The organism is Streptomyces sp. NPDC051173 (genome assembly GCF_040689515.1).
GTDB lineage: Bacteria > Actinomycetota > Actinomycetes > Streptomycetales > Streptomycetaceae > Streptomyces.
In genome coordinates this window covers 1-115,343 of record NZ_JBFBBD010000012.1, presented here as the reverse complement: position 1 = coordinate 115,343, position 115,343 = coordinate 1, and the positions used below count along the sequence as shown (strand labels likewise).

Sequence of the window (115,343 nt, the reverse complement as noted above, 5' to 3'; positions counted from 1 at the left end):
GATGACGCCGCACGGGGTGCCGCGCACGGCGGCCGGGTCTATGCCCGCGTCCTCGAAGGCGTGCCAGGCGCATTCGAGGAGCAGCCGCTGCTGGGGGTCCGTGGCGGCGGCCTCGCGCGGGCTGATGCCGAAGAAGCCCGCGTCGAACCGGGCCGCGTCGTAGAGGAATCCCCCCTCCCGCGCGTAGCTGTGGCCGACCTGGTCGGGGTCGGGGTCGAAGAGGCCGGTCACGTCCCAGCCCCGGTCCTCGGGGAAGGGGCCGATGGCGTCCGTGCCGGTGGCGACGAGCTGCCAGAGCTGCTCGGGCGAGGTGACGCCGCCGGGGTAGCGGCAGGCCATGCCGATGATGGCGATGGGGTCGTCGGTGGCGGCGCCGCGCAATGCCGGCAGCGGGGCTGCGGGGGCGCTGTCGGGCAGGTGGGTGCGCAGGTGGCGTACGAGGGCCCCGGGGGTGGGGTGGTCGAAGATCAGGGTGGCGGGCAGCCGGATGCCGGTGGCCGTGGAGAGGCGGTTGCGCAGTTCCAGGGCGGTCAGCGAGTCGAAGCCCAACTCGTGGAAGGCGCGGCCCAGTTCGATGGACCGGGGTGAGGGGTGGGCCAGGACGGTCGCGATCTGCTCGCGGATCAGGTCGCCGAGGGCACGGTCGCGGTCGGCGGCGGAGAGCGCGGCCAGGCGGGCGGTCCACGAGGTGGGCGCGGCCGCCTCGCCGGTGGCGGCTGCCGTGGCCCGGGGCCGGGGAGCGCGGACGAGGCCGCGCAGGACGGGGGGCAGTGTGTGGGCGGCGGCCTGTCCGTGCAGGACGGACCGGTCGAAGCGGGTGGCGAGGACGGTGGCGTGCGGGGCGGTCAGGGCCGCGTCGAAGAGGGCGAGGGCCGCCTCGTCGGTGAGTCCGGCCACGCCGGTGCGGCGGATGCGGGCGCGGTCGGTGTCGCCGAGCCGGGCGGCCATGCCGCCGCTCGCGGACTCCCACAGGCCCCAGGCCAGGGAGGTGGCGGCGAGGCCGTGGGCGCGGCGGTGTCCGGCCAGGGCGTTGAGGAAGGTGTTGGCGGCCGCGTAGTTGGCCTGGCCGCCGTTGCCCAGGACGGAGGCGCCGGAGGAGAAGAGCACGAAGGCGGCGAGGTCGAGGTCCCGGGTCAGTTCGTGGAGCCGCCAGGCAGCGTCGGCCTTCGGGGCCAGGACGGTGTCCAGTTGTTCGGGGGTCATGGTGGTGACGAGGGTGTCGTCGATGACGCCCGCGGTGTGGACGACGGCGGTCAGCGGGTGGGCCGCGGGGATGTCGGCGAGGAGCCGGGGCAGCGCGTCGGGGTCGGTGATGTCGCAGGCCGCCACGCGGACGTCGACGCCCTCGGCCGTCAGCTCGCTCCGCAGGTCCGCGAGCCCCTCGGCCAGCTCGCCGCGCCGGCTGACGAGCAGCAGGTGGCGGGCTCCGTGTGCGGTGGCCAGGTGGCGGGCGGTGGCCCGGCCGAGGCCGCCGGTGCCTCCGGTGATGAGGACGGTGCCTTCCGGGTCGAGGTGCCGTACGGAGGGGTCCTGCCGGGAGTCGTCGGCCTCCGGCGTGCTCGCGGCGTCGGGGCTCGTGACGGCGAGGCGCGGCACCAGGGGGGTGCCCGCACGCAGGGCGAGCTCTGTCTCGGTCCGGGTCGTCGCCGCGGTCACGGCGGCGGGTACGGCGCGGTGGGTGGCGGTGTCCTGGTCGATGTCCAGCAGCAGGATCCTGCCCGGCTGTTCGGCCTGGGCGGCACGGGCCAGGCCCCACAGGGGTGCGGTGGCCAGGTCGGCCGGGGCGTCGTCCGGGTGGGCGGCGACCGCGCCCGTGGTGAGAATGACGAGCCGGGCCGGGGTGAGGGCGTCCGAGGTCAGCCAGTCGCGCAGCAGGTTCAGTGCGGCGTGGGTGTGGGCGCGCGTCTGGGCGGGGATGTCGTCGGGGCCGGTGGGCGGGACGGGGGCGAGGACGAGGTCGGGGACGGGCGCGCCCTCCGCGACGGCCGCCGTCAGCGCGGCCAGGTCTGCGTAGCGCGTGCCGGGGACCAGGTCTGTGCCCTCGGTGCCGAGCACGGCCCAGGTGCCGGTGGCCGGTCCGTCGGCCGGCAGGGCGAGCGGCTGCCATTCCACGTGGTGCAGGGGTGTCCCGGCGGGGCGGGCGGAGCGCCAGCGGTCGGCGGGGATCAGCCGCAGTTGGAGCGTGCCGACGGTGGCGACGGGCGCGCCGTCGGGGTCGGTGAGGGTCAGCCGCAGCCGGTCGGCGCCCTGGCCGCTGAGGCGGACCCGCAGCCGGGTCGCGCCGGTCGCGTAGTGGCGGACCTGGCTGAAGGAGAAGGGGAGGCGCACCGGTGCGGTGTCGTCCTCCGTGCCGTAGAGCTCGTCGACGGCGTGCAGTGCGGCGTCGAGGAGTGCGGGGTGGAGCGTGAAGTGCCCGGCGTCGCCGAGTTGTTCGTCGTCGAGGCGGACGTCGGCGTAGAGGTCGTCCCCGTGCCGCCAGGCGGCGTGGACGGCGCGGAAGGCGGGCCCGTAGCTGTAGCCCTGCTCGTCGAGGCGGGCGTACAGCGCGTCGACGTCGAGGGCGGTGGCGTCGGCGGGCGGCCAGGGCGTGGTGTCGGTGGCGGGCGGCGCGGTGGCCTCGGCCGGGGTGAGGGTGCCGGTGGCGTGGCGGCGCCAGCCGTGCGCGCTGTCCGTGTCCGCGTCGATGTCGCCGGTGTCGTCGGCGGGGCGGGCGTGGATGGTCAGGGTGCGGCGGCCGGAGGTGTCCGGTGCGCCGAGGGCGAGCTGGACGCTGACGGTGCCGGAGTCGTCGAGCAGCAGCGGGGTTTCCAGCGTCAGGTCGTCGACGGTGTCGCAGTCGGCGTAGCGCCCGGCGAGCAGGGCGAGTTCGACGAAGGCGGTGCCGGGCAGCGGGACGCTTCCGGCGATGCTGTGGTCGGCGAGCCAGGGGTGCGTACGCAGGGAGAGGCGTCCGGCGAGGAGCAGGCCGCCGTCGGCCTGCCGGATGACGGCGGGCAGCAGTGGGTGGCCGGTCTCGGCGAGGTCGGCGGCGCGGGCCGGGGCCGCGCCGTCGGGGGTGGGGCGCCAGTAGCGCCGGCGCTGGAAGCGGTAGGTCGGCAGGGGCAGTTGTCCGGTGCCGTCCGGGAGGAGTGCCGTGAAGTCGACCGGCTGCCCGTCGGTGTGGAGCGTGGCGAGGGCCGTCAGCAGGGTGCGGTCCTCGTCGTGGCCGGAGCGCAGGGCGGCGGCGATGACGGGCCGGGGCTCCTCGTCGGACGCCGGGGCCGGGAGGCAGTCCTGGACCATGGTGGCGAGGACGGGGTCGGGTCCCAGTTCGAGGTAGCGCGCGACGCCTTGGCCGTGGAGGGTGCGCAGCCCGTCGTGGAAGCGCACCGGCTGCCGGACGTGCCGTACCCAGTAGTCGGCGTCGGTCAGGAGGCCGGGGCCGGCGAGCTCGCCGGTGAGGTTGGAGACGACGGGGATCTTCGGTGCGTGGAAGGTCAGCCCTTCCGCCACGCGCCGGAACTCGTCCAGCATCGGCTCGATCAGGGGGGAGTGGAAGGCGTGGCTGACGTTGAGGCGCTTGGTCTTGTGCCCGCGGCCGCGCAGGGTCTGTTCGAGCTCGGTGACGGCTCGTTCGGCGCCGGACACGACGACGGCGGCGGGGCCGTTGACGGCGGCGAGCGAGAGGTGTTCCTCGTGGCCGGCGAGGAGCGGGAGCACGTCGGTCTCGGCCGCCTGGACGGCGAGCATGGCGCCGCCCGCGGGGAGGGCCTGCATCAGCCGTCCCCGGGCGGCGACCAGCGCGCAGGCGTCCGGGAGGGAGAGCACTCCGGCCGCGTGCGCGGCGGAGATCTCGCCGACCGAGTGGCCGGTCAGGTGGCTCGGGGTGACCCCGTGGGAGGTGACGAGGCGGTACAGCGCCACTTCGAGGGCGAACAGGGCGGCCTGGGTCAGGCCGGTCCTGTTCAGGGAGGCCGCCGCTTCGGTGCCCGCCTCGGCGAACAGGGCCTCGCGCAGCGGCTGTTCGAGCAGCGGGTCCAGGTGGGCGCAGACCTCGTCCAGGGCCTCGGCGAACACGCCGGAGGTGCGGTGGAGCCGGGCGCCCGCTCCGGGGCGCTGGCTGCCCTGGCCGGTGAAGAGGAAGGCGGTGCCTCCGGCGCGGGCCGGGCCCGTGCCGGACGTGAGTGCGGGGTGGGTACGGCCCGTGGCCAGCGCGGCCAGGGCCTCGGCGCGCTCGCTCCGGTCCGCGCCGAGCACCACGGCACGGTGCTCGAAGAGGGAGCGGCGCAGCAGGGTGGCGCCGACGTCGGCGACGGAGGCGTCCTCGTGGTCCGAGAGGTGCCCGGCGAGGGCGTCGGCCTGGGCGCGCAGGGCGGGGGCGGTGCGGGCGGAGAGGAGCCAGGGCAGCTGCGGGCGGGTTTCCCGGGCGGTCGCGACGGCGGGGGCACCCGCGGTCGGCTCGGTCTCGGTTCCCTCACCGGTGTCCTCGGCGTCGGCCGTCGGCGGTTCCTCCAGGATGAGATGCGCGTTCGTGCCGGAGATGCCGAAGGACGAGACGCCCGCCCGGCGGACCCGTTCCCCGCGCGGCCAGGTCACCGGCTCGGTGAGCAGGCGTACCGCGCCCGACTCCCAGTCGGCGTGCGGGGTCGGCCGGTCGACGTTCAAGGTGGGCGGCAGCGTCTGGTGGCGCAGTGCCAGGATCATCTTGATGAGTCCGGCCGCGCCGGCCGCGCCCTGTGTGTGGCCGATGTTGGACTTGACCGAGCCGAGCCACAGCGGCCGGTCCTCGTGCCGTTCCTGGCCGTATGTGGCGAGGAGTGCCTGTGCCTCGATGGGGTCGCCGAGCTTCGTCCCGGTGCCGTGCGCCTCGACCGCGTCGACCTCGGCGGGCGAGAGCCGGGCCCCGGCGAGCGCGGCCTGGATGACGCGCTGCTGGGAGGGGCCGTTCGGGGCGGTCAGGCCGTTGCTGGCACCGTCCTGGTTGACGGCCGAGCCCCGGATGACCGCGAGGATCTCGTGCCCGTTGCGGCGGGCGTCGGAGAGGCGTTCGAGCACCAGCAGGCCCGCGCCCTCGGAGAAGGCGGTGCCGTCGGCGGCGGCCGCGAAGGGCTTGCACCGCCCGTCGGCGGCGAGGCCCCGCTGCCGGGAGAACTCGGTGAAGACGTACGGCGTCGTCATCACCGTGACGCCGCCCGCGAGGGCCAGGTCGCACTCGCGGCGGCGCAGCGCGTGGGCGGCCAGGTGCACGGCGACCAGGGACGACGAGCAGGCCGTGTCGATGGTGACCGCCGGGCCCTCGAGTCCGAAGGTGTAGGCGAGGCGGCCGGAGAGCACGCTGGGGGCGTTGCCCGTGACGAGGTGGCCCTCGGCCTCGGGGTCGATGTGCGGGGTGCCGAAGCCGGGGAGGGCCGCGCCCGCGTAGACGCCGGTGCGGCTGCCCTGGAGCGACTGCGGGTCGATGCCCGCGCGTTCGAGGGCTTCCCAGGCGCACTCCAGGAGGAGCCGCTGCTGCGGGTCGAGGACCTGCGCCTCGCGGGGGCTGATGCCGAAGAACTCCGGGTCGAACAGGTCGGCGTCGTGGAGGAAGCCGCCCTCGCTCGCGTAGGTGGTGCCCGGGTGGTCGGGGTCGGGGTGGAAGAGCCGCTCCAGGTCCCAGCCCCGGTTGCCGGGGAAGGCGCCCAGGGCGTGGCCGCCCGCGGCGACCAGGTCCCACAGGTCCTCGGGGGTGCGCACGCCGCCGGGGTAGCGGCAGGCCATCTGGACGACGGCGACCGGTTCCTGGTCGCGCTCCTCCGCCTCGCGCAGCCGCTGCCGGGTGGCGTGCAGGTCCGCGGAGACGCGCTTGAGGTAGTCGACCAGTTTCTCTTGGCTCACCATGTGCGCTCTGTCTCCCCGCCGGTGGTCGCGAGGTGTTCGGCGTGCACTCGCCTCACACCCCCAGTTCGTTGTCGATGAAGTCCAGTACTTGCTCCGCGGTGGCGGCCTCCAGCTGGTCCACGGCGGCGTCGGGCGCTGCCGCCGTGAACCGCGCGAGGAGCGCCTCCAGCCGTGCCGCGACCGCCGCCCGGTCGAGGTCCTGCTCGACGGCCGCGGACAGGGTGTGCTCGACGCGCGCCACCTCCCGCAGGACCTGGGCGGTGATGTCGCCCGTCGTGGCGGGCGCGCCCTCCGGGGCGAGCCGCTCGACGAGGTGGGCGGCGAGTACCCGGGCCTGCGGGTAGTCGAAGACCAGGGCGGCGGGCAGCTTCAGGCCGGTGGCGCCGGCGAGCCGGTTGCGCAGCTCGACGGCGGTCAGGGAGTCGAAGCCGAGCTCCTTGAACCGCGTGTCCACCTGCACCGCGCCCGGGTCGGCGTGGCCGAGTACGCCGGCGGCGTGGGTGCGGACCAGGTCGGTCATCAACTCCAGGCGCTCCTCGCCGGTCAGGGCGGCGAGCCTGCCGGGCCAGTCGGCCGTGTCGGCGCCGGCGGCGGCCGTGGGCCGGGAGGTGGCGGGCGTTCCGGCGGCGGCGAGGGCGCGCAGCACGACGGGCACGGCCGTCCCCGAGGCGGCGGGCACCCGGGCGTCGAGGTCCAGGGCGAGCAGGTCGGGGCGGCCGTGGGCGCGGGCGGCGGACAGCAGGGCGCAGCCCTTCGCCGCGCTGGTGGGCCGGATGCCGTAGCGGTCGATGCGGGCCCGGTCCGCCGCGGACAGCGTCCCCGTGAGGCCGCTCACCGCCTCCCACAGCCCCCACGCCACGGACAGGCCCGTCAGGCCCCGGGCCCGCCGGTGCCGGGCGAGGGCGTCGCAATAGGCGTTGGCGGCGGCGTAGTTGGCCTGGCCCGGCGTGCCGAGGGTGGAGGCGAAGGAGGAGAACATGACGAACATCCCGAGCCTCGCCTCCTCCGTCGCCTCGTGGAGGTGCCGCGCGGCGGCGGCCTTGGCCTGCCACACCCGGGCGAGGCGCTCGGGGTTCTGGGAGCCGGTCAGGGCGTTGTCGAGGGCCCCGGCCGCGTGCACGACGCCGGTGAGCGGATGCGCCGGGTCGATCCCGGCGAGCAGCTCGGCCACGGCGCCGGGCGCGCTCACGTCGGCGGCCACGAAGGTGGCCTCGGCCCCCAGTCCGGCGAGTCGCGCGGCGAGTTCGGGAGCGCCGTCGGCGTCTGGGCCGCGGCGGCTGACGAGCAGCAGGTGGCCGCTCTCGCCCGTACGCGCCAGGTGTTCGGCGACCGCGGCGCCGATGGTGCCGGTGCCGCCGGTGATCAGGACGGTGCCGTCCGGGTCGAGCGGGGCGGGCACGTCGAGCACCAGCTTGCCGGTGTGCTTCGCCTGGCTCATGAACCGGAACGCCTCCCGCGCCCGGCCGAGCGGCCAGGCGCTGACGGGCAGCGGGTCCAGCCCGCCGGACGCGAACAGCTCGCCGAGGCGGTCGAGCATCCCGCCGAGCCGCTCGGCGCCGGTGTCGGCGACCAGGTCGAAGGCGTGGTAGGCGATGCCGGGGTGCTCCAGGGAGACGGTCCCGTGGTCGCGTACGTCGGCCTTGCCCATCTCCAGGAACCGGCCGCCCTCGCCCAGCAACCGCAGGGAGGCGTCCAGGAGTTCACCGGTGAGGCTGTTGAGCACGACGTCCACGCCACGCCCGCCGGTCGCCCGCCGGATCGACTCCTCGAAGCCGGCGTCGCGCGAGGAGGCGCGGTGGGCGGCGTCGATGCCCATCTCCTCCAGCAGGCCGTGCTTGGCGGGGCTCGCCGTGGCGTACACCTCGGCGCCCAGGTGGCGGGCGATCCGTACCGCCGCCATGCCCACCCCGCCGGTCGCGGCATGGATCAGCACCGACTCCCCGGCCCCCAGGCGGGCCAGCTCCACCAGGGCGTACCAGGCCGTCAGGAACGCGGCCGGGGCGGCGGCCGCCTCGCGCATGTCCCAGCCTCGCGGTACGGGCGCCAGCGTCCGCGCGTCGGCGACGGCCCACGGCCCGAACGCGCCGTCAAGCATGCCCATCACACGGTCGCCGACCGCCACGCGCGCGACACCGGGGCCGACTTCGGTGACCACACCGGCGGCTTCCGTGCCCGGCAGGGCGCCCGGGTCCGGGTACATGCCCAACGCGATCAGCACGTCACGGAAGTTGACACCCGCCGCGTGCACGGCGATACGGACCTGCCCCGGCCCGAGCGGCCGCAGCACGTCGTCGCACGCCACCGCCGTGACGGCGTCCAGCGTTCCGGACGGCCCGCCGACGAGGCGCCAGGCCCGCTCTCCGGGCGGCGCGGCGAGCTCGGCGGTCCCGGTCGCCCGCTCCCACCGGGGGACGAACACCCGGCCACCACGCAGGGCGAGCTGCGTCTCGTCCACGCCCGCCGCGCCGCGCACCGCCATGGCGACGGCGTCGCGGGTGTCGCGGTCGAGTGGCGCGTCGACGTCGAGCAGGACGAAGCGGCCCGGGTTCTCCGACTGGGCGCTGCGGACGAGCCCCCACACGGCGGCGCCCGCCAGGTCCGGACCGCCCGGGACGTCCGCGCCGTCGGCCGGGTCGGCGGCGTCCACCGCGCCCCGGGTCACGAGCACCAGCCGGGCCGGGTCCAGGAGCGGCGCGGCCAGGAATTCCTGTACGAGTCCCAACACCTGTGCGGTGACGTGCAGTTCGTCCCCGGCGTGAGTGTCCACCGCCGCGAACACGAGGTCGGGCACGGGGGTTCCCGAGGCTGTGGCGTCGGCGAGCGCGCCCAGGTCCGGGTAGCGGTCCACGCCGAGGTCGAGATCGCCCAGGGTCGCGGAGCCGATGTCCTCGCCGTTCGTGCCCGGCAGGGGAAGGGGTGTCCATCGCAGCTCGTAGAGCCCGTCCGCGCCCGGCGCCGCGGCCGCCCGCACCTGCCGGGCGCTCGCGGCCCGCAGCCGCAGTGCCGCCACGTCCACCACCGGTCCGCCCGCCGGGTCGGTCACGGTCACGCGCACCGTCTCCTCGGCGCCCCCGCTCAGCCCGGAGAGCCGCACCCGCACGGTGGTGGCCCCGGTGGCCCACAGCGACACACCACTCCAGGTGAACGGCAGCAGCACCTGCCCGCCCCCGGACCGGTCGGCGAGCAACAACGGGTGCAGGGCGGCGTCGAGGAGCGCCGGGTGGATGCCGAACCCGCCCGCGTCACCGGCCTGTTCGGGCAGCGCCACCTCGGCGAGCAGGTCGTCACCGTGCCGCCAGAGCGCCCGCAGCCCCTGGAACGCCGGGCCGTACTCGTAACCGGCGGCGGCGACCCGCTCGTAGAAACCGCTCACGTCCACCGGCTCGGCACCCGTCGGGGGCCACTGCCCGGTCTGCCGGGAGGGGCGGTCCGCCGACTCGCGTCCCAGCTCGCCGACGGCGTGGCACACCCATGCCGTGGCGGACTGCTCCGGGCGCGAGTACACACGTACGTCGCACCGGCCCTGCGCGTCGGGCTCGCCCACGACGACCTGGACGTCGAGGCTCCCGGAGGCGGGGAGCACGAGCGGTGCCTGGAGAGTCAACTCCTCCAGGATGGGGCAGCCTGCCTCGTCGGCGGCCCGCAGGACCCACTCCACCAGGGCCGCGCCCGGCACCAGCACCGTCCCGGCCACGACGTGCCCGCTCAGCCAGCCGGCGCCGTCGGCGGAGATCCGGCCGTTGAGCACCACTCCCCCGTCGGCCAGCGCGACCGAGGTGGGCAGCAGCGCGTGCCCCGACCCGGACCGGACACCATCGACGGCACCCGCCCTGGCCACGGTGTCGGCCAGCCAGTAACGCTGGTGCTGGAAGGCGTACGTGGGCAGGGTGACGGTCCGGGCAGCGGGGTCGGCAGGGAAGAAGCGCCGCCAGTCGACCTCGGCACCGGCCGTGAACGCCTGCGCGACAGCACGGGCGAGCTGAGCACTGTCACCGTGGTCACGACGCAGGGTGGGTACCACCGTGGCGGAGACGTCCGCCTGCTCGATGGTCTCCTCCAAGCCCAGGTTCAGGACCGGATGAGGACTGGCCTCGATGAAGACCCGATAACCATCAGCGAGCAGTGCGTCGACCGTGTCCGCGAAACGGACCGGCTGCCGGAGATTGGTGACCCAGTAACCCGAGGTCAGGACATCGGCGTTGATCCGCTCAGCAGTGACCGTGGAATAGAACGCGATGTCCGTGGCCTGCGGCTCGATGCCGCTCAAACGGTCAGTCAGCAGATCCACGATCTCATCGACCTGCGGACCATGCGAAGCGTAATCCACATCGATCAGGCGCGCCCGATGGCCACGCACCTCGGCCTCCGCGACCACGGCCGCCACCTGCTCCGGCGGACCCGAAATCACCGTCGAAGACGGGCCGTTCACCGCAGCGATACCCACCCCTGCGTGCCCATCGATCAGCTCGACAGCCAACTCCCGGCCCACCCCGAGCGACGCCATCGCACCACGCCCGGCCAACTGCCGCAGAGCATCACTACGTACGGCGACAATGCGCGCCGCGTCCTCCAGCGACAACGCACCGGCCACACACGCCGCAGCCATCTCACCCTGAGAATGACCGATCACAGCAGCCGGGGTCACACCACAGTCGGCCCACACCGCGGCAAGAGAGACCATCACCGCCCACAGAACCGGCTGCACCACCTCCACCCGCGACAACTCACCACCATCACCACGCAAAACGCCGGTGAGCGACCACTCGACATACGGAGAAAGCGCCCGCTCACACTCGGCAATACGAGCCGCGAACACCTTTGATTCATCGAGGAGTCGGGAACCCATCCCCACCCACTGCGACCCCTGCCCCGGAAACACCAACACCGGACCCGGACCGGGAGAACCAGCCACCCCGGACACCACGTCCGGAGTCAGCTGGCCGGACGCCAGCGCCTCAAGGCCCGCGGCGGCCTCGGCGTGGTCGTGGCCCACCACCACGGCCCGGTGCTCGAACACCGACCGCGTCGTGGCCAGCGACCAGCCCACCTCCGTCGCCGTGGCATCGGAGTCCCCGGCGAGGAACGCGGTCAGCCGCCGGGCCTGCTCACGCAGTGCCTCCGCGGTGCGAGCGGAGACGACCCACGGCACCACCGCACCCGGTGCGAGCTGCGGCGCCTCCTGCTCCGGGAGCGGCGGCGCCTCTTCCAGGATCAGGTGCGCGTTCGTGCCCGAGATGCCGAACGCGGAGACGCCCGCGCGGCGCGGGTGGCCGGTGTCCGGCCACATGGTGGGCTCGGTGACGACCTCGACCGCTCCGGCGTCCCAGTCGACGTGCGGGCTGAGCTCCTCGACGTGGAGCGTCGCGGGCACGATGCCGTGCCGGATCGCCATGACGGTCTTGATGACACCCGCGACGCCCGCGGTGGCGTGGGTGTGGCCGATGTTGGACTTGAGCGAGCCGAGCAGGAGCGGCCGGTCGCGGTGCTGCCCGTAGGTGGCGAGGAGGGCCTGGGCCTCGATGGGATCGCCCAGTTTGGTGCCGGTGCCGTGCGCCTCCACGGCGTCCACCTCGGCGGGGGTCAGCCGGGCGTTGGCCAGGGCGGCGCGGATGACGTTCTCCTGCGCGGCGTCGTTGGGCGCGGTGAGGCCGTTGCTGGCGCCGTCCTGGTTGACGGCCGAGCCCCGGACGACGGCGAGGATGTCGTGGCCGTTGCGGCGGGCGTCGGAGAGGCGCTCCAGGAGGATCAGGCCGATACCCTCGGAGAAGCCCGTGCCGTCGGCGGCCGCGGCGAACGGCTTGCACCGGCCGTCGGGGGCCAGGCCGCGCTGGCGGCAGAACTCGGTGAACATCAGCGGGCTGGACAGCACGAGCACGCCACCCGCTGTCGCGAGGTCGCACTCGCGCTGGCGCAGGGCCTGGCAGGCCAGGTGGACGGCCACGAGGGAGGCGGAGCAGGCCGTGTCGACGGTGACCGCCGGGCCTTCCAGGCCGTAGGTGTAGGCGACCCGCCCCGAGATGACGCTGGTGAGGCTGCCGGTGGTGGCGTGGCCCTCGAATCCCTCCGGGATGCGGGGCAGTCGGGACATGTAGTCCTCGCTCGACACCCCGGCGTAGACACCGGTGCGGCTGCCCTTGAGCGTGGCGGGGTCGATGCCGGAGCGCTCGAACAGCTCCCAGGAGGTCTCCAGCATCATGCGCTGCTGCGGGTCCATGGCCAGTGCCTCGCGCGGGCTGATGCCGAAGAACTCGGCGTCGAAGGAGCACGCGTCGTCCACGAACCCGCCGTGTCGCACATAGCTGGTGCCGTAGTGGGCGGGGTCGGGGTGGTAGAGCGCGTCGAGGTCCCAGCCGCGGTCGGTGGGGAAGTCCTCGATGGCGTCCTTGCCCGCGGCGGCCAGGTCCCACAGGTCCTCGGGCGAGGCGACGCCGCCGGGGAAGCGGCAGGCCATGCCGACGATCGCGATCGGTTCCTGGTGGCGGTCCTCCGCCTGGCGCAGGCGCTGCTTCGTGTCGTGGAGTTCCGTGGTCACGCGGCGCAGATACTCGACCAGTTGCTCTTCGCTCGGCATGTGGGGTCACCCGGCCTTCGGAGTGGGGTTCGCGGGCGCGGTGTCGCGCGAGACGCCCAGCTCGTTGTCGATGAAGTCGAAGATCTGATCGGCGGACGCGGCCTTGAGCCGGTGGGCGGCGCTGCCGCCGTCCGCCGCGGCGTTCGTGGACTTCCACCGGGCCAGCAGCGCCTCGAGCCGGGTGGTGATCTCCCCCGCGTCCCCGTGGGGCAGCTGGGCGGCGATCGCGGTCAGGTCGTTCTCCACGCGGGTCAGGCCGCTCAGGACGGTGTCGGCGGTCAGAGGCCCCGACCGCGCGCCGGACGGTGCCTCGCTCTCACCCGCCCTGTCCTGTCCGGTCAGCCGTTCGCGCAGGTGGCCGGCGATGGCCGCGGGGGTCGGGTAGCGGAAGACGAGGGCGGTGGGCAGGCGCAGACCGGTGTCCGCGACGAGCCGGTTGCGCAGCTCGACGGCGGTCAGCGAGTCCAGGCCCAGTTGTTTGAACGTGGCGTCGCCGCGCAGCGCGTCCGGGTCGGTGCGGCCGAGGACCTCGGCGGCGTGGGTGCGTACGGAGTCGATGAGCACCCCGAGCTGTTCGGCGGCGGACAGGGGGGCCAGGCGGCCGGACCAGTCCGTGGGCGGACGGTGGTTGGCGGCCGCGCGCCGGGCCGGGGTGTGCCGGACGGTGCGGGGGCGCGGCGGCGCGGGGAGCGTGGCGGCCTCTTCTGCGGCCCGCAGTCGCCCGGTCGCGGCCGCCACCAGGACCAGGCTCTCGCACGTGAGCACGTCGGCCCCGGCGAGGTCGCTCACCCGGATCTGCCAGGCCCGCCCGGACTGTGCGTCCTGCTGCCCGTCGAGGGGCGACAGATGGACGCGTGCGGAGGTGGCGCCGGTGGCCCACAGGGACACCCCGGTCAGTGTGAAGGGCAGCCACACGTGGTCCGCCTCGGCCGGCTCGGCGAGCAGCGCGGGGTGCAGGGCTGCGTCGAGGAGTGCCGGATGGATCCCGAACCCCTCGGCGCCGGACGCCTCCTGAGTCGATGTCACTTCCGCGAACAGGTCCGAGCCGCGGCGCCACATCGCGCGCAGCCCCTGGAAGACGGGTCCGTAGCCGACGCCGGACGCGGCGGCGTCTTCGTAGAAGCCGTCCAGGTCGACGGGTTCGGCGCCGGCGGGCGGCCACGCGCTCTCCGCCGTGGCCGGTGGTTCGGTTGCGGCGGTGGCCAGTTGGCCGCTCGCGTGGCAGGTCCACGGCGTGCTTCCGCCGGGGGCCGCGTCCTCGTCGGGGCGGGCGTGGATGTGGAGGTCGCGCCGCCCTTCCCGCTCGTCGGCCGGGCCCACGACGATCTGCACCTGCACGCCCCCGGCCGCGGGCAGCACGAGCGGCGTCTCGAAGGTGAGGTCGTCGACGCCCGCGCATCCGGCTTCGTCGGCGGCCCGCAGCGCCCACTCGGTGAGGACCGAGGCGGGCACGACGGCCGCGCCGACGAGGGTGTGCTGGGCGAGCCACGGGTGGCTGTGCCTGCCGATCCGTCCGGTGAGCAGGCGCACGCCGCCGTCGGCGAGTTCGGTGGCCGCGCCCAGCAGCGGGTGCCCGGCGGGCGCCAGGCCGAGGACGGCGGCGTCCTGGCCGCCGGCGGGGGTCTCCAGCCAGTAGCGGTGGCGCTGGAAGGCGTACGTGGGCAGGTCGAGCGCGGGCGCGCCGGGGGCCGTGAACCACTTCGTCCAGCTGACGGCGCAGCCCGCGCCGAAGACGTCGCCGAGCGACCGGGCCAGGCGGGCCAGGCCGCCTTCGTCGCGTCGCAGCGTGGGCACGGTCACGGCGTCCGCGTCGGCCGCCTCGAAGGTCTCCTGGAGGCCGAGGGTCAGTACGGGGTGGGGGCTGGCCTCGATGAAGACGCGGTAGCCGTCGGCGAGCAGGGCCTCGACGGTGTCGGCGAAGCGGACCGGCTGCCGCAGGTTCGTGACCCAGTAGTCGGTGTCCAGGCCGGTGGTGTCGATCCGGGTGCCGGTCACGGCGGAGTAGAACGCGATGTCTGTGGTGACGGGCCGGACACCGGCCAGGACGCGGGTCAGTTCGTCGGTGATCAGGTCGACCTGGGGGCCGTGGGAGGCGTAGTCCACATCGATGACGCGGGCCCGCAGCTCGCGCGCCTCCGCTGCGGCGACGACCGCGGCGACCTCTCCGGGCGGCCCGGAAATGACGGTGGAGGACGGCCCGTTGACCGCCGCCACCCCCACCCCGGGGTACTCCTCGATGAGCTCGGCGGCCTGCTCCCGGCCGACTCCGAGGGACGCCATCGCACCGCCCCCCGACAGCTCCCGCAGCGCCCGGCTCCGCAGCGCCACGACCTTCGCACCGTCCTGAAGCGAAAGCGCCCCCGCCACACAGGCAGCCGCGATCTCCCCCTGCGAATGACCCACCACAGCGGCAGGCACCACCCCGTACTCCGCCCACACCGCGGCGAGAGAGACCATCACCGCCCACAGAACCGGCTGCACCACCTCCACCCGCGACAGCTCACCGCCATCGCCACGCAGCACACCCGTCAACGACCAGTCCACGTAGGGAGACAACGCCTGCTCGCACTCGGCGATCCGCCCCGCGAACACCGGTGACTCGTCCAGGAGTTGGGCACCCATGCCCACCCACTGCGACCCCTGCCCCGGGAACACCAGCACCGGACCGGGTCCGACGGCGCCCACCGGCGTTCCTGACGGGATTTCACCTGCGGCGAGCGCACTGAGCTTGTCCAGCAGTTCCGCGCGGTCCTGTCCCACGATCATGGCGCGGTGCTCCAGCACCGACCGTGTCGAGGCCAGCGCCCAGCCCACTTCCGCGGCTGTCGCGGACGCCGCTTCCTCCACGAAGGCGCCCAGACGACGGGCCTGTTCACGCAGGGAGTCAAGGGTCTGCCCCGAGATCACCCACGGGACCACCGCGCCCCCGTCCGCCGCCGGAGCGGCCGTTTCCTCCTGCGGCGCCTCCTCCAGGACCAGGTGCGCGTTCGTCCCGGAGATGCCGAAGGAGGAGATTCCGGCCCGGCGCGGGCGTTCGCCGCGCGACCACGCGACCGGTTCGGTCAGCAGCCGCACGGCACCCGACGACCAGTCGACGTGCCGGCTCGGCTCGTCCACGTGCAGGGTGGCGGGCAGCAGTTCGTGGCGCAGCGCCATCACCATCTTGATCACGCCGGCGACGCCGGCGGCGGCCTGCGTGTGGCCGATGTTCGACTTCACCGACCCCAGCCACAGCGGCCGGCCGTCGGAGCGGCCCCGGCCGTAGGTGGCGAGGAGCGCCTGCGCCTCGATCGGATCGCCCAGTGTGGTGCCGGTGCCGTGCGCCTCGACCGCGTCCACCTCGGTCGCCTCCAGGCGCGCGTCGGCGAGGGCGGCGCGGATGACGCGCTGCTGGGAGGGGCCGTTGGGGGCGGTGAGGCCGTTGCTCGCGCCGTCCTGGTTGACGGCCGATCCCTTGACCACCGCCAGTACACGGTGCCCCTCGCGGCGTGCGTCCGAGAGACGCTCCAGGAGGACGAGGCCGACGCCTTCGGCCCAGCCGGTGCCGTCGGCACCGTCCGCGAACGGCTTGCAGCGGCCGTCGGGGGCCAGGCCGCGCTGACGGGAGAACTCGGTGAACATGCCCGGCGTGGAAAGCACCGTGGCGCCCCCGGCCAGGGCCAGGTCGCACTCGCCGCGCCGCAGCGCCTGGGCCGCCAGGTGGAGCGTGACCAGGGACGACGAGCACGCGGTGTCCACGGTGAGGGCGGGCCCCTCCAGGCCGAACGTGAACGACACGCGGCCCGAGGCCACGCTGGGTGTGCTGCCGGTCAGCAGATAGCCGTCGGTGGACTGCGAGGGTTCGTGCAGCCGCGGGCCGTAGTCCTGCCCCGTCATGCCGACGAAGACACCGGTGGGGCTGCCCTTGAGCGCGTGCGGGTCCAGGCCCGCGCGCTCGAACGCCTCCCAGGCGCATTCGAGGAGCAGCCGCTGCTGCGGGTCGACGGCCAGTGCCTCGCGCGGGCTGATGCCGAAGAACTCGGCGTCGAAGTCGGCCGCGTCGTAGAGGAATCCGCCCTGCCGGGTGTGGCTGGTGCCGGACCGTTCGCTGTCGGTGTGGAAGAGCCGCTCCAGGTCCCAGCCGCGGTCGCCGGGGAACTCCCCGATGGCGTCGCCGCCTTCGGCGACGAGCCGCCACAGGCCCTCGGGCGAATCGCCGCCACCGGGGTAGCGGCAGCTCATGGCGACGATGACGACCGGGTCGTCGGCCTCGCCCGGGCGGGTGGGTGTGGGGGTGGTGTGTTCGGGTGTGCCGGTGAGGAGTGCGCGCAGATGACCGGCGACGGCCAGGGGTGTCGGGTGGTCGAAGGTGAGCGTGGCGGGCAGCGGGAGGCCGGTCGCCGTGCCGAGCCGTTCGCTCAGCTCGGCGGCGGCCATGGAGTCGAAGCCCAGCTGCTTGAAGGTCCGTGCCGTGCCGACCGCGCCGGAGGCGGCGCCGAGGACGACGGCCACCTGCTGGGTGACCAGGCCGAGGAGGTCGGCCTCGGAGAGCGCGGCGGGCCCTGTCCGTTCGGCGGCCGGCGGCTCCTCGTGCCGTACGGGGGTCTCCTGCGGCCCGGGTGGGGTGGCCGCAGGGTCCGTGTCCGGCCAGTGGCGCTCGCGCTGGAAGGCGTAGGTCGGCAGGCTCACGCGATCGCCACGGCGCGTGGTGGCCTGCCCGGCGGTGCAGTCGACGTCGGCGCCGCGCACGTACGCCTGGGCCAGGGCCGTCATCAGCGTGGCGGTCTCGGCACGGCCCCTGCGGCACACGGCGATCGCCGTGGGGCGCGGGCGGTCCGGGGTGCCGGAGGCGGGGAAGCACTCGCGGGCCATCGCGGACAGCGGGGCGTCCGGGCCCAGTTCGACGAAGGTGGCCACGCCCTGCTCGCACAGGTGGCGTACGCCGGACAGGAACCGCACGGGCCTGCGCGCGTGCTCCGCCCAGTAGTCCGGGCGGGCCAGGTCCGCCGCGGTGACCGGCAGGCCGGTGACGTTGGAGATGACGGGGATGGCAGGTTCGCGGAAGGTCAGCCCTGCCGCGACGGTGCGCAGCTCGTCGAGGACCGGGTCCATGTGGGGCGAGTGGAAGGCGTGGCTGACCTTCAGGTGGCTGGTCCTGCGGCCGCGTCGCCGCCAGTCGGCGGTCAGTTCCTCGACGGTGTCGCGGTCGCCGGAGACGACGACGGAGCGGGGGCCGTTGACCGCGGCGAGGGTGACCCGCCGTTCGTGCCCGGCGAGCACGGCCGCGGCCTCGTCCGCGCTCGCCTGCCAGGCGGCCATGGCGCCGTCCGCCCGTACGGCCTGCATCAGGCGGCCGCGCGTGGTGACCAGGGCGCTCGCGTCGGGCAGCGAGAGGGCGCCGGCCACGTGGGCCGCGGTGATCTCGCCGACCGAGTGGCCCAGCACGTAGTCGGCTTCGAGACCGAAGGAGGACACGAGGCGGTACAGGCTCGTCTCGATCGCGAAGAGCGCGGGCTGGGTGTACGCCGTCCGGTCGAGGAGCGCGCCCGGCTCCGGGCCGTCGCCGAGGACGATCTCGCGCAGCGGGCGGTCCAGGTGGGCGTCGAGCGCCGCGAACGCCTCGTCGAGGGCGTCGGCGAAGACGGGGAAGGCGGCGTACAACTCACGGCCCATGCCGGGTCGTTGAGCTCCCTGGCCACTGAAGAGCAGGGCGAGCTTGCCGTCGGCGACGCTCTCGCCCGCCACCACGGAGGCGGTGTCCTTGCCCTCGGCGAGCGCGTCGAGGGCGGCCATCAGGTCGCCGGTGTCGCTGCCGAGCAGGACGGCGCGGTGGGCCAGGGCCGCGCGGCTGTTGGCCAGCGCGTGTGCCACCCGCGTGGCGTCCGGGGCGGGGTGGGCGGCGAGGTGGTCGCGCAGCCGCCCGGCCTGGGCGCGGAGCGCCGGGGCGCTGTGGGCGCTGACGGGCCACGCCACCGGTACCGACCCGGCGGGAGGCTCCGCCGCGACGGGTACGGCCTCCGGGCAGGGTGCCGCGGCCAGGACGACGTGCCCGTTGGTGCCGCCCATGCCGAAGGACGACACCCCGGCGACCAGGGGCTGTTCGGGGCGCGGCCAGTCGCTCAGCCGCCGCTGGACGGTGAGGCCGAGGCCGGCGAGCGGTATGGCCGGGTTGGGGGTGTCGAAGTTCAGGCTCGGCGGGAGCTTGCGGTGGTGGATGCTCAGGGCCGTCTTGATGAACCCGGTGATCCCGGCAGCGGCTTCGAGGTGGCCGACGTTCGTCTTGACGGAGCCGACGGCGAGGGGCGTCGTGCGCGCGCCGTCCCGGCCCAGTGCGGCGCCGAGGGCCGCGGCCTCGATCGGGTCGCCCACGGGGGTGCCGGTGCCGTGCAGTTCGACGTACTGCACCTGGTCCGGGGTCACCCGGGCGCTCCGGCAGGCCAGGCGCACCACGTCCTGCTGTGCCTGGCCGCTGGGCAGGGTCAGGCCGTCGGTGGCGCCGTCGCTGTTGACGGCGCTGCCCTGGATCACGCAGTACACGGTGTCGCCGTCGCGCCGCGCGGCCGCCAGCGGCTTGAGCACCACCAGGCCGCCGCCCTCGCCGCGTACGAATCCGTCGGCCCGGGCGTCGAAGGTGTGGCAGCGGCCGGTTGCCGAGAGGCCGCCGAAGCGGGCGGCGGCCAGCTCGGTGGACTCCGGGGAGCAGATGAGGTTGACCCCGCCGGCGAGGGCGAGCTCGGACTCGCCGTTCCGGAGGCTCTCGCAGGCCAGGTGCAGGGCGACCAGCGAGGAGGACTGCGCGGTGTCCACGGTGAGGCTGGGGCCGGTCAAGTGGTAGGTGTACGAGATGCGGTTGGCCAGGATGCTGCGGTGCACACCGGTCATGGTGTGCCGGGTGACGGCCCGGTGCGCCTGGCGGCGCAGGACGTGGGTGTAGTCGTCCCAGAACGCGCCGACGAAGACGCCGGTGCGGCTGCTGGCCAGGGTGGGCGGCCGGATCCCGGCGTCCTCCAGCGCTTCCCAGCTCAGTTCGAGGAGGAGCCGCTGCTGCGGGTCCATCGCCACGGCCTCGCGCGGGCTGACGCGGAAGAAGTCCGCGTCGAAGCCGTCGACGCGGTCCAGGAAGCCGCCCGGCCCCGCGAGGCCCGAGTCCGCCTGCCGGTGCGGCGGCGGGGTGGGGCGCACGGCGCTGCGGCCCTCGCTCAGGAGCTGCCAGAACGCGGCCGGGCCGGATGCTCCGGGCAGGCGGCAGGCCATGCCGACGACGGCGACGGGCTCGGGGCCCGTGGGGGAACCCATGGGGGAAGGTGCCATCACGTCAGGCGCGATCGCTGGGGGGACAACTGGCTGCCACACAACATCAACGGCGCTCCCGGTCCGAAATCGGAGATCGCTTCGAGTACCGCGCTCATCGTGAGCGGGGTCTCTAAAGGGTCGCCAAACCCCGCCTTGCCGCCTGCCGCTTTAGTCCGCCGCTATGGGTCGCGGCCAGCATCGGGCGCGTACGCACCGGTGCGCGCCGGGCGAGCCGGGCCGGTGGCGGCACGGTCGCGCGGGGCGCCGCGCGGAAGATCCGCGGGATGAGAGGGAGGGCCATGGACAAGGGCACACAGGAGGCGTGGGGAACGGGGGCCGGGCTGTGGTTGCGCCGGTACCACGAGAGCGCGGGTGCGCCGGTGCGGCTGGTGTGTTTTCCGTTCGCGGGCGGCTCGGCGAGTTACTTCTTCGGCCTCTCGCGTCTGCTCTCGCCCGATGTCGAGGTCCTGGCGGTGCAGTATCCGGGGCGGCAGGACCGGCACGGTGAGCCCTGCCTGGAGTCGGTGGCGGAGCTCGCCGACGCCGTGGTGACCGAACTGCCCGCGGACGGCAGGCCCTTCGCGCTGTTCGGGCACAGCATGGGCGCCCTTGTGGCCTTCGAGGTCGCCCGGCGGCTGCGGGATCCGGGTGGTCCCGGCCGCCCGGTACGGCTGTTCGCCTCCGGCGGCATCGCGCGGCCCTACCGGCCGGAGGGCTCGGGTGAGCTGCCCGGTGACCGGGACATCCTGGCGCACCTGCGGTCGCTGGGCGGGACCGACGAGAGGTTCTTCGCCAGCGAGGAGTTGCAGGCCCTGATCCTGCCCGCGCTGCGGGCGGACTACCGGGCCGTCGGCGCCTACGAGCCGCCCGGTCCGGAGCGGCTGGGCTGTCCGGTCACGGCGCTGATCGGGGACGCGGACGGGCGGACCTCGCCGGCGGAGGCGGCCACCTGGCGGGAGCGCACCAGCGGTGACTTCGAGCTGCACGTGCTGCGCGGCGGGCACTTCTACCTCGACGCCTGCCAGGAGCAGGTGGCGGGCATCGTCGCCGACGCGCTGGTCGCGGGCCGCCCGGTCCGTACGGGCGGCTGACGGTCCGGGCCGGGGTCCCTGGCGCGCCCCGTCGGGGGCCGGGGCGCGTCAGGGGTGGGCCGTGCGCGACTGCCGGGGGATCGAAGCCGCGCACGGCCGGCCGGGGTCCCCGCGAGTCCCGCCAGGGGAGGTCGGGACTCGCGGGGCGCCGTATGCGGCGGGCGGGGGCTCCGCCGCATACGGCTGTCGGTCGGGGGGCGAGGGGCTGCCCCGCCCCGTGACGGGGACCGCGGTCAGGGCCGCAGGTCCTCCAGGAACAGGAGCGCTTCGTCGAGGGCGACGGCGAAGTCCATCTCCGGACTCCTCGCCCACTCCAGCGAGACCTGGAGCATCACTCCGAAGACCGCCCCGGTGTAGGCGCGGACCGAGGCGTCGCCCGGGCTGCGGCCCGCGCGCTTGGCCACCTGCTCGGACATGATCTCCATGCTCCGGCTCATGTTGCCCAGGCTGGCCCCCCACAGCTCCGGCTCGGAGATGATGAGGACCCAGCGCTCGCGCTGGAGGGCCAGTTCCTCGGCGGGAATGTCCTTGAGCATCGACCTGATCGTCCGGCGCTCCGCCTGGATCGGCGTGAGGTCGGGCGACTGCGCCTGGAGCATCATCGCGAAGGGCAGATCGTAGTCGTGCGAGAAGACCAGGTCCTGTTTGGTCGCGAAGTAGCGGAAGACGGTGCTGGGAGCGACCTCGGCGGCCTCGGCGATCTGCTCGATGGTCGTGGCCGTGTAGCCCTGTTCCCTGAACAACCGCACCGCCTCCCGCTGGATTGCGGCCTTGGTCCTGGCCTTCTTGCGTTCTCTCAGGCCAGGCACCGGTTTGGCCTGGTCAGGCTGCGTCTGCGGCTTCATGCTCAGATTTTGCGGGCTCGGTGGCACGATCACCAACATGGCGCGGCATCATCACCGCGGCGAGCAGTACGCCGAGCAGGCCGAGGCCGCCGGAGACCACCAGGACGACGTCCAGGCCGTGCACGAAGGCGGAGCGCACCGTGTCGACGAGCTCGGAGGACTTCACGGCGCGGGCCACGGCCAGGCCGCCGAAGACTGAGTCCTTGACCGCGCCCTGAGCGCTCTCGGGCAGGCCGCCGAGATCGAGCTTGCCGCGGTAGCTGGAGTTGAGGATGGATCCCAGGATGGCCGCGCCGAAGCTTCCGCCGAGCGTACGGATCGACTGGTTGACGGCCGAGCCGACGCCCGCGCTCTCCGTCGACAGCTCGCCGAGCGCGGCGTCCATGGCGGTGGGCAGGGCGAAGCCGAGGCCCAGTCCGTAGGCGGCGGTCCACGCGGCCGCGAGGCCGGTGCCGCTGCCGGTGCCCGTGGTGCCGCCGTAGAACAGGGCGGCGGCGAGGAGGGCGAAGCCCAGGCCGACCGCGGCCTTGGGCCCCATGGCCTTGGCGATCTTGCCTGCGATCGAGACGCCCACGAGCAGGCCGCCGACCATCGGCAGCAGCCGGAAGCCGCTGCCCATCGCGTCGGTGCCCAGGACCGCCTGGTAGTACTGCGGCATCGTGAACAGCACGCCGAACATGGTGAAGTTGATGACCGTGCCGAGCAGGGTGCCCGCGGTGAAGCGGGACGAGCGGAACAGCGAGAGGTCGATCAGCGGATCGGTCACCCGCTTCTCCCAGAGCACGAAGACGACGACGGCGAGCACGCCGCCGAGCAGCGGCGCCAGCGTGCTGACGTCCGTCCAGCCCTTCTCGCCGCCCTGGATCACGCCGTAGGTCATCGCGGCCAGACCCACGCTGGAGAACACAAGGCCGCCCACGTCGAACCGCTTGACCTGCGATGCCTTCGACTCCGGCAGCCAGGCGGAGACCGCCAGGAAGGCGAGGATCACCACCGGCACGTTGATCAGGAACACCGCTCCCCACCAGAAGTGGTTGAGGAGGTAGCCGCCCAGGATCGGGCCGAGCGGATAGGCCAGCATCGCCGCGCCCGCCACCGCGCCGATCGCCTTGGGACGCTCCTCGTCGGAGAACATCACCGGCAGCAGCGACAGCGTCGTCGGCATGATCAGGGCGGCGCCCAGGCCGAGCACCGCCCGCGCGGCGATGAACGTGCCCGACGACGTGGAATAGGCGCAGGCCAGCGAGGCCAGGCCGAAGATCACCAGGGCGGCGAGCAGCACCTTCTTGCGCCCGTAGCGGTCCCCGAGCACGCCGGCCGGGATCATCCCGGCGGCGAAGACCAGCGTGTACGACGTAACGAACCACTGCAGCTGGACGTTGTTGGCGCCCAGGTCACCGGCCATGGCCGGCAGGGCCAGGCTCAGGATCGTCACGTCGAAGCCCACGACCAGGGACGCAAGCACGAGAGCTCCGACAGCCCACCACCTGCGCGCACCCAGATCTGCTGACACGAGAGTCCACCTCCTAACGAGAGTTCAATGTCTTGTCGGAGCGTACTCTCATTTTTTCGGCCGGGGCAATCCCCGTCGCCGGACGGCCCACCGCGGGGGCCGGGGATTGCCCCGGCCCCTTCCGTACGGCAGGCTTCGATCTCCGGAACCGGCGACATCGCGCGGGACCGCCGGGACCCACGACGGCCCACGCCGCTCGGGTCCGCGCCCGCCGGGACGTGAATGCCGTCGCCGTCGCACAGCGCCCCTGCCCCTTCCCGTCACCGAGGGCCCACCTGTGAAGAACCTCCGCATCCCCGTGTCGAAGACCGTCTCCCTCAACGTCCGGCACCGGCCCGCGTCCGGGCCGGGCGCCGCGGGCAGACCCTTCGTCCTGCTGCACGGCCTGCTGTCGAACGCCCGGATGTGGGACGAGGTCGCCGAGCGCCTCGCGGCCGCCGGGCACCCGGTCTACGCCGTCGACCAGCGCGGCCACGGCGCCTCCGACACCCCGCCGGACGGCTACGAGCACGCCGCCGTCGTCACGGACCTGGCCAGGGCGTTCGCCGCCCTGGAACTGGAGCACGCCCTCGTCGCCGGGCACTCCTGGGGCGGGCACCTGGCGCTGCGCCTCGCCGCCGAACACCCGCGCCTGGTCGACGGGTTGGTCCTGGTCGACGGCGGCTGGTACGAGTTCGACGGGCCGGTGATGCGCGCCTTCTGGGAGCGCACCGCCGATGTCGTGCGGCGCGCGCAGGAGGGCACCACCAAGGCCGCCGACATGCGCGCCTACCTCCGCGGCTCGCACCCCGACTGGTCACCCGCGGCCGTCGAGGCGCGCCTGGCCGACTACCACGTCAGCCCGGACGGCCTGCTGATCCCGCGCATGACCGCTGCGCAGGTCATGTCGATCGTCGACAGCCTCCAGCGCGAGTCCCCCGCCGACTGGTACCCGCGGATCACCGTGCCGGTCACGCTCCTGCCCGTCATCCCGGCCATCCCCCAGCTCGCCGACCAGGTGCGCGCGTGGGTGGACGCCGCCGAGGCCGCCCTGGAGCGGGTGCGGGTGCGCTGGTACCCCGGCTCCGAGCACGACCTGCACGCCGGTGCCCCCGACGAGGTCGCCGCCGACCTCCTCCAGCTGGCCGGCACCGTCGCACCGTCTCCGCTTCCCGCTGACCGCGAAGCCCGTCCGCAAGGCGGGAGTTAGAGCCGCTTAAGCGGGCACGGCGACCCTGGCTGCGGCACCGTACGGCTCCGCTTGAGGCTTCATGCTCGACCGAGGAAGGCTGATCATTTCCGTGGCGAACGAAGAGAAGCTGGTCGAATACCTCAAGTGGACCACCGCGGAGCTGCATCACGTGCAACAGCAGCTGCGCGACCTCGAGGCGGCCCGGCACGAGCCGGTCGCCGTCGTCGCGATGTCCTGCCGACTGCCCGGCGGGACCCGCACCCCCGAGGACTTGTGGGAGCTGGTCGACGCCGGGCAGGACGCGGTCACCGGCTTCCCCGCCGACCGCGCCTGGGACGTCCCCGAGGATCCTCCGTACGCCGAGTTCGGTGGCTTCCTTCCGGACGCCGCCGGCTTCGACGCGGGCTTCTTCGACATCAGCCCCACCGAGGCCGTGGCCACCGAACCCCTGCAACGGCTCATGCTCCAGCTCGCCTGGGAGACCGTCGAGCGCGGCCGCATCGCCCCGCACACCCTGCGCTCCACCCTCACCGGCGTCTACGTCGGCGCCACCGGGCACGACTACGCGACACGCCTGGACAGCGCGCCCGACGAGCTCCTGCCCTACCTCGGCGGCGGCACCTCCGGCAGCCTCGTCTCGGGCCGGATCGCCTACGCGCTCGGCCTGGAGGGCCCCGCGATCACCGTGGACACGGCCTGTTCGTCCTCACTGGTCGCCATCCACCTGGCCTGCCAGGCGCTGCGCCGCGGCGAGTGCGCGCTCGCGCTCGCCGGCGGCGGAACCGTCATGTCCACCCCCCACACCTTCCACGCCTTCGCCCACCAGAAGTCCCTCGCAGCCGACGGGCGTTGCAAGCCCTTCGCCGCGGCGGCGGACGGCATGGGCCTGGCGGAGGGCGCCGGCCTGATCCTCCTGGAGCGCCTCGGCGACGCCCAGGCCAACGGCCACCCGGTGCTCGCCGTCATCCGGGGCTCGGCCCTGAACCAGGACGGCGCCGGCTACGGTCTCGCCGCCCCCAACGGCCCCTCCCAGCAGCACGTCATCCGGGCCGCCCTCGCCGACGCCCAGCTCGCCCCGGAGGAGATCGACGCCGTCGAGGCCCACGGGACGGGCACCCCCATCGGGGACGCCATCGAGGCCCAGGCCCTCATCGCCACCTACGGCGCCCACCGCCCGCAGGAGCAGCCCCTGTGGCTCGGCTCCGTCAAGTCCAACACCGGGCACACACAGGGCGCCGCCGGTACCGCCGCGCTCATCAAGATGGTCAAGGCCCTCCAGCACGGCACCCTTCCTCGCACGCTCCACGTCGACCGCCCCACCCCGCTGGCCATGTGGAAGAAGGGGGCGGTGCGGCTGCTCACCGAACCGGTCGACTGGCCCCGCCAGGACCGCCCCCGCCGCGCCGGGATCTCGGCGTTCGCCACGTCAGGCACCAACGCCCACCTCATCATCGAGGAGGCCCCCGCACCGGCGCCCGACGCCGCGTCGGCCGACGCGACAGCCGGAGCCGCCCCGTCCGTACGCCCCGTGGCCTGGCCCCTGTCCGCCCGTACGCCCGAGGCCCTCCGGGCCCAGGCGCGGGACCTCGTCGCCCGGCTGACCGCCGCGGACCCGGCGCCCGCCCCGGCCGAGGTCGGCTACTCCCTGGCCGCCACGCGTACCCCCTTCGAACACCGCGCCGTCGTCGTCGGCCGCGAGCACCCCCAACTGCTCGCCGCGGCAAGGGCGCTGGCCGCCGGGGAGGAGCATCCCGGCCTGGTCCTGGGCGTCCCCGACAGCACTCCGAAGAAGGTCGCCTGGCGCTTCGGCGCCGAGGCACCCGCCCCGGCGGACGCCGACCACCACACGCACATCCCGGTTTTCGCCGCCGCCCTCGACGAGGTCCGCACCCTCCTCGGCACCCATCTCCCGCCTCCGCACCACGCCGTGCTCGGCCTCTTCGCCCCGCAGACCGCGCTCGCCCGGCTGCTCCTCGAAGCCGGGGCCCGTCCCCACACGCTCATCGGCGAGGGCGTCGGCCACCTCGCCGCCGCGTACGCCGCCGGCGTCCTCTCCCTCGACGACGCGTGCCGCCTGGCCGCCGCCCACGCCCGGGCCACCGCCGACCCCGCTCGGCCGCCCACCCCGGAGTCGTACCGACCGGCCCTGGAGGGGGTGACGTGCCGGCCCCCCACGCTCACGCTGACCAGCACCGCCCCGGCGGACGTCACCGTCACCACGCCCGCCTACTGGCACCACCACCTCAACTCCCCCACCCCCGCCGCATCCCCCGACCCCGGCACCCACACCCTGCTCCACCTGGGCCGCTCAGCCGAGGCCGGCCCCACGGCACACGCCCTGCTCGACGGCGGGCAGGCCGCCACCGAGGCGCTCCTGACCGCCCTCGCCGGACTCCACACCACCGGCACCACGGTCGACTGGGCCCCGGTCCTGCGGTACGCCGCCGAGCCACGCACCGTGGACCTCCCGACGTATCCCTTCCGGAACACCCGCTACTGGCTGCACGACCACACCACCGTCTGACACGTCACCGTCCGACACATCGCCGTCCGACACATCACAGGAGCATTCATGACCGGCACCCCGGACCACGGCACCACCGAGATCGAGCAGCAGCTCGCGGCCGCCACCCCCGAGCAGCGCGAGAAGCTCCTCACCGACATCGTCCGCACCCAGGCGAGCACGATCCTCGGCACCCCGCTCACCGACGACAGCAACTTCCTCGAGAACGGCCTCAACTCCCTCACCGCCCTCGAACTCACCAAGACCCTCATGGCGTCGACCGGGCTGGAGATCGCCATGGTCGCGATCGTCGAGAACCCCACCGCCGCCCAGCTCGCCCACCAGCTCGGCCAGGAGCTCGCGCACACCCCTTCGTGACCGCGGCGCGGGGCCGCCGGGCCAGGAATGCGGGGGCGCCCTGTCGCAGGGCGCTCCTGGCCGCGCGCCGGGGAGCCCCCTCGTCAGGCGAGCGGCTGCTCGGCCCAGATGACCTTGCCGTCGGGGGTGTAGCGGGTGCCCCAGCGGTCGGCGAGCTGGGCCACGAGGAAGAGGCCGCGGCCGCCCTCGTCCTCCGCGGCGGCGTAGCGCAGGTGGGGTGAGGTGCTGCTGGCGTCGGAGACCTCGCAGATCAGGCTGCGGTCGCGGAGCAGGCGTACGCGGATCGGCCCGTCGGCGTGCCGGATGGCGTTGGTGATCAGCTCGCTGAGGATCAGTTCGCTGGTGAACACGGCCTCGACCAGGCCCCATTCCGTGAGCTTCCGGGAGACGTCGGCGCGGGCCCCGGCCACGACCGCGGGGTCGGAGGGCAGCTCCCACTCCGCGATCCGGTCGGGCTCCAGGATGCGGGTGCGGGCGACGAGCAGGGCGATGTCGTCGCTCTGGCGGGCGGGCAGCAGCGCGGCGATCACCGCCTCGCAGGTCGCCTGGGGGGTCCGGCCGGGCGCGGCCAGGGTGCTGCTCAGGATCTCCAGGCCCACGTCGATGTCCCGGGTGCGGTCCTCGATGAGACCGTCGGTGTAGAGCACCAGGCTGCTGCCTTCGGGGACGTCGATCTCCACGGTCTCGAAGGGCAGGCCGCCCAGGCCGAGCGGCGGGCCGGCGGGCATCTCGGGGAACTCCACGGTGCCGTCGGGAAGCACCAGCGCGGGCAGCGGGTGCCCGGCGCGGGCCAGGCCGCACGTCCCGGCCACCGGGTCGTAGATGGCGTAGAGGCAGGTGGCACCCGCGATCGCCGACTCGCCGCCCGCCTCCGCGACCTCCTGGTCGATGCGGCCCACCAGTTCGTCGAGGTGGCCCAGGACTTCCTCGGGCGGCAGGTCGAGGGAGGAGAAGTTCTGTACGGCGGTGCGCAGCCGGCCCATGGTGGCGGCGGCGTGCAGGCCGTGTCCGACGACGTCGCCGACGACGAGGGCGACGCGGGCGCCGGGCAGCGGGATGGCGTCGAACCAGTCGCCGCCCACCCCGGCCTGGGCGGGCAGGTAGCGGTAGGCGATGTCGAGGGCGTTCTGCTCGGGCAGGCCGCGCGGCAGCAGGCTGTGCTGGAGGGTGACGGCCATGGCGTGCTCGCGGGTGTAGCGGCGGGCGTTGTCGATGCACACGGCGGCGCGGGCCGCGAGTTCCTCGGCGAGGGAGAGGTCGTCCTCCTCGAAGGGCTCGCTCTGCCGGGTGCGCCAGAAGTTGGCGATGCCCATGAGGACGCCGCGCGCCTTCAGCGGCACGGTGATGAGCGAGTGGAAGCCGTAGTCCAGGATCTCCTGCGTGCGCTCGGGGTCCTGGGTGCGCCAGCCCGCGTTGGTCCCCAGGTCCGGTACGAGCACGGGCCGGCCGCTGACGAAGCCGGTGGCCTGCGGGGTGGGCGCGGCGAACCGGTGCAGCTCGCCCGCGCGGTAGAGGGGGTGGTCGTCGGTGACACCGGTGAGGGCGACCCGGCGCAGCTCCGGTGCCTCGGTGCCCACGGCCTGGGGCTCCTCGCCGCGCAGCACGGGCTCGGCGAGGTCGACGGTGGCGTAGTCCGTGAAGCGGGGTGCGGCCGCCTGGGTGAGTTCCTCGGCGGTGCGCCGGACGTCGAGGCTGGTGCCGATGAGCACGCTCGCGTCGTAGAGCAGCCGCAGCCTGCCGCGGGCGACCTCGGCCTTGCCGGCGAGCGCCTGGAGGTCGGTGGAGTCGCGGAGGGTGGCGACGCTGCCGGGCGGGCCGCCGCCGCGGTCGGTGGGCCGGTTGTTCACGGCGAGCAGCCGGTCGCCGAAGGGGATGACCTCGTCGCTGGCGACCCGGCGGGAGACGAGGAGCTCGGTCATCCGGGGGTCGAGCCCCAGACCGGTGACCTCGCGCCCCTCCACGTCGGGGGCGAGGTCGAGGAGGCGGCGCGCCTCGTCGTTGGCGAGCAGGACCCGGCCGTCGCCGCTGACGATGACCACGCCCTCGCGGACCGCGTGGAGGACCGCGTCGTGGTGTTCGTACATCCGGGTCATCTCGGTGGGGCCGAGGCCGTGGGTCTGGCGGCGCAGCCGCCTGGTGACCAGGGCCGTGCCGCCCGTCGCCAGGACGAGCGCGAGGGCTCCGGCGCCGAGGACGACGGGCAGCTGGCGGTCGAAGGCGCTGCTCACGGCGCTGACCTTGATCCCGGACGAGACGAGGCCGACGACCGTGCCGTGGGAGTCGGTCACGGGGACGACGGCCTGCACTTCTTCGCCCAGTGGGCCGCGGACGCTCTCGACGGTGATGCGGCCGGCCTGGGAGGGGCCGATGTTGCCGATGAAGTGCTTGCCGATCAGCTCCGGTTTGGGGTGGGTGTAGCGGAGGCCGTTGCGGTCGGTCACCACGATGAAGTCGACCCCGCCCTCCTTGCGGGCGGCCTCGGTCAGGGGCTGGAGTACGGCGCTGGGGTCGGGGCCGGCCAGCGTGGCGACCAGGCCGGGCGCGTGGGCGAAGGCCTCGGCGGCGGCGAGCGAGCGGTCGCGCGCCGCCTGGAAGCGGTCGCTCCGCGCCTGGACGAGCAGGACGGCCACGGCGGCGACGACGAGCAGCAGCACGATCAGCACTTGCAGCAGGAACATCTGACCGGCGACGCTGCGGGTCGCCACCAGTCGCAGCCGCCGTGCGGACGCCGCCCGCGAGCCTTGGCGCCCCTCTCGCCGCTCATGGCGGCGCCCCGGGCGCCGGCGATCGAACCAGCGGCCCGAGAGGCCCCAGGAGCGGCCCCGGATTCGGGCCATACCCCCATGTCTACCCTGCCCTCTTGCGCGGCGCGAACGATGGGCCGGCCGCCCGGGCCGTCCGCCGGGGTCAGGAACGTGTCAACGTCGGGTCGCCGCCGCTCCCGATCCGGTGCTCCGACCCGACGATGAGCAGTGCGTATGTGTTGCGACCCCGTCCCGGGCGCCAGGCCGCTCCGCCCGGCGTGAGCGCCCCTTTTCCGCAGAGGAGTGACCGATGGTGCAGGGCAGCCTTCCGACCGACGCGCCGGGCCCGCGTCCCGGCAGGCTCAAGGTCTTCCTGGGCGCCGCCCCCGGCGTCGGGAAGACCTATCGCATGCTGGACGAGGGGCGGCGCCGGGGCCGGCGGGGCACCGATGTGGTGGTGGCCTTCGCGGAGTGCCACCGGCGGCCGCACACCGAGGCGATGCTCGACGGGCTGGAGGTCGTGCCCCGGGCGCGGCGCGCCTACCGCGGCACGGCGCACACCGAGCTGGACCTGGAGGCCGTGCTGGCCCGGCGCCCGGACGTGGCGCTGGTGGACGAGCTGGCGCACACCAATGTGCCGGGCGTGGGCAACGTCAAACGCTGGCAGGACGTCGAGGAGTTGCTCGCCGCGGGCATCGACGTGGTGACGACCGTCAACATCCAGCATCTGGAGTCCCTCAACGACGTGGTGCAGAAGATCACCGATGTGCCGCAGCGCGAGACGGTGCCGGACGACGTGGTCCGCCGCGCCCATCAGATCGAGCTCGTCGACATGCCTCCCGAGGCGCTGCGGCGGCGGATGGCGCACGGCAACGTCTACGCGCCCGAGAAGATCGACGCGGCGCTCTCGCACTACTTCCGGGTCGGCAATCTCACCGCGCTGCGGGAGCTGGCCCTGCTGTGGGTGGCCGAGCACGTCGACGAGACCCTCCAGCGCTACCGCGCCGAGCACGGCATCGGGGGCGTCTGGGAGACCCGCGAGCGCGTCGTCGTCGCCCTCACCGGCGGGCCCGAGGGAGAGACGCTCATCCGGCGGGCCGCCCGGATCACCGCCCGTTCCTCCGGCGATCTGCTCGCCCTGCACGTCACCCGCAGCGACGGGCTCGTGGGGGCCTCGTCCGCGGCCCTGGCCAGGCAGCGGCGGCTGGTGGAGCGCCTCGGCGGTACGTACCACACGGTGATCGGCGACCATGTCCCCACCGCGCTCCTGGACTTCGCCCGCGCGGAGAACGCCACCCAGCTCGTGGTCGGCGTCAGCCGCCGCGGCCTGCTGCTGCCGCGGTTCTCGCGGGGCGTGGGGGAGACGACGGTCGCGCTGTCGGGGGACATCGACGTCCATATGGTCACGCACGAACGGGCCGGGCGGGGCCGGGCCCTGCCCCCGCCGCGGCGGGACCTCTCGTCGGCCCGGCGGGTGGGCGGCCCGGTGTCGGGGCTGCTCGTGCCGCTGCTGCTGACCCTGCTGCTGCGGGAGGTCTCCGGTCCGCTGGACCTCAACCTGACCAGTGTGACGCTGCTGTTCCTGCTGACCGTCGTCGGTGTCGCCTGCATCGGCGGGGTGGTCTCGGCGCTGCTCGCCTCCATCGCGGCGTCGCTGCTGCTCAACTACTCCTTCGTGCCACCGACCGACCGCTTCACCATCGACGAGGCCAACAACGCCTTGGCCGTGGCGGTGTTCGCCGTGGTCGCCGCCACCGTCGCGGCCGTCGTGGACCGTTCGCTGGGGCTGAGCCGGAGGGCGGCGAGCGCGACCGCCGAGGCCGAGACGCTGTCGTCGCTGGCCGGCGGCATCCTGCGGGGCGAGCACGCCGTGCCCGTGCTGCTGGAGCGCACCCGCGAGACCTTCGGCATGGAGTCCGCCGAGCTGTGCCCCCGCGGCGCCGGGCAGGGGCGGGCGGCGGACCCGGAGGGCGTACGGGCCGGGCTGACGGTGCCCATCGGCGCCGACGGCGAACTGGTGCTCCGCGGCCGGGCCCTGCCCGCGGCCGAACGCCGGGTGCTGACCGCCTTCGCCGCCCATCTGACCGCGGCCGTCGAGCACGCCCGCCTCGCCGAGGCCGTCGCCGAGGTCGAGCCGGTCAAGGCCGCCGACCGGATGCGCACCGCCCTGCTCGCCGCCGTCAGCCACGATCTGCGGACCCCGCTCGCCGGCAGCTGGGCGGCCATCAGCTCCCTGCGCAGCCGGGAGGTGGAGTTCTCCGAGGCCGACCGGGAGGAACTGCTCGCCACCGCCGAGGAGTCCCTGGTGAAGCTGAACCGGCTGGTCGACAATCTGCTGGACATGAGCCGCATCCACGCGGGAGCGCTGACGCTGCGGCTGGAGCCCACGGCACTCGCCGGGGTCCTGGCGCTGGCCCTCGACACCCTGCCGGAGGTCCCGGCGGTGCCGGTCGTCCCGCACGCTCTGGAAGGCGTGCCGGACGTGCTCGCCGACCCGCCGCTGCTGGAGCGGGTGGTCGCCAACCTCGTGGCCAACGCGACCCGGCACTCTCCCCCGGACCGTCCGGTCACCGTCGCGGCCAGCGTCCTCGCCGCGCGGGTCGAGCTGCGCGTCATCGACCGGGGGCCGGGGATCAGCCCGGCCGACCTGGAGCACGCGTTCGCCCCCTTCCAGCGGCTGGGCGACACGGACAACACGACCGGACTGGGTCTCGGCCTGGCCATCTCCCGCGGCCTGACCGAAGCGATGGGCGGCACGCTCACCCCGGAGGACACGCCGGGCGGGGGCCTGACGATGGTGGTCTCCCTGCCGGCGGCGGTGGCCTGAGCCGGCCATCCAGCCCGTCCGGCGTTTGAGGACGCTCCCCCAGACTTCGTCCGGGGGCCCCAAGGGCGCTCCCGTCGTTGGGGGCACCTCTGGGGGCACCCCCGGACGGAGTCTGGGGGAGGTAGCTGGGGGAGGCGACGAAGCCGCAGCTCGGGGTCTGGGGCAGAGCCCCCCACGCGGCGGAGCCGCACATCAGACGCAGCCGGGAAGAGGCGGGGCTGGGGAAAAAGCCCGCCGCTGGGGGAGCAAGCGACCCGCACCCACCCCCCGCACCGCCAGATGGCGCAGCCCTGGTTTGCCCGGGCGCAGCCCCGGCTACACACGAGGCGCCCGCACAGGGACACCGGTCCCACAGAGAGCCCGGGCCCACGGAGGGGCGCATGCCGCAACTGGAGCAGGAGAATTCCGCGGAGACCGGGCAGGCGGCCGGGAATCCCCGGGTCCGGGTGGGCGGCAGGCTCCTGGACTACGTCACCACCACCGATCACAAGGTGATCGGGAACATGTACCTGGTCACGGCGTTCGCGTTCTTCCTCGCCGCCGGTCTGATGGCGATGCTGATGCGGGCCGAACTGGCCCGCCCCGGCCTCCAGATCGTCTCCACGGCGCAGTACAACCAGCTGGTGACGCTGCACGGCACGCTGATGATGCTGCTGTTCGCGACGCCGATGTTCGCCGGGTTCGCCAACGCCGTCATGCCTTTGCAGATCGGGGCCCCCGATGTGGCCTTCCCCCGGCTGAACGCCCTGTCGTACTGGCTGTTCCTCTTCGGCGGCCTGATCGTCGTCTCCGGCCTGGTCGTGCCGGGCGGGGCAGCGCCGTTCGGCTGGTTCGCGTACGCGCCGCTGAACAGCGCGGTCTATTCGCCGGGCGCGGGCGGCGACCTGTGGGCCATGGGGCTGGTGGTCGCCGGGCTCAGCACGGTGCTGGGGTCGGTGAACTTCATCGCCACGATCCTGTGCCTGCGGGCGCCGGGTCTGACGATGTTCCGCATGCCGATCTTCACCTGGAACATCCTCTTCACCTCCATCCTGGCGCTGCTCGCCTTCCCGGTGCTCACCGCGGCGCTGCTGGTGCTGGAGGCGGACCGGAAGTTCGGGGCGCGCGTCTTCGAGGCGGCGAGCGGCGGGGCCATCCTCTGGCAGCACCTGTTCTGGTTCTTCGGCCACCCGGAGGTCTACATCGTCGCGCTGCCGTTCTTCGGGGTGATCACCGAGATCATCCCGGTCTTCAGCCGCAAACCGCTCTTCGGCTACACGGGCATGGTGGGGGCGACCACAGCGATCACCATGCTGTCGGCCTCGGTGTGGGCGCATCACATGTTCGCGACCGGGGCCGTGCTGCTGCCGTTCTTCTCCTTCATGTCGTTCCTGATCGCCGTGCCGACGGGCGTGAAATTCTTCAACTGGATCGGCACCATGTGGCGCGGCAGCCTCTCCTTCGAGACGCCGATGCTGTGGGCGACGGGCTTCCTGGTGACGTTCCTCCTGGGCGGGCTCAGCGGGGTCCTCATCGCCTCCCCACCGCTCGACTTCCATGTCACCGACAGCTATTTCATCGTGGCGCACCTGCACTACGTGCTCTTCGGCACCGTGGTCTTCGCGATGTTCGGCGGCTTCTACTTCTGGTGGCCCAAGTGGACCGGCCGGATGCTCGACGAACGGCTGGGGAGGATCCACTTCTTCACCCTCTTCACCGGATTCCAGATCACCTTCCTGGTGCAGCACTGGCTGGGCGAGTCGGGAATGCCGCGCCGCTACGCCGACTACCTCGCGTCGGACGGCTTCACCGCCTTGAACACCGTCTCGTCCATGGGCGCCTTCCTGCTGGGAATCTCCACCCTCCCGTTCCTGTACAACGTGTGGCACACGGCCCGGCACGCGCCCAAGGTGACGGTGGACGACCCCTGGGGCTTCGGGCGCTCCCTGGAGTGGGCCACCAGCTGCCCGCCGCCCCGCCACAACTTCACGTCCCTGCCGCGCGTGCGCTCCGACTCCCCCGCCTTCGACCTGCACCACCCCGACATCGCCGAGGCCGCGGCCCTGCCGTCCGGGAGCCGGTCCCTTCCCCGGGGAGGGGCGGACGCGTGAAGACCGAGGCGTATCTCTTCGCCGGGGTGGCCGGCTTCTTCTTCGGCACCGGCGCCTTCTACACCTGGCTGTCCGACCGCGAGCCCGCGGGCACCGCCGCCCTGACCGTCTCCTTCGTCATGGCGTCGCTGATCTCCTTCTTCTGCGCCATGAACCACCGGCGCCGCGGCCCCCGGCCGGAGGACCGCAAGGGCGCCGAGGTCGCCGAGCGCGCCGGGCCGCTCGACTTCTTCCCGTCGCGCAGCGCCTACCCTCCGCTGACCGGCCTCGGCGCGGCCCTCACCGCGCTGGGCATCGTCTACGGCCTGTGGCTCTTCCTCGTCGGATTCGGGGTGCTGGGCGCGGGCGTCCTGGGTCTGACGTTCCAGTACGTCCGGCGCGACTGACCCGGCGGGCGTCACTCCGGCTCGGCCGGCGCGGCCGTCCGTTCCTCGATCTCCCGCCGCTGCTCCGGCGTCACGGGCAGCTCCACGCGGTCGCGGTAGTACCAGCCGCTCAGGGCCGTGCGGAGCCGCTGCCGGCGGGAGACCGGGTCCTCGCCGGCGGGCAGCGGCAGCGGGACCTCACGCACCATCAGCCGGTAGCCGCGCCGGGCCGACAGCGGGCGGTGGCCCTCGCTCAGCCCGCCCTCGGCGCTCTGCTCCACCTCGCCGCTCTCCTCGCCCTCGGCGAGCGTCTTCCGGTCGTGGTCCTGGAGGGCCAGGCACACCCGCTTGGTGACCATGAAGGCCGCCACCGGCCCGAGGACGACGCCGACCCGGAAGATCCACGTCAGGGTGTTGATCGAGACCCGGAAGGAGTAGGCGACCACGTCATTGCCGCCGGCCACGAGGAGCACGGCGTAGAAGACGATGCCGGCCACTCCGAGGGCGGTACGGGTGGGGCGGTTGCGGGGCCGGTCGCTGAAGTGGTGCTCCGCGCTGTCCACTGTCACCCACTTCTCCAGGAACGGGTAGAGGTACAGCGCAGTGAACAGCACCCCCGGCAGGATCACGGCGGGGATCAGCACGTTCCACATCCAGGTGTGGCCCCACAGCACCGTCTCCCACGGCGGCATGACGCGCAGCGCGCCTTCCAGGAAGCCGACGTACCAGTCGGGCTGGGCGTCCGTGGCCACCTGGTCGGCGCGGTAAGGCCCGTAGTTCCAGACGGGGTTGACCTGGGCGAGCGCACCGCCCACGGCCAGCAGGCCGAAGAGCATCAGGAACAGGCCGGTGGACTTGGTGACGAACTGCGGGAACATCGGCTGCCCCACCGCGTTGCGGTTGGTCCGGCCCCGCTCCGCCCAGTGGGTGTGTTTGAGGTAGACGACCAGCACCAGGTGAGCGGTGATCAGCGCGATCAGCAGACCCGGCACGAACAGCACGTGCACGATGTACAGCCGCGGGAGGATCACATGGCCGGGGAACGGGCCGCGCCAGACCAACGAGCTCGCGTACGTGCCCACGACCGGGATCGACAGCACGATCGTGTTGGCCGTGCGCATGCCCGTGCCGGACAGCAGGTCGTCGGGCAGGGAGTAGCCGCAGAAGCCCTCGAACAGCGCGAGGAGGAACAGCGTCATCCCCACCAGCCAGTTGGCCTCCCGCGGCCGGCGGAAGGCGCCGGTGAAGAAGACCCGCAGCATGTGCACCGCGGCGGCGGCGACGAACACCAGCGCCGCCCAGTGGTGCATCTGCCGGATGAGCAGCCCGCCGCGGACCTGGAAGCTGAGGTCGAGCGTGGAGAGGTACGCCTGCGACATCGGCAGGCCGCGCAGCGGCACGTAGGAGCCGTGGTAGACGCTCTGCGCCATGCCGGGGTCGAAGAACAGCGCGAGGTAGGAGCCGGTGAGGACGAGCACCACGAAGCTGTACAGCGCGAGCTCGCCGAGGAGGTACGACCAGTGGTCCGGGAACGCCTTGCGCAGCAGCGCCCGGCCCGCCTCCGCGAGGGGCAGCCGCCGGTCCAGGACGACGAATCCGGTCACCGCGGCCGCCCGGGCCCGCTGCCCGGCCCCCTCTCGCCGTCTCCGGAACAGCATGAGGCACGCTCCCAATCACCGACGCACCCCGCTCCGCACGGCGCGGTGCGACTGATGGGTAACCCGGGCACCGGCCGCTCAACCAGCGATTAGCCAGAACAGAGCACCAGTTCCGTCAGCGCTTCCAGGCCGCCGGCGGCGAGCGCCCGGCGCTGGCGGTCCGCCGGGGCTCCCTGGCGCCGGAACCGCCGGAGCAGGCGCGTCACCTCGGCCGTGTCACCCGCCTCGTCGAGCGCGGGCGTGATGTGGCCGAGGAGCGCCCGCACCGCGTCGTCGGCCCGGTGCCGCCCGCCCCGGCTGTCGAGGAGATCACCGCGCAGCCCGTAGCGCGCGGCGTGCCAGTTCGCGGCGTGCAGCATCTCCGGCGGGCACGGCGAGAAGGGCACGCCCTCCCGGTACTCGCGTACGGCCGTGGCCACCAGGCCCCGGACGATGCCCGCGAACATCATCGCGTCGTCGGCGGTGAGCTGGACGTCCAGGCAGCGCACCTCGATCGTGGGGTAGCGCTCGGACAGCCGGGCCTGCCAGTAGACCTGCCGGGAGTCCAGGATCGCCCCGGCCTCGACCAGCGCGCCGACGCGCCGTTCGTAGTCGGCCGGGCCGTCGAAGTGGGGCGGCGGGCCGCTGACGGGCCAGCGGCCGAAGACGACGGTGCGCCAGCTCGCGAAGCCGGTGTCCCGCCCCCACCACAGCGGGGAGTTGCCGCCCATGGCGACGAGCACGGGCAGCCAGGGGCGGACGCGGTTGAGTACGGCGGTGCCCACCCGCTTGTCGGGGACGGCGACGTGCACGTGCATGCCGTTGACCAGCTGTTCGTCCGCCAGGCGGGCGCCGAGCTCGGCGACCGCCGCGTACCGCGGCTGCTCGGTGATCGCGACCGGCGCGGCGCAGGTGAGGGGCGCGGTGCCGATCGCGGCGGCCCGGCAGCCGGCCTTGTCGGCCGCGACGGCGACCGCGCGGCGCAGCCGCAGGAGGTGCGCGCCCACGGCGGCCAGCTCGGCGCAGACGGGGGTGGCGACCTCCAGCTGCGCCTGGAGCAGCTCCGCCTGGACCTCCCGCGCGTCCACGCTCGGCTGCAGGCCCGCCACCGCGCGCACCTCGTCCGCCAGCGGCACGAGCGTGGCCGTGCCGGGGTCCAGCAGGAGGTACTCCTCCTCCACTCCCATGGTGATCACAAGGCACGTGTACCCCTCCGGGAGCGGAATGCTCAAGGACGGTCCCGGTGTCCGCCGACTGCCGTCCGCCAGGGGCGGACTCGGCCAGCGGGTGGTATTCGGGGAGTCCCCGGTGCTCCGGTGGGGCCGCGGGGTACGGAGAGGTCCAGCGAGGGACGGCCGGAGAGGGTGCGATGCAGTCGGAGAACGATCCGCGGGGCGGGGGTGAGCCGCCCGGTGACGCCCGGGGCGGCGCTCGCGCGGGGCGTGCCGGGCGGGTGCTGGTGCGGCCGACAGCGTCCTGGTTCGCGGCGGGCTTCAGCACGGGGCTGGGGCTGACGCTGGCCTATCTGGCGGTGCAGACGGTCCTGCGGATCAGCGGTGTGCTCACCCTCCTGCTGCTGGCCCTCTTCGTGGCGATCAGTCTGGAGCCGGTGGTGGGCTGGCTCGCGCGCCGCCGGCTCGGCCGGGGCTGGGCGGTGACCGTGGTGATCGTCGCGTCGCTGGCCCTCCTGGCGGGCTTCCTCGCGCTGGTGATCCCGCCCGTCTCCAACGAGGTCTCCGCCCTGGTCGACGCGGTGCCGGAGTGGCTGCGGCAGCTGCACGACCACCACTCCGCGCTGGGCCGTCTCGAGGACCGCTACCACCTGATCTCGAAGGCCCGCAGGCAGCTCGGCTCCGGCATGGGGACGGCCGTGGTGGGCGGGCTGCTGGGCGCGGGCCACCTGGTCGTCAGCGCGGTGACCGGGACCGCGCTCGTCGTGGTCCTGACCGTGTACTTCATGGTGGGGATGGAGCAGCTGAAGCGGTTCGTCTACCGCTTCGTACCGCACAGCCGCCGAGCCGGGGTGGTGACGCTGACGGAGGCGACGCTGGTGCGGGTCGGGCGCTACATGCTGGGCAACGCCGCGACGTCGGCCGTCGCGGGGCTGGCCACGTTCGCCTGGTGCGAGGTGCTGGACGTCCCGTACCCGGCGGCGCTCGGCGTGCTCGTCGCGCTGCTGGACATGGTCCCCGTCGTGGGGTCGACCGTCGGCGGGGTGGTGGTGAGCCTGGTGGCCCTGGCGGTGTCCTTCCCCGTGGCGCTGGGCACCGCGGGCTTCTACACCGCGTTCCGGCTGGCCGAGGACTATCTGATCATGCCGAAGGCGATGCGGTACGCGGTGGACGTGCACCCGCTGGTGACGGTCGTCGCCGTGGTCATCGGCGGGGCCCTGCTCGGGATCGTCGGGGCGCTGATCGCCATCCCGGTCGCCGTGGGGATCGGGATCGTGCTGGAGGAATCCGCGTTTCCGCGGATCGACGCCGCATAGCCGCCGCCGACCTGGGAACCCGGGGCATATGGTGCGAATCGGATACACGATGATGACGGAGCAGGCGGGCCCCCTGGACCTCGTCGAGCATGTGGTGGCCGCCGAGAAGGCCGGGTTCGACTTCTCCGTGACCTCGGACCACTTCTCCCCGTGGCTGGCGTCGCAGGGCCACTCGCCGCACGCGTGGACGGTCCTGGGCGCCGCCGCGCGGGCCACGTCCCGGATCCCGCTCATGACGTACGTGACCTGTCCGACCACCCGCTACCACCCGGCCCTGGTCGCCCAGCAGGCCGCCACGCTCCAGCTGCTGTCCGGGGGGCGCTTCCGCCTCGGCCTCGGTTCGGGCGAGAACCTCAACGAGCACGTGGTCGGCGGCGGCTGGCCCTCGGCGGAGATCCGGCTGGACAAGCTCGCGGAGGCGGTCGGGATCATCCGGCGCCTCTTCGAGGGGCGGATCCTCAACCACCACGGCACCTACTTCGACGTGGAGCACGCCAAGCTCTGGGACCTGCCGGGCGAGCCCCCGCCCATCGGCATCGCCGTCTCGGGCGAGGTCTCCTGCCGGCTCGCCGGGCACCTGGCCGACCTGGTCATCGCCACCGAGCCGAGGAAGGAGCTCCTGGACCTCTTCGAGCGGCACGGCGGAGCGGGCAAACCGAGGGTGGGCCAACTGCCCGTCTCCTACGACCTGGACCGCGACGCGGCGATCGACCGGGCGCACGACCAGTTCCGCTGGTCCGGGCTCGGCTGGCAGGTGAACTCCGAGCTGCCCCACGACGGCGCCATCGCCGCCGCGACCCGCACCGTCACCAAGGACGACGTCGTGGAGTCGATCCCCTGCGGCCCCAAGGTCGACGAATTCGTCGACGCGGTGCGGGCCTACACCGACGCGGGCTTCACGGAGGTGGCCCTGGTCCAGATCGGCGGCGACCAGCAGGCCCCCTTCCTGACCTGGGCGGAGGAGGAACTGCTCCCCGCGCTGCGGGAACTCTGAGGAGCCCCCGCGGCGGGGTGGCGTCAGCGCTCGGCGCGGCGGCCGAAGTGCACTGTCTTCGCGGTGAGCAGGAAGAGATCCTCGCGCCGGTCGACACCCGCCGGGTCGGCCGGGTCCAGCAGCCGGTCCAGCGTCGCCAGGTCCTCGGCGCCGAGGAGCTCGTCGAGGGCGTTCCGGGTGCGCTCCAGCACGGCGCGCACCGAAAGGCGGACGGCCTCGGACGGGGGCGCCGGGTGGTCCACGAGGAAGGACTTGGACCGCACCTCGGTGAGCCCGGCCGTACGCAGCATGCCGGGCCAGTCCTCGACCACCGCCACCGTGCCGGGCAGTTCGGCCCGCATCCGGTCGAAGCGGACGGCCATGGCCGCGTCCAGCCGGGTCTGGAGGCCGGGGACCCCGAAGCCCAGGTCCCTGGGCAGCCAGCGGGCGGGCAGCCCGCCCTCGACGACGGCCAGGACCCCGCCGGGCGCGAGCAGCCCGGTCAGCCGGTCCAGCGCGTCCTGCTGGTCGCCGACGTGGTGCACGACCTGGCCCGTCCACACCAGGTCGGCGGGGCCGAGCCCGTCGAGTCCCCCGGGGAACTCCGCGACCTGGGTGCGCAGCCGGACGCCGAGCCGCCCGGCCCGCTCCTCGGCGCGGGCCAGCAGCTCCGGCGACCCGTCCACCGCCGTGACCTCCGCCTGCGGGAAGACCGCCGCCATCCGGCAGGCCGCCACACCCGGCCCGCTGCCGACGTCCAGGACCCGCCGCGGGGCCAGGTGCGCCAGCTCGTCGAGCGCCTGCCGCACATAAGGGCTCTGGGTCTCGCCCTCGTGCTCCAGCATGTCGGCCATAGCGGCCCAGTCGAAGTCGTTCATCCCACCCGCTCCTTCAGCTCGTCCTCGGTCGGATCCGTGCCCGCCGCGGGGTTCCTCCACGGCCGGACACCTCCTGCCGCCGACCATGCGCCCCGCCCCCGCGGGTTGACAAACCTTGTTGCCGTTTCTGCAATAAAGGGATGGAAGAGGTACTCGCCGCCGTCGGACCGCGGCTCAAGCGGATCCGTCAGCAGCGCAAATGCACGCTGGCGGCGCTGTCGAAGACCACCGGGATCTCGGTGAGCACACTGTCCCGGCTGGAGTCCGGGCAGCGCAGGCCGAGCCTGGAACTCCTGCTGCCGATCGCGCACGCCCACCAGGTGCCGCTGGACGAGCTGGTCGGCGCACCGCCGGTGGGCGACCCCCGGGTGCGGCTGAAGCCGGTCGAGCGCGGGGACACGACGGTGGTGCCGCTGACCCGGCAGCCCGGCGGCCTCCAGGCGTTCAAGATGGTCATCCCCGCCACCCGCCGCACGCCCGAGCCGCGCACCCACGACGGCTACGAATGGCTCTACGTGCTCGGCGGCGAGCTGCGGCTGGTGCTCGCCGAGCACGACGTCGTGCTCAAGGCAGGCGAGGCCGCGGAGTTCGACACCCGGCTGCCGCACTGGTTCGGCAGCACCGGGAAGGCGCCGGTGGAGATCCTCAGCCTGTTCGGCCCGCAGGGCGAGCGCATGCACGTCCGCGCGCAGCCCCGCACGCTCTGACCAGGGCGTTCGCCACCACCGAGCGTTTCCCGGCAGCCGCTTCCCGGTATCCTGTGGGCCTTCCCGCAGGAGGTGTGCACCGATGGAATTCCGGCTGCTCGGAGCGGTGTCGGTGGCCACCGAGGACGGCGATCTCCCGATCGGGCCCGCCAAGCGGTGCAGCCTGCTCGCCGCGCTGCTGCTGCGCCCCAATCGCCCGGTTTCCGTCGACCAGTTGACGGCCGCCCTGTGGGACCACGAACCGCCGCAGCGCGCCCGCGGCGTCATCCAGGGCCACGTGTCCCGGCTGCGGACCCTGCTGCTGGCGGCCGGCGCCGAGGTGTACGGCGTCGAGCTGGTCACCCAGGGCACGGCCTACGTCCTGCGGATGCCCGAGAGCCTGCTGGACGCCCACCGCTTCGAGGAACTGGTGACGCTGGCCCGCGGCCGGAGCGCCCCGGGCGACGCGGTGACGATGTACCAGGAGGCGCTGTCGCTGTGGCAGGGGCCGGCTCTGGCCAACACCTACCCGAGCCCGCCGCTCCAGGCCGCCGCGCACGCGCTGGAGGAGCTCCGGCTTGCCTCGGTGGAACAGCTGGCCTCCTGCTATACGCGCCTGGGCGAGCACGCCAGGGCGGCCGCGGTCCTGCGCCCGGCGGCGACCGCCCACCCCTTGCGCGAATCGCTGTCGGTCGCCCTCATGCGGGTGCTCCAGCGCGCGGGCCGCCGCTCGGAGGCTCTCGACTGGTTCCACCGCACCCGGCGGCTGCTCGCCGACGAGCTGGGGGTCGACCCGGGCCGCGAACTGGCGGACGCCTACAGCATGGCCCTGCGCGGGGACTGCGACGGCGCGGTGGAGGCGGCGGCCGCGGCCCCGCCCGTCGTCGTCGCGCCCGCACCCGCCCCGCCCGCCGTTCCCCATGCCGTCGTGGCCGACCTGCTGCCCCGCGCGCCGCGGGGCTTCCACGGGCGGACGGCCGAACTCACCGCCCTGTCCCGGGCCGCGGCGGGCGAGGCGCCCGTCTGCCTGGTCACGGGTCCGGCCGGGGTCGGCAAGACGGCGCTCGCGGTGCAGTGGGCCCACCGCAACCACACGGCCTTCCCCGACGGCCGCCTCTACGCCGATCTGCGCGGCTTCAGCGAAACCGGCGAGCCGACGCTCGCCGAGACGCTGCGCGAGTTCCTGCTGGCGCTGGGCATCGCACCACGCCGGATACCGGAGTCGGCGAACGGGTCGGCCGCGCTCTTCCGCTCCCTCACCGCCGACCGCCACCTCCTGGTCGTGCTCGACAACGCACGCGACTCCGAGCAGGTCAGGCCGCTCCTGCCGGGCGGCGCCCGCTGTGTCACCGTCGTCACCAGCCGGCACCGGCTGCCTGGACTGATCGCCTCCGACGCCGCCCGCCCCGTCCCCCTGGACGTGCTCGGGCCGGAGGACGGCACGGCGCTGCTCGCCGGGGTGCTCGGCGAGGACCGGGTGCTCGCGGAACCGGTGGCCGCGCGCAAGGTGGCCGAGCTGTGCGGCGGACTGCCGCTCGCCCTGCGGGTGGCGGCCGCCAGGCTGGCGGACCGGCCGCACCGGCCGCTGGACGCCATGAGCGCCGAACTGTCCGACGAGACACGCCGGCTGAGCCTCCTGGACGTGGAGGACACCGGCGTACGGGCGGCGCTGCGGCTCACCGTGGGACAGCTCCCCGAGTCCGTCGCCCACCACTTCGCCCACCTGGGCCGCCACCCCGGCACCCACGTCGACCGGTACGCGGCGGCGGCCCTGGCGGGCACCTCCCCGGACGAGGCCGAGGCCGCGCTGGAACGGCTGGCCGTCGCGCACCTCGTCACGGAAACCGCGCCGGGCCGCTGGACACTGCACGACCTCGTGCGCCTCTACGCGCGTGGACTGGACGCCGGGCCCGAGGCCCTCACCCGCGTCCTCGACCACTACGCCGCCACCGGCCTCGCCGCGGCGACCGCCGCCGAGCCCGGCGACGAGGAGTGCTTCACCCTGCCCGCCGACTTCCACCTCCCCGCCCCGGCAAGGGCGTTCGAGGACCGGGACGAGGCCATGGCCTGGTACGCGGCGGAGCGCGACGACCTCGCGCTGGCGGCGGCCGCGGCGCACCGCGCCGGGCTGCACGGCAGGACCTGGCGGATCGTCCTGGCGCTGTGGCCGCTCATGGTGTGGCGGGTGCTCGACGGCTGGACTCCCCTGCTGGAGAAGGCGCTCGCGGCGGCGCGGGCCGACACCGACCCGCGCACCGAGTCGCGGGTGCTGACCCTGCTCGGCTGGGTGCTGACCGAGGAGGGCCGTACCGCCGAGGCTCTGGTCCACCTGGAGGCCGCCCCCGCGCTCGCCGTCCGGGCCGGCGACCTGAGCGGCGAGGCGACCGCGCTGGTCAACCTGTCGCTGGCGCAGGCGGCGCTGGGCGATCCGGAGAAAGCCGCGGAAGGCTGCGTACGAGCGGCGGAACTGGCCCGCGGGGCCGAGGACCGGCCCACCGAACGGCTGGCCCTCTACCACCTCGCACGGCATCGGCTGGACGCCCGGGAATGGCGGTCGGCCCTGGACACGGCGGCCGCGGCCATGGCCCTCGACGAGCTCTCCGGGGCGCAGGCCGCGTCCCGCGTGCTGCTGTCCACGGTGATCGGGGAGGCCCTGCTCGGGCTCGGCGACGAGGAGCAGGGGATCCGGGAACTCGACCGGGCGGCGCGGGAAGCGGAGGCGTCCGGCTTCGACGACGGCGCCGCGCGGGCCCTGGGCGCGCTGCTCCGGGTGTCGGCGGACGAGGGTTTCCGGGTGCGGTACGACGCGGCGCGGGACCGGCTCACGGCACGGACGTAAGCCTCGCCCCGGCGCGTGAGCGGGACGTGAGCGACGCGTGAGCGGAACGCCAGCGAGCCCCGTCAAGCTGGTCGAGAGCGGGAAACAACACCGCGAACCCGCCCGACGGACTCGGCAGCGATATCGCCTGCCGCGCCCGGCATTTCATGCTGCCCTATCGCAGAACTTACTATTCATTTGGAATTCGCGAATTGTTCATTCTGCGTCTCATATCCATTGACTTACCTGCCACTTCACCTCATGATCCATTTTGCCGTGGCGCCTCCCCCATGCCGCGAACCGACCTATCGTGAACGAAAGTTGTGGCAATGGACGCGAAAGCCCTCCTGCTTCTGATCCGTGTGGGCTGCTTGCGTGAACAAGCACTGACCTCTTGGACCCGCCGGGCGGATTTCGGGCTGGCCGTGGCCGAGAGCGCCACCGCCGCCTATCTCAGGCTGGCGGAGCACCAAATTCCGCTCTCGCCGGAACGCCCCGCGGAAGAGGTGTACGAAGCCTGCCGCGCCGCCCTCGCGGCGGCGCCGGGTGAGAAGGGCGTCATCGGATTCCTCGACTCGACCCTCCCTCTTGTGGCCCGGCTCGCCGAGGAGTTCGGACTGCCCGGCTGCTCGCCGAGCACACTGCGGTCCCTCACGGACAAGACCTGGGCGAGGGAGCGCTTCGCCGAGGCCGGGGTGCCCGGCCCGCGCTTCCGGGTGCTCGACGCGGCCGTCACCGACCCCGCAGAACGGCGGGCGGCCGTCGAGGGTCTCACCTATCCCCTCATCGTCAAGCCCGCCGACTCCTCGGCCGGACGCGGCGTGGTGCGGGCCGGGAACCCGCGGGAACTCGACACGGCGTGGGGTGCGGCGGCACCCTTCACCAAATCCGGCACCCTCCTCGCCGAGGAGGAGTTGCTCGGTGCGGAGATCAGCGTCGAGACGGTCACCGTCGACGGGCACACCGTGGTCGCGGCCTGCACCGAGAAGCTGAGCACCCGGGGCGACTCGTTCGTCGAGCTCGGCCAGGCCGTACCGGCCCGCCTCGACGCCGCCTCGGAGGCCGAGGTCTCCGGGATCGCGGCCGCCGCGCTCAAGGCCGTCGGCTTCGACCACGGCATCGCGCACACCGAGATGATCCTGACCGCCCACGGCCCCCGGATCATCGAGGTCAACCCCCGGCCCGCCGGCGACTGCATCCTGGACCTCGTCGAGCTCACCAGCGGAGTGGACCTCTACGGCACCGCCGCCGACCTCGCCCTGAGGCGACCGGTCGACACCGACGCCCTCGACCGGGCCGCCCCCACCTCCGGCGCGGCCATCCGCTTCCTCTCCGCCGAGCCCGGCGTCGTCCGGCACATCGACGGAGTCACCGAGGCGTCCGCCCTGCTCGACCCCGCCCGTGAGCGGCTGGTGCTGCTGACCCGGCCCGGCGACATCGTCGAACCGGTCACCACCAACCTGCACCGCCTCGGCTACGTCATCGCCGTCGGCGACGACACCGCCGCCGCGGTCGGACGCGCGGACCGCCTCGCCGCGATGGTCACCGTCGTCACCTCCCCCGCCGCCCCCGGCGAACCCCCCGCCCGCCGCCTGCCCAGCTCCGAGTGCTGGACCTGATGGCCGACGGCAGCCCGACAAGGACTTCCATGCGATCCCCTGATTCCTACTGGCTGGACACCGGACCGACCTGGACCGGAAGCAGCGGCGCACTGCCGCGGCGCACCGGCGTCTGTGTGCTCGGCGCCGGCGTGATGGGCTCGACCCTCGCCTACTGGCTGGCCACCGCCGGGCTGCGGCCCCTGGTACTGGAGCGCAACTCCGCCCCGGCCATGGGCTCTTCCGGCCGCAACGCCGGACGCCTGATCCAGGGCGGCAACGCCCAGCACGCCCTCGCGATCGAGAAGTTCGGCCACGCCGAGGCCCTGGCCATCTACCGCGCCACCCTCACCAACCGGGACCTGGTGCGCGAAGTGGCCGCCCGCGAGGGGCTGGAGGCGACCCGCTTCCCCACCGCCAAGCTCGACCTCGCGGTCACCGAGGACGAGGCCCTCGAACTCAAGCGCACCGCCGAGGCCCTGACGGCCGACGGCATCGAAGCCGAGTGGCTGGACCTCCCGGCCGCCCGCGAGGCGTTCGGCACCGGCCTCCCCGACACCGTCCTGGGCGGGCTGTACCGACCGGACCAGGACGCGGTCCACTCCGTCGCGTACGTACGGGGCATGGCCGCCGCGGCCGCCCGCCACGGCGCGGACTTCGCGTGCGGCGTCACCGTCACCTCCGTGGAAGCGGCCCCCGGCGGCGGGTGGCTCGTCACCACCGACGCAGGCCGAGTCCTCGCGGAGCAGGTGGTCGTCGCGCTCAACGCCTGGACGCCCCGGCTGCTGCCGGAGCTCGCCCCGGTCATCACCCCGGTGCGCGGTCAGCTGGTCCAGACGGCGCCCGTGCCCTTCCGCATACCGCAGTGGGGACTCGACCGCGGCCTCCTCTACGGCGGCCAGGCCCCGGACGGCTCGCTGCTCATCGGCGGCCTGCGCAACACCGTCCCGGGCCGCGACGAGGGCATCGACCTGCCGCAGGACGACAACACCCCCGCCTTCTCACCCGACTTGGCCCAGCGGCTGGCCGACGCACTGCCCTCGCTGCTCCCGGAGGCCACCGGCGTCCCGGTGGCCCGGGCGTGGAGCGGAGTCATGGCGTTCACCCCGGACCGCTGCCCGCTGGTCGGGGCCTGGCCGGGCGCGGCCGGGCTGTGGGTGATGGCCGCGTTCAACGGCCATGGCATGCCGTACTCCCAGGTCATGCCGGAACAACTCGCGGAGCGGATCCGCGGCGGTCGCGGGGACGGCATTCCGTCCGCGTTCGACCCCGCCCGCTTCCTCTGAGCAGGAGCAACATGTCACAGTCAGCCATACTTTCCCCGGCCCCCGTGGCCGGGCCCTGGGGTCCGGGACACCGCGGCGGTGCTCCGCTCCTGGTGATCGGGGCGGGCCCCAAGGCCATCGCCCTGGCGGTGAAGTCGAGCGTGCTGCGTGCCGCCGGCTTCGACGTCCCCGAGGTCGTCGCCGTCGAGCGGGACTGCACCGCCGCCAACTGGCGTGCGGGACGCGGCTGGACCAACGGCCGGCAGCCGCTCGGCACCCTCCCCGAGAAGGACCTCGGCTTCCCGTACGACTGCACCACCTGGGGAGATGCCCAGGACCCGGTCACGGGCGAGATCGCCCAGCGGATGGCCGGCTTCAGCTGGTCCAGCCACCTGCTCGGCCAAGGCGCGTACGCCCGCTGGATCGACCGCGGGCGACCGCAGCCCAGCCACCGGGAGTGGGCCGACTATCTGGAGTGGGCGGCCGACCGGGCGGGTCTGCGGACGGTCACCGGTGAGGTCCGCGCCGCCGAACTGGCGGACGGCGGCTGGGAGCTGACCGTCGACGACGGCACGGCGCCCGTGACCGTGCGCGGCCGCGGCCTGCTGGTCTCCGGGCCGGGCCCGACCGCGGGCACCCTGCCGGCCGACGGCGCCGGCGTGCTGGACACGGCGGGCTTCTGGAAGCTCGCCGTGGAGGGGCTGCCGCAACGGGTCCAGAGCGTGATCGTCGTGGGAGCGGGCGAGACCGCGGGGACGATCGTGCGCGAGCTCGCCCTCGGGCAGGACCGGCAGGCCACCGTCGTCGCCCCGCGGGCCACGCTCTACAGCCGGGGCGAGAGCCCCTTCGAGAACCGCTACTACAGCGACCCCACCGGCTGGGCCGGCCTCTCCGAGGCGGACCGGCAGGAGTTCATCCGGCGCACCGACCGCGCGGTCTTCTCGCAAGAGGTGCAGAGCGACCTCGCGCGGACCACCAATGTCTCCTGGGAGCCGGGCCGCGTCGTCGGCGCACGCCCCGCCGACAGCGGTGTGGTGGTCGAGGTCGCGTACGGCGGGGAACTGCGCGTCCACCGCGCCGACCTGGTCGTCGACGCGACGGGCGGCGACCCGCTGTGGTTCACCCGCCTCCTCGGGCCGCACGCCCAGGAAGCCCTGCGGGCCGCGCTCGGCGGCACCGCGACCCGCGACCGTCTCGAGCACTCCATCGACGCCTCGCTCGCGGTGGCCGGCCTGCCCGCGCCCCTGCACCTGCCCAACCTGGCCGCGCTGGCGCAGGGACCGGGTTTCCCCAACCTGAGCTCCCTCGGGCTGCTCTCGGACCGCGTGCTCGCCTCGTACGTCCCGCGCACGCGCCCTGACGACTCCGCGGCGGCCGACGCCCGCACACCCGCACGGGCCACCGCGCCCGGCCTCGACCCCATGGGAGCAGTACAGCGATGACCACCGATCTCGTACCGGACGTCGACTTCGTCCAGTTGCTCTTCACCGACGTCGCCGGACGCCTGAAGACCCTGGAGGTCCCCACCGCCCGCTGGGCCGAGGTGCGCGACAGCGGCTGGACCCTCGACGGTTCCGTGCTCCTGGGCTACGGCGACCCCGAGCACAGCGACCTGCGCCTCGTGCCGGACCCGTCGACGTATGTGCGGCGGCCCTGGGACACCGTGTCCGGGCGCACCGTCGGCATGGTCTTCTGCGACGTCGTGGACACCGCGGGGCGGCCGTTCGCCGCGGACCCCCGCGCGGTGCTGCGGAAGGCTGTCGAGGCGTCGGAGGCTCGCGGCCAGCGCCCCGTCTTCGGTGTCGAGGCCGAGTTCTACCTCCTGCGTCCCGGCGCTCCCGGCACGGCGGGCGAACCGGCGGACGGCGCCGGTTACTGGGACCTGAGCGTCGACGAGGAGGCCGACGAGGTCTGCCGGGACATCGCCGAGGCCCTGGCCCGGATGGGATTCACCGTCGACGGGCACCACCACGAGGTGTGCGCCGGGCAGCGGGAGCTCGTCTTCCGGCACGGTGACGCGCTGACCACCGCGGACCGGCTGCTGCTGCTCAAGCACACGGCCCGGGTCATGGCCCGCCGCCGCGGGCTGTCCGCGGTCTTCATGCCCAAGCCCCTGGCGCACCTCTACGGAAACGCCCTGCACGTCCACGTCTCGCTGGCGGGCACGGAGGCGCCGTCGAAGGCGCTGTTCCACGACGGTGACGACGCGGACGGCATGTCCGCTCTCTTCCGGAGCTCGCTCGCCGGCGTCCTCGACCACGCGCCCGCGCTGACGGCTCTGGGCAACCCGACCGTCAACTCCTACAAGCGGCTCGTCCCCGCCTCCGGCACTCCGGTGCACCGCAGCTGGGCGCGGCACAACAGGTCCACCGCGTTCAAGGTCGTGGGGGACAACGCGGTGCCCGGCTCGCTCCGGCTGGAGATGCGCAGCCCCGATCCGGCCGCCAATCCCCACCTGCTCTTCGCGGGCGTGCTCGCCGCGTTCGCCGACGGCCAGGACCGTGACCTGAAGCTGTCCGAGGCGTGCGAGGAGCCGGCCGACCAGCTGGACCCGGCGGCTCTCGCCACGCGCGGCATCCTGCCGCTGCCCACGGACCTGCCCTCCGCGCTGCGGGCCCTGGACGAGGACGGCACCGTGCGCGAGGCCCTGGGCACTCTCACGACCGGCGCGTTCGTCCGCAACTCCACGGCCGACTGGGCCGCGTGGCACCGCGTCGTCACCGCCTGGGAGATCGAGCGGTACGCCGATTCCGTCTGACCGCGACCAGTCACCCCGCACACCCGACATCGAGGAACCCTCCCATGCACCACACCGTCGAGACGACCGAAGGCCCGGCCGAGGTCCCCTCCCCCGACCACCGGTGGACCGCGCTGTTCTTCATCACCGAGCCGGGTATCGGCGAGGTCCTTCCCGAGCTGGCGGGCTGCACGACCGGCCTGTGCTCGGTGCGTGACCAGGCCGCCCGGTTCGCGCGGGCCGATGTCCGGGTGCTGGGCGTCAGCGCGCACGCCCCGGGCCGGCTCGCGGAGTTCGCCCGCGCCCGCGACCTGGGGTATCCGCTCGTGGGCGACGGTGAGCTGGCGCTCGGCCGGGCGCTGGGCGTCCCCGAGGTGACGGCCGGCGACCGCACGCTGTTCGCCCGCGCCGCCGTCGTCCTCGACCGCGCGGGGACCGTACGGGCCGTGCTGCACCCGGTGCCCGAGCCCGAGCGCCACGCCGAACTCGTCCTGGAGAAGCTCGCGGAGCTCGAGGCCGACGAGAGTGACCGTGCCTGACGCGACCACCGTGCGGGGCGGCCGGATCCGCGCGCTCCTGCCGGCTCCCGGCGCGCCCCGCGCGCTGGCCGTCTCCACCCTCGTCGGCCAGACCGGCGGCGGCCTCTTCCTGCCGGTCAGCGCGCTGTTCTTCACCCGCTCCGTAGGGCTCGCGCCGTCCCAGGTCGGCGTGGGGCTCGCGGTCGCCGGGCTGATCGGGCTGGCCGCCGCCGTACCGATCGGGCGGATCGCGGACCGCTTCGGGCCGCGGGGCACGTACGCGGTCACGCTGCTCGGCCAGGCGGCGGCCACCGCCTCGTTCGCCCTGGTGCACTCGCTGTGGGCGTTCATCCTGACCAACACGGTCGCGGCGCTCGCGCAACGCGGCGGGAACGCCGCCCGGGGCGCCGTCATCGGTGGCGTCGGCCAGGGCGAAGAGCGGGTGCGGCTGCGCGCCATGCTCAAGTCGGTGACCAACACCGGCCTGAGCGTCGGCACCGCGCTCGCCGCGCTCGCCCTGGCCGCCGACTCGCGCTCCGCCTACCTCACGGTGGTCTTCCTCAACGCCGCGAGCTACGTGTGCGCCGCGCTGCCCCTGCTGCGGGTGCCGCCGGTCGAGGCCGCCGGCACCGGACCGTCGGCACCCCCGCGCCGCGCGGTGCTGCGCGACCGGCGGTACACGCTGGTCACCGTGTTGTGCGGGATCACCAGCATCCACTACGACGTGCTCTCCCTCGGCCTGCCGCTGTGGATCGCGGGCCACAGCGGCGCCCCGCGGTGGAGCATCTCCGCCGTCATCATGGCCAACACCGTCCTGGTGGTCCTGCTCCAGGTCCCCTTCTCCCGGGGCACGGGTGAAGTACCGGCTGCGGCCGCGGCGGTTCGCCGGTCGGGCTGGGTGCTGTGGGCGGGCTGGGCGGTGATCGCCTGTACCGCCTTCGCCACCTCCCCGGCCCTGGCCTTCGTGCTGCTGGTCGTGGGCATGGTGCTGCACACCGCCGGTGAACTGTGGCACTCGGCGGGCAGTTACGGCCTGAGCTACGAACTGGCCCCGGCCGGTTCGCACGGCGAGTACCAGGGCTTCTTCTCCCTCGGCCGCGGGGCCACCGCGGCGCTGGCACCCATGGTGGTCACCACCGTCTGCCTGGCCGACGGAGCCCGGTGGCGGGCCGTCAGCGGATGGCTGCTGCTCGGTCTCGTCGTCGCGGCGGCGGCCGCCGCCGTGCCCTCGGCCACCCGCGCCGCCGCCCGGCGGCCCGAGGCCCCTCTCCCCCTACCCGTACAGGAGTCAGCATGACCGCCCTCGCGTCCGCACCCACAGGACCCGTGCCGGCCGGAGCACGACAGACCGCGGAGGCACCGGGCACGCGGGGGCCGTCGGTCCTGGTCCTGGGCGGCGGCACCCGGCTGCCGGAAGCCCTGCGGGGGCACGGCATGTATGTCGTCTACGGCGGTACGCCCGAGGAGTTCACCCCCGCACACCGCGCGGCCTGCGACGAGGCGTGGCTGCTCGCGGAGGGGTCCGAGGACGACTGGGTACGCAGAGCGGTCGCGCTGCACCAGGTGGTCCCGTTCCGTCGCGTGGTCACCGTACGGGAGCGGTTCCTGACGGCCGCCGCCCGGATCGCCGACGCGCTCGGCCTCGGCGGGAATCCGCTGGAGACCGTACTGGCTCTCAAGGACAAGTCCCTGATGCGGCGGCGCTGCGAGGCCGTCGGCGACGGAGCCGCGGTGCGCGCGCGGCTGCTGCACGAGCCCGACGACGTGGACGCGTTCGTGGCCCGGGCCGGCCTGCCGGTCGTCCTCAAGCCGCGTGACGGCTCCGGCAGTCAGGGCATCGTCGTCGTCCGTGACGCCGCGGGCGTCCGGTCCGCGCGCCTGCGGGTCGGTGCCCTGCCGGGGGCGACGCTCGCCGAGGAGTTCCTCGACGGCCCGGAGTTCAGCGTCGAGACGTTCAGCTACGACGGGGCACACGAACTCCTGGCCGTCACCGAGAAGTTCACCGGCGAGGGCGCGGTCGAGATCGGCCACGTCGTTCCCGCGCGGATCAGCGCGGACGGGCGCGCCGCGCTGACGGAGGCGACCTTCCGGTTCCTCGACGCCATGGGCTTCGTCGAGGGACCCGCGCACACCGAGATCATCCTCACGGCGGCCGGGCCCCGCGTCGTCGAGTCGCACAACCGCCCCGGCGGTGACGGCATCGTCGACCTCGTCCGGCACGTCCACGGCGCCGACCTCCGGGACCTGCTGGCCGCCAGGACCGCGGGCGCCCCGGCCCCGGCGCCGGACGGGGACCCGGCCGGCGCCGCCGCGACCTGGTTCCTGACCGCCGGACCCGGCGTCGCCACCGAGGTCTCGGGCTGGGAGGCGGCCGCCGGACAGCCGGGAGTCGTGGCGGTGTCGCCCGGGATCCGGACCGGGGACACCGTCTCCCCCTTGCGCACGTCCGGCGACCGGTGCGGCTCGGTGACCGCGGTGGGCGCGACGCCCGACGAGGCGCTCGCCCACGCCCGCGACGCGCTGGCCCTGGTCACCGTCCGCACCGCCCCTTCGTACCAGCAGAGCACCGAGAGCCGATGAGCACGATGACCACTCCCCGCAATTCCCTGACCGAGCGCTATCTCGGCTCCCCGGCCGGCACGGCCGCGGTGTGGCCCGACGCCCCGGACCCGGACCGGCTCAAGGCCGTGCACGGCGCGCTCGAGGACCGCTTCCTGACCCGCCCGGCCTTCCTGGAGGCAACGGAGACGGAGCGTCTCGAAGGCGACCTGAACGGCATCCTGGACCTGTTGTTCTCCCTGCCCGAGCGGCTCTTCGACGGCGACGCCCACGCCTTCGCCGCCGCGGCGGGGCTGCGCCCCGAGCAGGCGCGCATCGCCCTGCGGCCCCCGGTGGCGGAGCCCGCCCGGATCGGCCGCGCCGACCTCTACCACGACGGGACGGGCTTCCGGCTGCTGGAATTCAACATCAGCAGCGCGCTCGGCGGCCTCGACGTCCCCGAACTCAACCGGCTGCTCCTCCAGGACGAGAAGCTCGCCGGCTTCACGGCGGCGGAACACCTGACGTTCCCCGACACCGTCGGCGCGCTCGCCGAGACCGTCCTCGCGACGGCGAAGAACGGTGGGAGCACCCCCCGGGTCGCGCTCATGGACTGGTGGCCCGGCTACCGCAAGACGGAACCCAAGATCCGCGCCCTGGCCGCGATGCTGGAGCGCCACGGCATCGAGACCGTCCCCTGCCACACGGGACAGGTACGGGAGACGGGCGGCCGGATCACGGTCGACGGCCGCCCCATCGACGCCGTCCACCGCTTCTTCACGCTCGGCGAGCTCACCGCCGACGCTCCCTCCCTCGCACGGGCCGAGGAACTCCTCGACGCCTTCGCACGGTGCGGTACGCCGGTGCTGTCCCCGCTGCGCACCTCCATGCACGGCAACAAGCGGGCGCTGGCCATGCTGTGGGAGGACCGGTGCCGCAGCACGTACGACCCTGCCGAACAGGCCCTGGTGGAGCGGTTCCTGCCCTGGACGCACGAGCTGCGCCCCGGCCCGGCCCAGGTGCGAGGCGAGGAGGTGGACCTCCTCGCGTACTGCGCGCGGCAGCGTGAGGACCTCGTCCTCAAGCCCTCGCACGGCCTCGGCGGCACCGGCACCGTACTCGGCCGCGGCACCGGCGGCCAGGAGTGGGCGGACGCCCTGCCCCGGGCGGCGACAGGTGGGTACATCGTCCAGGAACTGGTCACCCCGCGACCGGAGTTGTTCCCCGACGGCGAGACGGGCGGGCTCTCCCCCTGGACGCTCAACTGGGGCGCCTTCCTCATCGGCCGCCAGTACGCCGGTGCCTTCCTCCGGGGTCTGCCCGAGGACCGCGCGGACGTGATCTCCTTCGACAACAAGGCTCACGCGGGCTGCGTCTTCCAGGCCGCGTGACGTCACGGGCGCGGAGCTCCCCCCGCGCGCTGCCCGCAGCGCCGGCAGTGCGGTCCGCGCGCCGCTCCGCGCCCTGATGACGCTCTTCCGCTTCCTCCACACTGAGGGTGCCTTCGGCTCCGGAGAGGGCCGTTCAGGACCTTGCCGTCATGGGGAGCATGTGGTGTCGATCCCGCTCGGACCTCGCACGGACAGAGACGCACGGGTGGTGGTCGTCGGTGCGGGATTCTCCGGCATCGGCGCCGCCATCCGGCTGCGCCAGCAGGGCTTCCGGGACCTCCTGGTGCTGGAGAAGGGCGCACAACTCGGCGGCACCTGGCGCGACAACACCTATCCGGGCTGCGCGTGCGACGTCCCGTCCTCGCTGTACTCCTACTCCTTCGCGCCGAATCCCGGGTGGAGCCGGACCTTCGCCGGGCAGCGGGAGATCCACGACTACCTGCGGTCGACCGCGGACCGGCACGGTGTCGGTGACGTGCTGCGGTGCGGTGTCGGTGTCCTGCGGGCCCGGTGGGACCGAGCGGCGGGGCGTTGGCACCTGGAGACCACCGACGGCGAGTACCGCGCCGCCGTCCTGGTCCTCGCCACGGGACCCTGGCACGTCCCCCGCCGGCTCGACGTGCCGGGGCTCGACGCGTTCCCCGGGCCGGTGTTCCACACGGCCGAGTGGGACCACTCCGTGGACCTGTCCGGCCGGCGGGTGGCCGTGGTGGGCAGCGGCGCCTCCGCCGTCCAGGTCGTGCCCGCCGTCCAGGACCGGGCGGCGGCCGTGCATCTCTTCCAGCGCACCGCCCAGTGGGTGCTGCCCAAACCCGACTTCCCGGTCCCCCGGGCGCTGAGCTGGTGCATGAAGCGGATCCCGGGCGCACAACGTGCCATGCGGGCCGGTCAGTACGGCGTGCAGGAGGGCTTCGGCTACGCCTTCCGTCACCCCCACCTCGTGGGGCCCGCGCAGGCCATGGCCCGCGCCCACCTGCGGCTCGCGGTCCACGACCCGGTGCTGCGCCGGGCCCTGACACCCGGCTACCGCCTGGGCTGCAAACGCCTGCTGACGTCGAGCACCTTCTACCCGGCGCTCAACCGGCCCCACGTCCACCTGCACCCCACCGCCGCCTCCGCCGTACGCGGCCGGCACGTCATCGGTGCCGACGGCACCGGGGCCGAGGCCGACGTGGTGATCGACGCCACGGGCTTCCGCATCGGTGAACTGCCGCTGGCCCGGGGCGTGTACGGCACGGACGGCCGGTCACTGCACGAGACCTGGGGCGAGAGCGGACCCACGGCCTACCTCGGCACCAGCGTCAGCGGATTCCCCAACCTCTTCCTCCTCCTCGGCCCCAACCTCTTCTCCGGCTCCACCTCGGCCATCACCGTCCTCGAAGCGCAACTCGCCTATCTCTCCGGTGCGATGACCCACCTACGGCAGGGCCGCTACGCGTACCTGGACGTGAAACCGGGCGCCCAAGCCGACCACAACACCGCCGTGCAGGAGGCCCTGGAGACCACCGTGTACAACACGGGCGGCTGCTCCAGCTACTACTTCGGCGCGGGCGGGCGGAACACCTTCTGCTGGCCCTGGTCCACCGGCCGCCTCGTCCGCAGGCTCAGCCGCTTCGACCCCGCCGCCTACACCTGCTCCGCACCGTCCGCCCCCGTGCCCGCACCGCGGGCGGACCGCGTCAGCCCGACGAGCGAGGAGGGACTCCCCGGGGGACTCCCCCGCTGACCCAGCGGCGCCCCGGCCCCGGCCGTACGACCGCGAACTCGAAGGACTGCGCCCCCTCGGCGGCGGGCAGCAGTATCCCTGCCCCACCCGGCTGCGCCGCGCCCCGAGGCGCTGGGCCCCGTCACCACGCGGGCGAGACCCCCGCCGCCACGGACCAGGCCGTCCTCCGAGACGGTCAGCACCTCGTGGCCCTCGACGGCCGCCGCCGAGCCGCGGGCGAAGATCGCCGTGGCGTGGACGTCCGCCCAGGTCAGGCTCGGGCCGATGACCGTCGTCGACAGCAGGCCGCGCGCGGGGCGGCGCGAGTGGGGGTCGAGGATGTGGTGGCCGCGCTCGGCGGTGCCGGAGGTGGCGACGGCGGAGGCAGGGGCCTCGGCCGTCACGACGGCCAGCAGTCCGCCGGGGCGCGCGGGGTCCGCTATGCCCACTTTCCAGGGCGTTCCGGGGGCGGCCTCGCCGTGCAGTTGGAGGTCTCCGCCGCCGTTGACGCAGAGGTTGCGGGCCCCGGCTCCGTGGAGGATGGCCGCCGCCCGCTCGACCGCCCAGCCCTTGACGAGCCCGGAGGGGTCGAGCCGGCCGCCGGCCCGGGCGCTGAACCAGCCCCCGGTCAGCGCCTCCGCCTCCGCGCACAGCCGGAGCACCTCGCCGACCTCCGCCGGGCACTGCCCGACCGTGGTCTCACCGCGGTCGAGACGGCGGACGGCACTGTCGGGCTGGTAGGTGGAGAACAGGGCGTCCACATGGTGCAGCCACGTCACCGCCTCGCGCAGGGCCCGGCCGACGGCCGGGGTGACGGTGTCGCGGATGTCGAAGGAGAAGACCGTCCCCATGGCGTGCTCGACGTGGCGCTGCCCGCGCCCGCGCTCAGGCACCGGCCTTGTCCAGGGCGCTCTGCAGGGACTGGATGTAGCCCTCGCTGGTGTAGCTGGCGCCGGAGACCGCGTCGATGCCGGCGCTCTGGGCACCCAGCGCCTCCTGGGTGAGCCGGGGCAAGGCGTAGGCGGCGATCTCCTGGTCCCTGCCGCGGCCGGAGGGCGCCTGGAGCACGCGGACGGCGGTCAGCCTGCCCCGGGTGAGGGTGGCTTCGACCTGGACCGGGCCGTACCGGGTGTCGATCACGGCACCGGTGAACGCGCCCGTCCGGCTGCCCGGAGGCAGGGTCGCGGCGGGCGAAGTGACGGGCTGCGGCGCGGAGACGGCCGGGGGCGGCGGGCTGTGCTGCGGTTTGAGGGACAGCAGCAGGACGACGCCCGTGGCTGTCGTCAGGACGGTGACGGCGGCTCGGCGCACGCGCGGTCTCCTTCGGGTGCGGACTCGGGTGCGGATCCCGGTGCGGACACGGTCTGCGGGTTCAGAGGGCGAACGACTCGTGGTGGATGCGGCGGCGCGGTACGCCCGCGCCGCGCAGGGCCCGCAGCGCCGCCTCGCACATGCCGGGCGGCCCGCACACGTACACCTCGTGCGCGGCCAGGTCGGGCACGAGCCCCAGCAGGCCCGGCGCGGTGAGGGGCACGACGGGAAAGCCGTACGCGGACGGCTCGTCGACCGCGTAGACGACGTGGGCGCCCCGGGCGCCCGCGATCGCGTCGAGCTCGCCGCGCAGCGCGAAGTCCTCGGGGCGGCGGGCCCGGTACATGAGCGTGACCTGGCCGGGGAGCGTCTCGAAGAGGGTGCGCAGCGGGGTGATCCCGACGCCGCCCGCGAGGAGCAGGACCCTGCGGGCGGCGCGCGGGGCGGCCGTGAAGCCGCCGTAGGGACCTTCCGCCCAGACCCGGGTGCCGGGGGCGAGCCGGGCGAGGGCCGCGCTGTGCACGCCCGCGGCCTTGACGGTGATGCGCAGGCGGCCGGGCCGGGCGGGTGCGGAGAGGGAGTACGGGTTGGCCGTCCACCACATGCCCCGGCACAGGAAGCGCCACCGGAGGAACTGGCCCGGTTCCGCCCGGAGTTCGTCGAGGCGCACGCCCGTGACGTAGACCGAGACGACGCCGGGTGCCTCGGTGCGTACGTGCGAGACGCGCATCCGGTGCCGGAGTCCGCGCCGGACCGGGACCACGAAGCGGAACCAGGCCAGCAGCGCGGCCACGCCGCCGTACAGGGCGTACCACGCGAGCCGGGCGGCGTTGTCACCCACGAAGTCGGCGCCGTCGGCGAGTTGGTGGCCGAAGACGAGGAAGACGGCCAGGTAGGTGGCGAAGTGCAGGTAGTGCCAGATCTCGTAGCTCAGGTGCCGCCGGGCGGCGCGGGCCGACAGGATGCCGGTGGCGAGGAGCAGCAGGAAGCCCGCGGTGGCCTTGAGCATGTCCGGGTAGGTCAGGACGAGGGTGGTCGTCCGGCTCACGACGCCGGTGTGCGTGGTGAGCGCGGAGCCCCAGATGATCAGCAGCGTGTGGGTGAGGGCGAGGCCCACCGTGTAGCGGCCGCCCGCGGCGTGCCAGCGCGCGAGCCGGTCGCTGCCGACGCCCCGGTCCAGGGCCGGCACCCGGGCCATCAGGGCGAGCAGGACGGCGCAGGCGTAGCCGGCGAGGAGACCGGTGATGCGGCCGGCTCCGGTCAGCCAGCCGGCCGGGCCGACGACCGCCGGGGTGTCGGTCCACCACAGCCCGAGCACGGCGGCCGCCCCGGCCCAGATCAGCACCTGGGCCGGAAGACGGCCGACCCGGAACGGGCGGGGGGCGGCCGCGTGCGCGGGAGGACCGCCACGGACGACGGCCGGGCCGTCGAAAGTGCTGGTGGCCACCTGTTCTCCTCTCCGGTGGTGACAAGGCGGCCAGGCTTCCAGCGTTTCCTCTGAAAACCCTGTGACCAGGCCACCCCGGCCCGGGTACGCAGGAAACTCACAGGTTCTCGGGGCCGTGCCCCCACTTCACCGGTCGTGGATGTGGAACCCCCGGCCCGGGCCGTGTGCGCCTTGATCCGGAGTCAGTCCGTCGACGCCGCGGCCGGGTGCAGGGGCTGTCCGCAGCGCAGGTTCCACCGCCCGGAGCGGCCGGTGAGTGTGGTCAAGGTCAGCGGGGGGACGTCGAGGCGCCAGAAGGTGTGCAGGGGGAGGCCGAGCGCGTGCACGGCGGCCGCCCGGACCACAGCCGGTTCCACGACAGCCAGAATCCTGCCGCTCTCGTCGCTCCCGGCATCGAGCCAGCCACCGACACGCGCGGTCAGGGCCGACAGCGACTCGCCCCCGTGAGGTGTGGCGAGGGGGTCGGACAACCACGTGGCGACGGCTCGGGGTTCGGCGGTGCTCACGTCGTCCAGTGTCCGGCCGTGCCAGCGCCCGACGTCCAGGTCGCGCAGGTCTCCGGCCTGTTCGGCGTCCAGGCCGAGGGCGTCCGCCGTCTCGCGGCAGCGTGTGGACGGGCCGCGGAGGTACCGGCCGGCCTCGGGCAACGCGCCCGCAGCGGCACGCGCCTGCCGCAGGCCGACGTGGTCGAGAGAGGCACCGTCGTCGAAACGCGGCTGCCGCAGTGCCATGTTCATCGCCGGCGATACGAGCATCACGCGCACGGTCATTCCGTCCCCCTCGGCTGTCTGCCCTGTGCTCCAGCACATCATGGTGCCGACGGCGGGGGCGTGCGGGGGTGTGTCGTACGCCGTAGCCAGGCCGACCAGCACGCGGTACGGTCGCGTGAACATGACGACGGTGTGATGGAAGCCGGTGGAATTCCGGCACGGTCGCGCCACTGTGTACCCGGTCGGATCCGCAACGCGCGGTGACGGCCGGTGAGTCAGACCCACTCACCGTCGTTGATGCCCCCCAAGTCCGGGACGCGAGTTTCCCCAGGAGGTTCAACCATGGCGCAGTCCGCTGCCACCGCACCCAGCTCTTCCGCCGCACCGGCGGTCACCCCCATATCCCTGAAGGCGATCGCCCCGTGGGCGGTCTTCTTCGGCGTCCTCATGCTGGTCCTGCTCTATTTCGTCGGCGCCGAGCAGGGGGCCACGTCGGTCATCTCCGGTGAGAACGTGCACGAGTGGGTCCACGACGGGCGCCACCTCCTCGGCTTCCCCTGCCACTGACGACGGCCGGAGGAAAGTCCCGTGAATCCCGTCTCCGTACGCGTGCTGCTCGTACGCGGCATGCTGGCCGGCCTCGTCGCCGGTCTCCTCGCCCTGGTCGTGGCCTATCTCCTGGGTGAGCCCCGGGTGGACGCCGCCATCGACTTCGAGGAGGCACACAGCCACGACCACGGCGTGGAGCTGGTCAGCCGCTCCCTGCAGTCCACGGCAGGGCTCGCCACCGGTGTCCTGGTCTACGGCGTCGCTCTCGGCGGCATCGCCGCCCTCGCGTTCTGCGTGGCGCTGGGCCGTATCGGCAGGTTCGGCCCGCGCGCGACAGCGCTCATGGTCTCCATGGGCAGCCTGCTGGCCGTCTATGTGGTGCCGTTCCTGAAATACCCCGCCAACCCGCCGTCCGTCGGCGACCCGGACACCATCACCAAACGCACCACGCTCTACTTCCTGATGATCGCGCTCAGCGTCCTGCTCGGCATCGCGGCGGTCGTCCTCGGCAAGCGACTGGCCCCGCGCCTGGGCAACTGGTACGCGACCGTGGTGGCTTCGGCCGCCCTGGTCCTCGTGATCGGTCTCGCGTACGCGTTCCTGCCCGCGGTCAACGAGGTGCCCAAGGACTTCCCGGCCACCGTGCTGTGGCAGTTCCGCCTCGCCGCCCTCGCCATCCAGTGCACCCTCTGGGCCGCCTTCGGCCTCCTCTTCGGCCACCTCGCCGAACGGGTCCTGACCCCCAGGACCGCGCCGGACCGGCAGAGCGGCACCGCCACCAGGCCGGCCGCACCGGTGAACTGACCGCGTTCCCCATGGGCCCGCCGCCGGAAGCGGCGGGTCCAGCCCGCGTCTGTCTAGACTCCTCGCATGGACGCGCAGGGATCACCTGGTGGTACGGCCGGGGTGGAACAGGCGGTCGCCGTGCTGAAGGCCGTGGCCGACACGACGCGATTCCAGGTGCTGTGGGCGCTGACGCAGCGCGAGCACTCGGTCGGGCAGCTGGCCGAGCTGGCCGGAGCGCATGTGGCGGCGGTGTCGCAGCATCTGGCGCGCCTGCGGGCCGCAGGACTGGTGGTCCCACGGCGTGAGGGGACGCGGATCTTCTACCGGGTCGCGGGACAGCACGTGGTGGCGCTGCTGCAGAGTGCTGTCCTGGTCGCACGGTCCGACTCGGCGCCGCAAGCGGCCGGCACCGCGGCGTCCGAGGCCGCCGCCGAGTCCGCGGTGGCGAAGGGGCAGGCGCGTGCGCGCTTGCGGCCGCGGCCGCTGGCGGGCGGCTGAGGGGCGCCGGGGTCACTCCGGTCGTCCGGGCACCAGGGCGAGGCCCGCTCCGCCCTCGTCCAGTGCGTACTCCTCGCGGGCGGCGTCGTAGGAATAGAGCTCGGCGTAACGGCCCCAGTCGGTGGCGGTCTCCAGCTGCTGGGTGACCTGTTCGCTCGTGTAGTGGTGGGCGAGCAGGTCGCGGAAGAAGCCGGGACGCAGGGTGCCGTCGGTGCGCCGCAGGCTGGTGACGACGAGGCGCACCAGTGGCGCGGCGTCGAGCACCGCGTCGGCGAAGATCTTCTTGGATTCCTGGACGTCCGCGCGGGCGAACCGGGTGCCGGACGGGGTCAGGAGGAGGTCGCCTTCGCGGATGAGGGCGAAGCCGAGCAGTTCGAGGGCGTCGACCTGGGGCAGCAGGTCGTCGACCTCCAGGCCGAGTTCTTCGGCGAGGTCGGCGAGGTCGCAGCGGTCGCCGTGCTGGGTGAGGATCTCCGCGAGGCCGGAGAGGCCGTCGACGCTGGCCTGGGGCAGCGGGGTGTTGGCCATGGTGCGCTTGGCGGGCTCGGCGGCGGTGCGGCCGGGCAGGTGCGGGGCGGTGTCCTTCTCGCGGCCGGTCATGACCTGGTAGATGGCGTCGATCAGGGCGTCGAACTCGGGGGCGTTGCGGTCGCGGGGGCGTTCCAGGGCCACGTCGAAGGTGGCCCTGAGGGTGCCGGGCCGGGAGCCGAGGACGACGACGCGGTCGGCCATCAGCACGGCCTCCTCGATGTTGTGGGTGACGAGGACGACGGCCCGGGTGGGGAACTGGCCGGAGGCCCACAGTTCCATCAGTTCGCCGCGCAGGTTCTCGGCGGTGAGGACGTCGAGGGCGGAGAAGGGTTCGTCCATCATCAGCACGTCGGGTTCGACGACGAGGGCGCGGGCGAAGCCGACGCGCTGGCGCATGCCGCCGGAGAGTTCCTTGGGGTAGGCGGATTCGAAGCCGTCGAGGCCGATGAGGTCGATGGCCTGGAGGGCCGCCTCGGCACGCTCCCTGGCGGGCACGCCCCGTGCTTCGAGGCCGAGTTCGACGTTCTGCTGGACGGTGAGCCAGGGCAGCAGGGCGAAGGTCTGGAAGACCATGGCGGTGCCGGGGTTCGCGCCGTCGAGCGCCTCGCCCCGGTAGGTGATGGTGCCGGAGCTGGCGGGGATGAGGCCGGCGAGGCAGCGCAGCAGGGTGGACTTGCCGGAGCCGGAGCGGCCGAGGAGGGCGACGATCTCGCCGGCGCGTACGTCCAGGTCGACGCCCGCGAGGACGGGCAGTTCACCGTCGGCGCCGGCGTAGGACTTGGTGACGGCTCGGGCGGCGAGCAGCACCTCGCCCCCGGCGGAGCGGGGGTCTGCGGTCCGGCCGGGTCCGGCGCTCGGGGCCATGTGCGAGGCTCCTTCCGATAGGTCTGCGAGAGCAGGCGGTTCACAGGGAGTAGCGGGTTTCGGCGAGGCGGTAGAGCCTGCGCCACAGCAGCCGGTTGAGCCCGACGACGTAGAGGGCCATCACGGCGATGCCCGCGATGAGGTGCGGGTAGTCGCCGTCGGAGGTGGCGTGGGAGATGTACGCGCCCAGGCCGGTCGCGGTCAGTGTCGTGCCGCCGAAGGTGACGATCTCGGAGACGATCGAGGCGTTCCAGGCTCCGCCGGACGCGGTGATGCCGCCGGTGACGTAGGCGGGGAAGATCCCGGGGATGATCAGGCGCTTCCAGCGCTGCCAGCCGCGTACGCCCAGGTCGTCCATGGCCTCGCGCAGGTCGGAGGGGATCGCCGAGGCTCCGGCGATGGTGTTGAAGAGGATGTACCACTGGGCGCCGAGGGCCATCAGGAACATGCCGCCGATGTTGATCGAGAGTCCGGTCCTGAGGAAGAACCAGGTGGCGAGCGGGAAGAGGAAGTTGGCGGGGAAGCTCGCGAGGATCTGCACGAAGGGCTGGGCGACGCGGGCCAGTTTCGGCGAGAAGCCGATCTTCACGCCGATCGGTACCCACACCAGCGTCGCGAGGGCCACCAGGACGACGACGCGCGCGAGGGTGGCGAGTCCCAGCAGCAGGGGCTCCCCGAAAACCCCGAGCCCGGTGTGGTGATCGAGGTAGCCGAGCAGGTCGAGCAGCCCCCAGAGGACCAGGCCGCCGGCCACCACGGCGAAGACGAGGTCACCGGCCCGGCGGTGCAGCCGGTTGACCGTCAGCGGCCGGTCGTCGGTGCCGAGGACCCGCGCGGCCCGGCTCAGCGCTTCTCCCGCCGGGCGGGTCAGCCTGCCCAGCAGGCGCGGCCAGGAGGAACGGCGCAGGAAGTCCAGCACCAGCGAGCGCTGGACGTCGGCGGCCTCGGACTGCTCGTTCTTGAACCGCTCCGTCCACGCGGTCAGCGGCCGCCAGAAGAAGAAGTTCACGCCGACGACCATGACCGTCATGGCCGCCACCGCCCAGCCGACCTTGCCCAGGTCGCCGTCGGCGATGGCCGTGCCCGCGAAGGATCCGATGCCGGGGAGCGCGTACGAGTGGTGGGAGACGCTGATGGCCTCGGAGGCCACCAGGAAGAACCAGCCGCCGCCGAAGCTCATCATCCCGTTCCAGACGAGCCCGATCGCCCCGGACGGGAGCTCGACCTTCCAGAACTTCATCCACCGGGTGAAGCGGAAGGAACGGGAGACCTCGTCGAGCTCACGCGGCAAGGTGATGAGGGAGTGGTAGAACCCGAACGTCATGTTCCACGCCTGCGAGGTGAAGATCGCGAAGATGGACGCGCATTCGAGCCCCAGCAGCGAGCCGGGGAACAGGGCGATGAAGCCGGTCACCGCGACGGTCAGGAAGCCCAGCACGGGAACGGACTGCAGGATGTCCAGCGCGGGGATCAGCACCCGTTCCAGGCGCCTGCTGCGGGCGGCCGCGTAGGCGTAGACGAGGGTGAAGACGACCGAGGCGGCGAGTGCCACGAACATCCGCAGCAGGCTTCGTGCCGCGTAGTACGGCAGCTTCGCGGGGTCGGTGTCCACCTTGACGACGTGGGCCGGGTCGAAGGAGACCGTGACGCCCTTGCTCACACGCAGCAGGAGGTACATCCCCACCAGCACGGCGACGGCGACCACGAGGTCGACCCACGACATGCGGGACAGCCGCCCGGCCACCCGGGCGGGCAGGGAGGCCCGCGACGTGGTGGGTCGTGACAGGAAGGACATCGGGACAACCCCCAGCACACGGCTGTTGTCTGCCGGTTCCTCCGGCAGGGACGGGACGGCGTCGACGGGAACGGTGCACGGCGGACGGCACCTGATGCCACACCTCCTCGGTCTCTCCTCACCATCCTGGGCCTGTGCCGGAGGCTGAGCCAGTGGTCAGTGCGCGTGCGCGCCCTTGTGATGGGCGGTGCCGTGGGAGTCCGCGCAGTGCGGGTGCCGCTCCCCCGGTCCGGCGAGGGCCGGGACCCGTTCGGTGGCGTGATCGACCTGAAGCGTGGTGTGGGTGATGCGGAATTCGTGCTCCAGTATGTGCTCCAGGTCGCGCCGCAGGGCATGGCAGTCCGCGTCGGGGGCGGCCAGGACGTGGGCGGACAGGGCGGGCTGACCCGAGGTGATCTGCCAGACGTGCAGGTCGTGGATCTCCACCGCGTCCGCGGCAGCCGCCATGCGGTCCCCGACCGTGTCGGGGTCGAGCCCGGCCGGAGCGGCCTCCAGGAAGACCCGGCCGGACGCGCGCACCAGGCCGTAGCCGGCGCGCAGCATGAGGGCCACCACGATCAGCGAGGCGATCGCGTCCGCGCGGGCGAAGCCGGTGAGCAGGACGACGGCTCCGGAGACGGCGGTGGCGATGAATCCGTAGAGGTCCGTCAGGATGTGCTGGAAGGCGCCTTCCACGTTCAGCGAGCTGCGGTTGGCCTTCGAGAGGCACCACGCGGCGATGACGTTGACCACGATGCCCACCAGTGCGGTGACCAGCACCAGGCCGCCCTCGACCTCGGGCGGGGCGATCAGGCGCTGCACGGCCTCGTACGCCAGCCAGAGGGACAGTGCCAGCAGCGTGATGCCGTTGGCCTGCGCGGAGAGGATCTCGGCGCGCTTGAGGCCGAACGTGTAACTCCCGCGCGCGGGACGGGCCGCCAGCCGCATCGCCACCAGGGCCAGGACGATCGAGGCGGCGTCCGTGAGCATGTGCGCGGCGTCCGACATCAGCGCCAGTGACCCCGCGAGCACACCGACGACGACCTCGACCGCCATGAACGTCCCGATCAGTGCCAGCGCGATGGTCAGCCAGCGCCGGTCGGCGTCGGCGGCCACCCCGTGCGCGTGGCCGCCGTGCCCGCTTCCGTGGTCATGGTCATGGTTGTGCTCGTGTTCATTCCGGCCGCCCATGGCGCGCCCTCCCCACTTGCCGGTGGTCGTTACGCAGTGAGTGAAGCGCATATCGTCGGAAGATCCAAAGGCTGCACTGGTGACCGTTATCAACACCCATAAGAATGCTCTGACCTGCACTGATCGCGCGTGGTACGGCGCGGGCCCGTCAGCCGCCGCAGGGCCGGCCGGCCGCCCCCGAAGGGTCGAGTGCGTAACCGACCTGCCGTACGGTCCTGATGACGTCCTGATAGCCCGGGCCGAGCTTGCGGCGGAGTCTGGCGACGTGGACGTCGATGGTGCGCGTGCCGCTCTCGTGGTCCTGTCCCCATATGGAGGCCAGGAGCTGACGGCGGGTGTGCACTCTCCTGGGGTGGGCGATCAGCTGGGCGAGAATCTCGAACTCGGCGTAGGTGAGCGCGAGTTCCCGCTCGCCCGCCGACGCGGTGCGCTGTTCGGGGTCGACGACCAGGCCGCCCGCCCGGTGCGGTCGCCGCAGGGCGGCGGGGCCGGGACCCGTCGCCCTGCCGGTGCCGGTGAGCGTGCTGCCGGGCGGGGTGAGGCAGTCCGGGTGGGTGCGGTGGACCCGTGGATAACGCAGGTACATATGGAGCTCCTGACGCGCTGGGAACGGATGTCGGCCGGGGCGTGACGACCCGGTCAGGACTCCAGGCGCCAGTCGGCCCGGAGGCGTCCACGGCCGTCGGGGCCGGTGACCGTGTGCCAGTGGGCGCGGGGCCGCCTGGGCGTGGTGTGGCCGATCGCGGTGCGGGCGCAGGCCGGGGCGCCCAGGACCTGGAGGACGGGGCTGTCGACGGCCCCGGCCGCGACGCGCCGGACGACCTCGCCGAGGAAGGCGCGGACGGCCGGGACGACGCACGGCGGCGCGCAGCGGGTGCGGATGACGGGAAGGACGGACATACGGAGGTCACCTCCATGAAGCGGCATGCCGGAAGAAGCCACGGCACGGCCGGGAGCTGCGGAAAGCGGGCGGAGAAGCCGGTGCCCGTGGAACAGGCGCCACGAAGGCCCGGCGGCTCGGGGGCACGCGGCAGCCATCCCCCCTGCGAACGCGCAGCCCGACGGCCCGGAGCGGCGGAAAGCCGCACGGGTGCCAGGAGAGGAGCGGGCGCGAAGGCGCGCGCGGGGAAAGGGGGTTACCGCGTGCCGGAAGTCAGCGAGGACATGCGGGTGGGGGGCCTACTGTGGCCCGGACTCGCACAACTGCCATCCATGTCTTTCGCCTCCTTCCGGCCGGGGCGCGCAGGGGCGCCGTACGACACGACAGGGAACGGACCGGCCCGCACGGCTGGTTCACTCCCGACTCGTCAGCTTCGGCAGAACGTTCAGCAGCATAGCCCCGTACTTGCGTATCTACGCAACTACTTGACGCAACCTTGACATCACCGCGGCAGATGCCGAGTGGGACTCACCGCTCCCCGATCCCCTCGAACCACGTCGGGCCGTCCGCCATCGCCTGCTTGATGCGCGAGACCGCGAAGTCCTCCATCGGCGGCAGGGCGTCCGGCTCGAACCAGCCGACCTCCAGCGACTCGTCGTCGTTGACACGCGCCTCGCCGCCGACGGCGCGCGCGAGGAAGCAGATGTCCATGAACTGGCAGTGGTCGCCGTTGGGGTAGGTGACGGGCGCCAGGGCCTGGACGAGGAGGACGCGCTCGGGGACGCAGTGGACGGCGGTCTCCTCGTACACCTCGCGGACGACCGCCGCGGCGGGCTGCTCGCCCGGGTCGGGAATGCCGCCGATGATCGACCACTCACCGGAGTCCGCGCGGCGGCCGAGGAGAACCCGGCCGGTGTCGTCGAGGACGATGGCGCTCACCCCGGGCATCCAGAGCAGCTGGTGGCCCGCGACGGCGCGGAGGTCTGTGATGAAGTCGGGCGTCGGCATGGTCCGAGCCTAGGGGGTGCTGGAGTGGTGCTCTTCCCTGCCGGCCCGGATCAGGCGGTGGCCCGGCGCCCGGCGGCCCGGCGCAGGCCGTCACGGATCGCCCGTACCGCGGCCTCCGCGTCGTCCACCGTGACGGTGAAGGAACGCCCGTCACCCAGGCGCAGCACGAAGCCCTCGCCCCGGCGCACGACGACGGCCGTGCCCTTCTCGGGGCGCCAGCGATAGCCCCAGCCGCCCCACTGGCGGGGGGTGACGCGGGGGGCGAAGTCGGCGCCGACCACGTGCGTCAGCGGGATGCGGGTGCGGGGCACCCCGATGTGGCCGCAGCGCACTTCCAGCGCCTCGGTGTCCACCCGTACCGCCACATGGACGAACGCGAGGGTGCCGTAGAGCATCAGCAGGCCCGCGGCGACGCAGCCGACGACCGACATGACGAGAGGGGCCAGCCCCGAGGTCCACGCGCTGTCGACGGCCAGCTCGACGCCCAGCGCCAGGCAGGCTGCGCCCGCAGCGGCCAGCAGCCACTGGATCCGGTTGGTCGCACGGCCGGTCCAGACGGCGAGTTCGGTGCCGCTGTCGGCTGGGGAAGGGGTTCCGGCCGCGTCCGGCTGCTCGTCGTCCTCGTGGCCCTGCGGGCCCTTGGAGTGGTCCCTCATACCACGCAGCCTACTCACCTTCCGCCACCACGGCAGGGGTGCTGCGCGGACGGGACCGGATCGTGCGGCCGCGCCGCGGTCAGGGGCGTGCGGCGCCGACGGCGCTCAGGGAGCGGCCTTCCGCATAGCTGAGGGAGGACGGCTCCAGGGCCGCCTCACGGCCGCCGAACAGCACAGTCAGGGTGCCCGACGGCGCTGCGTCGGGGGCCGGCGCGGCACCGATCCGGCGCAGCGTCTGCGCGGCGACGGCCTCGGCGGAGCCGTGCAGCACGAGGGACTCGTCCGAGGGACGCAGCAGCGGCTGAACGGCCTCACGGATACGCTCCGCGACCAGCTCGTAATGGGTGCAGCCCAGGACGACGGCCCTTACATCGCGCGGGGTGAGGGCGGCCGCGGCAGCCACGGCGGCCTCGATGCCGGCCGCGTCGGCGTGCTGCACGGCGTCGGCGAGGCCGGGGCAGGGAACCTCGGTGACCCGGACACCGGAGGCGAAGTCGCGGATCAGGCCGCGCTGGTACGGGCTGCCGGTGGTGGCCGGGGTCGCCCAGATGGCGAACGGGCCGCCGCCGACCGCGGCGGGCTTGACCGCGGGCACGGTGCCGATCACCGGGAGAGCGGGTTCGAGCTCGGCGCGTATGGCGGCCAGGGCGTGCACGGAAGCGGTGTTGCAGGCGACGATCAGCGCGTCCGGACGGTGCGCGGCGGCGGCGCGGGCACAGCTCAGGGCCTTCTCGATGAGGTCCTCGGGGGTCCGGGGGCCCCACGGCATGGTCGCCGGGTCGGAGGAGAGCACGAGATCGGCGTCGGGCCGCAGGCGGTGCACAGCGGCGGCCGCCGCCAGGAGGCCGTTTCCGGAGTCAATGAGCGCGATCTTCACCCGGTCACTTTAATGGATGGGCCCCCGCGGGCCCCGCCCCGGATGCCCGGGGCACCGGCGCCGGACGGCCCGCTCGCGGCCGCGGCGGAGCCGGAGGGGAGAAAGTCCCCCGGTCAGGGGTGCCGTGCGGCAGACTGCGACGGATGAGCACGCTGATGTGGATCACTGTCGGTTCCCTGGCCGCGTGGGCCTGGCTGCTGCTGGGACAGGGCTTCTTCTGGCGTACGGACGTGCGGCTCCCGTCGCGCACGCCGCCCGACGACTGGCCGTCCGTGGCGATCGTCGTCCCCGCCCGCGACGAGGCGGCGGTGCTGCCCCTGAGCCTGCCGTCGCTCCTCGCGCAGGACTATCCGGGGCGGGCGGAGATCTTCCTCGTCGACGACGGCAGCACGGACGGCACCGGCGCGCTGGCCCGCTCCCTCGCGGACGGGCACGGCGGTCTGCCGCTGACGGTGGACTCACCGGGCGAGCCGCCGCCGGGCTGGACCGGCAAGCTGTGGGCGGTGCGGCACGGCATGGCGCTCGCCCGTGCCCGCACGGACGCGGAGTATCTGCTGCTGACGGACGCGGACATCGCGCACGAGCCGGACAGCCTGCGGGAGCTGGTGGCGGCCGCGCGGTCGGGCGGGCTGGACCTGGTGTCGCAGATGGCGCGGCTGCGGGTGGCGAGCTTCTGGGAGCGGCTCGTGGTCCCGGCGTTCGTGTACTTCTTCGCGCAGCTCTACCCCTTCCGCTGGATCAACCGGCCGGCCGCGCGGACGGCGGCGGCCGCGGGCGGCTGCGTGCTGCTGCGCCGGGAGGCGGCGGAGCGGGCCGGGATCCCGGACAGCATCCGGCAGGCGGTGATCGACGACGTGTCGCTGGCGCGGGCGGTGAAGCGCGGTGGCGGCCGGATCTGGCTGGGGCTCGCGGAGCGGGTGGACAGCGTCCGGCCGTATCCGGGGCTCGCCCCCCTGTGGCGGATGGTCTCGCGCAGCGCGTACGCACAGCTGCGCCACAATCCGCTGCTGCTGGCCGGGACCGTCGCGGGGATGGCGGTCATCTATCTCGCGCCGCCGGTCGCCGTACTGGTGGGCGCGCTGACCGGACACACGGTGACGCTCGCGGCCGGTGCGGTCGCGTGGGCGGTGATGACCGGTACGTACGTACCGATGCTGCGCTACTACCGGCAGTCGCTCGCGCTGGCGCCGCTGCTGCCGTTCACGGGTCTGCTTTATCTGCTGATGACGGTGGACTCGGCAGTGCAGCACTACCGCGGCCGGGGCGCGGCCTGGAAGGGGCGGACGTACGCCCGCCCTGAGGCCGCGCCCTGACCGGGCCGTGGTGTCACTTGCGGCCGGGTGTCCAGTTCATGCCCCAGCCGTAGGCGCGGTCGAGCGTGCGCTGCGGGCTGACGCCGCGGTCCGGCACGAGGTAGCGGGCCTCGCGCTGGACGACAAGGTCACCGCCGTTGTTGGTGAGCAGGGCGAGGGCGCAGACGTTGGAGGCCACGGTGCACTCGTCGAGCGAGAAGTCGATGGGTGCGCCGTGCTGCGGCTGGAGGGTGACGGTGGCGTGCAGACCGGCGAAGCTGCGGGCGCCCTCGTAGATCGTCACGAAGATGAGGATGCGCCGGAAGTCGGCGATGTGGTCGAGGTTGACGGTCAGGTTCTCACCGGCCGCGGAGGCGCCGGTGCGGTCGTCGCCGTCGAGGTGGAGGTACGGCGGCTGGTGCAGCGAGCCGAAGGAGTTGCCGAGCGCCTGGACCACGCCCTTGCGGCCGTCGTTGAGCTCGTACAGGGCCCCGAGGTCGAGGTCCAGGTCGCCCTGCGTGGCCATGGCCATGGCCTGGCCGAGCTTCGCCTGCCAGCCGCTCTTGGCCTGCTTGCGCATCTGCCAGTTGAGGTTGACGCGCAGCGCGCCGGAGGTGCCGCCCTGCTTGGTGAGGGAGACGGTCGGCTTGTCCTTGGTGAGCGTGACCTTGGTCAGGCGCACGGGCGCGGGGGCCGGGGCCGCGGGCGGCGGGGCGACGGGCGGCGCCGGCGGCGGTACGGGCGCCTGCGCGGGCGGCACCGGCTGTCCGTACGGGACGGCCGGTGCCGGCGGGGCCGGGGGTGCCGGCCGGGGTTCGTCGACGGAGATGCCGAAGTCGGTGGCGAGGCCGGCCAGACCGGTGTCGTAGCCCTGGCCGACGGCCCGGAACTTCCACTCGCCCTGGCGGCGGTAGAGCTCGCCGAGGACGAAGGCGGTCTCGACGGTGGCGTCCGAGCTGTCGAACCGGGCCAGTTCCGTGCCGTCGGCCTGGTCGAGCACGCGGATGTGCAGTCCGGGCACCTGGCCGAAGGTGCCTCCGTCGGCGGACGCGGCGAGCACGACGGTCTCGATCGCGGGCTCGACGGAGGCGAGGTCGACGGTGAGGGTGTCGGTCACGGCGTCGCCCACGGGGCGCTTGCCTTCGTGCCGGACGGCGCCGGAGGGGTGGACGGCCTGGTTGTAGAAGACGAAGTCCGCGTCCGAGCGGACTCTGCCGGTGGTCAGGAGCAGAGCGGAGGCATCGACGTCCGGTATGCCGGGGCCCGTGCGCCAGCCCAGCTCGATCCGCACGGCCGGTGCCGGAATCCGGATGTTGGTGCCCTTGAGCATCCCCATGCTCCACCCCTCTGAACAGTCCCGTCGTTTCCGGCACCCAACGTACCCTGACCGCGGTTTTTCACCGGATTCACCGGTTCCCCTGATGCGTCCCGTACGAGCCTGTGGCGTGTGTGCCGGCCGGCTGCCGGGGTTCCGCCGGGGGCTCGGCGGGTGCGGTCGCGTGCGCTGTCTCATGGTGAGGCGGCGCTTCCGGCTTCGCCTCGGAGGTCGGCAGCACGGGCCCGGCGGCCGTGGGCGGTGTCCTGACGTCCGCGCGGGGTGTCCTGGCGGCCGTGGGCAGATCCTCCTTCGGCGGCGGGGACTTGACGCCCCTGGAGGGCTCCTCGGCCCCTGCGGACGGGGACTTGGCATGCCTCGTCGGCTGCTCGGCCGTCGTCGGCGGCCGTGCGTCCTCCGTCGGCGGGGCCTTCGTCGGGACCGCCTCCTGCGCGGAGGCCGTCGGCTGTGGAGCGCCGGTACGGGTTCCCGTCGGCGGGGCCTTGGTCGCAGGCGCCCGGGACGCGCCCGTCGGTGGAGCGGTGGTCGGTTCGGTGACGCCGGACGGTGATCCGGTCGGCTGCGAGGGCGACTGCGCGTCCGTGGGCGTGCGCGTGCCGGTGGAGTCGCCCGGTGTGCGGGACCCCGTCGGCGTGCGCGCGCCGGCGGAATCACCCGGTGTACCCGACGATCCCCGTCCGTCGCCCGGCGTGTGCCCCGGCGAGGACGGCGTGCGGCGGGGCGGCGGGTTCCAGTGGAAGGTCGCGGAGTCGTGGTTGCCGTCCGTGCCCGCTCCCCGGTCGAATGCCTTGTCGTTCTCGAAGGGGTCGACCAGCGGAACCTCCTTGACCGGTCCCTTGTCCCGGGCCCGCGGCGTGATGACGGTGACCGTGGTCTCGCTGAAGGTCTCCCAGCGTGTCCCCACGTAGGTCGACGCCTTGAGGTCCACGTCGTGGTCGGGCTCCCCGAGCGGGTTCCCGCAGTTGCACTTCACCGCGGGGCCGGTGTACGGGTCGTTGAGGACGGCGACGCCCTTCTGGAGCACCGACAGATACGCCCTGGTCCTCCCGTCGCCCTGGTAGTCGTGGTTCTCGACGAGGGTGTCGTCGAGCAGGACGACCTCGGTGAGGCCCTCGATGTGCGCGGCGATGCCGTTCTGGTCGATGCCGCGCGCCTGGGCCCACGCCTGGGCCTCGACGGGGTCCTGGGTGATCTGTTTGATCAGCAGCGCCTTGTCGCAGTGCACGGCGCCGGGGGTGCCGCCGAAGGCGCCGCGGGCGTCCACCGCCTTCGTACCGCCGCCGCCTGTCGGGGAGTTGACGCCCTTGAGGTCGGTGCCGGGGTTCCGCAGGAACGGGTGGTCTCCCAACGTTCCCACGGCCTCCAGTGTGAGCTCGGCGGCCTTCTTCTTCTGTGCTGTCGTGCACCCCGTCACGGCGACGCCGCCGAGCAGCGCGGGCACGGTGAGCAGCGCGACGGCGCGCATCCTGCGGCGCCGCAGTGCCGCGCTTCGCGCGGCGGACATGTGCCTTGTCCGCCTGGACGGAACAGTCGCGATGGAATCTGACACCAGCCGCATAATTGCACCCCCGATAGCCGGCATGAAGTGGTCCTGCGCATGGGGAAGTCTCACCCCGGTCCGCACGTCGACAGCCACCCCCCGTTGCAGGATCCGGCCGTGCTGCCACCCGACGGTGTCGTGGGCCGGGTGACGCCGGGCGAGGGGTAGGCCGACGGGCTCGTGGCGGGGGCGGGGCTCTCCTGTCCCCCGCCGCCCGCGGGGTCGGAGGCCGAGCTCGACACCCCGGCCGGGTTCTGCGTGCCGGATTCCCCGTGCCCCCTGGCGGCGAGCACGGCGGCGGTGCCGCCGCCGATGAGCAGCAGGGCCAGCAGCGAGCCGAGGAGCAGCGCGAACAGCCGGCGCCGGCCGTCCGGGGGCGTGACGAGCACCGGGTAGGCGCCGCCCGCCGGATACCCAGCGCCCACCGCCGGACGGCTCGCCGCACCCGCGTACGGCGGTGGTGGTGCCGGGGCCGGGGCCGGGGAGTGCCCCGGGCCGGTGCTGTACAGCGGCACGACCGGGCCCGATCCCGAGGTGGAGACCGGCGCGTCGCCCTGGGCGGGTGACGGCGGAGGCGTCCGGGGAAGCGGTGGCCGAGGGGCGGGCGCCGCCCGCTCGGTGGGCACGTATCCCCCGGCGCCGGTCCAGCCGGGCTGTGTGGTCATGTGCCCCGCGGCCACGGCGTCGAGCATCCGCTGGGCCTCCGCCGAGCCCATCCGGGTCCGTGGGTCCTTGCGGAGCAGGCCCTCGAGCAGCGGGGTGAGGGGCCCGGCGCGCCGGGGCGGCGGCGGGTCGTCCTGGACCACCGCCTGGAGCGTGCTCAGCGGCGAGCCCCGCCGGAAGGGCGAGACGCCCTCGATCGCCGCGTAGAGGGTCGCCCCGAGCGACCAGAGGTCGGAGGGCGCCCCGGGGCGCTGTCCCAGCGCGCGCTCGGGGGCGAGGAAGTCGGGGGAACCGACCAGGTCACCGGTGCGGGTCAGGGTGCCCGAGCCCTCGACGAGGGCGATGCCGAAGTCGGTGAGCACGACCCTGCCGCCGGGTTCCAGCAGGACGTTCGCCGGTTTGACGTCGCGGTGCAGCACCCCGGAGGAGTGCGCGCTGCGCAGCGCCTGGAGCACCATCGAGCCGACCTTGGCGGCCTCCTTGGGCAGCAGCACGCCCTCGTGCTGGAGGACGTCCGCGAGGGAGCGGCCGCGCACCAGCTCCATGACGATCCAGGGGCGGCCGTCCTGCTCCACGACGTCGTGCACGGTGATCACGTTCGGGTGGCTGACGCGGGCGGCGGCGCGGGCCTCCTGCTTGAGCCGGGCGTAGAGGATCCGTACGTCCTGCTCCCGCAGGTGCTCGGGGGCCCGGACCTCCTTCGCGGCGACCTCCCGGTCGAGCAGTTCGTCGACGGCGCGCCAGACGGTTCCCATGCCGCCGCTGCCGAGCCGGTCGATCAGCCGGTACCGCCCGGCGAGCAGTGGAGGTCCGTGCTCCGCGTCCATGCCGTCCGCCCCCTCCCCGTACGGACGGCGCGTTCCGGGCCGTGCGCGTTCGGGCCACACCCGCTCTGACGGCGCGGCCCGCGTTCCCGTTCCCGGTGGTACGGCTTCCTGTGGCGCTCAGCCGTGGAGGTCCGGCGTCCGGGTCACGGTGCGGCCGTGCGCGGTGGCGGCGCGGGCGAAGACGGCGGCGTCGTGGACGGCCGCTCCGCCGGGGTCGTTGTTGAAGTAGGCGTACACATCGGCCCGGTCGGGCCAGTGGTCGGCGATCCGGCAGGTCCAGGTGGTGAGTGCCTGGTGCCCGTAGCGCGGCCAGGGCCGGGCCCGGCCGCAGTGGAAGCGCACATAGCCCCAGTCCGCGGTCCGCCACAGCGGCGTCACGGGCCGGGAGTCGTGGTCCGCCCAGCACAGGGCCGCGCCGTGGGCCTCCAGCACGGCCCGCACCTCGTCCGTCCACCACGACGCGTGGCGGGGTTCGACGGCCACGCGGGTGCCGGTGGGGAAGCAGGCGAGCGTGCTGTCCAGGGCGGTGGGGTCGGCGCGGAGGGTGGGCGGCAGCTGGAGCAGTACGGGCCCGAGCCGCTCCCCCAGACCGGCGGCGCTCCGCATCAGCCGGGCGACCGGCTCCTCGGGTTCGCGCAGCCGCTTGATGTGGGTCAGATAGCGGCTGGCCTTGACCGCCATCACGAAGCCGTCGGGTGTGCGGTCGCGCCAGTCGGCGAACGTGGCCGCCGTGGGCAGGCGGTAGAAGGAGTTGTTGTTCTCGACGGTGGTGAAGTGGCGGGCGTACTCCTCGAGCCACAGCCGTTGCGGCACGTCGGCGGGGTAGAGGTCACCGCGCCAGTCCTTGTACTGCCATCCCGAGGTTCCGACGAACAGGGGCATGGCATGATCCTTGCCCGGGGAGACCGGATCCGCCACCAGCGAGGTGCGACGTCGTGGACTGTGTTTTCTGTGCCATCGCGGCAGGCGGGTCGGAAGCCCACCGGGTCTTCGAGGACGACACGGCGGTGGCCTTCCTGGACGCCCGGCCGCTCTTCCCCGGGCATGTGCTGGTCGTGCCGAGGCGGCATGCCGAGACGTTCACCGATCTGCCGGTGGCGGAGGTCGGGCCGTTCTTCACCCGGGTGCAGCGGGTGGCGGGGGCCGTGGAGCGGGGCATGGGCGCCGCCGGGTCGTTCGTCGCCGCCAACAACCGCGTCAGCCAGTCGGTGCCGCATTTCCATGTGCATGTCGTGCCGCGCAACCGCAAGGACGGACTGCGGGGGTTCTTCTGGCCACGCACCCGCTACGCATCACAGGAGGAGGCGGCGGGGGTGGCGGCGCGGATCCGGGAGGCCCTCGCCTGACGGCGCCGGGCCCGCCATGGACTATCCGGGCGAAGCTGTCCATATTGGATACATGGCCAGCGTGAGGTTCCGTGATCGCGTGGACGCCGGCCGGCGGCTCGCCGGGCGGCTGGGGCACCTTCGGGGCGGGAGCACGGTCGTGCTCGGTCTGCCCCGCGGGGGCGTTCCGGTGGCCTTCGAGGTGGCCGAGGCGCTGGCGGCCCCGCTGGATGTGATCCTGGTCCGCAAGCTCGGCGTGCCGAGCCACTCGGAGCTGGGGTTCGGTGCCATCGGCGAGGACGGCGTGCGGGTCGTCCACGACAGCATCGTCCGGATGAGCCGGGTGGCCGAGGACGACCTCGCGGAGGTGCAGCGCCGCGAGGAGGCCGAACTCGCCCGGCAGGCGGACCGGTTCCGCGCCGGACGGGCACGGATCCCGCTCGCGGGCCGCACGGCGGTCGTGGTCGACGACGGCGTCGCGACGGGCGCGACCGCGGCGGCCGCCTGCCGGGTGGCGCGGGCCCACGACGCGGCCCGGGTGGTGCTGGCGGTGCCGGTGTGCCCGCCGGACGCGGCCGAGGAGCTGCGCGCGGAGGTGGACGAACTGATCTGTCTTTCCACGCCGGCCGTCTTCTTCGCGGTCGGCGAGTGGTATCAGGACTTCTCCCAGACATCGGACGAGGAGGTCGTCGATCTGCTGCGGCACAGCAGCACGGCGCCGACCGGCCCCGGCGGTGGTGGCCGGGACGACGCCGGACCGTGAATCGCTGGAGGTGTGATTGCCATGGAGACGATCGTCGAGTGCACCATCGATCTGGAATTCCGTGAGGCGGGGCCGCTGACACAGGCGGCCGCGCGGCTGCGTATGCGCGACGGCACGGATTTCACGGCGCACGGTGTCACCAACCGGAATCCGGACGACCCGAACCAGCAACGGGTCGGCGAGGAGGTCGCGGCGGCCCGTGCGCTGTACGGCCTCGCCGAGCAGCTGCTGGAGAAGGCCGGGGTCGACATCGAGGAACTCACCCATGAGACCGCGCATCTGACGCACTGACGGGCCGTGTTCCGGCCGTGCGGAAACACACGTGCGTGCTTCCGCACGGCCGGTACGGACCGAGCCGTACGAGCCGTCAGCAGCCGTCAGTGGCCGTCAGTTCACCGGCTCCGGTGACTGCGCGGTGGTCTCCCGTACGCACAGCGGGGTGCGGGTGGGGCCGGTGACGGCCTCGCCGGTCTCCAGGGAGAAGCTCGAGTGGTGCAGGGGGCAGGTGATCCGCAGCCGGGCGGCGTTGACATAGCCGTGGGCGAGGAATCCCTTGCGGTGCGGGCACAGGGAGTCGGATTCGAATTCCCGGTCACCGATGCGGATCCGGATGCGGTCCTCGCCGATCTGCTCGACCGAGACCGGTCCTGTCGTGTCCGGCATTCAGCCCGCCTTCAGCGCTGAGGCGACGGCCGCCTCGGTGGCACCGCCGATGACGTCACTGGCGAGCTTGAACCCCGTCCACACCTTGGCCGGGTGCAGGTCCGCCTCGGCGTCGAACTCCCTGATGGCGACCTGGAGTTCCTTGGCGTGGAAGTTGTCGATGTGCAGGTGCTCGGTGTAGTAGCGGGCACCGCTCAGGCCCAGCCTGGTGGCGGCGTCGGCGAAGCACTGGAACGCGTAGAGGATGCTGGATTCCAGATAGCACAGCGCGCCCAGGAAATACTCCGGGCGCGGTGCCCGGGCGGCCGCCCAGAAGAAGGTGTTGACGTAGGCGAACGTCTCCTCGTTGGTGCGGTCGAGGTAGTCGCCGACCTCCAGCGACATGTCGAGTTCGGTCATCAGGTCGCGGTAGATGTTGAAGTGCGCCTGGTCGAGGTTCCCGCAGCCGAATTCGTCGACGAGCACCCGGAAGACCGCCATCTTGGCCTTCTTCGGGAGCCGCCAGACGATGGGCAGGAAGGACTCCGACTCGGTCAGGCCGTCCACGGCGAACTGCGCGACGACCTCCTTGAACTGCTCGCGGTCGAGGTCCTCGGCCATGACGCGCTCGAACTCGGGCACGTCGGCCTTCTCCGCGTCGAGCAGGGCCTTCATCTGCCGGCCCAGGGCCGCGCGGTCGGCCATCTCCGGGGCGGCCGCCTCGATCTCCCGGGCGCGGCCGACGATCAGCCGCTCCTCCAGGTCGTGCAGTTCGCGCAGTTCATCGGGGGTGGGTATGGAACGGTTGAGTACGAAGAGGCGGCTGCCGGCCGTACGGATCGTGGTGGTCACGGAAGGCTCCCGGCGGATCACGGATTCACGGATTCGGATGGGCGCCGGCACGGGCGCACGCGGAGGCGGCGCGTCCGTGCCGGCGCGTGCGGTCAGCTGACGGCCAGCGCGGTGCCGATGACGCCCCGGCGGACCAGTTCCGCCTTGACGTGCAGATACCAGTCGTCCGTCAGCAGCCGGAGGCGCTCGGACAGCGCGTCGACGCGGGCCTGCGCCTCCTCGCCGCCCTGCGCGAGCGCGGCGGCGCAGACCGAGGGTTCGAGGTTGGCCAGCGGCCCGACGAAGCCCTGCACACCGGGCACCTGGGTGAGCAGGTGCTCCCAGCCCTGGAAGACGGGCACTCCCGCGGCGTTGTCCAGCAGCTGCCGGGTGAATTCGGCCGAGCCGCTGGAGTCCTTGACGCCGACGACGCCGGGCAGGTCGCAGACCTTCCGCAGCGCGTCGATGTCGAGGGGCGCCTTGGATTCCACGTGCTCGTGGTAGACGAACACCGGCAGCGGGCTGCCGTCGAGGATTTCGGCGAAGTGGCCGACGAGCCCCCGGCGTTCGCCGTCGGCTCCGGGGAACGGCGGGGGCACGACGACCGCGTCGGCTCCGAGGTCCGCCGCCAGCCGGGCACGGGCCAGGATGCCGTCGACGTCACCGAGCGCCGCTCCGGCGAGGACGGGGAGGCCGTCCGCGTGCTCGACGGTCAGCCGCACCATGTCGGTCCACTGCTCGGCCGAGAGCGTCCAGCCCTCGCCGGTGCTCAGGGCCGGCACGAGACCGGTGACGTCCCCGCGCAGGGACCGCACCAGCCTCCCGACGCTCGCCGGGCACACCCGGCGCCGCTCGTCGACCGGGGTGACGAGGGGCACGAGCGTGCCGCGCAGGCCCTTCAGCCGCTCGACCGCCGCGGCTCCGTCAGAGCTCGGCATGGTCGGCCTCCAGGACCAGGGACCGCTCGTAGAGCTCGTCGAGCCCGGCGGGGAAGACGCCGCGCTCCGTGGCCGGTTCGGGCTCCCGCACGGAGGGTCCGAATCCGCTCAGCGCGGTGAGCCGAGGATTGACGGTGACCAGCCGGCCGCCGGTGGCGACGACCGAGGCGAGCAGCAGCCGGTCGCGCACCCGCAGTCCGGAGGCCTCCACGGGGAGGGCCGCGGCGGCGGCCAAGTCGGCGTCCGTGTAGGCGCGCCGGGCGATCGGCATCAGGGAGTGCAGGACGTCCATGAAGGGGTAGTAGTCGTCCTGCACCTCACGCGGCGCGTGCCACACGAAGTCGTCGCAGCGGCCCACTTCCTCGTAGGTCATCACGACGGGCCGGTCCAGGTGGGAGGCGAAGAAGGCCGTGCAGGCCGCCCGTACGGACGGGTCGGTGCTGTGCATCCCCATGAAGAGGGACGCATCCACGTACAGCTCAGGCGCCATAGCCGTCCACCGCCTCGCGCAGGCGCGTCACCGAGGCGAGGAACTCGCCGGGGTCGCGGGCCAGTGCCAGCCGGACGTAGGACTCGCCGCGCTCGGGCTCGTTCCAGAAGAAGTAGGTGCCGGGGAGCACGTACACCTCGTGCTGCGCCAGGTGGCGCTGGAGGTCGGTCGCCCTGACGGTCCCGTCCTGGATGCGGAACCAGGCCACGCTGACGTTGACGGCCGGTTCGATGTGCTCCAGGAGGCTGCCCGCGAGGGCCTTCTGCGCGGTCTCCCGGTTGCGGGTGATCACGTCGCGGACCGACGCCATGCCGTCCTCGATGGAGTCCTCCACATAGCGGGCGAGGAAGTTGAGGATGAAAGGCGAGACGTCGAGCAGCACACTGGTGTGGATGTTGTAGACGTCCTCGTAGAGGTCGCGGCTGCAGGTGAGCAGGGCGCACTTGGCGTCCTGGAGCGGCCATGTCTTGCCGGTGTCCTCCAGCGCGATGTAGCGGACGCCGGAGGTGTCGAGCAGTTCGTAGAGGTCGAAGCGGCCGAAGCGGGGGTCGGCGAGGGCGAAGGCCGCGAAGCAGAGGTCGACGATGAAGAGCTTGTCGTGGTCGACGCAGTAGCGGACGACCTCCTCGAAGCCCTTGCGGCCGTGGGAGAGCAGGCTGAACCCGGTGGGGTTGTTGGGGTCGACGAGGAAGAGCGCGTCGGTGGTGACGGAGGCGGCAAGCCGCTCGTAGATGCGGCGGCTGGGACTGGAGGACCGCGTCCGGCTGAACCACCGCGCCTTCCCGCTGGAGATGTTCAACAACGGCCCGAGCCCCCGGCCCGGCACGGACTCCGAGGTGGGCGGCGTGGCCCACATCGAGCCGGAGGCGGGCTGGCAGCTGTGGCGCGCCCCCGACTGGAAGTTCCCCTCCACCTCGCTGCCGGCCCTGGAGGCGGTGCAGCTCGCGAAGGAGCAGAGCCTGGAGGCGTCCGAGCGGCTGGATCTGGCGTTGCGCCGCGCCTTCTGGGCGGAGAGCCGGTCGATCGGGGCGTACGCGGTGGTGCTGGCCGTCGCCAAGGAGACGGAAGGGGTCGATCCGCGGCCCATCGCCGAGGGGCTGGCCGAGGGCCGGGCCCGCGCGCTCATCGCGCGCGACTTCCTCTGCGCGAAGGAACACGGCGTCATGTGCAGCCCGCACTTCTACCTCCCGGATGGATCAGATCACGCCAATCCCGGGGTCGCGGCGCGCTGGCACGGCGCATACGGAACGGGCTTTCCCGAGGTAACGGCCAATGACCGGGGCGTTTACGAGGCGATCCTGGAGCGGGCGGCCGACTGACTCACAGGTCAGAACGGCCCGGGCGGGCCTGCGGGGAAAAATGATCGATCATCGTTCATTACCGGTGGGTAGATGTTGACTACAGCAACTTGACGCTCCTAGCGTGAGTCGGACGGAAAGATGGTTCCGCTACACGGAATCAGCAGTTCCAACGGGGGCTCACCTGGCGGGCCCCGGCGGCCGGTCCACCCGCATGCCTGGTCGCGCGTCACCACGCCGGGGGCACCACGGCAGCACGCGGCGCCCCCGGTCCCCACCCGGGATCGTGAAAGAGGATCGCCCGTGTCCCAGCTCGACCAACTGCCCGACAAGGACCCGTCAGAGGTCGCCGAGTGGCGCGAGTCCCTGGACTCCGCCACCCGGTTCGGGGGAGCCAACCGGACGGCGTACCTGCTGCGCCGTATGGCCGAACACGCCGAGCGGACCGGGCTGGAGCTCCCTCCGCTCCTGGAGACCCCTTACCTCAACACCATTCCGACCTCCGCCGAGCCCGCCTACCCGGGCGACGAGGAGATTGAGGCCCGGATCACCGCGTGGAACCGCTGGAACGCGGCCGCCATGGTCACCCGCGGCAACCAGCGCGCGGGCCTCGGCGGCCACATGGCGACCTTCGCCTCGGCCGCCTGGCTCTACGAGACCGGCTTCCAGCACTTCTTCCGGGGCAAGGAGACGGACGGCTCCGGCGACCAGCTCTACATCCAGGGCCACGCCTCCCCCGGCATCTACGCGCGCGCCTTCCTGGAAGGCCGCCTGACGGAGGGTCAGCTCGACCGGTTCCGGCAGGAGGCCGGCGGCGACGGGCTGCCCTCCTACCCGCACCCGCGCCGGCTGCCCTGGCTGTGGGAGTTCCCCACCGTCTCCATGGGCCTGGGCCCGCTCTCCGCCATCTACCAGGCGCGGTTCAACCGCTATCTGGAGCACCGCGGCATCAAGGACACCTCCCGGTCGCACGTCTGGGCCTTCCTCGGCGACGGCGAGATGGACGAGCCGGAGTCGACCGCCGCCCTCGCCCTCGCGGGCCGCGAGCGGCTGGACAACCTCACCTTCGTCATCAACTGCAACCTCCAGCGCCTCGACGGCCCGGTCCGCCCCAACTTCAAGATCGTGCAGGAGCTGGAGGCCCAGTTCCGCGCCGCCGGGTGGAACGTCGTCAAGTCGCTGTGGGGCAGCGCCTGGGACAAGCTCTTCGCGAAGGACACCGAGGGCGCGCTGCTGAAGCGCCTGCGCGAGGTCCCGGACGCCCAGTTCCAGACGTACGCCACCGTGGACCCGGCCTACCTCCGCGAGCACTTCTTCGGCTCCGAGGGCCCCGGCTCCCCCCTGCACACGATCGGCGCCGGCCTCGCGGACGCCGAGCTCCTCGAACTCTTCCGCACCTCCCGCGCGGGCCACGAGCCGCGCAAGGTGTACGCCGCCTACCGCGCCGCCGTCGAGCACCGGGGCGCGCCGACCGTCGTCCTCGTGCAGACCGTCAAGGGCTACACCCTCGGTCCGGGCTTCGAGTCGCGCAACGCCAACCACCAGATGAAGAAGCTCACGGGGAAGGAGTTCCGGGCGATGCGGGATCTGCTCGGCCTCCCCATCCCCGACAGCGCGCTGGACAGCGAGCTGATGCCGTACGCCCACCCCGGCGAGAACTCCCCCGAGGTGCGCTATCTGCGCGAGCGGCGCGCGGCGCTCGGCGGCCCGGCCCCGGCCCGCAAGGTCGTCGCCAAGCCGCTGCCCGAGCCCTCCGCGAAGCCCTTCGAGGCCCTCCACAAGGGCTCCGGCCGCCAGGAGATCGCCACCACCATGGCGTTCGTCCGGCTGGTCAAGGACCTCATGCGGGACAAGGAGACGGGCCCGCGCTGGGTGCCCGTCGTGCCCGACGAGGCCCGCACCTTCGGCATGGAGTCGCTCTTCCCCTCGGCCGGGCTCTACTCCCCGGTCGGCCAGACCTACGACCCCGTCGACCGCGACCAGCTCCTTTACTACAAGGAGGCCAAGGACGGTCAGATCCTCAACGAGGGCATCACCGAGGCGGGTTCGCTGGCCGACTTCACGGCGGCCGCCACGTCGTACGCCACGCACGGCGAGCCGATGATCCCGTTCTACATCTTCTACTCGATGTTCGGCTGGCAGCGGACGGCCGATCAGTTCTGGGCGCTGGCCGACCAGTTGGGCCGCGGCTTCGTCATCGGTGCCACCGCCGGGCGCACGACGATGACGGGCGAGGGCCTCCAGCACGCCGACGGCCACTCGCACCTGATCGCCTCCACCAACCCGGCGGCGGTCTCCTACGACCCGGCGTTCGCGTACGAGATCGCGGTCATCGTCCGGGAGGGCCTGCGCCGGATGTACGGCCCCGACGCAGAGAACGTCTTCTACTACCTGACGGTCTACAACGAGACCAAGGTCCAGCCGGCCATGCCCGAGGGCGTGGAGGAGGGCATCCTCAAGGGTCTCTACCGCTTCAAGGAGGCCGCCGGGGCCCCGGCCGAGGCCCCGCGCCTCCAACTGCTGGCCTCCGGCACGGCCGTCCACTGGGCCCTGGACGCCCAGCGGCTGCTGGCCGACGACTGGGGTGTGGCCGCCGACGTGTGGTCCGCTCCCTCCTGGACCGAGCTGCGCCGCGACGCCCTGTCCTGTGACGCGGCGCAGCTCAAGGGCGAGGACCGGGTCCCATACGTGACCCAGGCACTGCGCGGCGCGCCGGGTCCGGTCCTCGCCGTCAGCGACTGGATGCGGGCGGTTCCCGACCAGATCGCCCCCTGGGTCGAGCAGGACTGGACGTCCATCGGCACGGACGGCTTCGGTCTCTCCGACACCCGCGAGGCGGCCCGCCGCCACTTCGGTGTGGACCCGCAGTCGGTGGCGGTCGCGGCGCTCGCCGCGCTGGCCCGCCGGGGCGAGGTCAAGGCGGAGACGGTCCGGGAGGCCGCGCGCCGGTACGGCCTGGAAGGCTGACCCACGCCTCGCGATTCAGGCCCCGCCCGGTGACCGACCGGGCGGGGCCTTCTGACGCGAGGCCGCGGGACGGAGCAGGCGCGGCGGTGGGCGGAGATCAGGGCCGCCCACGTCCGGGGGCTGCGCCTCGGCGGGCCCGAGGACGACCCGGTCACGCGGGCGGTCGCGGCGCCGGGTGTCCTGGCGGACCGCTTGACGGCGGTGGAGTCGGCGATCCTGGACGCCCGGCGCTGAGAGTCGTCTCAGCGCGCCGTCCTGGCCAGGAAGAGCCCCGTGGTGGTCTCCAGGCGCGCGGTTCCCCCCTGCGCCCGGATCACCCGCTCCACGTCGGCGAACAGCGCCTCCCGCACGTCCTCAGGCAGCACCCGGTACGCGGAGTGCGAGGCGAGCAGCTCGACCAGCCCGCGCGCGGTGCGCTCATGGACGGAGTCGTACCGCCGGTACTCGACATCGGTGAAACCGCCGTCGGCGGCCAGCTCCTGGTGGACCCACGACGCCGCGCCCTCCACGGTCGACCTCGGCCGCAGCACGGGGAAGGAGTCGGGCAGCACGTCCGCGAGGTGCCGGTCGTGGGCCGCGGCCAGCTCCTCCTCGACGCCGTCCCCGGCGACGGTCCAGTCGTTCCAGAACAGCGCGAGGGCCCCGCCCGGACGCAGCGCGGCACGCGCCCGTGCCCACCGCGTCTCGGGATCGATCCAGTGCCACGCCTGCGCGGAGTACAGGAGCCCGTACGCGGCGGCCGGGCGCCAGGTCTCGAAGTCGCCCACCTCGACGGAGACCCGGTCGGATCCCGCGCAGTGACCGGCCAGCACGTCGGCCATCCGGGGGTCGGGCTCGACGCAGGTGAGCGGTATGCCCCGCGCGGCGAAGGCGAGCGTGGCCTTGCCGGTGCCCGCGCCGACCTCCAGGGCGGGGGCACCGTCCAAGGCCGCGAACTCGACGACGTCGGTGACGAGGCGGTCGGGGTAGCCGGGGCGCGACGCGTCGTACGTCTCGGCGGCCTCACCGAAGACGTGCCGCCGTCGCCGCCGCCAGGACTCCGGGTCGTTCGCGATCAGGTCATCAGCCATGACGTCAGATTAGTAGGCGGCACCCGGCCGGGGTTCACGGCCCGGGACACGGTGATGCGGACGGCACGGCGCCCGCCGCGGGAACCCGCGCCGCCTCACGAGCCGTTCTTCCAGCGGTTTCCCAGGACGACGAGGACACAGGTGCGGCGATGACCCAGTTGATACCCGGCGGCAACACCCCGCTTCCCCACGGCCCGGTGTCCCTCCGTGTTTCCGGGCCCTTCGACCTCTCCGCCCTCATCACCGACGACACCGGGAAGGTCACGGGGGACGGCGACTTCGTCTTCTACAACCAGCCGTCCGCCCCGGGTGCCCGGCTGCACGACGGTGGCCTCACCGTGGACCCCGCGCGGCTGCGGCCGGGAGCGAGCCGGGTCACGCTCGTCGTCAGTCCGGCGACGCCCGGCACCCCGCTCGGCCGGCTGCCCGCGCCCGGCCTGTCGGTGACGGGCGGCGGCCAGAGCGTGCTCGCCCGCTTCACACCGCCGCGCCCCACGCGCGAGACCGTCCTGCTGCTCGCGGAGATCTACCGCCGGGGAGGCGGGTGGAAGCTGCGCGCGCTCGGTCAGGGCTACGCGGACGGGCTGGCCGGGATCGCCCGCGACTTCGGTGTCGACGTGCTGGACGAGAGCGACGGGAGCACAGCGGGGGCCGACTCCGATCCCCTTGCTGCACTGGTGGGTTCGGGGCGGGCGCGCAGCGGCGCTCCGCCGGTGACCGTGGACCCGAGGCTCACGGCCGCCGCGCGGAGCCACGCGGCGGCGATGGCGGCCCAGGGGCACCTCGGCGCCGAGGGGGCCGACGGCCTCTCCGTCTTCCAGCGCGTCACCGGCAACGGCTACGCCTATCTGGGGATCGCCGAGCAACTGGTCTCCGGCCCCCGCACGCCCGCGGAGTTCCTGGAATACTGCCTCGGCGAGGCGGACGCCGGGCGCCCGCTCAGGGATCCCACGCTCACCGCGGTGGGCCTGGCCCACGCCGTGGACTCCCGCTCCAGCACCACCTATTGGACGGCCCTGTGGGCCAGCCCGTTCAGCACAGCGGGCCTGGCGCGGACGGCCGCCGAGGTCGTCGCGCTCACCAACGCCGAGCGGGCCTCGGCGGGTCTGCCGCCGCTGGCCGACGACCTGCTCCTGGGCGCGGCGGCACAGGCACACTCCGCGGACATGGTCGCGCGCGACTTCTACGCGCACATCTCGCCGGAGGGGAGCCGCCCTTGGGACCGGGCCGCCGCCGCGGGGTGCGCCCACCGGGGCATCGGCGAGAACATCGCGTGCGGCCAGCGCTCCCCCGCCGAGGTCGTCCGGGGCTGGATGGACAGCCCGGGGCACCGGGCCAATATCCTCGATCCGGGCTTCACCCACATCGGCATCGGGTTTGTCGGCGGCGGCCGGGCGGGTACCTACTGGACGCAGCTGTTCGGCCTGTCCGGGTGAATCGGCCCCCAACTCCCGCGATTAGCACAGGGGTCCGAGGGTGCCGGAATTTCCGCTACAGAATCGTTCTTTCACAGCTACTTGATCGTTCTACCACCGAGTAATCCGGCCCGTGGCGCGGCGATTGACGGAGCACACGGGCGCGCACCTTTTCCGTTCCCCCTAAATCTTTCGACACAGCTTCACCAACGGTTGACGATCTGCTACGTTGGGTACGCTTGAGATACCTCAGGGGGGCGCCGTGCGGGGAAAAGAATTCGCTGTTGGCGTGCGCAGCCTGATTGATCCGGCAGGCCGGTCGTTTCCGGCACGTTCAGCCCCCCGCGTGACGCGGCCACGGCCCTTCGACAAAGGCACCGGGGCACTCATATCCGCGTTGCGGCAAGAAGAGGGCCGGCGGATAACCGGGACGGCTGCGACGGGCCCGCAGGAGGAGCTCGCCAGACACCCGGAATTGACCAGGCTGCGCATCGCCGCGGTGGCGGGAAGCTTTCTTTCCGCGGTGTCGACCCTGGCCTTCTGCACGCTCGCCTTCGCGAGCCACGCGGAATGGCCGCTGATCGGGGTCTGGGCGGTGTCCGCGGGGGCCACCCTGGCCATCCTGGTCTTCTTCACCGCGCTGCGCCGGGCGCTGGCCAAGCAGCGGGAGCACGAACTCCAGGTCTCCCGCTCGATGTTCTGCTCCGCCCTGCGCGGCATGGCCGAGGAGCAGGTGCTCAACCTCGAGGCGAAGCAGCTGCTGCGGCGCAGCCAGGACGATCCGGAGCTGGCGAACGCCATCCTCGCGGGCATCGTCCGCGAGTACACCGACGCCGAGCAGTCAGCCGAGAAGCACACGGAATTGGGCCGGCATCACAAAATCGCCGTCCTGGTGGGCAAGGTGACGAACCAGGCCAACCAGGACCATCTGATCGCCCGTACACTTCGGCGGCTGGCCTCGGACGTGGACGTGGACGTGAGCGAGGCGCGTTAATGACGGACAACGGGGGAAATGCCGGCGGATCGACGGTCGCTGTCGACCAGTTGATGGAGCTGGTGAAGAATCTCGAAAATGTGAAATCAAGAAACTTACGGCGCGCCATGCGGTCCATCAACTTGGAGGCCCGCAATCAGCGCCTCGACGTCATCCTGGGAAATGCCACGACGGCGCTCGGGCAATGCCTTTCCGGCACCATGGTCCTCGCCTATCTGTGGGTGGGATATCAGATGGTGCAGCGGGGCGACGCGGGTTACTGCGTGCTGCTGTGCGGAATGCCCGTCACCTCCGTCGCCTCCATCTTCGCCCTGAAGAAGGTGCCGGCCACCCAGGCCATGGGCCAGCTGTCGCGTCAGGTCACCAGACTCCTGCGCCGCGCCGCCTCCCCCACGGCGGACCCCCAGGACGGTGCCGCGCCGAGCGGACTGGACGGCGACGGCCAGGGCACCTCCTGAACCACCCCTCCACAGGCCGGCCCGCGCGGGGCCGGACCACCTGGCACCGGCACGCCCACCACGCGTGGCCGCACCGCGTTCCGGGCCCGGCGCGCCCCGGGCGGTCACGCTTCCGCCCCGGGCGCGCGGCGCCGCGCCCGGCCACGGGTCCCGACACCCGACTCCCACTCCCGGATGGAGCAGTGATGGCCGATCCCGACACCCCTGGTCCGGCGGACCGTACGCACCACGCGCTCGTCACCGACCTGGAGACGCTCATCGAGGACACCGCCCGCGCCGCCGCGCGCCACGGCTGGACCGCCGTGGCCGAGGCCGCCGCCGCGCTGCCGGGCCGGGGCGACCGGACGGTCCTGCTGTGCGCCTCGCCCAAGGCCGACGGCACCGCCCTAGCCGCGCATCTGCGCACCCGGCTACCGCAGTTGGAGCCGCGTACGCTCCCGCTGGAGGCGTTGCACACGGATCCCGCGGAGGCGCTGCGCGCGGACCTCGTCGTCCTCGCGCTGGGCTGCGCCGAGTTGCTGAGCCCCGTGGCGGCCGCGGCGGCCGCCGCCCTCGCGGCCCGCCCGCCGGGCACCGTCCTGGTCGTCCTCACGGGAGCCGACACGCTGTCCGGGGACGACGACCTCGCCCTGGTGGCCCGGCGGATGCGGCGCGTCCTGCACGCCGGCCCCGACGAGGAGTGGACCGGCCGGAGCCCGGCGGAGCTCGGCTGTCTGCTGTGGAGCACCGAGGATCCCGCGGACCTCCCCGAACCGCTGCACGGCCTGCTCGTCCGCGACGCGGTGGCGCTGGAGGAGCGGTTGCTCGCGCGGGTGCCGGTCCCGCCGCAGCTGCTCCACGACCGCGTCGTCCACCTGCTCGACCTCGCCGCCGGGCTGCTCGCCGGGCCCGCCCGCGGCGGGGATCCGCGCCGGCGGTCCGCCGACGGCGCCCGTACGGCACTTGAGAGCGGGCGCCGGAAGGTGCTCGACGCCGTGGACGCCGAAACGGCCGCGGCCGAGCGGGAGATCGTGGCCTCGCTGCGGGCCGCGGAGGGGGATCTGCTGCGCCGGCTGGACGGGTTCCTGGAGCGGCACCGCCAGGAGGTGTCCGAACCGGGGCGGGCGCGGGGTCTCGTCGCCGGGTATCTCGACCGCGGCACCGGAGGCTGGGCCGCTGCCACGGCGCCCGGGCTGCGGGCCCGGGCCGCCCGGATCAACCGCGTGGCCACGGAGGCGTTCCAGGAACTGGAGCGGGCGTTCGCCCGGCAGGGCGTGGAAGGCGTCACGGTCGGCGCCCCGCCGTCGGTGTCCCTCGACGGCGCCGCGCACGGCCCGGCCTCCGCCCCGGGCAGCAGGCCGCGGGGCGGGAAGCCGTCCGGGGTGCCCACGCGGATGGTGGTGGGCGGCGCGCTCGGCGCGGCGGCCGGGGCCGTCCTCACCAGCGGTCTTGGCACCCTCCTCGGTGCCGGGATGGGGGCCGCGGCCGGTGGCGTGCTCCACCACCGCCAGACCGAGGTGCAGATCGGCCGCGCCGCCGCGTACGGCCGGGCAGCCGTGCGGGAGCGCTTCAGCGTGCTCGTGACCGGCGCCCCGGCGGCCGTGCGCCGGGAGACCGGGTCCCTGCGGCGGTCGGCGGAGCGGGAGTTGGACCGGATCGGCAGGGACCTGGAGATCGCGCTCCTGGCGACGCGCACCGGTCCGCGTCCCGCTCGCCGCGCCGCCGGGACGGCCGGCGTGGTCGGCGAGCTGCGGCAGCGGCTCGCCGCGCTGGAGGCGAGGGCGGACGGCGGCTGACGGCGGATCACCCGCGCCGGGGCGAGGGAAGCGGAGGGTCGGTTGCCGTTCCAGGGACGGCTCAACTTGACCTGTACACGCCCCACCCCCGGTGGTGGCATGGGCGTCCCCGAGGGGGGTCCGTGCAGCAGTGGGAGGTCTCCATGTTCAAACCATCGGCAATCAGACCAGTGGTGATCGGTGGGGCGGCGGTGGCACTCGTGGCCGCGTCGTTCACACCGTCGTCGGCCGCCGACCGGGTGCCGCCGCCCGACAAGGTCGTGATCGACGTGGTGACGGTCAACGGCTCGGGCTGCCCCGCCGGTACAGCCGCCGTGGCGGTCGCGTCCGACAACTCGGCCTTCACCGTCTCGTACAGCAACTACCTGGCCCAGGTCGGTGTCGGCGCCAAGCCGACGGACGGCCGCAAGAACTGCCAGCTCGGCCTCAACGTCCACGTCCCCCAGGGCTTCACCTACGCGATCGCCCAGGCCGACTACCGCGGCTTCGCCCACCTGGAGTCGGGCGCCACCGGGCTGGAGAAGGCCAGCTACTACTTCCAGGGCATGTCGAACACGACCTCCGTGAGCCACCGCTTCGCCGGCCCCGCGGACGACGACTGGCAGACGACCGACGTCACGGACTCGAGCTCCCTCGTCTACGCCCCGTGCGGCGCCTCGCGGATCCTCAACGTCAACACCGAGCTGCGGGTGGGCGCCGGGACGTCGGACCCGTCGACGACCACCAGCTACATGGCGATGGACTCGACCGACGGCAGCGTCAACACGCTCTACCACTTCGCCTGGAAGCAATGCCCCTGATCGCACGCCCCGGCTCATGAAGTGATCCCGGGCCGGGCCGGCGGAGACCCACCTGCCGCCGGCCCGGCACCGGGTGCGCGGCACGTCTCCGCCCGACTCCAGGGCACTCCCAAGGCAAGGGAAGGGGTCTTCCGTGATCAGACCGGTGATGATGTGTGGTGCGGCCGCGGCACTGCTCGCCACGTCCTTCACGCCGCGCGCGGCGGCGCTGGACGGGGTGCCCCCGCCGGACAAGATCGTGATCGATGTGGTGTCCGTCAACGGATCGGGCTGTCCGGCCAATACGGCCAACGTCGCGGTCTCGCCGGACAACACCGCCTTCACCGTTTCCTACAGCAACTACGTCGCCCAGGCCGGCGTCGGCGCCAAGCCGACCGACGCCCGCAAGAACTGCCAGCTCGGCCTCAACGTCCACGTCCCCCAGGGCTTCACCTACGCCGTCGCCCAGGCCGACTACCGCGGCTACGCCCGCCTCGAACCCGGCGCCACGGGCCTGGAGCGGGCCAACTACTACTTCCAGGGCATGTCGCAGACGGCGTTCATGAACCACCCGTTCTCCGGTCCGCTCAACGACGACTGGCAGACCTCCGACACCACCGACATCGACGCCCTGATCTACGCGCCTTGCGGAGCCATACGGTATTTCAACATCAACACCGAGCTGCGCGTGGACGCCGGGACCTCCGACCCCACCAGGACGACCAGCCTCCTGGCGATGGACTCGACGGACGGCAACATCAACACGCTCTACCACTTCGCCTGGAAGAAGTGCCCCTAGCACAGCCAACAGGCTCCGGATAAGGGGCAGTTGTTCCCCCTAACACAGCTCATGGAGGCCGGTGGTGACGGCGCACAGCCGCTCCCGGCCTCCGGTCCTTCCCGCGGCGTTCCCCGACGCTTCACGACCTCCGCCGGCCCCGGTCCACGTACTCGCGCGAGCAGTGGGCGCACAGGTGAAAACCGGCCACGGGGCGGCCCGGTGACGGTGGCCTGAAGCGGGCAAATCCCTCAGCGCGTCACAGCCACCGTGCGGGCCCTGGCCCCGGCCGGCTCCTTGCGCACGAAGGCGCGGCGCCGCGCGTGGTAGGGCGCGGCCCGGTCGTGGAGGACGGCGCGCATCCGGGCCAGTTCCTCCTCCCGGTACGCGGCCAGCGGCTTGCGCGCCTCGTCCTGCTCGCGTCCGGCCTTCTTCGCCGCGATCCGGGCCTGGGCCGCGGGCGTTCCGGCCAGGTGCGCGGCCAGGGCGGCCACCTTCTTGCCGAACTCCCCGGGGGCGGCGTCGATGACGCGGTCCGCCAGCCCGATCCGTTCCGCGGTCACGGCGCTGACGGGCAGGGCGTCGTCCATGAGCCGCTCGGCCGTACCTGCGCCGACGCGGCGCGGCAGGGAGTACGTCCAGAACTCGGAGCCGTACAGCCCCATCAGCCGGTAGTGCGGATTGAGCACGGCGCCGGCCCGGCACCACACCTCGTCCGCGGCCAGGGCCAGCATCACCCCGCCCGCCGCGGCGTTGCCGCCCGGCGCGGCGACCACCAGCCGGTCGGTGGTGGTCAGAACGGCGTGGACCAGGTCGTCCATGGCGTTGATGTTGGCCCAGGTCTCCTCCGCCGGGTCCGCGGCCGCCTCGATGACGTTCAGGTGGATCCCGTTGGAGAAGAAGTCCCGGCCGCCGCCGAGCACCAGCACGGAGACCGGGCGGGAGCGCGCGTAACGATAGGCGGCGAGCAGCCGGCGGCACTGCGTCGTGCTCATCGCGCCGCCGGGGAAGGAGAACCGCAGGAAGCCGACCGTCCCCTCCTCACGGTAGCGGATGTCGGTCCAGGTGCGGCGGTCGTCCCCCAGGTCGAGCGGGGCCGTCGCCTCGGGCAGGCGCGGCAGCCGGTTCCCCAGGGCCAGCGTCGCGGGCAGCTTGAACCCCGGCGGCTCGTCCGGGCCGCGGCGGCGCCGCAGCTGCGGGATCCACACCGCGCCGTCGGCGGTCGCCCGGCAGACGGCGCCGGCCCGGGTGGCCAGCAGCTCGCCCGGGCGGCCGGTCAGCCTGTCCTCGAAGTGGCCGCCGTGGAGGTACCACTGCTCGCCGAGCAGGGTGTCCAGCACGCCAGGGCTCGAGTCCGCGGCGCGCAGCTTGCGCAGCACGGTCTCGGTGAGGTCGCTCTCCCAGTCGACGCTCCGCAGCTCCTGCCGGAAGTACGGGCGCGCGAGCGCCGCGGGCTCCTGTGGGACGGGGCGGTACGTTCCGGTGGCGAAGCGCTCGACGGCCAGCAGGACCGCTTCGAGCGCGGCGTCGGCGATCTCGTTGCGGCAGAGATCACTCTTGGCCACCGGCGGGACCTGGCAGGTGGCCGACGCCCAGATGCCACCGGCGCCCATCTCCGCGTCGGCCTGGAAGACCGTGACGCCCCACTCCCGCGCCCCGTCCTGCACCGCCCGGTCCAGGGAGGACGGGCCGCGGTCGCCGGCCGGGCCGGGGTGCACCACGAGGCAGGGGTACGCGGACCACACCTCGCGCGGGATCACCGCCGTGAGCGCCGGCGCGAGGATCAGCTCCGGGCGGTGCCGCCCCACGATCCCGCTCACGTCCGCCCGGTGCGGCACCTGCTCCACCACCACCGCGTGCCCGTGATCACCCAGCTCGGCGTAGACGCGCTGGGTGAGGCCGCCGAACGCGTCGGTGAGCAGCAGGATGTCCATGACGACCTCCGGACGGGTCTGGCGTCGAGCGGAAGCGGCGGACGCCCTCGTCGGCGGCCCGCCATCGGTGATCCTTACGCCCGCTCACCCCACCACCGTCGAGACGTGTCCGGAACGCTCCGTTATGTCACCCACACGCCCGAGCCCGCCACTAGGCCGTGTCCGGCGGATCTTTGCCAGTCTGCGGGCCCGTTGCCTCCCCCAGCTACCTCCCCCAGACTCCGTCCGGGGGTGCCCCCAGCGGTGCCCCCAGCGGCGGGAACGCCCTTGGGGGTCCCCCCGGACGGAGTCTGGGGGAGTGTCCTCAATCGCCGGACGGGCTGGATTGCTCACCCAGATCAGCCGCATCCAGCCCGTTGGGGGCACCTCCCAGCGTTAGCTGGGGGAGCTTGAGGACACCGCCGCGCAGCGGTGGTGCGGACGACGACCACCCGCAGAACCGACCACAAGACCCGCCGGACAGGCCCTAGAGGCCCCACACCCGCACGGCGGTGCTCGCCATCGCGGCGGCGCTCGTCATACTGAGGGGGTGAGTTCCCTCGCCCCCGCTCCCCCGCCGTCCGGTTCGCCGGACACGCTGCCCGTCCAGGACGCCGCGGCCTATCTGGCCGGCTGGTGGATTGTCGACCGCACCCTCGTCGATCTGCGGACCGGCTCCTGCGGGGTGTTCCGCGGCACGGCCGAGTTCCGGCGGCTCGAGGACGCGTCCCTGCTGCATGTCGAGGACGGCGAGCTGAGCTGGAACGGCACGGTCAACCGCGCGGGCCGGACGCTCAAGCTGTTCCCCCGGGCCGACGGCACCGCCGAAGTGGCCTTCGCCGACGGGCGGTTCTTCCACGACCTGGACCTGCGCGGCGGGTCCTGGACCACCCGCCACCCGTGCGGCCAGGATCTCTACGACGGCACCTTCACCGTCGTCTCGCCCGGCGAATGGCACGTGCGCTGGCACACCGCCGGACCGGCCAAGGACCAGCTCCTGCGCTCGGTCTACCGGCGGCAGGAGCGGTAGCGGGCGGCCGGGACCCGGCCGGCGAAGGCCGGACCGGGTCCCGGCCGTGGTTCTATTCGGTGATCCGGACGGCGCCGGACGGACAGAGGCCGCCGGCCTGGCGCGCGGCAGGCCGCTTGTCGGCGCCGGGGTCGGCGTCCAGCACCGTGACGAGGCCGTCGTCGTCCTGGTCGAAGACATCGGGCGCGGTCAGCGCACACAGGCCGGCGCCGATACAGACGGTACGGTCGGCACTCACGCGCACGGTCGCTCCTTTCGTCGCCTCGGTCACCAGGTGACCGGGAGTTCGTTGACGCCCTGGATCGTCGTGCCCGGCCGCAGTGTCAGCCGGTCGACCGGGACGGCCAGGCGCAGCGTCGGGATACGGTCGAACAGCGCCGTGATGATCACTTCGAGTTCCAGGCGGGCCAGGTTCTGGCCGAGGCACTGGTGCACTCCGTAGCCGAAGGCGATGTGGTGGCGGGCCAAGCGGTGCACGTCGAAGGTGTCCGGGTCCGCGAAGACCGAACCGTCGCGGTTGGCGATGGAGTTGGCGACTATCACGCCGTCCCCGGCCCGGATGAGCTGCCCGTCGACCTCGATGTCGGCCGTCGCGATACGGGCGCCCGCGAGGTCGGCGATGGCGAGGTAGCGCAGCAGTTCCTCGACCGCGCCGGGAACGAGGCCGGGGTCGGCGCGCAGGGCGGCGAGCTGGTCCGGGTGGTCCAGCAGGGTGATCACGCCGAACGAGGTCATGGAGGCGGTGGTCTCGTGGCCGGCGACGAGCAACAGCAGTGCGGTGGAGATCAGTTCCTCGCGGTCGAGTTCCCCGTTGGCCAGCTGTTGGGTGACGAGGCTGCTGAGCAGGCCCGGGCCGGGCCGGGTCTGGAGCTCGGTGATCAGCCCGTCCAGGTAGCGATCGAATTCCTTGCGCGCGGCGACGGCGACCGCGGGGTCCGTCGCCTGCACCAGCCGCCTGCTGGCGTCCTGGAAGAAGTCGTGGTCGGCGTAGGGCACGCCGAGCAGTCGGCAGATCACCATGGAGGGCACCGGCAGCGCGAACCGGCTGACCAGGTCGGCGGGCGGGCCCGCGGCGAGCAGTTCGTGGATGAAGCCGTGCACGATCCGCTCGACGTCCGCGCGCATGCCCTTGATGCGCTTCACTGTGAACTCGCTGATCGTCATGCGCCGCCGGGCGCCGTGCTCCGGAGGGTCCAGGGCGATGAACGCCGGGCGGTTGTTCCGGAAGGTCGCGACGCGCGACGAGGTGGCGGGGAAGCCGGCGCGGGTCCGGTCGGAGGACAGCCGGGGGTCGGCCAGCAGCTTCCGCGCGGCCTCGTGCTTGGTCACCAGCCATGCCTGGCTGCCGTCGTAGAGGGTCACCCTGCGCAGCGGTCCCGGCTCGTCCCGCCAGCCGGCGTACGAGTCGGGCAGGTGGTACGGACAGGTGCGGTTGTCGGGAAAGGCGGGGGTGTCTTCGGTCTTGAGCATCGCAGTCTCGGTCATCGATCCCCTCGAGCTCTCTGACATTTAAAGAACGGTCAGTTCTCTAATAAGAGGCTAAGGTGTCCCCACAAGGAACGCAATGACCGCTCGACAAGCTCTCGGGAGTCCACGCTGTCACCGAACGTCGGCCAAGCCCTCGAACCGGCCGTCGACCACCGCAAAGGCCCTCGTCGGCGCGGCGCCGAACTGGAAAAGGCCGTCCTGACGGCGGCGTTGGAAGAACTCGGCGAGGTGGGGTACGCCGCGCTGACCATGGACCGGGTGGCCTCCCGCGCCCGCACGAGCAAGGCCGTCCTCTACCGCCGCTGGTCCTGCCGGGCCGAACTGGTCCTGGACGCCTGCAAGCTGCGCACCCTCATCGACGTCGAACTCCCCGACACCGGCGCGCTGCGCACCGATGTGCTCGGCCTGCTGCGGCAGATGGCCACGCAGATGGCCAGCCCCTACGGCAGCATCCTGCGCGGCCTGCTCGCCGAGATGAGGAACGACCCCGAATTCGCCAGGATCGTCCGCGAGCGGCTCCACACCGGCGGCCCGCTGATCCGCGCCATCCTGGAGCGGGCCGTGGAGCGCGGCGAGACCGAGCCCTGGATCCTGGAGTCCCGGCGGGCCACGGTCGCGACGGACCTGCTGCGCAACGAATTCCTGCTGTACGGCGCGCCCGTGGACGACCGCACCATCACGGAGATCGTCGACGACGTGTATCTGCCGCTGATCCTGAGCCCGGCACCGGCGGGCGGTGCCGTCCGCGACGCCGAGTAGGCCGATCCGCCTCAGCGGTGGGCGAGTTGTTCCCGCTTGCGGTCCTGGAGGGTGTGGTCCACGCACACCGCGAGGATGATCATCAGTATTTCGTCCTCGGGGTCCAGCACGTCGACCGCGTAGGCGTCCCGCATGCTGAACCAGCGCCGGGAGACGTGCGCGAGCGTGGTGCCCTCGTGCTGGATGTCGAACTCCCGGTCCCAGAAGCTGCCGACGATCCGCAGCCGCCGCCCGTCGTGCAGCGTCACCTTGAAGCGGTCCCCGAAGAGGGAGAACGCCCGCTTGCTGATCCGGGCGTCCAGCCAGCCGTCCCGCTTGACCAGGATGGTGTGGTGGAGGGTGAACGCCTTCTTGACGATGCTGGCCGCCTCCCTGCCCCGGGTGTCCACGAAGGTGAAGGTGGTGCGCAGCCGGAGCAGTTTCCTGTTGACCTTGTAGATCTTCTCGCGGTGTTCGGTCTCGATCCAGGCTTCTTCATGAAAGGCCAGCACGCGATCGCGTACCAGGTAGCGCATGGAAACCCCCGTCCACGTCATGTCCGCCAGGCCGTTGGCGCTGTGCCGCCACAGAGCGTAGTGATCGGTGCCGCCGGTCGGCCAGCCGACCTTCGCGCCGAGACAGGGATGAGACCTTGGCGGGCCTCTGGCGGACGGCACCGCCCGCCTCACGCTCCGGCGAGCAGCTTCTCCTCCTCCGCCGCGGACAGGCCGCACCGCAGCGGGGGTTCGCCGCGGCCGCGGTCCCAGGCCAGCACGTCGGCCACCGTCACCGGCAGCGGGGTCGCGGGCAGGCCCGCGGCCCGGGCGCGCGCCGCGCTGCGCTGCTGGGTGGGCCGGTTCGGCCGCACCAGCGGAAACGCCGGCGGCGCGGACGCGGGGTCCACCGGCACGATCTCGACCTCGCTGCCCGCCACCCGCGCACAGGTCTCGATCAGCCCACCGAGCGTGACCGGCTCGGCCGGGCCCACGGCGTGGAAGACGCCCGGCCGGTCGTCGAGCAGCAGCCGCACCACCAGACGGGCCACGTCACGCGAGTCGACGACCTGCACCGGCTGCTCGGGGCTCCCCGGCAGGGCCACCCGGCCGCCACGCGCCGCCCTGCGCACCCAGTACAGGAAGGTGTCGGCGGTGTCGTACGGCCCGACGACCTTCCCCGGGCGCACGATCGTGGCCCGCGCTCCGTACCGCGCCAGCACGTCGTCCTCGCACGCCACCTTGAGGGGACCGTAGGTGGCCTCGGTCAGTTCCTCGGTGTCACGGACCGCCGCCCGGCGCGGGGTGTCCTCGTCGGAACCCGGTCCGACGCCCGTCCGCGCGTACACCGCGTGACTGGAGAGGAAGAGATACCGGCCGCCCCTGTCGCCGAGCGCCTCCATCGCCTGCCCGACGTGACGCGGTACGTACCCGCTCACGTCGACGACGGCGTCCCAGCTCCCGTCCCGCAGGGCGCTGTAGTCGCCGGTCTCCCGGTCGCCGACGCGTCGCGGCACGCCCGGGAAGAGACCGGTGCCCGTCCTGCCCCGGTTGAACAAGGTCACCTCGGCGCCCTGCCCCAGCGCGTCCTCGACGATCGCCCGGCCCACGAACGACGTTCCGCCCAACACCAGAATCCGCATGGGGCCCGACGATATCCGCGCCCGCGCGGCACCTCCACCGGGTTTCCGGCGGCCCGCCTTTAGGTGACGAGGACCGTGCCCGTCATGTCCGGGTGGACGCCGCAGTGGTACCGGAACATGCCCGGGGCCGAGAACATCCGCGAGAAGGAGGCACCCGCCTCGATCACCCCGGAATCCCACAGGCCGGTGTCGGACGTCACGGTGTGCGGCACACCGTCCTCACCGTTGGTCCAGGTGACCGTCTCGCCCGCCAGGACGGCAAGCTCAGCGGGGGCGAACGCGTGGTTCGCGATCGATACGTCGGGCATGGGTGCTACCTCCCCGGCATCGCCGGACACCGACTCCTCGCGACGCCTTCCCTGCCCCGGAGGTGTGAATCACCGGCCCACTCGGACGAGCCGTGCGAGAGGCGGGGCCCCTCGCACGGCGTTCCGTCAGATCCCGAAGGGGGCCGCGTAGCGGACGGTGCCGCTCGGCAGCGGGTGGGTCCCGTCCAGGGCCATGGCCATCATGGCCTCGTCCGGGACGTCGACGCTCAAGCCGATGCCGTACGCGGAGGCGCGGGTGAAGCCGAACCGCGGGTAGTACGCCGGATGCCCGAGGACGGTGACGTAACGCTCGCCCATGGCCCCGGCCGCCGCCAGGGCGGCCCGGATCGCGGCCGAGCCGGCGCCGCTCCCCTGCCGCCCGGGCCGCACGGAGACGGGAGCCAGGCACAGGGCCGGGGTGTCACCGATGTGGCAGCGGGTCAGCAGGGCATGGCCGACGAGCTCGCCGCTCGCGTCCGCGCTGACGACGGACAGCCCGTCGATCCAGGCGGGGCCGGCGCGCAGCGCGTCGACGAGGTCGGCCTCCAGCGGGGTCCCGAAGGCCGCGAGGACGATGTCACGGATGGTGGGGATGTCGGCGCCGGTCTCGGCGCGGGTGATCCAGTTGTCGCGTGTACGCATGACGGGATGAGGATCCGTTTCATGGTGGGGTTCGGATGAGGACGGCCCCGCGAGCTCACGCTCTCGGCGAGGCGGGGAACGACGGGGTCAGGCCGTCGCCCGGGACGTGAGGGCGGCCCGGGCGCTGCTCGTCGCAGCGGCCTTGAGCACGGTCATCCGCCCCACCTCCCTTTTCGTCCTCGATCCGGCACCACATGAACCGGAACAACATAGCAACCCGTGCGGAGAGCGTCCTCCGAATAAATCCGGATGAACGAGCCGCCCGGTGGCTCAGGACCCCACCTGTGCCAGGAAGCCGGCGAGGGCGTCGCGGCTGCGGCGGAGCCCGTCGAGACGCTCGTCCGTGGCCGCCAGCTCCCGGCCCAGGATGTCCCGCAGGTCCGCGCACCGGGCGAATTCCGGCTGCTCGCCCCGGGCGCACGGCAGCACCGAGCGGATCACTCCCGTGGACAGGCCCGCGTCCAGCAAGGCACGCACCTGCCGGACGGTGACCACCGTCTCCTCGTCGTACGCCCGGTATCCGTTCGGACCGCGCCCGGCCGTGAGCAACCCCTGTGCCTCGTAGTACCGCAGCAACCGCGGGCTGACCCCGGTACGCCGGGACAACTCCCCGATCAGCATGTGCCCTTCCCCCGTCCGATGTTGACCTTGCCATTGATGTGAAGCCCTAACGTCGCCCCGTGAGCGAACATTCCGCGCACACCGCCCGCGCCGTCGCCGCGGGCAGGCCCGTACACCACCGCTGGAGTGCCCCCATGACCTCTCTTGTCGTTCCGCGTGACGAGGCGGCGGCCGACCGCTCGTTCCTCTTCGTCCTCGGCAGCTCCCGCCCCGGCGGCAACACCGAGACGCTCGCCCGCGCCGCCGCCGAGCAACTGCCCACCGAAGTCCCCCAGCGGTGGGTGGACCTGACCGCCCTGCCCCTGCCCGACTTCCAGGACGTCCGCCACGACACCGGTGCCTGGCAGGCCGGGGAGAACGAGAGGATATTGCGACAGGCCACGGTGGAGGCCACCGACATCGTCCTCGCCACGCCCCTGTACTGGTACACCCTCTCCGCGCACACCAAGCGCTACCTCGACTACTGGTCGGGCTGGCTGACCGCGCCCGGCTCGGACTTCAAGAAGCGGATGGCGGGCCGAACACTGTGGGCGGTGACGGCCATGGCGGACGACGACGAAGCCGTCGCCGACGGGCTGGTCACCACCCTCAACAACTCGGCGGCGTACCTGCGCATGCGATTCGGAGGAGCGCTCCTCGGCAACGGCTCCCGGCCCGGCCAAGTGCGCGACGACGAACGGGCGATGAGCCGCGCCAAGACCTTCTTCCAGCGCGATACCCCACTCGCCCGGTTCCCCTACGAGGCGACGGCCGAACTCTCGGCCCGCTGAGCGGACCGCACGCCCGGGAAGTACATCGGCACCCCCGGGAAGGACACCCTCGACACCCTCACGGTCGCCGGCGGCAAGGTCACCGCCAAGGGCGCCCAGATCTCGTGCACGGGCACGTTCGCGGCGGGCGGGAAGGACCGCCAGGAGTCGGCGACCGTCACCTACACCTGCGAAACCGACCGCGGTCGTTCGACCCCGCGCACACGGACAGGCTCACACAGACAGGCGGAAGTGGAGGTTCCCGAACACGACATGGTCGCCGGGATGGACCCGTACCGTGCCGGCGATGCGCAGGCCGTTGACGTACGTGCCGTTGCGCGAGCCGAGGTCGCCCAAGCGCCAGTGGTCGTCCACATAGGTCAGTTCGGCGTGCCGCCGGGAGACCGAGTCGTCGTCGAGGCGGAGGCCGGACAGCGGGGCGCGGCCGATGCTCAGCGGCCCCGCTCCCGGCTCGGGAAGGCGCAGGCCCGGCAGCCGCGCCCCGTGCCAGGCCCGTCGTATGCGCACGGTGAGCGTGGCCATACGGTTCACCGTGCGCACGATGAACTCCGAGAGGCGGCCGTGCGTCCGGAGGTCGGCCATGGCGTGATCGATGTCGGCCCGGCTGCGGGCCGTCAGGACGATGTTCATGCGGCGCATGAAGGTGTCATGGGAGAGCCTGCCGTCGACGGCTCCGTCCCTCAGCACGACCAGCGCCTGATTCTTCTCGGCCTCGGAGGGCCGGGTCACGCGCGTACGGAAGTCAGGTGTGGTCATGAAGAGAATTTTCAGCCTGGCGGGCCTTACTTGTCCACGTCCGGCCGAGCGGCGACGCGGGGAACTCACCCCTGCCGAGTGGCGCTCTCGGACGTCCGCACACAATGGGTGGTGAGGCGCCGCGTCCGAGTGCGGTGCCACAACGGGGGATTGAATGCAGGGTACGAACAACGGGACCGCTCTCGTCGCAGCGGTGCTGGTCGTCGGGTTGGTGATACGGCAGCAGCTGCGCACCCGCCCCGTACGGCGTCACGGCTCGCTGATCACGCCGGCGGTCTTCGGTGTACTGGGCCTCGCCGGGCTCGCCTTCGGCATCCTCTCGGTCACCAAGGACGGCCCGCTGACGGCGCTGCCTGTCGTTCTGCTGGTGGCGAGCCTGGCCGTCGCGGCGGGTTTGGGAGCGGCAAGGTCGCGGACCGTACGGGTGTGGCGCGGCCACGAGGGCGAGGTACTGCGCAAGGGGACGGCGGCCACGACCGGGCTGTGGCTGGTCTCGGTGGGTGTGCACTTCGGGCTGGGGCTGTGGATCGACCACGCGGCAGGGGCCGGGGTGCTGGGGGCCGCGTCGTTGTACGCGTATCTGGCGATCGGGCTCGGCACACAGAACCTCCTGGTGCGCGGCCGGGCCGCCGCGCTGTGACCGTGTGGAACGCTCACCCGTATGCGGACGGGCGGCGTTCGCACCGCGCGCCGTCCGCCCGTAGCGCAAACCGGTCGGCCGCCGCCCGGTGTCCGCTTAGCGTCGCGGTATGGAACCCCTTCAGATCGCTGCCGCTGTCTGGCAGTTGCCCTTCCCCGTCGGGCACGTCCACGCCGTCCGCCTGCTGGACGGATACGCCCTGGTCGACACCGGAGTGCCGGGATCCGCGCCGGCGGTCCTGGCTGCCCTGGAGCAGCTCGGCTGCCGCCCTCGGGACGTGCGGCAGATCGTCCTGACCCACTTCCACCCCGACCACACCGGTTCAGCCGCGGACCTCGTCGCGGCCACCGGCGCCCGTGTCCTGGCCGGCGCGCAGGACGTCCCGTTCATCAACGGCACCGCCCCCGGGCCCCCGCCGGTGCTCACTCCCTCGGAACGCGTCGTCCATGAGCGGGTCCTGGCCGGCCTGGCCGATGCGGGTACGCCTCCGCTGAAGCATGTGCCGGTGGACGTCGAGCTGCACGACGGCGGCACACTGGACGGCTGGGCCGAACCCGTCCGCGTCCTGCATGTGCCCGGCCACACGCCAGGAGCCGTCGCGCTCCATCTCCCGTCCAGCGGCGTGCTGTTCCCTGGCGACAACGTCGCCACCGTCGAGGGCCGGCCGGTCCTCGGTCCGTTCAACGTGGACAGGGAGACGGCCATCGCCTCCTTCCGGCGGCTGGCGGCACTGGAGGTGGAGACGGTGTGCGTACCTCATGGTGAGCCGTTGCTGAAGGGCGGAGGCGCGGCGCTCCGGGCAGCCACTCCTGAGAGTGACTGGTTGTGAGCTACCGCACCGGGCCGCGCGACAGCGCTTCGGGCAGGTAGCCGGAGCGGATGCCCAGCCGCCAGCCGTGTGCCGAGGTGGACAGGGCGGCCAGGGCGACGGCCCCGACCGGCAGCAGGCTCCTGGGCTGCGGATCGGCTCCCACGCACTCGCGGTGCCGGACGAGCCGGTCCGCCAGGGCCTGCTCAAAGGCAGGCTGGTCGTCGTCCAGCAACACGCGCAGCAGCCGCTGATCCGGCGTCAGCGCACCGGCGGCGTCCAGCCGCCGTGCCGCACGTTCGCGCTCCTCGGCGTCCGGCTTGCCCAGGGGCCGGGGCCCGGCGCCGAGGTAGCCGCACAGCGCGTCCATCTCCGCGAGTCCGGCCGACTCCGGCTCTCCCATGCGGAGTTCGGGCGCGTGGTCCTCCCGCAGCATCACATCGATGACTCGCGACGGCTCCTCGAACACGCCGCCGATCAGGCACATCGCGAACGCGTCGACCCACGTCCCCGTGGTGGGCACCTGGTCCACGGCGTCGCCGAAGTCGAAATCCTCGCTGCTGAGCGTCGCGTAGACGAGCGGCAGGACGACCTCGAAGTCACCGTGGGGAAACATACCGATGTCGAGCACCCCGTAAGCGCATTCCGCCGCGGTGCGCAGGGCGAGGCGCGAGGTGGCGGTGAGCGCAGGGTCCTCAAGGACGCGGGCGGCGACGTGGTCGAGCAGTTCGTCACGCAGCACCTGCAGTCCCGCGAGGGACAGATCGTCGTAACGCAAGCGGTGCCAGCGGCCGAACGTCCGCCCTTCGATGTCTTCGAGCGCCTGAGCCACCTTCTGCGGGTCGACCCCGTGACACACCACTTCCCGCAAGGCTGCCGCCCTCCCCCGTGAACTCTCCGAACGCGTCGGCACGCTATCAGCAGCTTTTACCGGAGCGGGAAGCCGACCTCGCGCGGCGAGGTCACCTCATACCGGGCAGGCTCCGCAGTTCGCCGATCTTCAGGGCACGGGCGAGGAGCGGCCGGCGGTGACCCGCCGGATCGTATGCCCGACATGCCCATGTTCCGGCTAATACGTGGCATTTACTTGACTTTGGTGGGGTAATCGTGCGCGTCGACTTCCCGTCATCGTTCTGGAGAAAGCATGCGCATGCGAAGCGTCTCTGCCGCCACCGCGCTCGCCCTGGCCGGCGGCCTCGGCTGTGTGGGGGCCGCTGTCGCCGACGGCACGTACAGCGAAGCCGTTCGCGAACCGGGCGTTCTCACCGGCAACATCATCCAAATCCCGATCAAGTTGCGGCCCAACATCTGCGGCAACTCGATCGACGTCATCCTCGCCCTGGCGAACCCGGCCAACGGCGGCTGCCGCGCCGGAAGGTGACCGCCGCCGGTCCTCCGCCCGCCGCCCGTGAACGGGCCTGTGGGTGGAGGACCGGCGCCCGCTGCCACGGACAGCGGGCCACGGCCCTCCGCCAGTGCCCTTCGGGCCTCTCCGCTGAAATACACTTTCCCGGTGAACGAGACATTGCCCCCGTGCCCCGAGTGTTCCAGCGCCTACGCCTATGAGATGGGCTCGCTCCTGATCTGCCCCGAGTGCGGTCATGAGTGGTCGCCCGTGACAGCGGAGGCCGGGAGCGGCGAAGGCGCCGTGATCAAGGACTCGGTCGGCAACGTGCTCGCCGACGGGGACACGGTGACCGTGGTCAAGACCTTGAAGGTCAAGGGCAGCCCGGGCGGGATCAAGGCGGGTACCAAGGTGCGCAACATCCGGCTCGTCGACGGCGTCGACGGCCACGACATCGACTGCAAGATCGACGGGTTCGGTGCCATGCAGCTCAAGTCCAGCGTGGTCAGGAAGGCCTGAAGCGGTACGCCGGGACGGCCCCGCCCTCGTCGTCGTCTGGTGCACCTGGACCACGCCGGAGGGCATCCGCACCCGCGGCGTCCTGCGCCGCCGGTCCATCCCCTGGCTGAGCATCGCCGGCATCGGCATCAGGAAGCACGGCCACGGCCACCGCGACTGCTACCACGCCGAGACCCCGCAGGCGGCTGTGCCTGCCGGGCCTCCAGGACCCTTTCGAGCGCAACCTCGCAGGTCCTCGCGCCGAGATCGTCGCCCGTTGGAAGGCCGCCCACGTCACTCCCGGCCCGGACGGCTCCTGGCCGGGCGACGGCCGCGGGGCGGTTCCTCACCCGTAGTGCCCGCCAGGGATTCCGCATGGTGGGCGATGTTGCGCGCCATCCCTCCGAAGACGACGGCGTGGAAGGGGGCGATGGAGTGCCAATAGGCGTGCCCCGCCAGGCCGTGGGGGTGGAAGAGGGCGCGCTGTTCGTAGCGGGCGTGGTGGGGGCCGTCGGGGGTGGCGGTGAGTTCCAGCCAGGCGCGGCCGGGCAGCAGCATCTCGGCCCGTAGCCTCAGCAGCCTGCCCGGGACCATGTCCTCGACGCGCCAGAAGTCGAGCGCGTCGCCGACCCGCAGCCGCCGCGGGTCGCGGCGGCCCCGGCGGAGGCCGACCCCGCCCAGGAGGCGGTCCGCCCAGCCCCGGGCGGCCCAGGCGAGGGGGAAGGAGTACCAGCCGTTCTCCCCGCCGATGCCTTCGACCACCTCCCACAGCGTGGCGGCGTCCGCGGCGACGCGCAGGCCGCGCCGGTCCTGGTAGAGGCTGCCGCCGGACCAGTCGGGATCGGAGGGCAGCGGGTCGCTGGGCGCGCCCGGAAGGGCCGCGGACGACCACCGGGTGCTCACGTCCGCGTCCTTGATGCGCTGGAGGGCGAGGCGTACGGCCCCGTCGAAGCCGGTCAGGCCCTGGGGCGGGTCGGGGACGTACGCGGCGATGTCGTGCTCGCCGCAGACCACCTCGTGCCGCAGGGACTCCACCAGCGGGCGGGCGATGGCGATCGGCACGGGGGTGACCAGCCCCACCCAGTAGCTGGACAGGGCCGGGGAGAGCACGGGTACGGGGATGACGGCCCGGTGCGGCAGCCGGGCCACGGCCGCGTACCGCCGCATCATCTGCCGGTAGGTCAGCACGTCGGGACCGCCGACGTCGAAGCCGCGGTTGACGTCCGGCGGGAGGCCGGCCGCGCCGACGAGGTAGCGCAGGACGTCGCGGACCGCGATCGGCTGGATGCGGGTGTGCACCCAGCGGGGCGTGACCATGGCCGGCAGGCGTTCGGTGAGGTACCGCAGCATCTCGAAGGAGGCGGAGCCGGAGCCGATGATCACCGCGGCCCGCAGGTGGGCGGTCGGCACCCCACTGGCCAGCAGGATGCGGCCGACCTCGGCGCGGGAGCGCAGGTGCGGGGAGAGGTCCGCCTCGGGGACACCCGCCGGGGCCAGGCCGCCGAGATAGACGATGCGGCGGGTGCCCGCGGCCCCGGCCGCGGAGGCGAAGGCGTGGGCGGCGCGCCGGTCGGTCTCCTCGAAGTCCCGGCCGGTGCCGAGCGCGTGGACGAGGTAGTAGGCGACCTCCACCCCTTCGAAGGCTTTCGGCAGGGTGCCGGGGCGGGTCACGTCCGCCCGGACCACTTCCACATCGGCCGCCCAGGGCTGGTCGCGCACCCGCCCGGGATCGCGGACCAGGCACCGCACGCGGTGCCCGGCGCGCAGCAGCTCGGGCACGAGCCGCCCGCCGATGTATCCGGTCACGCCGGTGACCAGGCACAGCTGTCCGGATCGCGCTGTTGGTGCGGGCATGGGTTCGGCGCCTTTCCGTCGTGTGTCTCAACCCTCGCACCGGTCGCCGGGTGCCGCTCGGAGGGACCGCTCGTCACCGCCCGCGGGCCCGCTCCGCCGCCGGCAGCTTCCACGGTGTGTGCACGGCGGGCCCGTCGATCCCGGCGAGTTCGGGCACCCAGCGGCGTACGTACGCGCCGTCCGGGTCGAAGCGTCTGCCCTGGACGACGGGGTTGAGGACCCGGTTGGGGCGGGTGTCGGTGCCGGTGCCCGCCACCCACTGCCAGTTGAGCTGGTTGTCGGCCACGTCGCCGTCGACCAGCCAGGTCAGGAAGTGACGGGCGCCGACGCGCCAGTCGACGTACAGCGTCTTGGTGAGGAAGCTCGCGGTCAGCAGGCGGCCGCGGTTGTGCATCCAGCCCTCGTGGCGCAGCTGGCGCATCGCCGCGTCGACGACGGGGTAGCCGGTGCGTCCCTCCTGCCACGCCGTGATGTCCTCCCGGGCGGAGGTCCCGGTGCGCCAGTGGTCGTGCCGGGTGCGGTAGTCGGCCGTGGCCGCGTCGGGGCGGGCCGCGAGTACCTGGTGGTGGAAGTCGCGCCAGCACAGCTGCCGGACGAAGGCCGCGGCGCCGGGCCCGTCCGACGCCCGTGCGCCGTGGGCGAGTTCGACGGGTGAGAGCGTGCCGAAGTGCAGGTGCGGGGAGAGCCTGGAGGTGGCGTCGCCCGGCAGGTCGTCGTGGCGGTCCTCGTAGGCGGCGAGCCCCCGGCGCTTCCAGGCCGTCCAGCGTCTTCGGCCCTCGCTCTCCCCGCCGGCCGGGAGGCCCGGTGACACACCGTCGGCGTGCTCGCGCGCGGGGAGCGGTTCGGAGCGGATGCCGTCCGGGACGCGTACGGCGCGTGGTGCGCGCATGACGTCGCGCGGCCGCTCCCGCGACCAGCGGCGGAAGTACGGGGTGAACACCGCGTAGTGGTCGGAGCCCGCCGGTGTCACGGCGCCGGGCGGCAGCGCGGTGTTCACCGCGTCGTGGACGCGCAGGTGGCGGCCGTCCGCCCGGAGGGCCTCGTGCAGGCACCGCTCGCGGCGCTGGGCGAAACCGCTGACGCCGGCCGCCATGTGCACCTCCTGGGCGTCCGCCTCGGCGGCGACCGCGCGCACCTGGCCGGCCACCTCGCCCGAGCGCACCACCAGGCGGCCGCCCCGCGCGCGCAGCCCCGCGTCGAGATCGGCCAGGCAGTCGGCCAGGAACGCCCGCCGGTTGGGGGCGGCGAATCCGGTGGCGGCGAGGGCTTCGTCGCGGACGAACAGCGGCACGACCTCGTCCGCGCCCGCCAGGGCCGCGCGCAGGGGCGGGTGATCGTGCAGCCGGAGGTCCGAGGTGAACAGGAGGACGGAGACCGTCATGGCAGCGTCCTCTCCAGGGACCGGGGGTGGTGGGCGCCTACGGCCACCGTACGGTCCGCCGCCGGCCCGTGCGGGAACGGCGCGTCCTGTCGGCTCATGCCACCTCATGTCACCGACGCGCTCTCCAGCACCGCGTCGACCTCCTGCCGCGCGGCCGGGTCGGCCGGCTGGGTGATGCCCAGGAGGAAGGCCCCACGCCCTTCGTGTGCCGCGATGACGGTCATGCGGAGGTGGCCGATGGCGCCCTTGCCGTCGTTCACCTTCAGGGCCACGGTGTGCGCGGGGCGGCCGCTCACGGTGGTCGGCCGGGTCTCCTCGAGGGTGGAGCTGCCGTCCGGGTAGAAGAACTCCGCGTTCGACCGGGCCGCTTGCTCGGCCGCCCGCTTGAGGCCCTGCTCCGGGACGTCCCCGGCCTTGCCCGCGAGCACGGCGCCGCCGCCCGTGCCCTCGGCGTGCTTCTTGCCGATCGAGGAGGTGAAGGCGTCGATCAGATGCTTCCCGCCGGTGTCCCAGCCCTCGGGTATCGCGTACGAGATCCCCGCCGCGCCGTCCGTCACCCGGGGGCGCCCGGCGAGCGGGGAACCGTCGTCGCTCCGGGTCAGCCACCACGCTGTGGCGCTGCCGCCCGCCAGGAGGAAGATCAGTGCCGCGACGACGGCGGCCACGACGATCCCGCGGCTGCGCGCCCGCACGGGCGGGTGCGGCGGGTAGGGCGGGTACGGCGGGCAGAGCGGGAGGGGCACGGGGGCGGAAGCGGCGGAGGTGATCATGAACCCAGCATCCCCGCGTGGCCGGGCTCCGCCCTGAGCGTTCGTACTCAGACCGCTACTCAGGCGCGCCGGTCCTCCCGAGTGGAAAACGAGGGGCGCCGTCCCTGCCCGACCTGCGAGGATCTCAGCCTGTCGATTCCCGTCGAATCCCGTCAAAGGCTGACACCGATGCGCAAGACACCCACGCTGTTCCTCCGCGACCCCGACGACCGCCGGCACGTCCTCCCCGAGCTCACGCCGGGCTGCGAGTGGGTGCTGACCGGCGAGGGCACGCCGACGCGGAAGTACGACGGGACGTGCGTGATGCTCGACGCGTCCGGCGCGTGGTGGGCCCGGCGCGAGGTGAAGCGCGACAGGACGCCGCCGACGGGCTACGTCCCGGTGGACTTCGACCCGGTCACCGGCAGGACCACCGGATGGGAGCCGATCGAGCGGTCCGGGTTCGTGAAGTTCCACGCCGAGGCGCTCGACCACCTGCCACCGGGCGAGGACGAGCCGGGGACGTACGAGCTCATCGGCCCGCGGATCAACAGGAACCCGGAGCGCGCCGAACGGCACGAGCTGGTCCGGCACGCCCGCGCGGCCGTCGTCACCGGGCTCCCGCCCGTGCTCAGTTGGGAGAACCTGCGGGAGACCTGCGCCGGACGCCTCGCCCCGCTCGGGTACGAAGGCATCGTCTGGCACCACCCCGACGGCCGGATGGCCAAGCTCAAGGTCCGCGACTTCCCTGCGGCCCCGAACCGCTGAGGGCTCCTCGGCCGCCGAAATCACCCTGGCCGCCGAGCAGATCGAACGCTCCGGGGCGCAACGGGCCCCGGTCCGTGACCGGGGCCCGTCGGTTCATCAGGTGCGGTAGGCGTAGTAGACCGCGTCCGGGTTGGAGGCGATGATGCTCGCCACCGACTTCCGGTAGGTGTTCGTGGAGTGGTACGTCAGATACGGGACGCCCATCCGGCTCCGGTAAGTGACGATCATCGAGTGGTCCTTGGACCCGTCGCCGTCGAAGTCCATCTGCAGGATGTCACCGACGTCCATCTGATAGACGTTGGCGAGGTTGGACGCCCGCTTGGACGACAGCGTGAACCACGCCCACTCGTTGGCGCCCACCCAGGAATCCGTCTGCCCGGAGGGACCGTACGACCAGTTGTGGTAGTCGGAGTACGAACCCGGCGCGGTCTTCCAGCCGCCCGCCTTGAGGGCCTGGCTGATGAAGTTGGTGCAGTCGCCGCCGGCGTCGTTGAACTGCCGGTAGTCCGGGTTGTAGTTCCGCCAGTACTTCTCCGCGTAGGCCGCCATGGCCGCGTAGTTGTAGCCGGTGCCCCGCATCGTCTTCGGCTTCGCCGGGGCGGGCCACGAGATGTCGGCGGGGGTCCCGGTGGGGGCGACCCCGTTGTCCGCGGCGACCGCGGTGCGGGGCTCGTTGATCGCCCGGGGGCCCGCGTCCGTGGGCCTGATCCCCGTCAGCTCCCACTTCCCCTTCGTGTTGCCGGAGAAGCTGAGCTCGTGGTGGGCCTTGAAGCCCGTCGTCGTGGGCTCGTCGCCACGGACCTTCTTGTACGTGAGCGTCGTGGTCTCGGTGACCTCGACGGTGGCGCGCCCGTTCTTGACCTGGGTCCTGTCCACGGACACCTGGGTGTCGGAGCCGGTGTACGCCTCACCCAGGGAGGCGAGCTTCGCCTTGCGGGTGCGCAGCGAGGACAGCGCGCCGTCCTCGCTGCGGGCCAGACCGGACGAGACGCTCACGTTCCCGTCGCGGAGCGGCGAGGCTATTCGCCGCGTGGAGCGGTTGTCCAGAAGCGCGGCAGTGCGCTCTTCGAGTACGGCGTCGGCGACACGGCCGAACGACTTGACCGTCTTGCTGTCCGCGGACTTCGGCTCCGCGGCGCCCGCGCCCGAGGCGGGCAGGAACGCGGTCGAGACGGTCGCTGCCAATACGGCGCCGACGGCGATTCTCAGCGTCTTTGCTTTCACGTGTTTCCCCTTTACCCCCGGTCCGGGCGGACCGGGGAAAAGGGATCTTCGCACAGATTTCCGCGACCGTGGACGGGTGCTCGGATCACGGATCGGACAACGGATCCCCTTGCCCGCGCGACGCCCGTCCCGGCCGGCTTCAGCGGCCTTGCAGCGCCTTCACGTTGTCGCCGAACGACCACCCTCGCGAGCCGTCCCAATTGAGGGACCAGGTCATCATGCCTTTCAATGCGCCGCCGTAATTGGTCCAGACCTGGGAGACCTGATCCGGGGACATATAGCCGCCGCCCGCGCCGGGTTGGGCGGGCAATCCGGGGACCTGCTCGTCATAAGGCACTTTGACGGTGGTGCCCTGCACGACAAGCCCCTTGTTCAGGCAGTCCGTCTGCGCGGTGAATCCCTCGACGGTCCCGGCGGAGTACGAATCCCCGGAGCAGCCGTAAGCGTTGCCGTTGTAGTACTGCATGTTCAGCCACCAGAGCCGACCGTTGTCGGCGTATTTCTTCACGATCGGCAGGTATGCGCCCCATATCGAGCCGTATGTCACGCTGCCTCCAGTGACATAGGCGGTCTCGGGCGCCATGGTGAGACCGAAGCCCGCGGGCATCCGGTCGAGGATGCCGTCGATGATGCGCATGAGGTTGGCCTGCGAATCCGACGGCCTGGTGATATCTCCACTGCCCGTCAGGCCGGTCTCGATGTCGATGTCAATGCCGTCGAAGTTGTACGCCTTCAGGATCGGCACCACCGTCTCGACGAACCGGTCGGCGACCACACTGGAACCGAGGTCGATTCCGGCGGCCGCGCCGCCGATGGACATCAGGATCGTGGCACCGGCCGCCTTCGCCTCGCACATCTCGGCGGAGGTGGCGACTTTCACGGTCGCGTCCATTCCGTCCTCCCACACGGCGGTGCCGTCGGAACGGATGACGGGGAACGCGGCGTTGAGGACGTTGTAACCGTGACCCTGGATCCGGGAATCGGTGACCGGGATCCAGCCGAGGGGTGGATGGACACCGTTCGCGGCACCGTCCCAATTCTCCCAGTACCCCTGGAGAACCTTGCCCGCCGGTCTCGGCTTGACCGCGCAGGTGTCCTCCCGCGGCGCGCCCACCGCTCCGGCGACCGGCACTTGCGCGACGAAGGCGACGGCCAGGGCGACCCCCAGCAGACGCGAAAGGCGACGGCCCATGAGGGCTCCCTCCCGGGGCCGGCCACGGGCGACCGCACGTCGCGCCCGCATCCCGGCTTTCGGAGAAGGTAGGGCGGGGCCGTTGAGGCGTCAATAGGTCTGGACCAGGCCACGCGTCGGCCCCGGCCCAGCCCCTGCCGACGGAGGCCCTGAGACGGTCAAACCGGTCGGCTGCGGGCCCGACGACGGGACCCTCACGGCCGCCCCGCCGTCAGGCACGCGGTTCGATCGCCAGCGCGTGGCGGAACACGTTCCGCGGGTCCCAGCGGGCCTTCACCTGCTGGAGGCGCCGGTAGTTGTCCTTGTAGTAGAGCGTGTGCCACGGCACTGTGGAGGTGTTCCACGCCGGGTCCGCGAGGTCGGCGTCCGCGTAATTGATGTAGGAGCCGTCGCTGACCTCGCCGGGTACCGGCACGCCACCGGTGTCGGCGTAGACGTCACGGTAGAAGGCCCGGATCCAGGCCAGGCGGGCCGCGTCGTCCGCCGGGTCCGCCCAGGTCGTGTAGTACACCGCCTTCATGACCGCGTCGCGCTGGGCGACCGCCGTGTCCTGGGGCCGCACCGCGTTGACCTGACCCCCGTAACCGACGAGCAGCATGCCACCGGCCGAGGGGCCGGTGGAGTCGGTCAAGTGACGGTGAATGGTGGCGAGTTGGGCGTCGGTGTACGAGCGGCGCAGGTAGGCGGCCTTGTCCTTGTAGCGGCGGGTGATCACGTCGCCGGGCTCGCCGGTGCCCGGCCAGGTCATCCGGTGCAGCCAGGGCATCGTCCACCGGGAGTTGGCGGCCGGTTCGACGCCGGTGCCCGCGGTCACGGCGGTGACGAGACCGTCCACCATGCCTTGGACGTTCGGGATGTCCGCGTCGGCCTGGACGACCATCGAGATGCCCTGGGGGCCCCGGTGCGACACGATGAGGACCGCGTACAGGCCGGTGGCCGGCGAGCCGGGCGCACTGTTGCGTTCGTGCCAGATGCCGAAGTTGCGCAGCAGGGTGGTGAACGCCTGCCCGGTCATCTTCCGGTCCCAGTCCCAGTGGACCAGGCACCCCAGCGCCTCACGGGGCGAGGGCGGCAGCAGGCGGGACGGGTCGGTGCCGGTGGCGCCGGGGGAACGCAGCAGGTAGCGGGTGACGACGCCGAAGTTGCCGCCGCCACCGCCGGTGTGCGCCCACCACAGGTCGCGGTGCGGGTCGTCCGGCTCGCGGGTGGCCACCACCACGCGGGCGGCACCGTCGCGGTCGACGACCACCACCTCCACGCCGTACAGGTGGTCCACGACCGAGCCGTGGCGGCGGGAGAGGGGCCCGTACCCGCCGCCGACGAAGTGTCCGCCCGCACCCACCTCCGGACAGCCGCCCGCCGGGACCGTCACACCCCAGCCCGTGAACAGCGTCCGGTAGACATGCCCGAGCGTGGCCCCCGGCTGCACCGCGAACGCGCGGTGCTCGGCGTCGTAGCCGACCGCGTCCATGGGCGACAGGTCCACCAGCACACGTACCGCCGGGTCCGCGGTGAAGTTCTCGAAGCAGTGGCCGCCGCTGCGTACCGCGACCCGGCGCCCGGAGCGCACGGCCTCGGAGACCGCGCGCACCACCTGACCGGTCGACCCGGCCACACGGATCTCGTCCGGGTGGCCCACGAAGCGGAAGTTGTTGCCGCGCAGCAGGCTCGTGTACCGGAGGTCGTCCGGGCGGACCGTCACCGGCCCGAACGCCATGGGCTCCAACCCGCGCGCGCCGACGGCCGCGGCGGGTACGGGGGCCAAGGCACCGCCCGCCGCCATCGCCCCGGCCGCCGCGAGAAGCGCGCGGCGATCGACCAAGTCACGGTCCGTTCCCTCCAACGTGAGCCCTCCGATCCGGCGGCGTGGCCTGAACATCCAGAAACGTACACGCGGCGAACCGGATACGTCAGTACCCCCGCGAGGGAGCGGGTCCAGCCCAACCCACCCCTATGGCCGGACCCGTACCGCATCAACCGGGCGCTCCGCAGCGTGAACACCTCAACGGCACAGAGGAACAACCATGCTGCGCCGCACACATGACTTACCGGCGGACGCTCTTATCGGCGGGACTCGGGAGTTGCGCGGCCAGCCAGCTGACGGAGGCGTCCAGCGTGCGGTCCTGAACGGCTCCCGACGCCTGCCCGGGAACGCCTTCGTCAGGCACGACCGCCCCGTACTGGACACGCCCGGCACGGTCCGCCTCCCGGGCCTCGGTCAGGGCGATCAGGGCACCGTCGGCGAGGGCGTGGGTCACGTTGCCGGTAGGAACTCCCGCGGTGGGCTGCCCGAAACTGCGGCTCGCGGACCGGCCCCGGAAGGCGATCGCCACAGCCTCGGCGGCACTCGCGGTGTCCGGGCCGGTCAGCACGGCGACCGCCGGCCCCGGGTGGGACAGCGGCTCGGCGGGACCAGGCGAGGTCGCGTAGTACTGCGGCGTGCCGCCCGTGATCGTCCAGGGCTCTCTCACACCGTCCGCCGCGACGAAAGCGCCGACGTCACCGTCACCGAGGATCACCCCGACCACGGCGAGCGGCGCCCACATGTTCCCGCCGGTGTTGTCCCGCAGGTCGACGACCCAGCGGTCGGCCCCCGCCCGGTCCACGTCGCTGACGGCAGCGCGCCCCTGCCGTATATAGGCGGGAGCGTTCCGGGCGGAGTTGACGGGAGGAAGCGCCAGATACCCGATGCCACCGGGCAGGAGCCGGCCGTGCGGCGCACCGGCGGGAGTCAGCGGCGCGTCGGCGTCGGCCTTGACCTGGCCGGGCTCCAGGAACCGGCTGTGCCCGTCCCCCAAGGTTTCGAGGGCGGCCCTGATCGCGTCGTACGTCTGGCCGGGAGTCCGGGCCTTCCCCGCCCGCGCGAATGCCGTGCGTCGCAACCGGGCCCAGTCCACGTCGCGCCGGACGAGCGCGCGTTTCTCCATGATGTCCAGCGCCGCGGTGAGGTAACTCCTCGCCTCCGGTGCCATCGCTTGCCCGAGCACGCGATTCCCGGAGGACGAATCGCCGACGGCCAGCACAAGGACCACTACAGCGATGACACGACTCCACACACGCATCTCCGACCACCCCCGCACTGATCGAACACCGCGGGCCCGGTCCGATCAAGCCCGAAGGGCGGCAGCACCACCGGGTGCTGCCGCCCTTCGGGCTTGCGCTTTGCCGCTCCGGGTCAGTATGCGGAGTTGACGTTGTCCATGGAGCCGTAGGTCTTGGCGGCGTAGTTGCAGGAGGCGACGATGTTGGCGACCGGGTCGT

89 protein-coding genes, 4 pseudogenes and 1 riboswitch (1 of these 94 running past the window's edge) are annotated in these 115,343 nt (G+C 73.1%); of the genes and pseudogenes, 44 read left to right on the top strand and 49 right to left on the bottom strand.

Annotated elements, in window-relative coordinates:
* The 3 genes in view from AB0435_RS10405 to AB0435_RS10395 are tightly spaced (at most 52 nt apart) and all read right to left on the bottom strand, a layout consistent with a single transcriptional unit that may run on beyond the window.
* On the bottom strand, positions 1 to 5,856 hold the 5' portion of the coding sequence (locus AB0435_RS10405) for an SDR family NAD(P)-dependent oxidoreductase (protein WP_366426666.1). Its footprint begins 6,024 nt before the window's first position; 5,856 of the gene's 11,880 nt are visible here — the first part of the coding sequence; it begins with the start codon at positions 5,854 to 5,856; its stop codon lies beyond the left edge, outside the window.
* A 52-nt stretch (positions 5,857 to 5,908) separates the two neighbouring features.
* The gene (locus tag AB0435_RS10400; RefSeq protein WP_366426665.1) at positions 5,909 to 12,427 is read right to left on the bottom strand and encodes an SDR family NAD(P)-dependent oxidoreductase; all 6,519 of its coding nucleotides are present in this window, start codon (positions 12,425 to 12,427) and stop codon (positions 5,909 to 5,911) included.
* Positions 12,428 to 12,433: 6 nt separating this feature from the next.
* Positions 12,434 to 19,702, bottom strand: coding sequence for a beta-ketoacyl synthase N-terminal-like domain-containing protein (locus AB0435_RS10395; protein WP_366426664.1), 7,269 nt, complete (start codon positions 19,700 to 19,702; stop codon positions 12,434 to 12,436).
* Positions 19,703 to 19,998: 296 nt separating this feature from the next.
* Here AB0435_RS10395 and AB0435_RS10390 point away from each other — a divergent pair, with 296 nt between their 5' ends.
* Positions 19,999 to 20,790 (top strand): alpha/beta fold hydrolase, encoded by a 792-nt coding sequence (locus AB0435_RS10390; protein ID WP_366426663.1) that lies wholly within the window; start codon positions 19,999 to 20,001, stop codon positions 20,788 to 20,790.
* Between the two features lie 233 nt (positions 20,791 to 21,023).
* On the opposite strand, the gene AB0435_RS10385 is transcribed toward AB0435_RS10390, so the two are convergent.
* The gene (locus AB0435_RS10385) at positions 21,024 to 21,635 is read right to left on the bottom strand and encodes a TetR family transcriptional regulator (RefSeq protein WP_366004674.1); all 612 of its coding nucleotides are present in this window, start codon (positions 21,633 to 21,635) and stop codon (positions 21,024 to 21,026) included.
* Complete coding sequence (locus AB0435_RS10380) at positions 21,613 to 23,100, bottom strand: DHA2 family efflux MFS transporter permease subunit (protein WP_366426662.1); 1,488 nt, start codon at positions 23,098 to 23,100, stop codon at positions 21,613 to 21,615. The genes AB0435_RS10385 and AB0435_RS10380 overlap by 23 nt, the downstream gene beginning before the upstream one ends.
* 325 nt (positions 23,101 to 23,425) lie before the next feature.
* Here AB0435_RS10380 and AB0435_RS10375 point away from each other — a divergent pair, with 325 nt between their 5' ends.
* The 3 genes from AB0435_RS10375 to AB0435_RS10365 all read left to right on the top strand — a co-directional run bounded on the left by AB0435_RS10375 (position 23,426) and on the right by AB0435_RS10365 (position 27,200).
* Complete coding sequence (locus tag AB0435_RS10375) at positions 23,426 to 24,337, top strand: alpha/beta hydrolase (RefSeq protein ID WP_366426661.1); 912 nt, start codon at positions 23,426 to 23,428, stop codon at positions 24,335 to 24,337.
* 91 nt (positions 24,338 to 24,428) lie between these two features.
* Complete coding sequence (locus AB0435_RS10370) at positions 24,429 to 26,843, top strand: type I polyketide synthase (protein WP_366426660.1); 2,415 nt, start codon at positions 24,429 to 24,431, stop codon at positions 26,841 to 26,843.
* Between the two features lie 48 nt (positions 26,844 to 26,891).
* The gene (locus AB0435_RS10365; RefSeq protein WP_366004670.1) at positions 26,892 to 27,200 is read left to right on the top strand and encodes an acyl carrier protein; all 309 of its coding nucleotides are present in this window, start codon (positions 26,892 to 26,894) and stop codon (positions 27,198 to 27,200) included.
* A gap of 83 nt (positions 27,201 to 27,283) precedes the next feature.
* Here AB0435_RS10365 and AB0435_RS10360 read toward each other — a convergent pair whose 3' ends face one another.
* The gene (locus AB0435_RS10360; protein ID WP_366426669.1) at positions 27,284 to 29,878 is read right to left on the bottom strand and encodes a SpoIIE family protein phosphatase; all 2,595 of its coding nucleotides are present in this window, start codon (positions 29,876 to 29,878) and stop codon (positions 27,284 to 27,286) included.
* A 376-nt stretch (positions 29,879 to 30,254) separates the two neighbouring features.
* Here AB0435_RS10360 and AB0435_RS10355 point away from each other — a divergent pair, with 376 nt between their 5' ends.
* From AB0435_RS10355 to AB0435_RS10345, 3 genes are all read left to right on the top strand, one after another.
* Positions 30,255 to 32,771, top strand: a complete 2,517-nt coding sequence (locus AB0435_RS10355; protein WP_366426659.1) for an ATP-binding protein — start codon at positions 30,255 to 30,257, stop codon at positions 32,769 to 32,771.
* A 380-nt stretch (positions 32,772 to 33,151) separates the two neighbouring features.
* Positions 33,152 to 34,861 (top strand): cytochrome c oxidase subunit I, encoded by a 1,710-nt coding sequence (ctaD, locus tag AB0435_RS10350; RefSeq protein ID WP_366004668.1) that lies wholly within the window; start codon positions 33,152 to 33,154, stop codon positions 34,859 to 34,861.
* Positions 34,858 to 35,247 carry a cytochrome c oxidase subunit 4 gene (locus AB0435_RS10345; RefSeq protein WP_366426658.1) on the top strand — a complete coding sequence of 130 codons (390 nt, stop codon included), beginning with the start codon at positions 34,858 to 34,860 and terminating at the stop codon, positions 35,245 to 35,247. Before ctaD ends, AB0435_RS10345 begins: the two co-directional genes overlap by 4 nt.
* 11 nt (positions 35,248 to 35,258) lie before the next feature.
* On the opposite strand, the gene AB0435_RS10340 is transcribed toward AB0435_RS10345, so the two are convergent.
* Positions 35,259 to 36,884, bottom strand: coding sequence for a ubiquinol-cytochrome c reductase cytochrome b subunit (locus AB0435_RS10340; protein ID WP_366426657.1), 1,626 nt, complete (start codon positions 36,882 to 36,884; stop codon positions 35,259 to 35,261).
* A gap of 89 nt (positions 36,885 to 36,973) precedes the next feature.
* Positions 36,974 to 38,059 (bottom strand): glutamate--cysteine ligase, encoded by a 1,086-nt coding sequence (locus AB0435_RS10335; RefSeq protein WP_366004665.1) that lies wholly within the window; start codon positions 38,057 to 38,059, stop codon positions 36,974 to 36,976.
* Between the two features lie 173 nt (positions 38,060 to 38,232).
* Between AB0435_RS10335 and AB0435_RS10330 the strand changes: the two genes are divergently transcribed.
* Together AB0435_RS10330 and AB0435_RS10325 are read left to right on the top strand one after the other, a co-directional pair.
* Positions 38,233 to 39,351 (top strand): AI-2E family transporter, encoded by a 1,119-nt coding sequence (locus AB0435_RS10330; protein ID WP_366004664.1) that lies wholly within the window; start codon positions 38,233 to 38,235, stop codon positions 39,349 to 39,351.
* 28 nt (positions 39,352 to 39,379) lie between these two features.
* Positions 39,380 to 40,345, top strand: a complete 966-nt coding sequence (locus tag AB0435_RS10325) for an LLM class F420-dependent oxidoreductase (RefSeq protein WP_366004663.1) — start codon at positions 39,380 to 39,382, stop codon at positions 40,343 to 40,345.
* A 23-nt stretch (positions 40,346 to 40,368) separates the two neighbouring features.
* Here the strand turns inward: AB0435_RS10325 and AB0435_RS10320 are convergent, their stop codons facing one another.
* Entirely contained in the window at positions 40,369 to 41,202 is an 834-nt protein-coding gene (locus AB0435_RS10320; protein ID WP_366004662.1) for a methyltransferase, read from the bottom strand.
* Positions 41,203 to 41,342: 140 nt separating this feature from the next.
* On the opposite strand from AB0435_RS10320, the gene AB0435_RS10315 reads away from it, so the two are divergent.
* The 11 genes from AB0435_RS10315 (at position 41,343) to AB0435_RS10265 (ending at position 56,479) form a co-directional block, all read left to right on the top strand.
* Positions 41,343 to 41,909 (top strand): XRE family transcriptional regulator, encoded by a 567-nt coding sequence (locus AB0435_RS10315; RefSeq protein ID WP_366004661.1) that lies wholly within the window; start codon positions 41,343 to 41,345, stop codon positions 41,907 to 41,909.
* Positions 41,910 to 41,991: 82 nt separating this feature from the next.
* Complete coding sequence (locus AB0435_RS10310; protein WP_366426656.1) at positions 41,992 to 44,727, top strand: BTAD domain-containing putative transcriptional regulator; 2,736 nt, start codon at positions 41,992 to 41,994, stop codon at positions 44,725 to 44,727.
* Between the two features lie 308 nt (positions 44,728 to 45,035).
* Positions 45,036 to 46,325, top strand: a complete 1,290-nt coding sequence (locus AB0435_RS10305; RefSeq protein ID WP_366426655.1) for an ATP-grasp domain-containing protein — start codon at positions 45,036 to 45,038, stop codon at positions 46,323 to 46,325.
* A gap of 29 nt (positions 46,326 to 46,354) precedes the next feature.
* Positions 46,355 to 47,590, top strand: a complete 1,236-nt coding sequence (locus AB0435_RS10300) for an FAD-dependent oxidoreductase (protein ID WP_366426654.1) — start codon at positions 46,355 to 46,357, stop codon at positions 47,588 to 47,590.
* A gap of 11 nt (positions 47,591 to 47,601) precedes the next feature.
* A complete protein-coding gene (locus AB0435_RS10295; protein ID WP_366426653.1) occupies positions 47,602 to 49,011 on the top strand; it encodes a SidA/IucD/PvdA family monooxygenase in 1,410 nt (469 codons plus the stop codon).
* On the top strand, positions 49,008 to 50,327 hold the full coding sequence (locus AB0435_RS10290; protein WP_366426652.1) for a glutamine synthetase family protein: 1,320 nt from the start codon (positions 49,008 to 49,010) through the stop codon (positions 50,325 to 50,327). The genes AB0435_RS10295 and AB0435_RS10290 overlap by 4 nt, the downstream gene beginning before the upstream one ends.
* Before the next feature lie 44 nt (positions 50,328 to 50,371).
* Positions 50,372 to 50,845, top strand: a complete 474-nt coding sequence (locus AB0435_RS10285) for a redoxin domain-containing protein (protein ID WP_366004655.1) — start codon at positions 50,372 to 50,374, stop codon at positions 50,843 to 50,845.
* Positions 50,838 to 52,121, top strand: a complete 1,284-nt coding sequence (locus AB0435_RS10280; protein WP_366426651.1) for an MFS transporter — start codon at positions 50,838 to 50,840, stop codon at positions 52,119 to 52,121. The genes AB0435_RS10285 and AB0435_RS10280 overlap by 8 nt, the downstream gene beginning before the upstream one ends.
* On the top strand, positions 52,118 to 53,404 hold the full coding sequence (locus AB0435_RS10275) for an ATP-grasp domain-containing protein (protein WP_366004653.1): 1,287 nt from the start codon (positions 52,118 to 52,120) through the stop codon (positions 53,402 to 53,404). Before AB0435_RS10280 ends, AB0435_RS10275 begins: the two co-directional genes overlap by 4 nt.
* A complete protein-coding gene (locus AB0435_RS10270) occupies positions 53,401 to 54,753 on the top strand; it encodes a hypothetical protein (RefSeq protein WP_366004652.1) in 1,353 nt (450 codons plus the stop codon). The genes AB0435_RS10275 and AB0435_RS10270 overlap by 4 nt, the downstream gene beginning before the upstream one ends.
* A gap of 163 nt (positions 54,754 to 54,916) precedes the next feature.
* Entirely contained in the window at positions 54,917 to 56,479 is a 1,563-nt protein-coding gene (locus AB0435_RS10265) for an NAD(P)/FAD-dependent oxidoreductase (protein ID WP_366426650.1), read from the top strand.
* A gap of 200 nt (positions 56,480 to 56,679) precedes the next feature.
* Here the strand turns inward: AB0435_RS10265 and AB0435_RS10260 are convergent.
* The 4 genes and pseudogenes from AB0435_RS10260 to AB0435_RS10245 form a co-directional block, all read right to left on the bottom strand.
* Positions 56,680 to 57,309 (bottom strand): annotated as a pseudogene (locus AB0435_RS10260) (FAD:protein FMN transferase); the annotation flags it as partial.
* 34 nt (positions 57,310 to 57,343) lie between these two features.
* A complete protein-coding gene (locus tag AB0435_RS10255; protein ID WP_366004650.1) occupies positions 57,344 to 57,769 on the bottom strand; it encodes an FMN-binding protein in 426 nt (141 codons plus the stop codon).
* Between the two features lie 61 nt (positions 57,770 to 57,830).
* Positions 57,831 to 59,216: a ferric reductase-like transmembrane domain-containing protein gene (locus AB0435_RS10250; RefSeq protein ID WP_366426649.1), complete on the bottom strand. Its 1,386-nt coding sequence runs from the start codon at positions 59,214 to 59,216 to the stop codon at positions 57,831 to 57,833.
* A gap of 182 nt (positions 59,217 to 59,398) precedes the next feature.
* A complete protein-coding gene (locus AB0435_RS10245) occupies positions 59,399 to 59,986 on the bottom strand; it encodes a histidine phosphatase family protein (protein ID WP_366426668.1) in 588 nt (195 codons plus the stop codon).
* A gap of 137 nt (positions 59,987 to 60,123) precedes the next feature.
* A riboswitch (cobalamin riboswitch) is annotated at positions 60,124 to 60,207 on the top strand.
* A gap of 61 nt (positions 60,208 to 60,268) precedes the next feature.
* Here AB0435_RS10245 and AB0435_RS10240 point away from each other — a divergent pair.
* From AB0435_RS10240 to AB0435_RS10230, 3 genes are all read left to right on the top strand, one after another.
* Complete coding sequence (locus AB0435_RS10240; RefSeq protein ID WP_366004648.1) at positions 60,269 to 60,493, top strand: CbtB domain-containing protein; 225 nt, start codon at positions 60,269 to 60,271, stop codon at positions 60,491 to 60,493.
* Positions 60,494 to 60,514: 21 nt separating this feature from the next.
* Complete coding sequence (locus tag AB0435_RS10235) at positions 60,515 to 61,279, top strand: CbtA family protein (protein ID WP_366426648.1); 765 nt, start codon at positions 60,515 to 60,517, stop codon at positions 61,277 to 61,279.
* Between the two features lie 66 nt (positions 61,280 to 61,345).
* Positions 61,346 to 61,759: a metalloregulator ArsR/SmtB family transcription factor gene (locus AB0435_RS10230; protein ID WP_366426647.1), complete on the top strand. Its 414-nt coding sequence runs from the start codon at positions 61,346 to 61,348 to the stop codon at positions 61,757 to 61,759.
* A 12-nt stretch (positions 61,760 to 61,771) separates the two neighbouring features.
* Here the strand turns inward: AB0435_RS10230 and AB0435_RS10225 are convergent, their stop codons facing one another.
* The 8 genes from AB0435_RS10225 to AB0435_RS10190 form a co-directional block, all read right to left on the bottom strand.
* Positions 61,772 to 63,154, bottom strand: coding sequence for a nitrate/sulfonate/bicarbonate ABC transporter ATP-binding protein (locus AB0435_RS10225; protein WP_366004645.1), 1,383 nt, complete (start codon positions 63,152 to 63,154; stop codon positions 61,772 to 61,774).
* 40 nt (positions 63,155 to 63,194) lie between these two features.
* Positions 63,195 to 64,949, bottom strand: a complete 1,755-nt coding sequence (locus AB0435_RS10220; protein ID WP_366004644.1) for an ABC transporter permease subunit — start codon at positions 64,947 to 64,949, stop codon at positions 63,195 to 63,197.
* A gap of 156 nt (positions 64,950 to 65,105) precedes the next feature.
* Positions 65,106 to 66,119 (bottom strand): cation diffusion facilitator family transporter, encoded by a 1,014-nt coding sequence (locus tag AB0435_RS10215; protein WP_366004643.1) that lies wholly within the window; start codon positions 66,117 to 66,119, stop codon positions 65,106 to 65,108.
* 148 nt (positions 66,120 to 66,267) lie between these two features.
* Entirely contained in the window at positions 66,268 to 66,705 is a 438-nt protein-coding gene (locus tag AB0435_RS10210; protein ID WP_366004641.1) for a winged helix-turn-helix domain-containing protein, read from the bottom strand.
* 53 nt (positions 66,706 to 66,758) lie between these two features.
* Positions 66,759 to 67,019 (bottom strand): hypothetical protein, encoded by a 261-nt coding sequence (locus tag AB0435_RS10205; protein ID WP_366004640.1) that lies wholly within the window; start codon positions 67,017 to 67,019, stop codon positions 66,759 to 66,761.
* Between the two features lie 508 nt (positions 67,020 to 67,527).
* Positions 67,528 to 68,007, bottom strand: a complete 480-nt coding sequence (locus AB0435_RS10200; protein WP_366004639.1) for an NUDIX domain-containing protein — start codon at positions 68,005 to 68,007, stop codon at positions 67,528 to 67,530.
* Positions 68,008 to 68,057: 50 nt separating this feature from the next.
* Positions 68,058 to 68,663 carry a hypothetical protein gene (locus AB0435_RS10195; protein WP_366426646.1) on the bottom strand — a complete coding sequence of 202 codons (606 nt, stop codon included), beginning with the start codon at positions 68,661 to 68,663 and terminating at the stop codon, positions 68,058 to 68,060.
* Between the two features lie 79 nt (positions 68,664 to 68,742).
* Positions 68,743 to 69,540, bottom strand: a complete 798-nt coding sequence (locus AB0435_RS10190) for an aspartate/glutamate racemase family protein (protein WP_366426645.1) — start codon at positions 69,538 to 69,540, stop codon at positions 68,743 to 68,745.
* A gap of 143 nt (positions 69,541 to 69,683) precedes the next feature.
* On the opposite strand from AB0435_RS10190, the gene AB0435_RS10185 reads away from it, so the two are divergent.
* Positions 69,684 to 70,853, top strand: a complete 1,170-nt coding sequence (locus AB0435_RS10185) for a glycosyltransferase (protein ID WP_366004636.1) — start codon at positions 69,684 to 69,686, stop codon at positions 70,851 to 70,853.
* Between the two features lie 13 nt (positions 70,854 to 70,866).
* Here the strand turns inward: AB0435_RS10185 and AB0435_RS10180 are convergent, their stop codons facing one another.
* From AB0435_RS10180 to AB0435_RS10165, 4 genes are all read right to left on the bottom strand, one after another.
* A complete protein-coding gene (locus AB0435_RS10180) occupies positions 70,867 to 72,168 on the bottom strand; it encodes a TerD family protein (protein ID WP_366004635.1) in 1,302 nt (433 codons plus the stop codon).
* A 70-nt stretch (positions 72,169 to 72,238) separates the two neighbouring features.
* Entirely contained in the window at positions 72,239 to 73,672 is a 1,434-nt protein-coding gene (locus AB0435_RS10175) for a DUF6777 domain-containing protein (RefSeq protein WP_366426644.1), read from the bottom strand.
* Positions 73,673 to 73,776: 104 nt separating this feature from the next.
* Positions 73,777 to 75,198, bottom strand: a complete 1,422-nt coding sequence (locus tag AB0435_RS10170; RefSeq protein ID WP_366004633.1) for a serine/threonine-protein kinase — start codon at positions 75,196 to 75,198, stop codon at positions 73,777 to 73,779.
* A gap of 117 nt (positions 75,199 to 75,315) precedes the next feature.
* Complete coding sequence (locus tag AB0435_RS10165) at positions 75,316 to 76,080, bottom strand: DUF72 domain-containing protein (protein WP_366004632.1); 765 nt, start codon at positions 76,078 to 76,080, stop codon at positions 75,316 to 75,318.
* Between the two features lie 53 nt (positions 76,081 to 76,133).
* Here AB0435_RS10165 and AB0435_RS10160 point away from each other — a divergent pair, with 53 nt between their 5' ends.
* The 3 genes and pseudogenes from AB0435_RS10160 to AB0435_RS10150 all read left to right on the top strand — a co-directional run bounded on the left by AB0435_RS10160 (position 76,134) and on the right by AB0435_RS10150 (position 77,577).
* Positions 76,134 to 76,544, top strand: coding sequence for an HIT family protein (locus AB0435_RS10160; RefSeq protein ID WP_366004631.1), 411 nt, complete (start codon positions 76,134 to 76,136; stop codon positions 76,542 to 76,544).
* Positions 76,545 to 76,605: 61 nt separating this feature from the next.
* A pseudogene (locus tag AB0435_RS10155) lies at positions 76,606 to 77,235 on the top strand (phosphoribosyltransferase family protein); the annotation flags it as partial.
* 72 nt (positions 77,236 to 77,307) lie between these two features.
* Entirely contained in the window at positions 77,308 to 77,577 is a 270-nt protein-coding gene (locus tag AB0435_RS10150; RefSeq protein WP_366004630.1) for a DUF1876 domain-containing protein, read from the top strand.
* A 96-nt stretch (positions 77,578 to 77,673) separates the two neighbouring features.
* On the opposite strand, the gene AB0435_RS10145 is transcribed toward AB0435_RS10150, so the two are convergent.
* The 5 genes from AB0435_RS10145 to AB0435_RS10125 form a co-directional block, all read right to left on the bottom strand.
* Positions 77,674 to 77,949 (bottom strand): Rieske 2Fe-2S domain-containing protein, encoded by a 276-nt coding sequence (locus AB0435_RS10145; protein WP_366004629.1) that lies wholly within the window; start codon positions 77,947 to 77,949, stop codon positions 77,674 to 77,676.
* The gene (locus AB0435_RS10140) at positions 77,950 to 78,780 is read right to left on the bottom strand and encodes an iron-containing redox enzyme family protein (RefSeq protein WP_366426643.1); all 831 of its coding nucleotides are present in this window, start codon (positions 78,778 to 78,780) and stop codon (positions 77,950 to 77,952) included.
* A 92-nt stretch (positions 78,781 to 78,872) separates the two neighbouring features.
* A complete protein-coding gene (locus AB0435_RS10135; protein WP_366004627.1) occupies positions 78,873 to 79,697 on the bottom strand; it encodes a dihydrodipicolinate synthase family protein in 825 nt (274 codons plus the stop codon).
* Positions 79,684 to 80,187 carry a DUF6190 family protein gene (locus AB0435_RS10130; RefSeq protein ID WP_366004626.1) on the bottom strand — a complete coding sequence of 168 codons (504 nt, stop codon included), beginning with the start codon at positions 80,185 to 80,187 and terminating at the stop codon, positions 79,684 to 79,686. The genes AB0435_RS10135 and AB0435_RS10130 overlap by 14 nt, the downstream gene beginning before the upstream one ends.
* Positions 80,177 to 80,986, bottom strand: coding sequence for an aminotransferase class I/II-fold pyridoxal phosphate-dependent enzyme (locus AB0435_RS10125; protein ID WP_366426642.1), 810 nt, complete (start codon positions 80,984 to 80,986; stop codon positions 80,177 to 80,179). The genes AB0435_RS10130 and AB0435_RS10125 overlap by 11 nt, the downstream gene beginning before the upstream one ends.
* A 46-nt stretch (positions 80,987 to 81,032) precedes the next feature.
* Here AB0435_RS10125 and AB0435_RS10120 point away from each other — a divergent pair, with 46 nt between their 5' ends.
* Both AB0435_RS10120 and aceE read left to right on the top strand, forming a co-directional pair.
* Positions 81,033 to 81,506, top strand: a complete 474-nt coding sequence (locus AB0435_RS10120) for a hypothetical protein (RefSeq protein ID WP_366004624.1) — start codon at positions 81,033 to 81,035, stop codon at positions 81,504 to 81,506.
* Between the two features lie 282 nt (positions 81,507 to 81,788).
* A complete protein-coding gene (gene aceE / locus AB0435_RS10115) occupies positions 81,789 to 84,452 on the top strand; it encodes a pyruvate dehydrogenase (acetyl-transferring), homodimeric type (RefSeq protein ID WP_366004623.1) in 2,664 nt (887 codons plus the stop codon).
* Positions 84,453 to 84,694: 242 nt separating this feature from the next.
* On the opposite strand, the gene AB0435_RS10110 is transcribed toward aceE, so the two are convergent.
* Complete coding sequence (locus tag AB0435_RS10110; RefSeq protein ID WP_366426641.1) at positions 84,695 to 85,522, bottom strand: methyltransferase domain-containing protein; 828 nt, start codon at positions 85,520 to 85,522, stop codon at positions 84,695 to 84,697.
* A gap of 149 nt (positions 85,523 to 85,671) precedes the next feature.
* On the opposite strand from AB0435_RS10110, the gene AB0435_RS10105 reads away from it, so the two are divergent.
* From AB0435_RS10105 to AB0435_RS10080, 6 genes are all read left to right on the top strand, one after another.
* Positions 85,672 to 86,958, top strand: coding sequence for a CAP domain-containing protein (locus AB0435_RS10105; RefSeq protein WP_366426640.1), 1,287 nt, complete (start codon positions 85,672 to 85,674; stop codon positions 86,956 to 86,958).
* A gap of 454 nt (positions 86,959 to 87,412) precedes the next feature.
* Positions 87,413 to 87,931, top strand: coding sequence for a hypothetical protein (locus AB0435_RS10100; RefSeq protein ID WP_366004620.1), 519 nt, complete (start codon positions 87,413 to 87,415; stop codon positions 87,929 to 87,931).
* A 107-nt stretch (positions 87,932 to 88,038) separates the two neighbouring features.
* Positions 88,039 to 88,389, top strand: coding sequence for a hypothetical protein (locus AB0435_RS10095; RefSeq protein WP_366004619.1), 351 nt, complete (start codon positions 88,039 to 88,041; stop codon positions 88,387 to 88,389).
* Positions 88,390 to 88,574: 185 nt separating this feature from the next.
* Complete coding sequence (locus tag AB0435_RS10090; RefSeq protein WP_366426639.1) at positions 88,575 to 90,164, top strand: hypothetical protein; 1,590 nt, start codon at positions 88,575 to 88,577, stop codon at positions 90,162 to 90,164.
* A 143-nt stretch (positions 90,165 to 90,307) separates the two neighbouring features.
* A complete protein-coding gene (locus AB0435_RS10085) occupies positions 90,308 to 90,964 on the top strand; it encodes a DUF4360 domain-containing protein (protein WP_366004617.1) in 657 nt (218 codons plus the stop codon).
* Positions 90,965 to 91,097: 133 nt separating this feature from the next.
* Positions 91,098 to 91,742 (top strand): DUF4360 domain-containing protein, encoded by a 645-nt coding sequence (locus AB0435_RS10080; protein ID WP_366004616.1) that lies wholly within the window; start codon positions 91,098 to 91,100, stop codon positions 91,740 to 91,742.
* A gap of 230 nt (positions 91,743 to 91,972) precedes the next feature.
* On the opposite strand, the gene AB0435_RS10075 is transcribed toward AB0435_RS10080, so the two are convergent.
* The gene (locus tag AB0435_RS10075; protein WP_366004615.1) at positions 91,973 to 93,655 is read right to left on the bottom strand and encodes an enoyl-CoA hydratase-related protein; all 1,683 of its coding nucleotides are present in this window, start codon (positions 93,653 to 93,655) and stop codon (positions 91,973 to 91,975) included.
* A gap of 529 nt (positions 93,656 to 94,184) precedes the next feature.
* Here AB0435_RS10075 and AB0435_RS10070 point away from each other — a divergent pair.
* On the top strand, positions 94,185 to 94,664 hold the full coding sequence (locus AB0435_RS10070) for a DUF6314 family protein (protein WP_366007627.1): 480 nt from the start codon (positions 94,185 to 94,187) through the stop codon (positions 94,662 to 94,664).
* 52 nt (positions 94,665 to 94,716) lie between these two features.
* Here the strand turns inward: AB0435_RS10070 and AB0435_RS10065 are convergent, their stop codons facing one another.
* On the bottom strand, positions 94,717 to 94,908 hold the full coding sequence (locus tag AB0435_RS10065) for a ferredoxin (RefSeq protein WP_366007628.1): 192 nt from the start codon (positions 94,906 to 94,908) through the stop codon (positions 94,717 to 94,719).
* Between the two features lie 23 nt (positions 94,909 to 94,931).
* A complete protein-coding gene (locus AB0435_RS10060) occupies positions 94,932 to 96,149 on the bottom strand; it encodes a cytochrome P450 (RefSeq protein ID WP_366426638.1) in 1,218 nt (405 codons plus the stop codon).
* A 213-nt stretch (positions 96,150 to 96,362) separates the two neighbouring features.
* On the opposite strand from AB0435_RS10060, the gene AB0435_RS10055 reads away from it, so the two are divergent.
* Complete coding sequence (locus AB0435_RS10055) at positions 96,363 to 96,911, top strand: TetR/AcrR family transcriptional regulator (protein WP_366007630.1); 549 nt, start codon at positions 96,363 to 96,365, stop codon at positions 96,909 to 96,911.
* 11 nt (positions 96,912 to 96,922) lie between these two features.
* Here the strand turns inward: AB0435_RS10055 and AB0435_RS10050 are convergent, their stop codons facing one another.
* The 5 genes from AB0435_RS10050 to AB0435_RS10030 all read right to left on the bottom strand — a co-directional run bounded on the left by AB0435_RS10050 (position 96,923) and on the right by AB0435_RS10030 (position 100,097).
* The gene (locus tag AB0435_RS10050) at positions 96,923 to 97,426 is read right to left on the bottom strand and encodes an LURP-one-related family protein (RefSeq protein WP_366426637.1); all 504 of its coding nucleotides are present in this window, start codon (positions 97,424 to 97,426) and stop codon (positions 96,923 to 96,925) included.
* Positions 97,427 to 97,575: 149 nt separating this feature from the next.
* Entirely contained in the window at positions 97,576 to 98,526 is a 951-nt protein-coding gene (locus AB0435_RS10045) for an NAD-dependent epimerase/dehydratase family protein (RefSeq protein ID WP_366426636.1), read from the bottom strand.
* Between the two features lie 59 nt (positions 98,527 to 98,585).
* A complete protein-coding gene (locus AB0435_RS10040; protein WP_366007633.1) occupies positions 98,586 to 98,834 on the bottom strand; it encodes a cupredoxin domain-containing protein in 249 nt (82 codons plus the stop codon).
* Positions 98,835 to 98,960: 126 nt separating this feature from the next.
* On the bottom strand, positions 98,961 to 99,476 hold the full coding sequence (locus AB0435_RS10035) for an N-acetyltransferase (protein ID WP_366007634.1): 516 nt from the start codon (positions 99,474 to 99,476) through the stop codon (positions 98,961 to 98,963).
* A 270-nt stretch (positions 99,477 to 99,746) separates the two neighbouring features.
* Positions 99,747 to 100,097: a MerR family transcriptional regulator gene (locus tag AB0435_RS10030; protein WP_366007635.1), complete on the bottom strand. Its 351-nt coding sequence runs from the start codon at positions 100,095 to 100,097 to the stop codon at positions 99,747 to 99,749.
* A 134-nt stretch (positions 100,098 to 100,231) separates the two neighbouring features.
* On the opposite strand from AB0435_RS10030, the gene AB0435_RS10025 reads away from it, so the two are divergent.
* Positions 100,232 to 100,867, top strand: coding sequence for an NAD(P)H-dependent oxidoreductase (locus tag AB0435_RS10025; protein WP_366007652.1), 636 nt, complete (start codon positions 100,232 to 100,234; stop codon positions 100,865 to 100,867).
* 213 nt (positions 100,868 to 101,080) lie between these two features.
* Here AB0435_RS10025 and AB0435_RS10020 read toward each other — a convergent pair whose 3' ends face one another.
* Entirely contained in the window at positions 101,081 to 101,623 is a 543-nt protein-coding gene (locus AB0435_RS10020) for a DUF1707 and FHA domain-containing protein (protein WP_366007636.1), read from the bottom strand.
* A gap of 154 nt (positions 101,624 to 101,777) precedes the next feature.
* On the opposite strand from AB0435_RS10020, the gene AB0435_RS10015 reads away from it, so the two are divergent.
* Both AB0435_RS10015 and AB0435_RS10010 read left to right on the top strand, forming a co-directional pair.
* Complete coding sequence (locus tag AB0435_RS10015) at positions 101,778 to 102,263, top strand: hypothetical protein (protein ID WP_366007637.1); 486 nt, start codon at positions 101,778 to 101,780, stop codon at positions 102,261 to 102,263.
* Between the two features lie 109 nt (positions 102,264 to 102,372).
* A complete protein-coding gene (locus AB0435_RS10010; RefSeq protein WP_366426635.1) occupies positions 102,373 to 103,092 on the top strand; it encodes an MBL fold metallo-hydrolase in 720 nt (239 codons plus the stop codon).
* Between the two features lies 1 nt (position 103,093).
* Here AB0435_RS10010 and AB0435_RS10005 read toward each other — a convergent pair whose 3' ends face one another.
* Positions 103,094 to 103,933 carry an immunity 49 family protein gene (locus AB0435_RS10005; protein ID WP_366426634.1) on the bottom strand — a complete coding sequence of 280 codons (840 nt, stop codon included), beginning with the start codon at positions 103,931 to 103,933 and terminating at the stop codon, positions 103,094 to 103,096.
* Positions 103,934 to 104,215: 282 nt separating this feature from the next.
* Between AB0435_RS10005 and AB0435_RS10000 the strand changes: the two genes are divergently transcribed.
* The 3 genes and pseudogenes from AB0435_RS10000 to AB0435_RS09990 all read left to right on the top strand — a co-directional run.
* Positions 104,216 to 104,452, top strand: coding sequence for a chaplin (locus AB0435_RS10000; RefSeq protein WP_366426633.1), 237 nt, complete (start codon positions 104,216 to 104,218; stop codon positions 104,450 to 104,452).
* A gap of 132 nt (positions 104,453 to 104,584) precedes the next feature.
* Positions 104,585 to 104,935: a zinc ribbon domain-containing protein YjdM gene (locus AB0435_RS09995; RefSeq protein WP_366007643.1), complete on the top strand. Its 351-nt coding sequence runs from the start codon at positions 104,585 to 104,587 to the stop codon at positions 104,933 to 104,935.
* Positions 104,895 to 105,068 (top strand): annotated as a pseudogene (locus tag AB0435_RS09990) (PH domain-containing protein); the annotation flags it as partial. The gene AB0435_RS09995 and the pseudogene AB0435_RS09990, both read left to right, overlap by 41 nt.
* 140 nt (positions 105,069 to 105,208) lie before the next feature.
* On the opposite strand, the gene AB0435_RS09985 reads toward AB0435_RS09990, so the two are convergent.
* The 3 genes from AB0435_RS09985 to AB0435_RS09975 all read right to left on the bottom strand — a co-directional run bounded on the left by AB0435_RS09985 (position 105,209) and on the right by AB0435_RS09975 (position 108,919).
* Positions 105,209 to 106,768, bottom strand: coding sequence for an SDR family oxidoreductase (locus AB0435_RS09985; RefSeq protein WP_366007644.1), 1,560 nt, complete (start codon positions 106,766 to 106,768; stop codon positions 105,209 to 105,211).
* A 73-nt stretch (positions 106,769 to 106,841) separates the two neighbouring features.
* Positions 106,842 to 108,149 (bottom strand): deoxyribodipyrimidine photo-lyase, encoded by a 1,308-nt coding sequence (locus AB0435_RS09980; protein WP_366426632.1) that lies wholly within the window; start codon positions 108,147 to 108,149, stop codon positions 106,842 to 106,844.
* Positions 108,150 to 108,253: 104 nt separating this feature from the next.
* On the bottom strand, positions 108,254 to 108,919 hold the full coding sequence (locus tag AB0435_RS09975; protein WP_366007646.1) for a hypothetical protein: 666 nt from the start codon (positions 108,917 to 108,919) through the stop codon (positions 108,254 to 108,256).
* A gap of 168 nt (positions 108,920 to 109,087) precedes the next feature.
* Here AB0435_RS09975 and AB0435_RS09970 point away from each other — a divergent pair, with 168 nt between their 5' ends.
* A complete protein-coding gene (locus AB0435_RS09970) occupies positions 109,088 to 109,666 on the top strand; it encodes a hypothetical protein (protein ID WP_366007647.1) in 579 nt (192 codons plus the stop codon).
* 96 nt (positions 109,667 to 109,762) lie between these two features.
* Here the strand turns inward: AB0435_RS09970 and AB0435_RS09965 are convergent, their stop codons facing one another.
* The 5 genes and pseudogenes from AB0435_RS09965 to AB0435_RS09945 all read right to left on the bottom strand — a co-directional run.
* Positions 109,763 to 110,890 carry an amidase domain-containing protein gene (locus AB0435_RS09965; protein WP_366426631.1) on the bottom strand — a complete coding sequence of 376 codons (1,128 nt, stop codon included), beginning with the start codon at positions 110,888 to 110,890 and terminating at the stop codon, positions 109,763 to 109,765.
* A gap of 139 nt (positions 110,891 to 111,029) precedes the next feature.
* Positions 111,030 to 112,082 (bottom strand): chitinase, encoded by a 1,053-nt coding sequence (locus tag AB0435_RS09960; RefSeq protein ID WP_366007649.1) that lies wholly within the window; start codon positions 112,080 to 112,082, stop codon positions 111,030 to 111,032.
* Between the two features lie 211 nt (positions 112,083 to 112,293).
* Positions 112,294 to 113,904 carry a BBE domain-containing protein gene (locus AB0435_RS09955; RefSeq protein ID WP_366007650.1) on the bottom strand — a complete coding sequence of 537 codons (1,611 nt, stop codon included), beginning with the start codon at positions 113,902 to 113,904 and terminating at the stop codon, positions 112,294 to 112,296.
* Positions 113,905 to 114,127: 223 nt separating this feature from the next.
* Positions 114,128 to 115,069, bottom strand: coding sequence for a S41 family peptidase (locus AB0435_RS09950; protein WP_366426630.1), 942 nt, complete (start codon positions 115,067 to 115,069; stop codon positions 114,128 to 114,130).
* 188 nt (positions 115,070 to 115,257) lie between these two features.
* Positions 115,258 to 115,343, bottom strand: a pseudogene (locus AB0435_RS09945) (lytic transglycosylase); the annotation flags it as partial.

Coding starts and splice junctions, on each gene's coding strand:
- AB0435_RS09960 (WP_366007649.1), bottom strand. CDS start 112,082: ATGGGCCGTCGCCTTTCGCGTCTGCTGGGGGTCGCCCTGGCCGTCGCC.
- AB0435_RS10075 (WP_366004615.1), bottom strand. CDS start 93,655: ATGGACATCCTGCTGCTCACCGACGCGTTCGGCGGCCTCACCCAGCGC.
- AB0435_RS10085 (WP_366004617.1), top strand. CDS start 90,308: ATGTTCAAACCATCGGCAATCAGACCAGTGGTGATCGGTGGGGCGGCG.
- AB0435_RS10015 (WP_366007637.1), top strand. CDS start 101,778: ATGCAGGGTACGAACAACGGGACCGCTCTCGTCGCAGCGGTGCTGGTC.
- AB0435_RS10290 (WP_366426652.1), top strand. CDS start 49,008: ATGACCACCGATCTCGTACCGGACGTCGACTTCGTCCAGTTGCTCTTC.
- AB0435_RS10110 (WP_366426641.1), bottom strand. CDS start 85,522: ATGGCTGATGACCTGATCGCGAACGACCCGGAGTCCTGGCGGCGGCGA.
- AB0435_RS10180 (WP_366004635.1), bottom strand. CDS start 72,168: ATGGGGATGCTCAAGGGCACCAACATCCGGATTCCGGCACCGGCCGTG.
- AB0435_RS10365 (WP_366004670.1), top strand. CDS start 26,892: ATGACCGGCACCCCGGACCACGGCACCACCGAGATCGAGCAGCAGCTC.
- AB0435_RS10385 (WP_366004674.1), bottom strand. CDS start 21,635: ATGAAGCCGCAGACGCAGCCTGACCAGGCCAAACCGGTGCCTGGCCTG.
- AB0435_RS10175 (WP_366426644.1), bottom strand. CDS start 73,672: ATGTCCGCCGCGCGAAGCGCGGCACTGCGGCGCCGCAGGATGCGCGCC.
- AB0435_RS09985 (WP_366007644.1), bottom strand. CDS start 106,768: ATGCCCGCACCAACAGCGCGATCCGGACAGCTGTGCCTGGTCACCGGC.
- AB0435_RS10245 (WP_366426668.1), bottom strand. CDS start 59,986: ATGACCGTGCGCGTGATGCTCGTATCGCCGGCGATGAACATGGCACTG.
- AB0435_RS10330 (WP_366004664.1), top strand. CDS start 38,233: ATGCAGTCGGAGAACGATCCGCGGGGCGGGGGTGAGCCGCCCGGTGAC.
- AB0435_RS10150 (WP_366004630.1), top strand. CDS start 77,308: ATGGAGACGATCGTCGAGTGCACCATCGATCTGGAATTCCGTGAGGCG.
- AB0435_RS10360 (WP_366426669.1), bottom strand. CDS start 29,878: ATGTTCCTGCTGCAAGTGCTGATCGTGCTGCTGCTCGTCGTCGCCGCC.
- AB0435_RS10355 (WP_366426659.1), top strand. CDS start 30,255: ATGGTGCAGGGCAGCCTTCCGACCGACGCGCCGGGCCCGCGTCCCGGC.
- AB0435_RS10220 (WP_366004644.1), bottom strand. CDS start 64,949: ATGTCCTTCCTGTCACGACCCACCACGTCGCGGGCCTCCCTGCCCGCC.
- AB0435_RS10200 (WP_366004639.1), bottom strand. CDS start 68,007: ATGCCGACGCCCGACTTCATCACAGACCTCCGCGCCGTCGCGGGCCAC.
- ctaD (WP_366004668.1), top strand. CDS start 33,152: ATGCCGCAACTGGAGCAGGAGAATTCCGCGGAGACCGGGCAGGCGGCC.
- AB0435_RS10215 (WP_366004643.1), bottom strand. CDS start 66,119: ATGGGCGGCCGGAATGAACACGAGCACAACCATGACCATGACCACGGA.
- AB0435_RS10040 (WP_366007633.1), bottom strand. CDS start 98,834: ATGCCCGACGTATCGATCGCGAACCACGCGTTCGCCCCCGCTGAGCTT.
- AB0435_RS09975 (WP_366007646.1), bottom strand. CDS start 108,919: ATGATCACCTCCGCCGCTTCCGCCCCCGTGCCCCTCCCGCTCTGCCCG.
- AB0435_RS10130 (WP_366004626.1), bottom strand. CDS start 80,187: ATGGCGCCTGAGCTGTACGTGGATGCGTCCCTCTTCATGGGGATGCAC.
- AB0435_RS10270 (WP_366004652.1), top strand. CDS start 53,401: ATGAGCACGATGACCACTCCCCGCAATTCCCTGACCGAGCGCTATCTC.
- AB0435_RS10195 (WP_366426646.1), bottom strand. CDS start 68,663: ATGAGGGACCACTCCAAGGGCCCGCAGGGCCACGAGGACGACGAGCAG.
- AB0435_RS09970 (WP_366007647.1), top strand. CDS start 109,088: ATGCGCAAGACACCCACGCTGTTCCTCCGCGACCCCGACGACCGCCGG.
- AB0435_RS10340 (WP_366426657.1), bottom strand. CDS start 36,884: ATGCTGTTCCGGAGACGGCGAGAGGGGGCCGGGCAGCGGGCCCGGGCG.
- AB0435_RS10105 (WP_366426640.1), top strand. CDS start 85,672: ATGACCCAGTTGATACCCGGCGGCAACACCCCGCTTCCCCACGGCCCG.
- AB0435_RS10305 (WP_366426655.1), top strand. CDS start 45,036: ATGGACGCGAAAGCCCTCCTGCTTCTGATCCGTGTGGGCTGCTTGCGT.
- AB0435_RS10135 (WP_366004627.1), bottom strand. CDS start 79,697: ATGCCGAGCTCTGACGGAGCCGCGGCGGTCGAGCGGCTGAAGGGCCTG.
- AB0435_RS10020 (WP_366007636.1), bottom strand. CDS start 101,623: ATGACCACACCTGACTTCCGTACGCGCGTGACCCGGCCCTCCGAGGCC.
- AB0435_RS10390 (WP_366426663.1), top strand. CDS start 19,999: ATGGACAAGGGCACACAGGAGGCGTGGGGAACGGGGGCCGGGCTGTGG.
- AB0435_RS10185 (WP_366004636.1), top strand. CDS start 69,684: ATGAGCACGCTGATGTGGATCACTGTCGGTTCCCTGGCCGCGTGGGCC.
- AB0435_RS10090 (WP_366426639.1), top strand. CDS start 88,575: ATGGCCGATCCCGACACCCCTGGTCCGGCGGACCGTACGCACCACGCG.
- AB0435_RS09980 (WP_366426632.1), bottom strand. CDS start 108,149: ATGACGGTCTCCGTCCTCCTGTTCACCTCGGACCTCCGGCTGCACGAT.
- AB0435_RS10295 (WP_366426653.1), top strand. CDS start 47,602: ATGTCACAGTCAGCCATACTTTCCCCGGCCCCCGTGGCCGGGCCCTGG.
- AB0435_RS10400 (WP_366426665.1), bottom strand. CDS start 12,427: ATGCCGAGCGAAGAGCAACTGGTCGAGTATCTGCGCCGCGTGACCACG.
- AB0435_RS10275 (WP_366004653.1), top strand. CDS start 52,118: ATGACCGCCCTCGCGTCCGCACCCACAGGACCCGTGCCGGCCGGAGCA.
- AB0435_RS10230 (WP_366426647.1), top strand. CDS start 61,346: ATGGACGCGCAGGGATCACCTGGTGGTACGGCCGGGGTGGAACAGGCG.
- AB0435_RS10320 (WP_366004662.1), bottom strand. CDS start 41,202: ATGAACGACTTCGACTGGGCCGCTATGGCCGACATGCTGGAGCACGAG.
- AB0435_RS10315 (WP_366004661.1), top strand. CDS start 41,343: ATGGAAGAGGTACTCGCCGCCGTCGGACCGCGGCTCAAGCGGATCCGT.
- AB0435_RS10210 (WP_366004641.1), bottom strand. CDS start 66,705: ATGTACCTGCGTTATCCACGGGTCCACCGCACCCACCCGGACTGCCTC.
- AB0435_RS10045 (WP_366426636.1), bottom strand. CDS start 98,526: ATGCGGATTCTGGTGTTGGGCGGAACGTCGTTCGTGGGCCGGGCGATC.
- AB0435_RS10165 (WP_366004632.1), bottom strand. CDS start 76,080: ATGCCCCTGTTCGTCGGAACCTCGGGATGGCAGTACAAGGACTGGCGC.
- AB0435_RS10310 (WP_366426656.1), top strand. CDS start 41,992: ATGGAATTCCGGCTGCTCGGAGCGGTGTCGGTGGCCACCGAGGACGGC.
- AB0435_RS10050 (WP_366426637.1), bottom strand. CDS start 97,426: ATGCGCTACCTGGTACGCGATCGCGTGCTGGCCTTTCATGAAGAAGCC.
- AB0435_RS10145 (WP_366004629.1), bottom strand. CDS start 77,949: ATGCCGGACACGACAGGACCGGTCTCGGTCGAGCAGATCGGCGAGGAC.
- AB0435_RS10095 (WP_366004619.1), top strand. CDS start 88,039: ATGCGGTCCATCAACTTGGAGGCCCGCAATCAGCGCCTCGACGTCATC.
- AB0435_RS10285 (WP_366004655.1), top strand. CDS start 50,372: ATGCACCACACCGTCGAGACGACCGAAGGCCCGGCCGAGGTCCCCTCC.
- AB0435_RS10205 (WP_366004640.1), bottom strand. CDS start 67,019: ATGTCCGTCCTTCCCGTCATCCGCACCCGCTGCGCGCCGCCGTGCGTC.
- AB0435_RS10025 (WP_366007652.1), top strand. CDS start 100,232: ATGACCTCTCTTGTCGTTCCGCGTGACGAGGCGGCGGCCGACCGCTCG.
- AB0435_RS10225 (WP_366004645.1), bottom strand. CDS start 63,154: ATGGCCCCGAGCGCCGGACCCGGCCGGACCGCAGACCCCCGCTCCGCC.
- AB0435_RS10060 (WP_366426638.1), bottom strand. CDS start 96,149: ATGACCGAGACTGCGATGCTCAAGACCGAAGACACCCCCGCCTTTCCC.
- AB0435_RS10170 (WP_366004633.1), bottom strand. CDS start 75,198: ATGGACGCGGAGCACGGACCTCCACTGCTCGCCGGGCGGTACCGGCTG.
- AB0435_RS10030 (WP_366007635.1), bottom strand. CDS start 100,097: ATGCTGATCGGGGAGTTGTCCCGGCGTACCGGGGTCAGCCCGCGGTTG.
- AB0435_RS10035 (WP_366007634.1), bottom strand. CDS start 99,476: ATGCGTACACGCGACAACTGGATCACCCGCGCCGAGACCGGCGCCGAC.
- AB0435_RS10000 (WP_366426633.1), top strand. CDS start 104,216: ATGCGCATGCGAAGCGTCTCTGCCGCCACCGCGCTCGCCCTGGCCGGC.
- AB0435_RS10325 (WP_366004663.1), top strand. CDS start 39,380: ATGGTGCGAATCGGATACACGATGATGACGGAGCAGGCGGGCCCCCTG.
- AB0435_RS10010 (WP_366426635.1), top strand. CDS start 102,373: ATGGAACCCCTTCAGATCGCTGCCGCTGTCTGGCAGTTGCCCTTCCCC.
- AB0435_RS10300 (WP_366426654.1), top strand. CDS start 46,355: ATGCGATCCCCTGATTCCTACTGGCTGGACACCGGACCGACCTGGACC.
- AB0435_RS10240 (WP_366004648.1), top strand. CDS start 60,269: ATGGCGCAGTCCGCTGCCACCGCACCCAGCTCTTCCGCCGCACCGGCG.
- AB0435_RS10395 (WP_366426664.1), bottom strand. CDS start 19,702: ATGGGTTCCCCCACGGGCCCCGAGCCCGTCGCCGTCGTCGGCATGGCC.